This window comes from Streptomyces sp. NPDC102441, from assembly GCF_044765585.1.
Lineage (GTDB): Bacteria > Actinomycetota > Actinomycetes > Streptomycetales > Streptomycetaceae > Streptomyces.
On sequence record NZ_JBIWKH010000021.1, the window covers coordinates 1 to 114,789 of the forward strand.

Here is a 114,789-nt window from a genome sequence, read left to right on the forward strand (position 1 = left end):
AGGCCCGGCCCTTCAAGTGGACCAAGACCGCCGACCAGATCCTCGACCGGATCTGCCGCTACTGCTCACGCATCTCCGAACCAGGTCACTAGGCCCTGTCCGGCGGATCATGTAGGGGCGGGAGGTTGCGGATAGTAATCCCGCCCGCCCATCCGGGCACGTTGCTCAACTCGCCGGCGTGGCATCAAAGCGGATGCGCGCAGCCGACGTGACCGTGATGGAGCGTCCGGCGTACTGGATGGTTGAGAGGGTCGTGTTGTGGTGGGCGATAACCTGAGCGGCCGATGGCGCAGTGCCGGACGGGCGTGCCGGTGTGGTGTGTCCGTCGGAGACCAGCACGAGGTCGTAGCCACGCGAAAGCGCGCTGCGGCTGGTGGAGTCCACGCAGTACTCGGTGGCAAAGCCAGTGACGATCACACGGCGCACCGCTCGCTCGTTCAGCAGATCACCGAGCCCGGTGTCGAGGAACGAGTCCGCGCTGTCCTTGTCCAGCACGGTATCTCCCGGCCGGGGCGCTACCGCCGGATGGACGTCGCTCAAGCCGGCGGGCAGGTCATGGAGCCGTTGTCGCAGGTAGATGATCGGCACGCCGGCGGAGCGAGCCTGCGCGCTGAGGTGGGCGACCCTGCGCAGGCACGTCTCGATGTCATGGGCGTCGCTCAACAAGGCACTCTGCATGTCGATGATGAGCAGTGCGGTGTCCGGCATCCCGCGAGCCTATCCGGCCCGGTCCGCACATTGGATGGGCGAGTGCCGACCTACGACCAGCGAGCCCGACGAGATCAGTAAGCGAAATCGCCTCGGCCCTGTCCCCGCGTCATGCTCGGAGCCAGAGCCGGATTGCTGCGACGATGACGGTGCCGTGGAAGACATAGGCGCGCTTATCGAACCTGGTGCCCACGGCGCGGGAGTTCTTGAGCGCCAAGATGGTCCGTTCCACTTCGTTCCTGCGCTTGTAGATCGTCGTGTCGAAGCCGACGGGCCGGCCGCCCTTGTTGCCGCGGCGGTGGCGGTTGGCCCGCTGGTTCTTCGGCTCAGGGATGGTGTGCTTGATCTGCCGTCTGCGCAGGTAGCAGCGGTTGCGGCGGGAGGAGTACGCCTTGTCGCCGCCGAGTTGGTCCGGGCGGGTGCGGGGGCGTCCGCCGCCCAGGCGGCCAACGCGGATGCCTTCCGTGACGGGGATATCCGGCCCACCGGGCACAGCCCCCGCCGTGGACTGGTCACCGAGACATCCCGCGCCGGCAACCCCGACGCCGTGGCGGAGAAGCAGGACGGATGGGCCCCCGACTCCAAGGTCATGCGCCTACCGCGAAGCCGACGACGGGTTCAAGGAGAACGCCCTCCACGGCGTGCTGTAGCCCGCTCCCTTCGACTGACAGCGGACGAGGCGAGGTCCCGGGCAAAGAATTCCGCGACGCCGCCTCTTGCCCTCTTGCTGGATAGTCGGCCCTGCTACCGGCCCTTGCGAGGCCTGGGGACCTTCGGCAAGAGCTCCCACAAGGGCCGCCCGCCACCGGCCCAGGCCGCAAGGATCTGTCGGTCGGCGAGGTGCATGTTGAGCTGCGAGGCCAGCGGCGCGCAACGTGCGGAGAACCGGCCGTTGGTGACGACCAGGACCACGTCGGCACCGTGCAGTTGGCGGGCGGTGCCGTTGACCCGCTGGAGGTCCGGGGTGCCGACTGCCGAACCCCGGGCACCGGCCTTCCTGTGCTTGCACTGGATCACCCAGGTCCGGCCCATCGGATCGGTGGCCAGGACGTCGGCACCGTTGTCACCGGCTCCGCCTGTCTGCCGGGCGTCGGTACAACCGTCACGGCGCATCAGGTCGCGTACCGCGTATTCGAAATCTCGGTGGTGCAGGGCATCCAGCTGCGGGAGTGCATAACGCAGCGCTTGCTGCTGCACCCGTTGCCACGCCCGTTGCTGCTGGTGCCGGTGCCCCCACCAGGCACCACCCACCGCCGCAGCGGCTGCCAGCAGAACGAGCACCCACCAGTTCGCCGTGAGCCAGGAGACCACCGCCCACGCCACCGCGGCGGCCATGACCCCGACGCCCAGGAGCACCAGGAGGCCCTCCTCCTGCTTCCTTTTGCTCGGGCGCCGCTTACGAGACCGCCGCGCCGGCGGACGGCGCGCGGTCATCGCCCGGCCCCCGACGAGGGAAAGGCAATCGGGTAGGACACGGTCGGCTTCGGTAATGGCTCCGGGCTTTTCCAGGCGGGGAACTTGACCGGATACACACCCGGGGTCGGTCGCGGATATGGCTTTCCGTCAGCCCCGCCGGACGGCCCAGTGTTCCCTCCGCCAAGAACGATGATCCCGACCACGGCCACGATCGCCATTTCCTTGCGCGCACCGGCGGCCCACCGGGAGTGCCCTTTGACCTGCGTTCCGTCCGCCCGCTGATACGGCCTGATCCACGGCACCTGTCATCCCCCTCGAAGTGATCCACGGCGACCGCTCATCGTTTCACCGGGCTCCGACGCTGCATCGAGGAATCCAGACCGGAGGCCGGAAAGAAGCAGATGAATCAAGCCGCAATCGAACAACAACTCGACCTGCGAGAAGGGGAGTTGGGGCCTTCTGTCAGTGGTCCCACTTAGCGTGGACGGTTGCCGGGACCCGCCGGCCTCGCCCCTCTCACTCGAGGAACCCTCAGTCATGACTCGCGTCCGCGCACACCGCCGTGCAGATGGAACCTACGTCCGCGCACACACCCGCCGTACCCGCCCCCGAACCGGTACGGCGACCGCTGCCCCGCGCCGCACCGCCACCCGCCGGAGCACTGTTCGCAGCATCCCGACGGCCCCGGCCGGGCCGGCCGTCCGCGTACGGAGCTATCGGCGGGCGGACGGGACCTACGTCCGCAGTCACGGCCGAGTCCTACCCCAGGGCGTTGTGGTGGCCGCCGGCGCCGGGCTCGGCGGACTGCTGATCCTCTTACTCGTCCTCGCCGCGCTCTCATCCGGAGGAAGCCAGGCCACGCCTGGGGAGAGCTCAGCCCCGTCGGGCTCGATCGCCGTGTCCGCTGCCACCGGTTCCGCGACCGGCAGGTAATTCGAGACGAACAGAGAAGCGGGGGCCGGCCATCAGGCCGGGCCCCTTTTCTCTGCCTTCGGCCCGTGCGACGAGTCGCGGCGCCGGTGCGAGCCTGCCCTGCGGCGGAGGACCGCCCAGGGCCAAGTCTGCTGTCGGCTAGGACGGCGCCGTGCTGCACTCGCAGTCGACGAGCACCCGTGCCACCTCCTTCTCCAGCTCGACGATCCATCCGTCGTTGAGTGGAGCAGGGGCGAACCTTTCCGTCACGAAGTCAGCGGCGACCGGCTCGTGGGCGTTGACCGAGGTGACGAACTCTCCTGGTTCCTGCAGCGGCCAGTCCAGCCGCACCCGGGCGAAGCGTCCGTCCTGCAGGAGCAGAACGACCGTGCGCACCGGGCCGATGCCGTCGACCGTACGGTGCCTTACGTCCGTACGGTCATGCCCTGGTCGAGGGTGGCTCGCTCGGCGTCGTCCAGCTCGGCGGCGCGGAGGAAGCCGGCGACCTTGCCCGGCATGTCGAGAACGACCGGTGGTTCCGGAGCCAGGACGCCCGAGGCGGCGATGGTGTACTCGGGTAGTAGGTCTGCGACGGTGGTACGGATGGCGCGGTGATCCCGGGAGAGAGCCGCGATGGACCGGCCCTCCCAGTACGCGGCACGCACGTCGTCGGTCTTGCCTGCCGGAGCGGCCGGGCGCCGGCCGCCCTTGTTGCCCTTCGCCTCGGCGGCCCGCAGCCCGTCGTAGGTCAGCTCCCCCGTACCTCAACTACTCACACCCGGGTTACGAGCTCGTCGGGAAAGCCGAGGAGAGGGGATGAAGCCTTGCTGCGCGCCTGTGCCGCCCGACATCCGTGTGGCCCGGCACGGCCGGGGCACACGCGTCGCGGAGAGGAAGTCAGCGCTTGTAGGCGTCCTTCGCCTTCTTGTTGGCTCGGCGGGCCTCGCCCTTGGTCTGGCAGGCCCGGCCTTCGGCGGTGAGGTGTCCGTTCCCGACCGCCCGGTCGGCGGGCTCCTTGACCTTTCCCTGGCTGGTGAGCTCGGGAAACACCCTGCGGGCCGGAGTGGTCGGTAGCGGCCACGGCCACTGACCACTCCGGGGGCTCACTGGTGCAGATTGACCCTGCCCGAACCCGCGAGGGCCCGCAGGCCGGAGTCCGTGCACTGGGACATGCTGCTGGTGGGCGTGATGCTGCCGCTGACCTTGGCGCCCGACATCAGGCCGCGTGTGACCTGTCCGGCAAGAAGGCCGTCGCTGATGGAGGAGTTGACGTCGCGGCGCCTCGCCTGGACTGTGGAGGTTCCGACGCGGTGCCCGGACGCGTCCCGCCAGGTGATGGCGGCCTGTCCGTCGAGGGGCGTGACGCTGCTGCAGTTGGCGCGTACGTGGGCGTCGATGTGCACCGTTCCCGTGCGCATCAGCCGTCCGACGGAGGTGGACGACCGGCAGTCGGTGAGGTGCATGGTCGCACGGACGTGGATCTTCCGGGAGACCGTGGTAACAGCCGGGGTCATGACGACCGGATCGCCGGGTGCGGTGCGGATGGCGCAGTCGAGCAGGGCGGCGTCGACGGTCCTGCCCACCGGCACGGCGTCGACGGTCTGGTTCTGCGGCAGGGCGCCGACGGTCTGGTTCTGCGGAAGGGCGAGAGAGCTCAGCAGTAGGACGGCCACCGCGAAAACGCTGCGGGGTACCAGTCGGTTTGCGGTCGGGTGAAGCATGGGGAACTCCTTGGGGCCACGTCGGGTCGGAAGGGCAGGACGGTGGGACAGGCACTCGTCACACCGGTTGGCGGTTGGCTGTGGGGGCTGCGGCGTCGGCGTCGGCGACGCCGTGCTGTGCGGGCGCGTGCACGTCGCCGCCCTGGGGCGGCAGCAGGCTGCTGCACCAGGCGGGCAGCCACCAGTTGGCGCGACCCATGAGCCGCATCAGGGCCGGCGCCAGCACCATGCGGACGAGGGTGGCGTCCAGCGCGATGGCGGTCATCACCACGAAGCCGATCTGCCGCAGGTCCTGACGGTGGGTGGTGAGCAGGCCCGTGAGGGTCACGACCAGCACACCTGCGGCCAGGCTGATGGGAAGCGCCGTGTGCCGCAGGCCGTGCAGGACGGCTGCGGGGTTGTCGCCATGGGTGCGGTGGTGCTCTGCGATGCGGTGGACGAGAAAGATCTCGTAGTCCATCGACAGGCCGAACACGAGAGTGACAGCGATCAGCGGCAGCAGGGGGTTGATGGTGGGGTACCCGAGGCCGGGGGTGATCAGGGTGAGGATGCCGAAGGCGGCACCGACACAGAGCAGGTTCATCGCGATCGCCTTGAGCGGGACGAGAACCGAGCGGAAGACCAGGAAGGTGAGGACGAAGGTGCCGCAGCAGATCACCGCGAGGACCTGCCACATCCGGTCACGGATCTCGGTGGTCAGATCGTGGATGGCCGCGGACGGTCCGGCGATCCGCACGGGCTGCCCGGTGGGCAGCAGTCGGGGCGCGAGGTAGTTGCGCAGGTGGGTGTGGAGCGCGGCCGCGTCGGCGGTGTCCGGCGCCTGGCTCTCGCCGATCAGCAGCAGCGTCAGGTCACGGCCGTTGTCGAGCGCGGCGGCCACGGAGACCCGGGGGTCATCGGCCAGCGCGGTGGACAAGCGCTGAGTGTCGACGGGGCCGTCGTTCACCGGGTGGGGCAGGCCGACCAAGGTGATGCTCGCGATCCTGTCGTCTTCCATTCTGGCCAGTCCGCTACCGGTGGCGGTGCCGGCGAGTACGGACCGGTCCAAGTGCATCGCCGTGTGCAGGCCGAGTACTGGCGCCGTGGCGATGCAGAGAACGAGCGCTGCGGCCGTGGCGTAGCGCCCGGGGTGGCGCATCAGGTGCTGGGTCCACCGTTCCCAGGTGCTGGGGCCCGGCTTCGGGCGGCGCCGTCCCGGCCGCGCCCAGGGCATCGGGCACCAACTCAGGACCCTGTCGCAGGAGATGAGAAGGGCCGGCATCAGAGTGAGTGCGGCTACCGTCGCGGTCGATGCGGCCAGCACTGCGGCGAGCGCCAGGGTCCGCATGTAGGTGATGTCCGTCAGCAGCAGCCCGGACGCGGTGGCGACGACGGCGGTGCCCGCCAGGGCGACGGTGGCACCGGCGGTGGCGGTGGCGGTGGCCTGCTCGGCCGCCCGGCCGGGCGGGAGGCCGTCGGCCCGGCTTCGACGGTGGCGCAGCGTCAGCAGCAGCCCGTAGTCCAGGCCGATTCCGAGGCCGACGGTGGCGACCACGGTCACCGCGGTCGCGTCGACGCCGTGGGAGAACCCGGTCGCTGTCAGGATGCCGAGACTGAGGACGATCGCGGTGCCGGCGAGCAGCAGGACCAGGGCAGCGGCGCCCAGAGAGCCGAGGCCCGCCGCCAGCAGCAGGGTTGCCGCGGGCACCGCGAACATCTCGGCGGACTGCACGTCGCGTGTTGTGCTGCGTGCGAGTTGGGCCAGGACCGGGTCCAAGCCGACCAGGGCGACCGACACCGCGCCCTTCGAGTGGTCGCGGGCAGCCCCCTGTGCCTGTACGTCCAGACCAGGCAGCACGCGGCGGGCGGTGTGCGCGTCGCCGTGAATTCCCACCACCATGTAGGTGTGGTGAGCGTCCTGGAACTCGGTACGGGGAACCGGCAGGATAGCGCTGACCTGCGGATGTTTAGACATCACGGCGGCGACGTCCCGGGTGACGCGCTGGTACGCCGGGCTGTCGGCCGGCAGCCCGGGGGACGCGAACGCCAGCATGACCTGCTGCCCGCCGATGTCCGGGAATCGGTCGGCGACCAGGTCGGATGCGGCGGTCGAGGCCGAGCCGTCGACGGAGAGGTCCGGTGGCTGCAGGGCCCGGGGCAGGGCGGAGAGCGTGATGAGGCTCGCAGTGACCAGGACCAGCCACACGGTCATCACCGCGTACCGGTACCGCACCATGACCTTTCCGATCCGGTGCACCGACGCCTCCTGACGCGCAGCAGATGGGGCCCATTGGGTATCACAGGCGGACGGGAACGGAACGGACGCCACGACCGGCTCTGCCTGCTCGGACGACGTGATCGGCCGGACGGCGCAAGGCGCCCGGGTCCGCCCGGCCGTCCCGCGACGATGACTCGAACGAGTGATGCGCTTGTCGGGTGCTTTGACGTCGGAGGCCGTCGGGCGGTCGTCCGGCGAAGCGCACACGGCGGAGCGCCCTCGTCGCCGGCGGACCTCGTGGGCAGCCGACGTATGTCCTTTCGGCGTGCACCCCCCACAATCAACCGGGTTGGGGTGGGGCGGGGCACTCCCAAGGGTGAACGACACCAACATTGCTTACGGTTAGCACCGGGTCGGCTACTGTCCGACGCGTGATTCAAGTGATGCTCCCCGTTCCGCCCTTTCCGTCCCAGGCCCGGACGCCGTCGATCGCGCCCGGCCCCGGGCGGGCGGACGCCGACGCTGAGGGGCATATGTGCTGACTGCGGTCACCGGTGCCACCGGTTTCCTCGGCATGCACCTGGTGCGGGAGCTTCTGGCGCGACGTCACCGGTTGCTGTTGCTCGCCCGTCCGCATCCGCTGCCGGCGCGGGCGCGCGTCGAGCGGTTCCTGCGGGCGTCCGGCGCGGGCGAGGAGGAGCTTCGCGTGGCACGGACGTGCCTGGAGGCGGTGGAGATCGATCTCGAGGACGGATTTCTGGGCCTGGGGCGAGAGGATTTCCAGCGGCTGGCGGACCGCATCGACGTCCTGTGGCACTGCGCCGGCAACGTCTCCTTCACCGCGTCGCTGGAAGTCGCGCGGCGTACGAACGTCGGCGGCACCCGGCACGTGCTGCGGCTGCTCTCGGCCGGGGAGCGGGCGCCCCTGCTTCACCACATGAGTACGGTCGCCGTGGCCGGCGCCAGGGATGGCGGGGTCGTCGCGGAGGAGGTGCTGGACGCCTCCTCCGGGTTTCACACCCCTTACGAGCAGTCGAAGTTCGAGGCCGAGGCACTTGTCCACCGCTGGGTGTCCGAGGACGGGGGCCGGGCCGTGGTCTTCCGGCCCAGCGGCCTGGTCACCCGTCGTTCCGCGCACCCCGACTGCCCCCGTCACCCCCTTCAGGCGCTCGCCCAGCACGTCGGAGCCATGCTCCGCAGGCACCCCGAACTGGCCGCGGGCACCAAACCTGTGCCGCTGCCGTTGCGTGCGGGCGCCGACACGAACATCCTGCCGGTCGAGCATGCCGTGTACGCGATGGTGGAGGCCGGTGCGCGGCGCGCACCGGGCGGACCCCGCATCTACCACGTGGTCAACCACGCCAATGTGCCCATGACCGAGGTGATCGCGGCTGTCGGCGACCACTTCGCCGTCCGTGTGGACACGGCCTGGCGGCCCCCCACCGGGCAGTGGGACGTGCGGCAGGCGCTGCCGGCGTACGCCTGCTGGCTGACCTGCTCCAGGACGTACGAGGACGGCAACCTCGCGCGGCTCGGCCTCGCCTACCCGGGGCAGCCGGTCGTGGACCGGGACTACGTCGCGACAGCCCTGCGCTGACCGGTCCGCCCTGAGGCGGCCGCCTCCCTCCCTCTCCTCCTCCCTCACGACCTCAAGGAGCCAGCGTTGCCTATGCCGCCTGCACCCGGGCACGACATGCCCATCGCGCTCGTCGGAGTCGCCTGCCGCCTGCCCGGAGGCATCACCTCGCTGGACGAGTTGTGGGCGGCCCTGAACGAGAGCCGCGACCTGGTGACCGAAGTACCCCCGGACCGCTTCAACGCCTCCCGGTACCTCGACCAGGACCCCCGCCGGCCCGGCAAGACCTACACCACCGCCGGGGGGTTCCTGGAGGAATACGACCGGTTCGACGCCGACTACTTCGGCATCTCCCCGCGCGAGGTCGCCCATATGGACCCGCAGCAGCGGCTGCTGCTGGAGATGGCCGTCGAGGCTCTGGACGACGCCGGGATGGACGCCGACCGGATCGCCGGGTCGGACACCGCGGTCTTCGTCGGCAGCGCAGGCTCGGCCGCACTCGCGTTGATGGGCACCCTGCCGGACGAGACGGACGCCTACACGATGACCGGCGGGGCCAACTCCATCGTCTCCAACCGGCTTTCGCACGTCTTCGACTTGCGCGGCCCGAGCATGACCGTGGACACCGCCTGTTCGTCGGCCCTGACAGCGGTGCATCAGGCGTGCGAGGTACTGCGCAGTGGCCGCAGCCGCATGGCGTTCGCGGGAGGTATCGGCCTGCTGCTCGACCCGCACCCGTACGTCGGGTTCGCCAAGGCGTCGATGCTCTCTCCCACCGGCCGTTGCCGCGCCTTCTCGGCTGCTGCCGACGGCTTCGTACGGGCGGAGGGCGGTGGTCTGGTTCTCCTCAAGCCGCTCGCCGATGCCGTCGCCGACGGTGACCGGGTACACGCTGTGATCCGGGCCAGCGGCATCAACAGCGACGGGCGCACCCAGGGACTGGCCCTGCCCAGCAGCGAGGTCCAGGAGGAGTTGCTGCGTACGCTCTACCGGGACGCCGGAGTGTCGGCGGACGAACTGGTCTACTTCGAGGCGCACGGCACCGGCACCCAGGCGGGCGACCGCGCCGAATGCCAGGCCGTCGGCCGCGCACTGGCCACGGCGCGTACCCGGGGACCGTTGCCCATCGGGTCCGTCAAGAGCAATCTGGGGCATCTGGAGGCGGCATCGGCCGTGCCCAGCCTGCTGAAGGCGTGTCTGGTGCTGCGGTACGGGCAGATCCCCGCCACCCTGCACGCCGAGCCGCTCTCCACCGACATCGACTTCGGCGGCCTCGGGCTGGAACCGGTGATCAGCGCCCAACCGGTGCCGTCAGCCGAGGGGCGCGGCCTGGTGGGAGTCAACTCCGCCGGATTCGGCGGCGCCAACGCGCACGTCCTGCTCGGCGCGCCGCCCGTCACTGCCCCGCCGGACGGGACGGGCGGGCGACCGGAGGGCGGAGCACTGCCCGTGCTGGTCTCGGCCCGTTCCGAGAACGCCCTGGCGTCCGCCGTCCACCGGATGGCCGACCATCTGGAGGCCGTCGGACCGGACGGCTTCTATGACGCCGCCTACACCGCCTGCCGCCGCCGACGCGTCCACCCGCACCGCACCGTGGTGCTGGCCCGCACCCCGGAGCAGGCCGCTGACCGGCTGCGGCAGCGGGCGGCCTCCCTGACCGTGCCGCCCCCGCCCGTCGCCGACGGGGCCGGAAGCGGCCGGATCGTGTTCGCCTTCTCCGGAAACGGATCGCAGTGGCAGGGCATGGGGGCGGACCTGCTGGCGGCGGAGCCCGCGTTCCACGCCGCCGTCCAGGAGGCCGACGCAGCGCTGGTACCGTTCCTCGGCTGGTCGGTGGCACAGGAACTCGGTGCGCCGAAGGAGCGCTCCCGGATGGAGCGAACCGAGTTCGCGCAACCCGCCTTGTTCGCACTCCAGCTGGGACTGGTCGCGGTGCTGGCAGAACGGGGCGTACGTCCGGACGTGGTCTTGGGGCACAGCGTCGGGGAGATCGCCGCAGCGTGCGTCGCCGGGGCGCTGGACCTGCCCGCCGCGGCCCGTGTGGTGGCCGAGCGCAGTCGGCTGCAGGCTCCCACCGCCGGCACCGGCCGCATGGCGGCGCTCGGGCTGCCGGAGCGGGAGGCCCGCGCGCTGCTGCTGCCGTACGGCGGGCGACTGGAGATCGCCGCTGTCAACAGCGTGCGAGACGTCACCGTCAGCGGTGACACCACGGCGCTGAGGGACCTGGGCCACCAACTGGCCGACCAGGACGTCTTCTTCCGCCTGCTGGAACTCGACTACGCCTTCCACAGCCGGATGATGGACCCGCTCGCAGGGCCCATGAAGGCGGCGCTGGCCGGACTGCGCCCAGGCACGCTGAGCCTGCCGTTCGTCTCCACCGTCACCGGAGGCCTGTGGCAGGGCGAGGAGGGAGGCCGCCTGGACGCCGGATACTGGTGGCACAACCTGCGGCGCCCCGTTCTGTTCGCCGAGGCAGCCGCTGCCGCGCTGGGGGACGGATGTGGCGCCCTCGTCGAGGTCGGCCCGCATCCCGTGCTTGCGACGTATCTGCGCCGTGCCGCCGAGACAGCGCGGGTGCCGGCCGTGGTCCTGCCCACCCTGCAGCGTCACCGGGCGGGCACGGAAGCGCTGGACGAGACCATCGGTGGCGTTCTGGCCGCCGGGGCCGGGGACTGGGCGACGTTCTTCCCCTCGCCCGGGGAAGTCACCAGCCTGCCACCACAAGCCTGGCAGCGTGAGGCCTACCCGATGCCGCCGGCAGCGTCATGGAACCGTACCTGTGGAGACGGCACCATCGATCATCCGCTGCTCGGCGAACGGGCCGCCGCGCCGGAGCCGAGCTGGCACCAGCACCTCGACCCCGACCGGCTGGCGTGGCTGGCCGACCACAAGGTGGACGGCGCGGTGCTGATGCCGGCCGCCGGCTACATCGAGGCGGCGCTGGCAGCGGGGGACCGGGCGTTCGACGCTCCCGTGGAAATCACCGCGCTGACCTTCCAACCGCTCACCCTGCCGTGGGACGACGCGGACATGAATGTCTGGCTGCACACGTCGCTGTCCGACGAGGACGGGGTGGTGCGCGTGGCAAGCCGTACCGGAGGCCCCGGGCAGCCATGGCGGCCCCACGCCCGCGGCCGGGCGCGGAGCCTGCGCGGCCGGGCCCCCGACCGGATCGATATCGGTGCGCTCCGCCACAAACTGCCGCAACGCGCCGAGGCGGCGGAGGTGTACGACCGGGCCCGCCGCAGCGGCCTGGACTACGGTCGCTGCTTCCGTGTTCTCGAGTACGTCCACGCCGACGGTACCGAGGCGGTGGCCCGCTACCGTGCCGACCACCTGGAGACCGCGGGTTACCTGACGCATCCCGCGATCGTGGACGGCGCCCTGCAGGCAGGCGCCGTGCTGCTGGATGACGCGGAGGACGTGCGCTTCCTGCCCGCGGCCGTTGACACGGTCCGCGCGTGGCGGCCGGCGGCTCCCACCGGGTACGTACGGGCGTTCGCACGCTCCGCCACCGCTGCGGAAGTCGTCTGGGACGTCACCGTCCTCGACGACGACGGTGACGTCTGCCTGGAACTGCTCGGCTGTCGGCTGCGGCGCTTCGACACCGGAACCGGACCGCAGGTCGGTGAATACGTCACCGAACTGCACGCCGTCCCGCGCCCGCACCGCGGCGGGCCGGTGACCTTGCTGCCCCGCCCCCGATCCGACGACAGCGAGGTGTCGGCGGCGGCGCCGGAAGCGGTCCTGTCCGAGGCGGAGACGCACCGCGGCCTCGAACTCATCGACGGTCTGAAGCTGCTGACCGCGCACTTCGCCGTGCGCGCCGTCGAGGAGATCCTTCCCGGTGGTGCGTCGTTCACCTGGGCCGATCTGAGCGGTGCCGGTGTCCTGGCCGAGTACGAGCCGCTGCTCGGCGTCCTGCTTGAAGTGGCTGAGAAACACGGCCTGGTGGCCGGCACGGACGCCTATCGCTCCGGGGGCAAGTGTCGGCTCCTCTCTCCTGCCCGCCCCGTGCAGGTGGTGGGTTCATTGGCGGCCGGTGCCCTGCGGCGCGGGCCGGAGCTGGCTGCGTACGGGATGTGCGGCCAGCGGCTGCCGGAGATTCTGACAGGGCGGTGCGATCCGCTGGAGCTGCTGTTCTCCGAGTCCGGCCGGCATCTGACCGAGGAGCTGTACACCTCCTCGCTCCAGTCCGAGGTCGCCAACCGCGCCATCCGTTCATGTGTGCGCGCCTTGGTCGAAACCTGGCCCGCCGACCGCCCGTTGCGTGTCCTGGAGGTCGGCGCCGGGACCGGCGCAACGACCCGGGCGGTCCTGCCCCATCTGCCGCGTCAGCGCACCCAGTACGTGTTCACCGACGTGTCGGAGTCCTTCTTCCCCCGGGCCCGGGCCAAACTGGCGGCCTACGACTTCGTCGAGTACCGGGCGCTGGACCTCAACCACGACCCCCAGGAGCAGGGGTGTACGGAGGGATCCTTCGACCTCGTCCTCGCCTCCAACGTTCTGCACGCCACTGAGGACGTCCGCGCCTCGCTCCGCCGCCTGTCCCACCTCCTCGCGGACGGCGGCCACCTACTGGTCCAGGAAATGCACGACACCGCGACCTGCGCGCTGGTGTTCGGGCTTCTGAAGAGCTTCTGGAACCGCACGGATCTCGCGGAACGCCCCGACACCCCGCTGCTGGCGCTGCCGCGCTGGCGGGAGCTGCTGCGGGAGAGCGACTTCGGTGACATGATGCCGGCCCACATCGACGGTGACCTGGCCCAGGTGGCCTCGGCGTTCGTCGCACAGCGGGCATCCCGCGCCGGCACTGTCGCGGTGCCGCCGCTGCCGCAGGCGCCCTCGGGTTCCGCGTGGTTCGTTGCCGGGGAACCGGACTGTGAGCTGTCGGCCGGACTCGCCGCCACGCTGACCGCGGTCGGCGGTGCCGTGCACACCACCGGCCTGGACACCACCGCCGACATCTGGACCGGACTGCTACCGAGCGGCGACCCAGCCACCTCGTCGGTCACCGTGGTCCTGGTCATCGACACCGATCCCGGCGCATCGACACTGACCGCGCGGGAGGCCACCGCCCGCTCGGTGCGCTACGCGGCGGCCCTGCGGGCTGTGGCGACCGCGATGTCACGCATGCCCTCCGACATCCCCCGCGCCCTGTGGTTGGTGACGCCGACCGAAGGCGCCACCCCCGCGCCCGAGCCCGCGACCGTGCCCGCCGCCGCGGCCTGGGGGATGGCACGCTCTCTCGCCAACGAGCACGCCCGGACCGCAGTCCGGCGGCTTGCCGCCGACTACGGCGGCGGCGAGCCGGACGCCGTGCACCGGATCGCTGCGGAGTTGCTGGACCCGGACGACGAGGACGAAATCGTCACCACGCGTCACGGTCGGTACGTGCCTCGCGTCACGCGCCGTCCGGCCACACCCGGGGCGGTCACCTGGCAGAAGCCGGCCTTCTACTCCCTGCGGGTCCAGAGGCCGGGCCCCGCTTACGATCTGGTGTGGCGGCCCACGCCGCCGCCCGCGCCTCCCGGCCCCGGCGAGGTGACCATCGAAGTCCGTGCGGCCGGACTGAACTACCGGGACGTCCTGCAGGCCCAGGCCATTCTGGCACCGCAGCCCGGTACCGATGACAGCCGGGAGCACCCGGCGGGCTACGAGTGTGCCGGGGTCGTCACCGCTGTCGGAGAAGCGGTGTCCTCCCTTGTTCCCGGTGACCGGGTCTGCGCCCTCGGCCGTGGCTCGCTGAGTTCGCACCTGACCGTCGACGCGCAAGTGGTGAGTCCTCTCCCGGACGACCTGGATTTCGTCGCGGCGGCCACCATCCCGCTCGCCTCCCTCACTGCCCAGTACAGCCTCGGACACGTCGCCAGGCTGACCCGGGAACAAACCGTCCTCATCCACGCGGCCGCCGGCGGAGTCGGCCTCGCCGCCGTCCAGTACGCCCAACGGGTCGGGGCGCGTGTCATCGCCACCGCCGGCACTCCGCACAAGAGGAACCTGCTGCGTCTGCTCGGCGTCGAACACGTCGCCGATTCGCGCACCCTCGACTTCGCCGAGCAGGTCCTCGAGGACACCGACGGGCGCGGGGTCGATGTCGTCCTCAACTCGCTCAGCGGGGAGGCCGTCACCCGCAGCCTGGAACTGCTGAAGCCCGGTGGTCACTTCGTCGAGCTCGGCAAACGCGACTTCCATGCCAATGAACGCCTCCTGCTGGGACCGTTTCGGCGCGCCCTGACCTTCTCGGCCGTCGACCTCAACGAGATGGTCCTGAACAACCCGGAACAGGCCAAGCACCACTTGGACCGGCTCTCCGCGGGCATCGTCGACGGCGACTTCCGGCCGGTGCCGCACTGGGTACGGCCGGTGGCGGACGTCGCTGAGGCGTTTCGCCTGCTGCAGCACTCGCACCACGTCGGCAAGCTCGTCCTCACCTACGACCAGCCGCCGCCCCTCACCCCTCACCCCACGCAGGCGCCGCTCGACCCGGAGGGCACCTACCTGGTGACCGGCGGACTCACTGGTTTCGGGGCGGCCAGCGCGCATTGGCTCACCAAGCGCGGGGCCCGCCACCTCGCTCTGGTGGGACGCCGGGGCGCGCAGACCCCCGGTACGCCGCACATGCTGGACGAGCTGCGCGCGCAGGGCGTGCAGGCGACGGTGCACGCGGCCGATGCCGCCGACATGGACGCCATGCGCGCTGTCTTCCAGGACGCCGACGACCGCGGACACCCGGTGCGTGGTGTCGTGCACGCCGCCATGCATCTGGACGACGCCCCCCTCACCGACCTCGACGACGCGCGCGTCGCGGCGGTCCTCACACCGAAGATCGGTGGAGCGGTCGTCCTGGACGAACTGACCCGCGGCAGGCACATGGACCTCTTCGTTCTGTACTCCTCGGCCGCCGCGCTCATCGGCAACCCACACCAGGGCCCCTACGCCGGCGGCAACCTCGCCCTGGAGTGCCTGGCCCGTGCCCGCCGCAGGCGGGGGGAGACCGCTCTGACCGTGCAGTGGGGCGGTATCGACGAGGCCGGTTACGTCGCGCGGTTGCAGCTCGGCAGGATGCTGGAGAGCAAGGGCCTGGGCCTACTCACCCTTCGTGACGCGTTCACCCGTCTGGACAAGCTCCTTGCCGAGCGGACCGAGATCGTCACCGTCGCCAGGATGACCTGGGAGGCGCTGCGCTCGTTCTGTCCCGCGGCGGATGCCCCACGTCTGAAGCTGGTCCTCGCACCCGCGAAGGACGTGGCCGGGCACAGCACCGAAGACCTGCGCCACCAACTGGCCGTCCTGCCGGCCCCGGAGGCCCGTAGCCTAGCCCTGACGGCACTGGCCGAACTGGCCGCCACCGTGTTGCAGTCCTTGCCCGAACGGCTGCCGGTGGATCGGCCGCTGGGCGAACTGGGCATGGACTCATTGATGGCCGCCGAACTCGCGGTCCTCGTCCAACGGCACTTCGACCGCGAGATCTCCACCATCCAGGCGATCGCCAACCCCACGCTGACCGCACTGGCCGACCTCGTCCTCAAACAGGAGGTGCCTCGAAACGCCGGTGTGACGGTGCCCTCCCAGCAGACCGGCGCCCCGTGGACCGAGGCTCCGGCAGCACGGCCATGAGCACACGCCCGGTGTTCCCGTCCGTGGGTGGGTGGGCGAGGACACCGGGCGGTTATGGACAACGAGCCGTTGGCGGTGGTGAAGCCCCCGGCGCCCCCGCCGTGCCGACCCGGAAGGATTTCCCGAGGTGACCCTGCACGAAGGCACGGAAGCCGTTGTCACCCACTCCCGATGGCTCGCGGGTGCCGCGCGGCTTCCGCGCCACGCGGTGCGCCTGTACTGCCTGCCCTTCCTGGGCGGGCCCGCCGATTTCTTCCTGCCCCTCGTGCGTGAGCTCCCGAGCTGGGTGGAGCCATGCCCCGTCGAACTGCCCGGCTACGGGAAGCGTTTCCGGGAGCCCGCCGTACGCAATGTGCTGGAGCTGGCCCGGTTGCTCGCCGAAGTGATCGACCACGACCGAGCGGGACGTCCGTACGCCATCTTCGGCCACTGCGCCGGCGGCCTCCTCGCCTTCGAGGCGACGCGGCATCTCAGGCTTCGGGCGCGCCCGCAGCCGACACTGCTTGCTGTCTCCTCGACCCACCCGCCCCACCAGTGGCACCACATGACCGCCGCGCTGAAGACACGACCTTTGCAGCGCCTCAAGCCGCTCCTCCTGGAACTCGCCGCACAGCGTTCGCTGCATGTGGCCAGCGCCGAGGCAGTCACCAAGCGCGAGGTGACGGCCTACCTGCGGTACCGGCACGCGGAAGAAGCACCACTCGACTGCCCGATCAGCGTCTTCGGCGGACGGGAGGATTCACTCGTCGTACCGGAATGCCTCAGTGCCTGGGCCGACCTGAGCCACGGCCGCGTCCGCCACCGGATCTATCCGGGCCGGCACTTCTACGTCGACGGACATTGGCCCGACATCGCGCGCAGTCTCACGCGGGACCTGCAGGAGGCGCTCGGTCTGCCCCGCACGCCCTGAGGGCTGCCCTCGTGCTCCCCGGCGGATGCACGACGACAGCTGGCACCTCGCCGCGTGGTCGGAACGCCCGGACACACTCAATGAGCAGACATCCTCCCTCCGCCTTGCCATGCACCGCATCTGACGCCGCGCGATGATCCGCCAGGTCTACGAGTCAGCCTTGGAGATCGCGCGCGACAGGCCCGGTGAACCCGACCGCCTTACGGTGGGCAGTCACCAGGAGCCGGGGCGGTCCAAGCTCATCCTGTCGAAGACGGCGCGGAAGCGGGCAGCGTTTCGAGCGACCTGCTCCAAGTGGAGTCCGATGCGCTCCTGCGCGTGCTCGCCGACGGCTGTGAAGTCGGTGCGGGTCCACAGGTTCAGCGTGCGCAACAGCGGCAGCAATACGTGCTCGCGATGGATGTCGAGGTTATAGATGCCGGCCGCAGCGATCCGCAGGGACCGCTCCTGGAATCCGGGCAAGGTGGCTCCGGGCATTTCGAAGTCACAGACGACATCGGCCAGGGCTGTGACGGCGGCGTCCGGGGCGAGGTCGAGCGCCGCCCGGTACAGGTCGCGGTAGAAGAGCATGTGCAGGTTCTCGTCCGCGGCGATCCGGGCGGTCAACTGCTCGCCGAGAGGGTCCCCACACGCCTTGCCCGTGTTGCGGTGGGCCTCCCGGGTGGCCATCTCCTGCACGGTGACGTAGGCCAAGCCGTGCAGGACGCTGGGATGGCCGCTGTCGAAGCCGCGCGAGACGTGTTGCATGCGCTGCTCCTCCAGGAGGACCGGGTCGAGGACTCGGCGGGCGTGCAGGTAGCTGCGCAGCGCGTGGGCGTGCCGGTCCTCCTCCGCCGTCCACCGGTGGACCCAGGTGCCCCAGGCACCTTCCCTGCCGAAGAGGGTGGCGATCTCGAAGTGGTAGCTGGGAAGGTTGTCCTCCGTCAGCAGACTGACGGTGAAGGCATCCTGCACGGCCGGAGACATCACGGACTGACCGGGGCGCCAAGGCGCGCCGTCGAGCGGTCCGTCGTAGTCGGTGGCCTCGCTGTACGGGGTGTAAACGTGCGGGTACCAGGCCTTGGCAGCGGAGAGATGACGGTCGAGCAGTTGCGCCACGACCGGTTCCAGTGACGCCAGGATGCCAAACGAAGTGGGAGATGACTTATCAGACACGTGACCTCACAGAAGGTGATCCACTGGGCGCCGCAGCGTCGGCTGCTCACGCGAAGGCCGTTCACCGGCGAGGGTGACTTGGCGAGCGGGCAATCTGAGTACTTCTTGAGCGCTCCGACGGCCGCGGTGGCGAACTTGCTGCGTCCCAGGCCGTCAGTGTTCTGATCACGGGCGTCCGGATTCGCTGCCACAACCGCCCCGTTCGAAGGCCCACGTATTCCACGCCGCACACGCAGTTGTCGTGAACTGCTGCTGATCAGGCTCGTTCGAGCGGCCGGCTCGTCGAGAAGCGCACTCTGGACCTTGTCGGGGTCCGTGAAGTGCTGAACGGGGGACGGTCCTGCGCCTTGATGACAGCCGCCTGGCACGCCGGGGACACTTCTGCCGCCTGCGCAGGGGACGGCGCCGCCAGCAGGGACGCGGACATCAGCGCGGCAGCGACGGCAATACGCTGGGGGTAGGACGGACGGTCATCATGGGATGTGCTCCTCGGGGGATGCGGGGTCATGCGGGCAGGGCCGAGACAGCAGCCCCTCCCATGTAAACGGGCGGAGAACCCGCAAGGACACGGACGATGTCCGCGAGTGGCCCACCGAGGCGGTCGCCGTCCTGCCGGTTTCGGCCCCTGTTCCGGCCTTGGGACTGGTAGGCACGCATGTTGAGGTGTCGTGTATTCGCCAGCCGAGACGTGTTCATGGCCTGGTGGGGTGACGGACAGTGATGTCAGGGAGTATCGCTCTCTGCTCTTTGACCTCGTCTTGTGACTGCGAGCTTCCGCTTACTCCAGATAGAGAGCTGCCAAGCGGGGCAGTCGACGAGTCATTTCGTCATGGTCATCGAAATCGAAGTTCCAGGCGGGGTCCAGATCCCGGTAGCGGATGGTGGGTGGGCTCGCAGGAAGCTGATCACCGGTCGCCGAGATGTGTGCGTTCCAGGCGATGCCCAGCATGTCCTCACCCTCCAGGTCGACGCCGTCGGCTGCGGAGGCTTGAACGATGGGCAGTTCTGCCAGGGCATCGGGGTCAGCGGCTACGCGCTCGAAGACTTCACGGCCCTGAGTGATCAGCCAGCCGCGGAAGTAGTCGAAGCCGTCGTCAGAGCACCCGCCGTTGGCAATGTATGCAGCGGCCCATAGAGGATTGGTGTAGGAGTCAACCATCAGGTCCCACAGCACCTGCTCAGCTGCGACGATCTCCTCGACCGGCCGGGAGGCCAGCAGCGAGGTCGCCTCGCGAGCGACCGCTTCGCCGTCGTTCGGATTGGACGCCTGATTGCGGGCTGCCTCAATGAGCTGCCAGAACTGCTGCTTGTTCATGGAGGCAGAGCCTGCCACCAGGTACTGACATTGGGCCGGTCGCGGGAGCTTGGCCCATCAGAGCAGCCACGTCGCTCGTGTCAGCGTGTGTGGTCGCCGGGTGCATATCGGCTCCAGGTTCCTCCGGCTTCGGTAACCAGGCGGGTGGCGGTCTTGTCGTGGTAGCCGAGCGCCTTCGCGATGACGGGGGCTGGGGCTTGGAGGACGAGTTGGCGGATCGCGGAGGTCCTGCCACGCTGTGGCGGGACCCCGATCTTTCGCAGGTGGACTTGGAGACTGACCGGATTCATGGGTTGTCCGGGCTGGCGGCCGGGGAACAGCCACTGTGAGCTTTGAGCTGCCCTGGGTTTCGTAGCGGCCGGTTTCTGTGGTTTCAGGCGGTGTTACAAAGGCGACGTAGACCCAGCCGGACCAGGTGCGGATGTAGGTCAGGTCCGCGACCCATAGCTGATTCGGCCGGTGGGCGCGGAAGAGCCGGTTGACCAGGTCGGGTGGCCTTGGGGCGGCCGGACATGCTCCGGGTCGCGGGCTCGCTGGTCACCAACCAGGTCCGCGCCTACGACCTGCTGCGGATGTTCGGCCGCGAGGGCCACCCGACCCCGCTGGGGCAGGCGTTCGCCGAGTACGGGCGGATCGCCAAGACCGAGCACCTGCTGCGGATGGTCGACCCGGTGGACGACACCTACCGTCGGCAGATGAACCGCCAGCTCACAGTGCAGGAGTCGCGCCACAAGCTCGCCCGCGACGTCTGTCACGGCAAGCGCGGCACCATCCACCAGGCGTACCGCGACGGCATGGAGGACCAGCTCGGCGCGCTCGGCCTGGTCCTCAACGCCATCGTGCTCTGGACCACGCGCTACATCGACGCCGCCGTCGCCCAGCTCCGCGCCGAGGGCCACGAGCTGCGGGACGAGGACATCGCCCGTTTCGCCTGGCCTTCATCGTCATCGATCTCACGGACGCGTACTCGTTCAGCCACCCGCACAGCTTGACGGCCGCAACAGGAGCAGATACGCGAGGGATCTTGACAATTACTCGCGGGGGACGGCTGGTATCGGTAAACAGTTCTGTCATTGGCGGGGCAGAAGCAACGCGCCGGGCCGCAGGGGTGCGCCGAAGACCTGCAGGACGAGGTTGCGGTGGGCCGAGTGCAGGGTGCGTACGGCGGCCCGGGTCAGTCCGGGCTTGGGTGGTTCCTCGCCGCCGCGGGGCCGGCCGGGTTTTGTGGGGATCCAGAGGTAGCCGGGGTCGGTGCCTTCGAGCTGCCGGGTGATGCCTGCGCGGACCTTGAGCCAGCGGCGCAGGATGTCGGCGGTGTCCTTGTCGAGCGGGTGGGGTCCGGTGGTCAGGCTGATCTGGGGGAAGGGCCGGTGCTCCAGGTCGAGGTCGGCGACGTCCAGGCGGTGGAGGTCGGGGACGGAGCGGCCGGTGGCGGCGACGAGGGCGGCCACCGCGGCGGTGCGGATCGCGGTGGCCGCGTTGGAGCCGACGGGGCGTTTGACCGCGAGGGTGCGCAGCAGTTTGTGGGCCTCGTCGGGCTCCAGCCAGTCGCCGTGCGCGGCCGGGGGCATCTCCAGGCGCAGGGGCAGGCCGAGGTGTTCGGCGAAGGAGTTCCAGGTCTGGATGCGGGTGCGCTGGGTGTTACCGGCGGCGACGGTGTCCGGGCCGGTGAGGGTGTTGCGGCTGCGGGTCTTGCCGGCGGCCGCGGCCGCGAGCCAGGTGTCGGCGCGGGTGAGGTCCATCAGTTCGGCGACGGGGAGCGCGGTGGTCTGCTCCTCACCGAGCGCGTGCTCCAGGTACTCGGTGAGGAAGTGGGCGCGCAGCCGTCGTGTCTCGTACGCGTACCCGCGGGCTTCGAGCGCGTCGAGGAAGTGGCTGATCACGGTGGAGGCGTCGGCCGGGTGGGTGCGGGTGGGCGGCATGCGCCCCAGCGTACGGATCCTGGTCCCAGCATTCTGGATAACAGCAAGAAGCTGCAAAGAGGCCCCTTCCCGTTCCACTGCAGCTTTCGTGTCGGTCCGTGTCGAACCGAATCGCAACGTCCCGGTCCGGTACGGTCATCACGCCCCTCCGGCCTCCCGAAACAAGCGGACCGCTGGACTACTGGGGAAGCGTACGCTTCTTGCTGTTATCTCCTCTCTCCTAGCGGTCCTCGAACACGTCGGTGCGCGGGACACAAGGGGACACCTGATGAAGTACATCGCGATGATCTACGGCAACCAGGCAAAGTGGGAGTCCTTCCCGGCCGACGCCTGGCCCGAGGCGATCGCCAGGCAGGACGCGTTCAACAAGAAGTACCGCGACAGCGGTGAACTGCTCGGCGCCGACGAGCCGCGGCGCGTGGCCATGCGCCTGGTGGACGAGAGCGGCTTCGACCCCTTCGACACAGGCGAGCTGGCCGACTCCTGGCGCCAGCAGCCGGCAACCCCCGCCTACTGCACCGAGCTGAGCTTCGACGAGCTGGGGCCGGCCCCGCAGGCATCAGACCGGGAGAAGACCCCGGCCATCCGTGACCGCCAGCTGGAGCACATCGCCTCCCTCTCCGCCACGCCCGCGCTGGACGACATCGTGGAACACAGCCGCTCCTTCCACCGCTGAAGCGGCGTGCGGCACCAACACCACTGACAAACCCGGCCGCCTTGAGAAGGAGAGCTCTGTCCACCCCAGGGCTGCCTGACCTGATGGGGCGTAAGAAGGGGCCCGCTCAGCTGAAGTCGACACCTGTGCTTGCGCTGCTGCCGGGCCCGTCCACAGGGGCGTCCCCGGTACGTTCCGTCCGAACGGGCCCGCCGACTTCAGCGCATTGAGGACCGGCAGGCCCTCCGGGGTGGCGCCGAAGTCGACGACCTGGACGAGCGCCAGGAACGGCCGTACCGGACAGCGCCCGGTGGCACGGCGGACGACCGCACGGATGGGTCACCGCGTAGCTGAGCTCACGTTTCAGACGGCTCCGGCCGCTTTCAGCTGTAGAGCTGATTCGCGGAGTCGGTAGACGGGCCCTGATGGCCGGGGGTGGTGTAGGCGAAGTTCAGAACGGTGCGCCGTACACCGTCCTGGCTGAGGGGGGTGACGCGGTGGGCGGTGAGGTCGCTGCGCAGCAGGTAGGCGTCCCCGGTGCGGTGGTGGACCTGCCGGGTGCCGGGGGTGTCCAAGGCGCTCAGGTCCGCACTGCGGGGCCTGTATTCGAGCAGTCCACCGCTCTCCGGCTCCGGTGGGGCCTCGATGAAGACCACCAGAGCCAGAGGGTGGTCGTCGGTGTGGGCGCCGTGGGTGTCGCCGGGACGGTGCAGGATGTTCAGGACATGCCGTTCAACAGGGTCGTCCACAGGGATGACGTCACGACCGTGGAGAACGGTGAGCAGGCCCAGCAGCCCGGTGTCCCTGTAGAGGGCGCTGATCGTCTCAGACCCTTCGGCGATTTCTTGCCCCCCCAGGGTGGTCATGTGGCGGGGGCTGTCGGCCATGCAATTCATGCGGAAGTCCCGGCGGACCCCCGCCTCTTCGAGCCTGCCGGTCTCCTCCCGTAGGCTGCGCAGCCCCTCTGGGCTCAGCAGCCCGGACAGCGGCAGATAGCCTTCGGCGGCGAAACGTTCGCGAAGCGGCTCGGTCTTCGTGGGCAGTGTCAGCACATGCACAGACCTTCCACCACCAGGACCGGCCGGAAACCTGTCGGCCCGGCAGCCAAGGGCCAACGCTCGCCCTGCCCTCCTCCAGGCTGCCGCCCTGCTTCCTGAACGAGAGCGCGTGCCACCGATGGTGGGAGCGCCCGGGGGCGGACGGGGGTGATTCCGGTCTGTCGAGTACTACGGGCGGGGGGGCTCCTGCGCCGGTGAGACCGAGCTGTGCCAGGCCGCTTTCCCGGAGTGAACTCCACTGCAGCCGCAGGTCCTCGTCCTCGATGCTGTCCGGGCCGTGCGGACTGTGTCTGTGGAACAGCACGTGCGGGCTGCCGCGCCGTTCCGCAAGGACCCACAGTTCTCCGCCCGAGGTGCGTATGAGCAGACCGAGGTCGTCGTCGCAGGCGGTCTCGGCCGGTCCTGTGACTCCGAGCGCATCCAGCACGCGCCGGTCAGAGCGTGAAGAGGCCTGCACCTCGAGTCGGTCCATGTATGCGGCGCCGATGCGCTGCAGGATGGAAAACTTCGCGATCCGGCGGTAGCGCGGCACCTGGCAGTCGTCCAGGAAGCGCTCGAGGGGTTCGGTCTGCGGCCGTACGAACGGGGAGAGGCGGGCCACGTCCTCGTCGCGGACGTCGAAATCGTCCGCCCACGGCTGGTTCACGGCGGCGTCCATGTAGCGGGCGTTGAACAGCACAAGGGCGTTGAGGACCAGTCCGAGCGGGCCGATCTGGTCCTCCATGCCGTCCTGGTAGCGCTGGTAGAGCTGTCCGGCCCGTCCGTGGAAGATCTTCCGGGTGAGGGGCGGCGGCCCTCCTGGAGGTTGGCCTGCGTCTTGGAGCCGATACGCCGCCGGAGACCACTGGCGGTCACCATCCGGCTGGACCCCGCGGAGAACTTGCGACAGTTGAAAACGAGCCAACCACAATCAGACCCAAGTCAAGGCAGCCGTTGACCGGACGCACCCTGGGTTGCACAAAACCGCTCGCGGCTGGCAGCCACCTGCGCGATGCTGTCACGATGCCTGCAGAGACGGCTTACCACGACGAAGTCGGCGACTTAGCGGGCGTCAACGGCGAGGCCGCCGCACTGGCGATCTTCCTACGGCGCGTGAAGCACCAACAGCTCTTTTTCGCGAACCTGCAACGGCCCCGCAACGGCGGACCGCCCGTCGGAAAGCAGGGACGCCGCGTCCTTAAACGGGCATCAGGACCAGCCCCTGCGCTCGTGATGCGGGGCTGGATCCAGCCGCCTCTGTTCACCACCACTCGGGACTACCGCACCTTCGAACGTGAACGGCACGCCGACCTGGCCAACCCGTGGCTGATCCGGGCCCGGCGGGCAGCGCGCGCTCTGGGTGAGGCGCGCGGGTGGACCCGCTGGGTCGCCAGCGACGTCGACCGGGCCCTGGTCATCGTGCTGTCCGGCCATGCCGAGGGCGAGTCGATCCGCTACACCGAGATCTTCCCAGCCCTGCGTGGCCGGGGACTCCCGGTCGGTCGGACCGCCGAAGTTCTCGACCAACTGGGCCTGTTCACCGACGACCGCACGCCAGCGGTCGATCGGTGGTTGGACCGCAAGCTCGGCGCCGTTGCCCCGGGCATCCGCGGCGAGGTCGAATCCTGGGCCCGGACCCTACTCGACGGCGGCCCGCGGTCTGGGCCCCGCGCACGGCAGACCGCCTGGACCTACCTCAACGCGATCCAATCGGTTCTGCTGGAGTGGTCCAGCCTCTACGACCATCTGCGGGAGGTCACCCGGGAGGACATCATCGCCGCCCGGGATGCCGCCAGCGGCAAGCAGCGGGAAAGCCGGGTCGTCGCACTGCGGTCGTTGTTCCGTCACGCGAAGGGGAACGGACAGGTCTTCCGCAACCCCACCCAACGGATCCGTGTCCCCCGGCAGGCTGGCGGCGTCGCCCAGCCCCAGGGGCAAGCGGACATCGACCAGGCGGTCGCCAGCGCGACCACCCCGGACATCAAGCTGATCACTGCCCTCGCCGGCGTTCACGCAGCACGGCCGAAGATGATCCGAACGATGCAGTTGGACGACGTGGATCTCGGCAACGGGCGAATCACCGTCGCCGGTCACATCCGCCCGCTCGACGACCTAACCCGCCAGGCCGTCCTGCACTGGCTCGACCACCGCCGAACCCGCTGGTCGAACACCGCCAACCCACACCTGCTGATTACTCAGAAGACGGCCGTCGAACTCGGGCCGGCGGGCAAGCTCTGGACCACCCGGGCCACCCGCAACCTCACCGCGACCCTCGAACGGCTCCGCGTCGACCGTCAGCTCGAAGAGGCGCTCACCCACGGCGCCGACCCGCTCCACCTCGCCCTCGTTTTCGGCATCGACGAGAAGACCGCCATCCGCTACGCGGATTCAGCACGGGCGCTTCTGGGAGAGCCTGGCGAGCAGGCATCGCAGTGAAACCCACTCGACCTGCTCAACCCACTGACGAGATCATGGGAAGATGCCGTCGACCGAACCAGCAGCCCGCCAGCTTCAGGACCGTGCCGTTCTCTGGAGCATGGGCGAGATCCGCGCAACCGACGTCGTCACTGCTGCCTGTGATGCACTCGTTGCCGGTCTCGACAGTCCTGCCCTGCGAATCTTGGCTGCGTGCACACGCGCGGAGGCGGACTACGACGTCCCCGACCTCCTGCCCCCGGCACTCGACGAACTGGGCCTCACCTTCCATCCAGCGGGCAGCATTGCCGGACAGGAAGCCGCGGCCCGAGCACTTGCCGCCCGAATGCTGGCCGGCGAGCTGACACCACGCGAGCTGGCCTTGAGGATCCACCATCGTTTCGGGCACGAGCTACCTCTGGTCGAACGACTCGCCAACCTGGACGATGACTACGACGTCCTTGAATACGGCGACAGAACACAGGCGCAGGTCGACGCCGATGTCACGACCGAAGCTCTTCGGCTTGCACAGCATCCTCAAGTTCCAACCGAACCCACGGATGCACCGGCCTGAAGCAGACCGATGGGCCCGCGGGTTCGGGCTGGAGGACCTTCGGTTTCCTTGAACTCACGGTCCTCAAGGCCCTGTTCCCGTATAGCTACCGCCAGGTGGCGTGTAGCGCTGAGTGACTACTTGGGGCTGTGGTTGCGCTCGTCTGTGCGTCGCGTTTCCACCGGTGCGCGGGACGTCACCCGTGCGGGCCAGGTGGTCCAAGATCTGGCCGATCCGCCAGAGGTGGCTGCCAGCCCCCAGCTCACCGGCCCGCCATCGCTCCAGCAGACGGGCGTTCTCACCGATCCGCAGCCACGCAGCTCTGAACTGCTGCTGCGCTGTGCGGACCATCTGCTCCCGCTCCGCATCCCCGAAGGACTGCTTGCTGGGTTTGAGCCCGGGGACGCTGCGGGCGAGCTCCTCCGCCCCGGGGCCGGTGGCCAGTACACCCCAACGAGATAGACCTCTACGCCGGACAGCGCCTGCAGCCAGTCCTCCAGCAGATCGGGGGCCAGCAGCATCTCGTCGACCACGACGTTGCAGCCCTTGAGCGCCAGCTCGGCGACCGACGCACAGGCGGCGGCAAGCATCCGGCGGCCGACGTCGCCGTACCGGATGCTGATCAGCTGACGGCCGTCCTCATCATGCTCCGACCGGTCGTAGCGGAACCCTTCGAAGCTCAAGTGCCCGCCACGGGCGCTGGCCCATTTCTCAGGCACCATCGAGAACAGCGTATCGATGCCCCAGTACAGGTACGGCTCGTCGCCTTCTTCCTGGATCGCGCGGGCCAAGGTGGTCTTACCAGCACTTGATGTGCCGTTGAGGAAGATCACGTGACCAGGGCGGTCATACTGCACGGAGGCTCCCATCCAACCAACGTATCGAGCCCGATCAGCGACGGTGCGGCACGCCGGGCCGGTGACCGACTCAGGAACCCGGACGAGCCCGCCTCGGCGCCGCGGTCACCGCTGGAGTAAGCCCAGCGCTCCCCCGGGAGTTCCGCACACCAAGTGTCGGCGTACACCTGCACCTTCATCCGATCCGGCATGACCTGCACGTTTCCCCCAGAGCACCTCGTTGCTGGCGGGGCAAGGAAGTAGGTGCTGTCAAAACTCGACTCTCGTGAACGTAGCCACTGGTAGCGGCATCACGCGCGGCTCACCCCGCAAGTCCCGCGCGTGCCTTCTGCAGCTGCTCCACGCTGACCGTGCCGGTGTCCGGCAGCCCCGCGCTCTCCCAGGCACCCTGGGCGCGCGCCACGACTCCGGCGGCGTCGTCCAGGAGAACCTTCTTCGCCATGTTCACCGAGATCGCTCCGTCGCCCAGGTCGACGAGGTGGGCAAGCATGCGCACATTGTGCTGCCGGTTCCCGGTCTTCTCCTCGTTGTACCGGTAGACCAGCACCCAGCGGCCGACCAGGGAACGAGCCCGCTCGATCAGCTGACGGCCACGGTCGGTCTCCTCCTGCTCCGTGCGGATGTTCTCCGCGTCGCCCGACGGCGGTCGCAGGGTGAGCAGACCGCGGCGGCTGGTCTCCTCGATTTCCACCTTTTCCAGAAAGGCGACGAACGTCTTGGCGCTCTCCAGCCGGTCGACGTCCTGCGACGCCTGCTTGGCAATCATGTGCAGGTCGACCGTGAGGGTCTGCACGCGGCGGCCCCAGGAGGCTTCCTCACCGGGTGGGCAGGGGCCGGCGGCCTGGGCGGCGGCGATCACGAGGCTGTAGTCCACACACCCATCATCGCGCGTGGCAACGACAACGCCGTGGCACCAACTGCTGCTCACCTCCAACGGGCCTGACAACAGCCCGCTGGTCCAGGGACACAGCCCACTGCAAGGGATGGTGCTTGCAAGGCGTGCCGGGGGTCCTGGAGACGACCCCTTCAGTAGCCTTCGTAGCCTGCTTCGCGCAGGATTGTGGCGACTCTGCGGGAGACCGACGCTGCGCTGTTCCCGGCGGCGATCAGTTCGCTCATCGCCTTGATGAAAAGGTCGCTGTCCTGGCGATCCAGGGCACGTTCGCAGTTCAGGCTGCCTTGTTGGGCCAGGGTGCCTAGCGCCTGCCACGACAACTGCCCCGCAGGGTCAGGCACCCGGAAATAGGCTCCGTTCACCCAGCCGGCGATCCTGCCGAAGTCGGCGCAAGCCGGCCGGACCCGGGCCAGATAGGCCAGATTGGCGTTCTTGGACTCCGAGGCCGTCCGCAGCACCGCCTGGATGTTGTCGTAGTTGGCCTTGGCGTTCTCCAGCAGGAAGCGGCCGCCGAGCCGGTGCCAGGCATGCACCTGTCGTGCCCTGGTCTCGACGGACACCGGCAGAGGAGCGACCTGTGCTCCCTGCCGGATCACCGACTGCGTGAGGGCGGCACCGGGGACCATGGTGTGCAACCTGGCCAGCTTGACCGGCTCCAGCACGGCAATCCCCACCGCCCCCGCGACGCACACGCCCGCAACCAGACGCACACCGAAGCCTCGGGATCCGGTCGGCCGCGCGCCGAGCCGAGTCAGCTCCTCGCCCACCCCGCTCACCGGACGCATCCACCGGGCCCGTGCGCGCAGGTAGAGGGAGCAGACCGCAGCCACCAGGAGGGCAAGGACGGCGGCAAGAACAAGGATGCTGTTGACCAGTCGCGGCAGCGTCCCCTGCATCACCTGCCAGGCAGGGCGCCAGGAACAGCTGCTCTCCAGGGTGTTCAGCGGCCCGATGCAGCCGTCCGCCGAGACGAACAGGACCATCCCCGCGATCGCCAGCACGGTCGCCGATCCCGCCGCGATCAAGGCCCCCGCCAGTCGACGACCGCGGTCGGTGCGCATCGCTGCGACCAGGGCTGCCACCGTTGCGGGGACCATCATGGCCAGAAAGAGGAGGGCCAGATAGCGCACCTCGTACACGCCAGGGCGCTGTTGCGGGCCGGGACGTGACGCGTGCAGGTAGGTCTGCGCCCCCGCGAGGGCGAGCCAGCTCGCTGCCCCGCCCAGCAATCCCGGCGCCAGAACCTTGCGCAGCGGCGGCACCAGTTTCCCGGCCGGGGGCTCACCGGCGCTGCCATCGGACAGGGCGCCGGTCACCCAGCGCAGAACACCTGTGGGCCGGCTGGTCAGCCAGGCCGCCAGCGGCAGCAGCCACAGCACCACCGCCGCGGCCGGCATGAGGGGCGTGGCAATGAACCCGCTCAACGCGGGCCACACAGTAACGACGGCGGAGGCCAGGGCCGAGGAACTCGTGTCGATTCCTTCGGTGGTTCCGGCAACGCGCGCTCCGCCGGAGGATCCGGGGAAAAGGTACAGCAGGGTCTGGCGCACCCCGTTGCTGCTGTACGACGAACCGGCCGCCCATGACGCCCCGTCCATGACCCACCAGGCGAACCACGCGGACAGTACCAAGGCGGCTGACGCCAGGCCGATCAGCAGCGGTGGGCGGAGCGAACGTCCACGCCAGGTGCCGGCCCACAGATGGGCGCACTGGGTGACCCACCAGGCGAACGCGAGCCCGGCGGCCACAGCGAGAAGAAGCACGACGGGCCGCTGCGGAAGCCATTCGTCGTTGCCCATGCTCTGTCCGGTGAACAGCCCGCCGGTGCCCAGCCCGGCGCCAAGCCACAGTCCCGTCCGTACCCCCGACGGCACCGGGCGGCCCTTCAGGACCGCGTAGGCCACCGCTCGCCACAACGCGGTCCCGATCACCCCGGCGACCAGTGCGGCGGGGACCAGTGAGACCAGTTGAACGCGCCACAGCGTGTACATGTTGTACGTGGACAGGTAGGAAAGCAGGTGGACGTTGGCCATGGCCGCCGCGACTCCGGTCAGGAACATCGGCAGGGCTCGGGTGCCGAACAGCGGCGCCGGATCGGCCAGGGCGTCATGCCGCTCCTCCCAGCGGGGGTGCGTGTCCCAGTGTTTCCGGAGCGAAGCGAGCGCGCGTCGCAGCCCGCGCCCCGCAGGCGCCTGAGCAGGGACGTCCCATCCCCGTGGATGTGCGCCCCAGCGAACCGCCGTCAGGTCCGCGTACACCTCGCGGCTGCGCAGCACGTCCGTCCGGGCAAGGTAGACGAGCGCGACCATGACTGCGGGAAGCAGTAGCTGACGGACCAGCACCGGGGTGTCGGTGGACCACATCTCCCACTTGAGGAAGGCGTGGACCTGCGTGCTCTCCCAGACCAGGTAGGGCACGAGAACCAGGGCAAGGAACACGCGCCACAGCGCGACGGTGCCGTACGTGAGAGTGACGTCCCGGTTGGCGACGTGGGCGAACTCGTGCAGCACCACCGCCCGGAAGCGCTCCGGGGCGCTGCGCCGGGTGGCGAGGAGGCCGCCGTCCAGGCAGAGGACCGGGCGGCGACTGCGGCCGAAGACCACGGCACCGGTGGTGAGCGCGCGCCGGTCCACGACCACGCGCGGCAGACGGGGCAGCCCAGCGGTCGTTGCCAGCTCCGCAAGGCGGACGCGGTGTTCATCGTCCTCGTCAACCGCGTCCAGCGGAACGGCGCGGCTGCGCCGGACCTTCCAGGCCGGCAGCAGGAAGAACAGAACCACCGCGGCGGCGGCCAGCAGAACCGGCCAGCCCCACAGCTGCCACAGTGGAGGCGGTGGGGCGTACTTGGCCACACATGCCTCGAAAGGGACAGCCTGGGTAAGGGAGTTGACGGCTGAGGCCATGTCCGCCCGGTCCGGATCGAGCCCTGCCGCCAGCTTGCAGCCCAGCTGGTCCCCGCTGCTCAGCTTGTTGAGGGCGGGCAGCAGCATCGCTCCGCCGGCCGCCAGCAGCAGGAGCACCAGCAGCGCGAGACGCACGGTCGTACCGGCGCCCATCGCCCGTTCGTCGATCCGGGGACTTGCGGTAGGTATGCCCATGCGAGCTAGCCCTGCGGAGTGGTGTCCGGGGTTGCTTCGTCCGGGGCATCGGGTTCGGCCAGTACCAGCCGGGACACCACCGCATCCGCGATCTGCGTGGCGCGTTCAGCAGACAGGCCGCACTGATCGGCTGCCGCCATGACCGTGCGTCGGATCTCGGCAAGCTGGTCGCGGGTCAGTGGCGGGACCACTGCGGGTTCCTGGCTTCTCCTGAAGAGCCGGCGCAGCAGTGTGGTCGATCGCTGCGTGGTGCTGTCGACCAGGATGTCCGTGGCATGTCTGGCGGCTTGGTCCAGGGTCAGCCATACCACCGGTGTGATGAGCACCGCGATCTCGGTCATACCGAAGCCCAGGGGCTCCCGGCGCCGGCCCCAGCCGGCCAGCCGTCGGACGGCAGTGGCGTCATCCAGCTCGAAAAGGCCCTGCACCAGGAGCAGCTCCTCCGGCGCAAGGTCGGCGACCACCTCTCGGACCAGGTCGCGCACGCGGCGCCCATCGGACGAAAGCGATTCCGAGTTCATGCCAACCCCCCAAGCACTTGGCGCCTTCCGCATCCACCGGGTCACCTGACAACGACTATGGCACGGGGCCCGATCACTCGGCAGCCGGTTGCGAATACACCGTCCTGGAGGACTTGTCGACGGCGACGCGGCAGGTCACCACTCCGCGTCCGTTCGACGAGTTGCATGGGGCGGAGGCGCCGAGTCTGACTGCAGGGCGCTCGCGAAGGCGGGCTCAGTGTCTCGACCGGGAACGAGGCTGCACCTGAAGCCCCTTTAGGAGCATCCCCTGTCGAGAAGGATGAGATGAGCACCCAAGAGGCCGTTATATTACGGATTAATGGGGGTCAGTGCACCAGGAAGCGGTAGAGCCGGAGCCCGTTGGATATAGTGCGCACTGCCAGTGCACACATGACGGGAGTGGGTCACGCTCTCTAGTGTCTGGGGCGAAGGGCACGCCGAACGGCAGCCACGAGGGAGTTCAGACCATGTCCATCGCTGACCACCAGGATCAGCTCCACTCGCAAGCAGAGATCGCCTCCTTGGCAGGAGTCTCCCGAGCAACCGTCACTCTGTGGCGCCGCGCTCCCGGCTTTCCGTCGCCGGAGCGCGGCGGGGACTCGGAGCTGTTCCGCCGTGCCGACGTCCTCGCCTGGATGGACGAGCGGCTCGTTCCCCGACAACTGTTGCAAGGAGATCCGGACGGCACGACCTACGGAGTACGGGCACGCCGGTACCTTGCGGAGAGACTGCCCGCCGCCGCGGACGCGCCCCGGCCGGCCGTCCAGGACACGCGGTCCGATCCACGCGATGCGGACCACGTACGTGAGCTCATGGGGCAGCTGTGCGACCGGGTACGTGGGGCCGGCTCCAGGGTCGACTACGTGAACCTGCTCGCCTCGCTGCACTTCCTGCGGCGGTTCGAAGGCTCCCACTGGAGCGACGTCGTCAAGGTGTCCCGCACAGGCGAGGGTTCGGACGGCGCCGCTGCTCTCCTTCGGCACATTGCCGCGGCAGTGGACGAGCAGCTCAGACTGAACGGAATGCGCCCGGCGATGCGCCACGCCCTGGTCCGCCTCGAACCCCGTTCGTACGGAGATCTGCGCCAGGTGGTGCACCTGGTGGGAGAACTCGGGCCCAGGGCGTTCGACCTGATGCTCGACGAGTACGAGTTGCTGGCCGGGCTGGCCAGTGGCGAGTTCTTCACACCGCGCGGCGTGGCCGAGCTCATGGTCCGCATCGCCGAGGAGGACACGGCGGACGGGGTCCCGCTGAGTGTCTACGACCCGTACGCCAGGGGCGGAGAGCTCCTCGCCGCGGCGACCACCTGGTGTGCGGAGCAAGGCGTGGCTCCGCACAGGATGCGCGTCTGCGGAATCACTCACGGGCGGGACACCGCACCGCTGGCGACCATGAACCTGACCCTTCACGGTGCACGGCCCAGCGTGTTCGTCTCGTCCGGCAGGCCTTGGGCAGCGTCCGCGGCGTTCTCCGGGAAACAGTTCTCCCTTGTCCTGAGTAATCCCCCGTTCAACATGAGTGACTCCACCGGAGAACCGCGCGACGAGGGCAGCTGGCCGTACGGGCCCCCTCCCCTGGGCAACGACAACCTCGCCTATGTGCAGCACGTGCTGAGCGCACTGGCAGAGGGCGGCGTGGCTGCTGTGATCATGCCGAACAAGGCAGGCAACTCGGCGAACAAGCCGGAGAGGGGCATCCGCCGGGCCATGCTGGAGCGCGGCGTGGTCAAGGCTGTCGTTGCCCTGCCGGACCGCTTGTTCTCTCTTACGTCCGTGCCCGTCTCGGTGTGGTTCCTGGTCCATCCGTCCCAGGCCTGCGACGAGATCCTGTTCCTCGACGCACGGCAGGTGGGGACCCCGGTTCGGGGCAAGCGCGTCCTGGGCGGCGAAGACGTGCGAGCCGTTCTCGACGCCTACCGGGCTGCCGACACGCGCCGGGGTGACAGCGAGCAGAACCCGGCCGTGCCGACCGCGGTCGTGACGAGGGAGACCATCCAGGCGCGGGACTGGTCGCTCAGCCCCATGGACCACATCGACGCGCACCGACCCCGCCGGAACACCGTGGAGGCCGCCTACTCGGAGGCCCGGTTCGAACTGGAGCTCCGGAAGCGGGAGGTGCGGGAGGCGGACGCCGCCGCGGCCTCGGCTCTGGAGCGGCTCGAACATGAGGAGAGCCTGGGGGGAGCCGCCGGGTGGAAGACCGCCGTGGTGCTGTCCGACCTGTGCGAGATCCAGGCAGGGCCGTCGTACAGCCTGCTGAAAAAGCACATGACGAACAGGGGCGTGCCGCTCGTCTATCCCCAGAATCTGCGCGCGGGCCGTATCCAGGAACTGGCCGATGACCGGCACGTGGCGCACGAGGCCACTCGGGGCCTGGGCCGCTTCCTGCTGCGGCCCGGAGACATCGCCTGTGTCCGGACCGGGGCCATCGGTCCCCCGGCGCTGGTGCGGGACGTAGGGGTCGACTGGCTGATGAGCACCAATGTGATCCGGCTCAGGGTGGGCAGCGACGATCGGGCCCACGTGCATCCGGGCTATCTCGCGGCGTACTTGGGGCAGCCCGAGTCGGTCGCCTGGGTACGGGACCGGGCGACCGCGACGGGTGCCCCGTCGATCAGTGCGGCCGCACTGGGCAACCAGCCTGTGCTGCTTCCCCCTTACGCGGAACAGCAGCGGGTCGTCGAGGTCCTCGCCGCGCTCGACGCCCAGTCCACGGCCCACAGCCGCCTCGCCGCGGCGGTCACGGCCACGCACGCGGCCGTCGTGGGGCGCTTGATGGTCTCGGATCCGGGCGAGGTCCCACAGCCGGAACCCGGCAGGCGCTCATGACCCCCGACCACAGCCCCTTACCTCCACTGACCCCTGCTGACGAAGGAACCTCCGTGACCTCCCCGACCACGCCGTCTCCCGCACCGGCCTCGCCCTCCCACACCTGGGCGCTGTGGCTGCTGGTCATGGTGCTCTTCTCCGTCGTCGTCGCCCTCGTCGTGATCATGCTGAAGCAGCACAGCGGCTCGGGGTCGGCGGACGCAGTCCTGTCGGGCGGCGGTGCCTTCGGAACGACAATGATCATCTGCCTGGGCGCCGTCGCCTCGATCAGGGAGCTGCGTCGGTCACGGTGACTGGCCGCCACCCGCAAACGATGCCTCCGTGCCGACGTCCGCCGAACGGCGAGGAGACGGCACGGGGGCACGGCCCCCTCGCGGAGACAACGCGCCACTCCTGGGATGGTCAGCAGACGAGGTCGCTCCGGCCGACAGAAATCCGGACAAGGAGAGCCGCGCGTCAGAGCATCAGGGCGTCAGGGCATCAGGAGGGCACTATCTCGTTTCTGCGCTTCCCCTGCGAACGGGGAGTCTTCTCCCCCACCCGGCGCGGCTCGATCGTCCTCGGGTCGACCGCTTCGCCCGGCGCGCCCTCCTTGTAGAGGCCTTCAGGGTCGTTCGGCCTGTCGTGAGGCAGCAGGAAGAAAGTACGGCGCTGGTAGAGGCCGCTGTCGGGATTGGCCTCGGCGTCCCTGTCGAGCTCCGCGTAACCGACCATGCGTCCATCACGGGCGTAGCGGGGCTTCCCGCCGCGGCGGCCACTCTTGTCGAGCGCCTGTCGGACGTAGTCGAGCTCGTCGAGATTCTCCAGCCACACCACGTTCGCTTCGTGTGCGAGCTGGCTTTCATGCAGCAGCGAGCTCATGGACGCAGCTCCTTGTCGGTGATGTGGTGGCGCTTGTGGCTACTCGGTGCGGAACGGACGGTGCGGTGCTCTGGGACGCTCCCATGATATGCCGATGCCCGGGCCCTGGGCAGAAGGCCTTGGTGCCTCATGGGCGCTCACCTGTCTGCCCGTCAGGATGGGCGATGTCGTCCTTCAGCAATGCCAGGGCCGGGTAGTACTTCTTGCCGCTGGACTTCAGCATCTCGGCGGGGGACGCGAGTCCGATCTCCTGACGGATGCGGCCGGCGAAGGCCCGCGCGGTGTCGGCCCGGATGCCCTCCGAGCTGCACCAGCCGGTGTAGGTCGCGTAGAGGAGCCCCTGTTCGACTCGAAGGTCCCCGGTGTCCGGGCCCTGGCGCAGGCAGCACTCCCCCAGGAAACGCCCGATGTGGTCCTCGGTGGTCTCGTACGCGGCGGTGGCCAGACGTACAGAGGACGGACCGCTCAGCGGGTCGCGAGTGGTGAGATAGCGGATCGCGCCCTGGATCAGCCAGTGCAGGATGCCCGGGCCCTCTTCCTGGACGAGTTCGCCGGCCAGGTTGTCGATCTTCCGGTCAGCCGCGACGACGCGTTCGAAGGGGATGAGCCGGATCCGGCGCCAGAACGCGTGCCCGCCGGTCCCGACCTCGGGCTGGTGGTTGCCGAGCAACCAGAGCTTGTGGGTCGGGGTGAAGCTGAAGTAGTCCTGCCGCATGCGGCGGGCCTTGATCTTGTCTCCGCCGGTGAGGAGCTTGACGCGCGCCTCGTCGAACTTGTCGTTGGGCTTGAGCTCGCTGCAGACGAAGATGCGGCGGCCGTGCAGCTCCGTCAGTTCCGTGGAGTGCTCGGCGAAGTTGCCCTTGTCCATCAGGAAACCGGGCGGGGCCGCGTCGGCGTAGTCCCCCATGACCTGGATCATGACGTCCAGGAGGACCGACTTTCCGTTGGCGCCCTTGCCCCAGAGGAAAGGCAGCACCTGCGCGCCGACATCTCCGGTGATGGAGTACCCGAGCAGCAGGTGCAGGAAGTCGATCATCTCCTGGCCCGCGGCATCGGGGCCGAAGGTGTCGTCCAGGAAGGCGTGCCAGCGCGGGGTCGGCATCGCCTGGGGAGCTACCTGGGTGGCACGCGAGTGGAGGTCCCGCATCGGATCGGGCTTGTGCAGGCGGCCGTTACGCAGATCGACGACACCAGCGGGAGTGCACAGGGAGTAGGCGTCGCCGTCGAGGACGTCGGGGTCGAGGCTCAACGCGGGCGCGGCCTTCGCCTGGTGGAGCAGCGCCTTCATACCGCTCGTGGACATGGTGCGCCGACGGTGCTGAGCGATCTCACGGTCGCTGAAGGTCCCTCGGGGGTCCGTGGGGGACATCTGCTCGGCCATGTCGCCGGCAGCCCACAGAGCCGCCTTCTCGCCGCCCACGCGCTTCCACCGGAACTGGTCCCAGCAGTACCAGCCGAGGCCTTCCACGTGACGGAACTGATCGCTGTAGAGCTGGGCGAAGAGCTTCGCGTTGCCGCGGTCGGTGAGCATGGGCGGCAGCAGAGCCGGTGACTCGGCCGCAGCGGGCGCCTGTACCTGCTGGGGAGGAACCCATGCAGGGGCTGCGTCCTCGAGGTCGAGCATCTGCTGAGCGGCGGCGGCCGCATCGAAGCGGCTGCTCTCGGCGCTACTCATGCGAGTCCTTTGGGGTGGAACGGGCGGCTGGCGCCTGCGGAAAGGGCTGCGTCGATGATCGTCTCATTACGGCGGTTCTGGTGGGGACGAGCATAGTGAGCGGCTTCTGCCAGCTCTTGGCGGGCTTCGGCCTGATTCAGGTGCCCTGCTCCGGCAAGCCCTCCTGCCGTGAACGCGGCTCGGTTGAGTTTCTCCGTGAAGCCGGTGCCCTCCGCATGGACGGCACATTCACGAACGGTCTCGATGAGCGGATGCAAGAGCGCCTGAGCGGCGCCGGTCCGAGGGGGCCTGGCGGGGGCGTGCGGCCGCGGACCGGGAACTGGGGACGGTCGTACGACATGGCCCGTGCGCGTCAGTTCAGCGGCCAGCCAGGCGGGAAGGGGGGCCGGGTCCCGTACGGCTCCCAGAGGCGTGTAGACGCCCGCTGACGTACGGGTGGTGGGGGCCACGATGTAACCACCGTGAGCCCGTACGTCGACCTGCCACGCAAGCGCGGTCCTGGGGCTCGACCCGGTGGAGGAGCGATAGCGGACACCGGGTTCGGAATTGACGTACCAGATGTGCAGTCCGCCGGACGGGGTCCGGACCCGCAGGGTGTTCTCGTCCTCGGCGGGATTCGGCTCCTGACGATAGGCGGCAAGAAGGGCCAGAGTGTCGAAGCCTGAGGCGAGACCGGCGAGATCGACCTGTTCCGGGATCCGGATGCCCGGCAGGAGCCGGCTGCGGTCCGGGACCTGCGTGGCATGGGCGTCGACGTCCAGGACGACAAGATGCGCCGGCCCGCACGACACACCGACGCCTGCACGGGGCTCCCGGCTCCACCAGGCATCGATCAGGGCGGGGTCGGTGGTCGCACTGTGGAAGCCGTGACACCAACGGCCTTGTTCATGGCAGGGACAGCTCGAGGGCTCATGACTACGGACACGGCACTGCTCGCAGTTGGCGGCCGGGGTCTTACGTCCCGGGGCAAGCGGATGGACCGGCCACTGACGGCCTGCGAGCCACCGCGCCACGTCCACGGGTCCCGGCTGCTGCGCGACTCCGGACGAGGCCGTGTCGGCGGGGCGCTGCACTGTTCGTCGGTCCGTTCCTCTTGTATGGCCAGGGTTGGGTTCCTCAGCTGAGTCCCGAGCGTTTCCCCTGGTCAGGGAGATCACACGAGGGACTGAGGGACTGAAGGGACTGACTTTCCCTTATAGCGGCCAGAGCCTAGCGCACGTGCCCTCTCCCCTGTGGGAGGCATGAGCACTTATTGCAAAATCAGTCCCTTCGGTCCCTCAGGTCACACATCCCTGCGGGGGCAGTGCTGTCCTCCCCCTCGGGCGGACAGCCGAGGGACCGAAGGCCTGCCGGGGCGGAGGGACTCAACGGTCCCCTTTCAGTCCCGGTGGTGTTTCCGCAGGTCAGAGCACCTGCCCCTCGGAGGGGAGGGACTGAAGGGACTCATTTCTCTAGTTATCAGCGCACCAGAGATATGTAAGGGTCAGTCTTACGTACGCGCGTATACACGCGCCTGCACGCAGCTGGAACAGGGAGTTTCGGTCCCTTCGGTCCCTTCAGTCCCGAGCAGATCGCTCTGACCTGGACTTTTACAGAGGGACTGAACAGAGGAGGGACTGAAGGGAAGCCAGTCCCTTCCCGCGCTGGGAGCTCCGAGCCGTGGCAGCCCTGCCCATCAGGATTGCTTTTGGTTCAGGTTCCTCTGCCGGGACTGTGAAGGCTCGGCCAAGCAGCGCTCATGGCCTTGCCCCGGCCGCGTGCCGCGAGGAGGGCGACCGGGGCGCGGCCGGGGCCTGATGTGGGGGCTTGTGGCCGTAGACCGTCTTCTTCAGCTGGCGGTGCTCGCCAGCGGTCAGCGCCACCGTCACGGCAGCGCATATGGGCATCGTGAACCGACGGCTCTCGTTCGTATAGCTATTGGGCGCCGGGGACGGAGCCGAGAGAGGTAGGGCGGATGCACGCGGCGCCGGGGCGAACTCGTTCAGCTACCGGGCTGCGTGCGGCAGTTCACAGGGTGATGGCGATGGCGATGTTCGGCTTCTTGGGCAGGTGTAGAACCTTGACGAACCAGTTGCCGATCCGGGACGTGATGTACCGCTTGCCGAGCAGGTTCTGCGCGGCCATGGTGCCGTCCTGGTCGAGCAGTTGGGCGGCACCGGGAAGGGACGCAGCGTCAGTGGAGATCCGTCCCCGCAGATCGCAGGCGGTCACGGTCACGGCGCTGTTGTTGCGGATCCGCTTGACCTTCCAGGAGCCGGCGGGCGTCACGACGAGGAGCTCGCCGTGGGGACCTGTCACATGCCAGACGGGCGTCGGGACGGGTGATCCGTCCTTGCGGTAGGTGGTGAGGCTGATGTACTTGCTGCGTCGGATCTCGTCCATGGCGGGCACGCTTCGGAACCTCGATCTTTCGTGATGGTCCGACCCTTGGCCCCGCGGGCGCGTCGGACGAGTTCTGTCAATGTCGAGGGTGGCGGCGTGTTCTGAGGCGCCTCCCGTGGTGTGGACACTCCGACCAATGGATCTTGTAGATCCGAGGAAGGCGTCCTGGTGGGACGTAGGTTTCCGTATTCCGGTGGAGTTCAGCAATGGTGCCGTCGCGCTGTACCGCGCGTCGGGTGGGAAGCGCCCCTGTGCGGCGGTGGCGGCGGATGTCGGGGGGACTGGCGAGAAGCTGCGCAGTGGGGCGCGCCGGCCTGTCGTGTCGCCGTGAGTTCCGACGCCCCGCAGGTCGCAACGTCCTAGTCCGGGCGGCGGGCCAGAGACGCGAGGATGATCTCCTGCGCGGCGCGGACCGTGGCCGTGAAGGCGGCCGGGTCCCGGCCGATACGTTCGGCGCCGGCGCGTATGGCTCCGGACAGCAGCTCCACCGTGAGGTGCACGTCGCCGACGTTGCGGAACTCTCCGCGCGCTATGCCGTCCCGGACGACGTTCTCCACTTCGACCACGATCGCGTTGAACGGGTTGTCCGGCCCCTTCGGTACCTCGGCGACCAGTGGGCCGGAGCCCGGCCGGAACATCAGCTGCATGGCCTGGTCCGTGCACGCCTCCAGTACCGCCTCGATGATCGCCCGCATCCGCTCCGCGGCCGGGTCCGAGGACCGCGCGGCGATCGCGCCCACGTACCCCAGCATGGGCCGGCTCGCCCGCTGAGTCAGCGCCATGACCAGACCACTCTTGTCGCGGGCGTAGTTGTACAGGGTGTTGCGCGCGAGTCCGGCTCGAGCCGCGATGTGGCCCATGTTGATCGCGTCGTAGTCGCGTTCGAGCAGCAGCTGCCGCATCGCCTCGGCGAGGTCGGACCACACCATCTCGTGGTGCTCTTCTACGCTGGCTCCCCTGATCCGCGGCATCCGATCATCATCTCCTCGTCCCGGCTTCCCTCACGCCCTGGGTCTGCCTCCCGCCTGCCCGGCGGCCGTGCAGGGCAGGCGTCGTGCGCTGTTCCACAAGGAGCGCGCGGATCACTTCGGCCCTCGCCGCTAGCCGTCCTGCCCGGCCGCCAGGGCGGCACCGGCCAGATGCGGGTTCTCCTGGTGGCTCGCGGTGAGCCTTACGTGGCTGAGACGCCAGCCGTCCGCCGTGCGGACCGCCTCGTTGTCGTAGAAGCCGACCACCAGCCAGCGGTCGGGTCCACCGTCGGCCAGCTCGTCCGGGACCCAGTGTTCGGCGCGGACATGTGCGTGGATCGTCGCGCGGTCGCCGTCGATGTCGATCACGTGACCGGTGATGGTGTGGTGCGTTGCGCTGAAGGATGCAAAAGAGCCGCGGAGAGCCTCGACGTAGTCGCCGAGCGGCACGGTCATGGGCGGTATGTCGGCGACCGACTCGAAGTCGATCGTGACCGGGTCGGCCATGACGAGGCCGGGCAGCTCGGTGAACTCCTTCAGGTCTGCGATGTCGGCGTACCGGCCTGTCAGTTCGATGAGATCGGCGCGATCACTGAGCGCGTTCATGGGGGCCCTTCCCTGTTCGCTATGGCGATGCCTGTTCGCTGTGGCGACGCCTGAGCTGCGCATTTTTATGCGACTACCTGTCGTAAAGATTACGACAGGTAGTCGTGAAACCCAAACCGTGGCCATGCGCGCGGTGCCGTTCACGTTTCCCGCAGCAGCCCGACCAAGAACTCCTCGCCGCCGCGATGGCGACGACCCTCAGGCCTCCGACGGCATGCGGTACGTCGCCGACTGGCTGGCCGCCGCGTGGGGCTCGATGTGCGACCTTGTTTCGGTCGAAATGCTTCTTCTTACCCGAGCAGCACGGCTGGTCGGCAGCGATGCGGTCGATCGGCAGCACGGTGCCGTCGAGGATCACGTAAGCCTCGTTCCGCACGCTCCTTATGCCCAGTTCCAGCGTGGGCGCCCGAGCGGCCAGGAGGTTGAGGGCCTCGCGTATGTAGATGCGGGTTGGGGTCGATCTCTACGAGAAGTACGGTGACGACCTGACCGAGGAACAGCTCCGGCAAGGAATCAACGACGCGATGGAGCAAGCGCAGCGCAACGGCGAGGACTTCCCGCAGGTCAGGACCCGGAATTGACGCGCGGGCAGTGGGGCTGCGTGGCCGCCCCCGCAGGCGGCCTGGCCACGGGCGTGCTCGGGTCCGTACTTCTCGCGGCTGCCTGGCGGGCATGCGACGTCGGAGTGAATGGCGCGGCCAACGGCCTTGCGCTGATCTTCTACGGGGTTCTGCTCGCGATCATCTCGGCGGCGTGGTGGGGTGCGTTCATCGGCTACACAGGACGTTGGAACCTCACGGTTGCCCTCCTTGGTGGCACGGCCGGCGCCGCGGTCATGGTCTGGATCTTGGTGGCCCTTCTCCACGTCCCGAACGGCTACCGCTGCTGATGCGGTGCGAGCGCACCGCACGCCCGGGCCGGGGACGCAGCGGCCTGTTGCGTAATGGGGGCCATCCCCGCAGGCGCGGGGATGGCCCCGGCGTGTAGGCGGACACCCCGTGACGGTGACCGCTCGTCAGTCCTGCACCAAAAGTGATCCAGAACCACGATTCACCCGTCGCCGACAAATGCCCCACAGCGCTTCTGTGGGGCATGGCCTTCCCACGCTGGGGCGAGCAGGCTGTCAGGCGCCTTCCTCCACTAGGGCCTTGGCCCTAGTGGAGGTCTGCAGGGTCTGTGGCTGCGCAGATGCGCGTACGGCCTTTTCCGTGCTCGTAGCCGTCCTGCGTGGGCGCAGGAGGACGAAGGCGAGGACGGCGGCCAGGAAGGTCAAGCCGGCCGAGACGGTCAGGCACAGGCGCATGCCCTCGAGGAAGGCATCGCCAACGGCTTTTTGGATCTGGCCCGCCTGCGCGCCGAACGGTACCGAGCCGATCGCGCCGAGCCCTCCCTCGCGGGTTGCGTCCGCGAGCCGGTCGGCCAGTGGGCCGTCGACGCCTGCGTCGGCAAGGCGCCCCGGCAGGGAGGAGACGGCGCGGCTGGTGAGGAGAGCCCCGAGCACGGCGGGGCCGAGTGCGCCGCCGACTTGGCGGAATGCGTTGTTCCCTGCGGCAGCCATGCCCGCGAGCGGGTGCGGGACGGAGGCGACGGCGACGGCAGTCATCGGTGTCGTCACGAGCCCCATGCCGAGCCCCAGCAGGACCAGACGCCAGGAGAGCGAGGCGAAGGACGTGCCTGCGTCGGCGCCGAGCAGTGTGAGCAGCGCGGTGGTCACCATGAGGAGTCCTGTGGTGATCATGAGGCGCGGTGAGACCTTGTGCATGACGCGTCCGGCGACTCCGCTGACGAGCAGCGCGGCCCCGGTGATCAGGAGCATCCGCCAGGCGATACCGAGAGTGTCGAGATGCTGAACCATGCCGAAGTAGAGGCTCAGTACGAAGAAGAAGCCGATCATGCCGAGGAACATCACCATGGCCACGAGTGTGGTGGCGGTGAATCCGGGGCTGCGGAAGAGCGCGAGGTCGAGCATCGGATGCGAGGAGCGCCGCTCGGCGAGGACGAAGGCGATCCCGCTGATCACCGCGACCGCTAGCGCGACGACGACCTGTGCTTCGCTGAAGGAACCCGCCCCGCCCTGGATGATTCCGTAGACGAGTGCGGTGATGGCGAGCGCAGCCGTGATCTGTCCGGGCCAGTCCAGCCGTCCGGCTCGCGGTGCGCGGGATTCGGGCAGCAGCCGCAGGGAGAAGCCGAAGGCGACCAGGGCGACGGGTATCGGTACGAGGAAGATCCACCGCCAGCTCACGTGGCCGAGGATCGTTCCGGCGACCACACCGCCTATGGCGAGCGCCCCGAGCAGGCACATCGCCCAGAAGCCGATGAACTTTCCGCGCTCGCGGTGGTCGGGTACGGCGTGGCTGATGAGCGCGAGCGTGGTCGGCAGCAGCGCAGCCGCGCCGACCCCGGAAAGCGCCTGGCCGGCCCAGAGTTGGCCGATCGAGTGCGCAGTGAGCGAGGTCGCGGCGCCGGCAGCGGAGAGCAGCAGGCCGGTGAGGTAGACCTTCTTGCGGCCGTGCACGTCGCCGAAGACTCCGGCGGTGAGGATGAAGGCGGCCATCGGCAACACGAAGGCGTCCGAGACCCACGACAGTTGCAGGGTGCTCGTGGAGAGAGCCGACTGGATGGCGGTCAGGCTCACCGAGACGCTGGTCACCGGCAGGTAGGCGACGAAGACCCCGAGGCAGGCCATGAGGATAGTCATCCCGCGACGGGGCTCGGCAGCGGGTGGTGACTGGGACAAGAGGACTCCTTCGGAGCGTCGGGACGCCGACGCGACGGATGGGTGGCAATGCGTGAGCGGTACGGCAGGTGTGGCCGAACGGGGCCGCAGGGGGCGGCCGTGCTCACCGGCCGGGCAGCCACGGTGCGGCTCGGATTCGAGGGGGTTTCGAGGCCGTGCGTGCACGGAACCGCCGTACGGGCTTGGTACACCGCCCGCAGGCCTCGCAGTGGGGTCCACGGGCGCAGCGTGAGCTTGCCCGTACATCCTCCAGAAGTTTCCGCCATACCTGACGATTTCCCCAAGCTGCTGCCAATCACATGGAGAGAACCACTACTGTGCGGCTCTTCATGTGAAGATTCCTCCATGCTTAACGCCCTGGACAGTCTTATCCTCCATGCGCTGCACGTGGTGCCGCGTGCCCCGTTCCGTGTGATTGGTGAGGCGGTGGGGGTATCGGAACAGACCGTGGCGCGCCGATACCGGGCGATGCAGCGCTCAGGCACCATGAGGGTCGTGGGACTTGTCAACCCGGCGGTGAACGATCTCACGGCGAGCGTTGTGCGGATCACGCTGCGCCCGGACAGGATCGACGCGCTTGCCGAGGCCGTGACCCGGCTGCCTGAGGTCTCTTTCGCGAACATCTCCTTCGGCGGATCGGAGATCGTCTGTTCGCTGGAAGCGCCTCACGATGGCCGGGTGCCGGACGTGCTGCGTCAGCTTGCCCGCTATCCGGGAGTGACGGAGATCAACACCCGTATGGTGCTGCACGCTTACTCACCGCCCGGCGCCGACTGGGCGCGGCTTGGCCCTTCGCTCCCAAAGGAGGCAGTGGACCTGCTCCTCGAGAGCCATCCCCATCAGCGGCCGCAGGGCCCGATGGCCGAGTTGCGCGAGGACGACGGCCCGTTGCTGGCCATCCTTGCCGAGGACGGCCGGGCGAGCCAAGCCACGCTCGCCAAGGGCACCGGTTGGACCATCGGTCGGATCGCGCGGCGTATGGAGGCCCTGGAACGCTCGGGCACGCTCCTCTACGACGTGGACCTGGTTCCGGAGCAGCTGGGTTACCCATTCGGCGCGGCTCTGTGGCTGCAGACCTCCCCCGAGCGCCTGCACGAGACGGGCACGGCCGTCGCCGCGCTCCCCCGGGTCGTCTTCGCCGCGGCCACGACCGGCGATCAGAACCTCATGTCGATCGTGATGTGCAGAGATGTCGCCGACTTCTACGACTTCCTCAGCAGCGGCCTGGCCACGGTGCCTGGCATCACCGGCTACACGGTGAGCGTCCGCCTGCGTCCCCTCAAGCAGGCTGCATCGCTCGTCTACAGGGGACGGCTGATTCCCCCGCCTCCCCGCCGGTGAGGGCCGCCATCGGTGCCTTTTGGTGTCGCTGGGCCCTTTCTGCAGCCGGTAGGGCAGTACCTGGGACGTAGCCGGCCCGTTCGCCAGCGGCGGGCAGCGAACTGCGGCCCAGGCCATCCCCGCATGGGGCGGGGAGCACCGACAGCGTGCGGACGGCGGTGCTCACGGCGCAGGACCATCCCCGCAGGCGCGGGGAGCACACACGACGTGGGGGCAGCCTCGCCAGTAGCCCGGGACCATCCCCGCAGGCGCGGGGAGCACACCCTCGGGCAGAGCCTTGCGCGGATTGTAACGGGACCATCCCCGCAGGCGCGGGGAGCACCCCACCAGGTCATGGAAGGGCGTGCCCGACAGGGGACCATCCCCGCAGGCGCGGGGAGCACCCGGTGTTCCGCAGGCGGCGGTCCGCAGCCGTGGGACCATCCCCGCAGGCGCGGGGAGCACTCGGCGCCCTTCGGGCCGTGCACGGTCACCTCGGGACCATCCCCGCAGGCGCGGGGAGCACTACGACTGGTTCGGCACCACCGGCACCGGGCCGGGACCATCCCCGCAGGCGCGGGGAGCACCTAGGAGTTAACCCTTGCGACCGAACGTAGTGGGGACCATCCCCGCAGGCGCGGGGAGCACGCCTCGCAGTAGGCGTAGTGGACGCCCCTGTCGGGACCATCCCCGCAGGCGCGGGGAGCACTTCTCTCTCGTGGAACAAGGTGGATGGTGCCGGGGACCATCCCCGCAGGCGCGGGGAGCACTGATCGAGGATGGATCTCTGTGTGGACTCTGAGGGACCATCCCCGCAGGCGCGGGGAGCACCCGCACAGCACCATGTCCGGTCGCGCCGCGGGGGGACCATCCCCGCAGGCGCGGGGAGCACTCCCTGATCTCTTGCCACGCGGTTTCGACGGCGGGACCATCCCCGCAGGCGCGGGGAGCACGAAGTGCTTGAGGGCTTGGCGGGGGTTGCCGAGGGACCATCCCCGCAGGCGCGGGGAGCACTTCTTCGCCGCCGAGTACCGCATCCCCGCCGAGGGACCATCCCCGCAGGCGCGGGGAGCACCTACGAACACGACTGGCACGCTGACCCGAAGGGGGACCATCCCCGCAGGCGCGGGGAGCACCGTGCCAGGACTTCCCGCATGTGCCATGTCGCGGGACCATCCCCGCAGGCGCGGGGAGCACTCATACCCGCAAACGTATTGCATACGCCAGACGGGACCATCCCCGCAGGCGCGGGGAGCACTCTCAATTCGAATACAGAAACCCACGATTGTGGGGACCATCCCCGCAGGCGCGGGGAGCACGATCTCCTGGATGAGCGGAGCAGCGACGTCGGGGGACCATCCCCGCAGGCGCGGGGAGCACCCTTCGTGACCTGCAGCGTTGCTAGGCCCGGGTGCTGTTTTTGAGCAGTTTCGCTGAATCGGGCATAGTGCTCAATTTGCCGACCGGGTCGTCATCGGCCGAATCGACGACGCTTTGCCGCATTGCTCCAGCCCTTCTTCGGAGGTGGCGTGGTGGAAGGGCTACCAGGCTTGGGGCGTCTGATGAGGGTCAGTCCCTCATGGTCGACCGGGTGCCAGGCGTGGTCGTGCGTACGGAAGGTGAAGCCCTGCTCGTTGTTCGTGGTGTGGGCGAGCAATGCCCGCCCCTGGTCGGCGTACTGCTGGACCTCTGCCCACAGCAGGTCACGGATTCGTGCGGACGGGTTGCCGATGAACACGCCTGCGGAGATTTCGAGCAGCCAGCGCGTGAGGAAGCCGCGCAGACCGGCAGGACAGTTGGTGAGGACGATGACGGTCACCAGGTCGTCTCCACATCGTCGTAGCCGTCGCTACCGCCATAGTTGCGACCTGCGGCCACTGCCTGGCCGCCGTCGCTCTGCAGGGTGACGACATCGGGGGCGTCATTCGAGGCGGTTGTGGAGAGGGACCCTTCTGGCAGGAGGAGCCCCTTGATGTCGTTCACGCAGCGGTCCAGCAGAGATGTCTCGTTAATGCGGTCCCGGAGCGCACGGCGTGTCCGCGGGCCGACATCCTCCTCGTCCTCGGCGGCGACATCGAACGCGAGAGGGATGCCGATCTCGGTCTTGTACAGGTCAGCGATGTCGAGAACGAACGACAGCTCGTGGCCAGAGTGCACGAAGCCCAGAGCTGGACTGCATCCCAGAGAAGCCACGACCGCGTGGGCGATGCCGTACATGCACTGCGCTGCCGCGGTGACGGCCTGGTTGACCGCGTCGCCGCTGCTGAAGTCGCCGGGGGTGTACCGGCGGCCGCGCCAGGGCACACCGGTACGAGCGGACTGGGCGCGGTAGCAGTCCTTGACGCGGCGGCCTTCGTGGCCGAGTAGTTCGTGGCGGGTCAGGCCTGCGGGATCCTCGTCAGGGAAGCGAAGCAGGTACATCGCCCGTGCGACGCCGAGCCTGCTGCGGACGTTCGCCCATTGCACGGCCTGCGCCTCGGCAAGAGCGGACGAGCGGGTCAGCGCGCGGCCGCCGGCGTAGTAGCGCACGCCATGTTCGCCGACCCAGCAGACGGCGGCTCCCGTCTCCCCCAGGACGCTCATTGCCTGGTGTGTGATCCGGGTGCCTGGGCCGAGGAGCAGGGTGCCGATGGTTGCCGACGGGATGTGGGTGGTGCCTTCGGCGTCCTCGGCCGTGATGGCGTTGGCGTCGCGGTGCACGGTGCAACGCTCGAGGTAGATGAAGGACAAGCGTTCACCGGTGCGTGTGAGCTGGCGCGGGGTGAGAGCCGCGCGCCGGGAGACCGTTGTCATCAGCTCACTCCGCTGTCCCGAGAGGCGCCAGGGTGAGCAGGCCGCAGCCGTAAGCCTTCGCCTTGCCGAGCCCTTGCCGCAGCGTACGGCGGAGCAGTTCGGGGTCGGTGACCTCGAGCCGACCGTCGAAGGTGACGGTGACCAGGCTGACGGGTGCCTTGCGGGCCGCTGCCGTGCCCGGGGCACGGGACTTGTCGAAGGAGAGAGCACGTCTGTCGTGGACCGTGAGCTCGTAGCGGTCGCCGTGGTGGGGCTGACCTGTGAGGGTGGTGCCGCTGGGTAGGAGACGCCGGTCGTCGGGCTTCTCGAGGACACGGAACCCGCACTGCTCCTGCCGCTTCAGGAGCCACCCCATCTGGTGCACGGGCGTGATGTGGGCAGTGCGCTTGGTGGGCTCGTCTTCCTTGCGGCGGATGTGGTGGACGGGGTTGGCCGTCAGTCTGAAAGCCCAACGGTCCCCCGTGGTGAGCCGGTCCAGGAACGGGCCGTAGGGGCGGCTCTCCCAGCCCGGTGCGGAGCGGGAGGCGACTGCCGGCCAGCCGGCCTGCTCGACGAGGTGGGTCATGTCCGGCTCGTCGGGGCTGACCACGTAGAGCATGACCTCGGCGCGGGCGGTGTGGTCCAGGCGCCACAGGACGCGCGGTCCGTCCGGAGGAGGCGTATCGGTGGGCAGCAGCGCCGGGAAGGAGGACATGACGGCCGCGTGCATGACCTGCGGGGACGACAGCAGCCTGCGGGCGCCGGGGCGCGCGGTGTTCACGCGGAAGCGGGTGAGGAACATCAGGCGCTCTCTTCCTTGAGGGCGTCCAACGGCTCGTGCCGGGGCTGTCGCCGAGCAGACGGGACTGTGACGCGCACGCTGTCGCTGACGACGGTGCGCAGGGCATGCCGGCGGTGTTCGACGGCAAAGCTGACCGGCTGGTCGCGGAGGGTGTCCGCGAACTCCGCCTCGTTGTCGTAGGCCTCGCGGAGTACAGCCAGCTCGATCTCTGTCCGGTTCCGGTGCTGCCTTCGGTACCAGGCGGACGCCTGCCAGGGCACCTCGCTCAGTACCTCCATCAAAGAGGTGTCGTTGTGGAACCCGAGGTCGACAGGCTGGGCCGGCGGACAGGAACGTCGGCCGAGGAATGGTGCGTACACCGGGTTGCGCAGCGCGGCATGGAGATCACCTAGGAGGTCGGGGTTGCCTTCTACGGCGGCGACGAACACGGCGTCGGCCAGATAGAAGCGCTCGGAGAGGGGCATGGACTTGCCGCTGACGCCATGGTGAGCGGTCTGGAAGTCGCGTACACGGGTGCCGGGCTGATCGATCCGGACGGCGAACCGGAGGGCTGCCAGAGGCTCGAGTCTCGTGTCGTCGCCCCGCTCGACGCCCGCGGCGGCGGCGAGCATGCCGATGACCGCGCTCTTGGTGGGAGCGGATTCGGTGGTGCGCCGGGTGAAGCGTGCGGAGGCCCCCCACGCCTGCAGGGGGCCCGCGAGCCGCAGGCTGAGCACGCTCATGCGGGCTTCTCCAGGCGCTCGGCGACGGCCTTGCCGACTGCCGCGACGAGCTCGCCGATGTTCTGGGACTCGGTGCCGATCCCGGCGAGTTTCGCAGTGTTCGGGCCGACGCGCAGGACCCAGGTGAGGGTGGAGTTCTCGTCGCCGTACGCGCGCTCGATGTCGGGGATGAACTCGGCGAGGCGCTCGGACGCCTCACGGACGTAGCCTCCCTGGTCGCCGCGGACCGGCTCCTCGAAGGCGGCGACGAAGCTGACCGGACGGGTGGTGCGGAGCTTGACGACAACGGCGTCGGGCATCGTGTGGTGCCCGAACGTGTTGATCTTCCCGGTGGGCAGTGACGCGGTGAAGCCGTGTACGAACGCTTCCACCGCACGGCGCACCGGAGTGCTGAGAGGCTCGTCCTCGCGCAGCCCCTCGCCGAGGTTCGCGGCGAGCTGGTGTACGCCGAGGGCCGCGTAGCGGTACAGCGTCGACGAGTTGAAGTCGACTGTGCCGATCATGCCGGCGCCTGTCTCCTCGTCGGTGTTCTCGTCGTCGACAGCGGTGTAGTAGTCCGATTCGTTCTCGACGCGGTGGACGCTGATGGCGTGGGCGACCTGGACGGCGGCGTCGACGTTGAAGTCCGCGGCGTCGGCGACCATCCGCCCGAAGAGCGCGATGTCGACCGAGTGGTGAGTGTCCGCGATCTCCTTGGCCCGGTCCTTCGCCTTCTTGTCCTTCAGGTGGGCCGTGATGTCGGCGGCGCCGTCCACGGCCAGCCGGGCCAGGCCGTCCAACTGGCGAGTGCTGAGGAAGACGAGGTACTTGGCCTCCGGCGCGGGCTCCGGCTCGCCTTCCTTGGCCGCGGTCGCCTTGCGCTTGGGCACCTCTGTCTTCAGGCCGGTGGCCTTCACGGTCTCGTCGGCGATCAGCAGCGCGGCCTCATCCGCGATCGAGGGGTCGAGGGCTGTGATCCGTGCGGCCACCGCCTCCACGATCTTCTTCGTCCGCACTCCGAGTTCGCTCGCATCCAGCAGGTGTTCCTCGGAGAAGTAGGTGCGGGCTGCCCGCTTCCAAGCCTGGCTGGAGACCCGAGCACGCGGCACTCCCCCGTACACGGCGGTCTTCGGGGCACCGGTGTCGTCACGGTTGAGGTTGCTGGGCGGGACGGTCTGGAGGGCATGTACGTCGAGGAAGATGCGGTTCACGAGGCGTCCTTGTCGATGTCCGTGCTGCGGGTGGTCTCGTCGCCGGTGGAAGCTGGGGCATCGGGCGACTGCTCTGCGGTGGTCTTGTCGTGCCATGCGTGAAAGGAATTGCCCCACTCACGGCGCACGGTGTCAGCGCCTCCGGGGCGTTCCCAGGTATAGAGCTGTCCGGCCAGCAGGGCGTAGTCCAGGGGGATGCCGTCACGGCGCAGCAGGACGACGATGTCGCGCAGCCGCTGGGCGAGGGTAGCCAGGTCAGGGGCGGTGCCCGCACGAACCAGCCGCTTGTGCAACGAGTCGTTGATCTCGCCAGGCTTCATCATGCGACGCACGCCGGTTCCGAGCCCTTGTCGGCTGTTCTGGCGGTCGGGCTGATGCATGCCGGTCGGACGGGACTGCTGGTGCAGCGCCCACAGGGTGAGGGTTACGTGCAGGGCATCCTCGGCGCGTACGAGGTCGCTCTCGCTCAGGGGCCGAGCACCCTCCGGCGTCACGTGCAGGGGACCGATATCGATGAGGCTCCATAGGTCGGGGAGCTGGCCGGCCTTCCGTCCCGCGCCGCGGCGCAGCCTTGCCAGGGCCGCCACTTCTCGGGACTGGTCGGCGAGGTAGCCCCGTTGCAGGCCGGCCAGTTGCCGGGCGGCGAGCTCGACGACTCGCTTACGCGGCGTGAGAGGTTCGGGCGCGGTGTGGGTGGTCATGCCAGTGCCTTCACAGTGGTCTCGGAGGTCGGCTGCTCATCGGTGTCCGGGGGTGGGTTGGACGGGTCGGGGCGCCCCAGGTCCCTGCTCAGGGCAATGTGGAACCACTTGTCGGCCAATGCGGAGTTGAGCCACTCCGCGCCCTTCTTCGTGTCGACGATCCGTCCCTGCCACGCGCCCTCCCCCGCGGCGGCCATGAGCCGGTCGCCGAACCCGACGGCGAGCTCGTACACCTGCCGCTGCCATACCGTGCGCTGTTCGTACGGGTCGTCGGCCTTGGCCAGGTCCCGGAGCCAGGCACGGTAAGGGGCCTCGATGAGCCCGTAGGCGCGGTCCCGTGCGACGGCACGTGGCCCGTCCGTCTCGGTGCCGGCCGCACGGGCCAGGTTCGTGGCCAGGTCGCCGATGGCGTAGACGGCACGATCGGCGTCCTCCACGGCGGCGATGGCCTGCTCGGCGTAGCGGCGGTCCTGCTGGTGGAGGAGGACGACGGCCATGGAGACTGAGTCGTCGACGATCTCATCGATCACGGACTGCTGGGTGCCGTACTTCGGGCCGATGACGCGTGCACGCACGAGGAAGCCACGCTCGAGGTGGCGTTCCGATACGAGGCGGGCCACCCACTCCAGGACCTGCGGCCGGAGGTAGGCGGGGGCATCCGACCCCTGCCCGGAAACGGAGGCGTCGGCAATGAGCGAGGCGATCCCCCGCCATGCGGCCCGTTCGGGGTCGTGGTCGCGCGGAAGATAGACGAGGCCTTCCCGCAGCTTCTTCTCCTGAGCGGGGCTGCGCCTCCAGGCCGTCATCGGTTCGCGGTCATGCTTGTTACGCGGGCTGAGCGGGTCGCCGTAACCGAGGACGACGCCGTGCACACCCTGGTCGTCGAAATGCAGCCGCAGGCGCCGTGTCTGCCACGTGTACAGGTCGCGCACGCCGCTGGGTGCGCGCTCGGTTCCGCCCGGACCGGAGGGATCGCGTCGCCAGGCCGGGGCGTCCTGCTCATCGATCCTCACGCCCTCGGTGTCAGCGGCCACGAGATTCAGCAGCAGTGTCTCGCGCAGCGTGGGGCGTTCGACGAAGACCCCACCGAGGTTGCCGGCCCAGCCGACGCCGAGCGGGTAGACCTTCCCGCCCTTGGCACGCTTGTCGCCCTCGACGCCTGTCTTGATTCCGGAGGTGTCGTACGCGTGCGTATGAACGACCCAGCGGGCCGCTTCGGCGAAGGTGAGACGGTCGACGGTGGGCATTCTGGCGCTGAAGAAGGGTTCCCCGTTGGGGACATCCGCCACGATGCGGTTGAGGGAGAACACCTCGTCCTTCGCCGTTCGCAGGCCTGCGGTCTGGAAGAACGGCGCGGTGGTGTCCAGCAGGTCGAAGCGGTCGGCGTGCGCGTCGAGATAGGGGCCCACCGGCGTGAAGCACTGCTCGTCGTTCCACAGATCGAACCAGTCATCGATGTCCTCGGGTCCGCCGAGTGCGTCGTGGGCGACAGCGAGAAGCAGACGCACCAGGGCGAACTCCTGGGTGGGCAGGTCCCCGACGATCCGCCGTAACTCGGACGCCTGCTCGAAGACCTGGCGCAGGGAGAGTTCGTCCTGCTTGCCGTTGCTCCTGAGCACGGGGATCCAGGGCTGTGTGGTCAGGTCGAACGAGGGCGCGTCGTCGCGGTTGCTCTGGCTGCTTTCAGGCACGGGTCACCTCAAGGCCGTCGCTCTTGCTGTACCGGAGGGCGAAGCCTGCCAGGTGGGTCTGACAGTCCTCGTCGAGCGCGAGAATCAGCTGGCCGGCCAGCCAGTGACTGTCCTTCACCTGCCACGCGGGGACGTGCAGTTCTTCAAGTTCCGAGATCGCCCGGTCCATCGCATCGGCGTAACTGAACTGGATCGGCAGCCTCAATCCGCAGGATGCGGCGGTACGTGCGGCCAGGAGCGCAGGGACCTGGCCGGTGGGCAAGGCCAGCCCGGCCAGGGTGCGGCCTCGGCGGTCCGGGGCGAGCCACGGGACCGTCGTGAGGGTGCCATCGGATTTCTTCTGCACCACTACGACTTCCAGGCTTTCGCGGCTGTCGCGTACCTGTGCCTTGCCTCGGCTGGTGTCGTCCGCGTCGCCGACCCCCGCGGTGACCCAGCCGAACAATGGCCGGCCGGGGCGGGCCGCTGCACCCAGGCGGAACGTCGCCGCCCGCTCGGCCTGGTCAGCACGGTGCTCGTTGTACTTTGCGCGTGCTGCTTCCATGTCCTGCGCCCAGTTCGCGGGGGCAGAGACATCCTCGGCATAGGCGTGCTGCACCAGAGGGCTGATATCGGCCGGCAGCCGTACGGGATGCCGTGGTCCGCCGTCGAGATGCGGAAGCAGCGCGGCAGCGGACCGCAACAGGGCGTACGCCCCGTACACGGCGACCGAACCGCGTACCGGCTCGGGAACGCCGGTGGCCCAGTCGACGCCGCTGACCAGACAACGCGCCGTGCGGAGCCGTGCGGGACGCTCTGTCTGGTCCTCACCTCCACGCAGATGCCGGTGCAAGCGGCCCATGCGCTGGAGCAACAGGTCCGCCGGACACAGGTCCGTGACCAGCAGGTCGAAGTCGACATCGAGTGACTGCTCGGCGACCTGACTGGCGACCACGACGTGCATGGCCGGCCTGCCTTCTGCCTTGCCCGGGGGCCCGAACCGCGTGAGCAGCGAGGCATCCTTGGCCGCACGATCCACGTCGATGAAGGAGGAGTGCGCGACGGTCACGTTGGCGTCCCCGAACCGCTCCCGCAGCGTTTTTGCCGCGTCAAGCACACGACGCACGGTGTTGCGTACGACGAGGACGCAACCACCGCCTTCGAGCTCCTTCTCCAGCCGGTCGGCGAGAAGAGCCAAATCGTCATCGATGCGCTCCAGCTGGACGTCCACCCCGCGACCCGAGGCCGAGGGGCGTCGCAGGACCGGTGCTCCGCCCGGCGCAACAGCTGTCAGAAGGGGGTAGTCGTCCGCCTCGGCGACAGCGCTGAAGTCGCGGGCATCGCCCTTCTGCCTCCCCGCGTACGCCTCGACCAACTCGCGTCGCCGGGCTGCCGGGAGGGTCGCGGAGAGCACCACCACCGGAACGCGGTAGGCGCCCAGCCACGAGAGCACCCGGTCGAGATAGACGCTCATGTAGGTGTCGTAGGCGTGCGCTTCATCGATGACGATCACTTTGCCGGCGATGGCGAGATGACGGAGAGCGAGATGGCGGCTCTTGAGCCCGGCGAACAACAACTGGTCGATCGTTCCCGCGACGAACGACGAAAGCATGGCCTTCTTTCGGCCGCGCAGCCAGGTGTGGGCGACCAACTCGGCGGAAGCTGAGCGGGTACGGCGGCTGTAGGGCCGCAAGTCCTGCCGGTCGTCCGCTCCGTCGAGGTCGAGGGCCTTGACCTGGCCCCGTTCCATCAGGTCGGTGAAATCCTCGTTGAGCGCGGACTTGGAATGAGCCAACAGGACCGAATGACGCGTGTCCCCCGACGCGGGGAGCCGTTCGAGCCAGTCGAGAAGGCGGGGGAACATGGCGTTGCCCGTGGCCATCGTGGGCAGGGCGAAGAACACCCCGCCGGCACCGGATCGTGCGGCGAGGACTTCCGTGGCGGCGAGCGCGGCCTCGGTCTTCCCCTCCCCCATGGGCGCCTCGATCACCAGCAGCCCCGGTTCGTCCATCGTCCGGGCCAGCTCCACAGCCGCCTCCTGGACGGGGCGAACCTTCGCACCCGGAGGCAGTGCGAAGCGGGAGGCGAACAGCTCCTGCACATCGGCAGTCGGCTCCGCGGCCTGCCACGCTCCCGGCAGGTTCAGACCTCGCCATGCAGCCGTGATCCGCTCCTCGCTGCTACGGGAAGCGTCCTGAGGGAAGTGGGGGAAGAGGTCGGGATTGCTGGCGATCCAATCGGAGACGATGACCAGCGCCGTGAGGAGAACCTGCACCGGTTGCGGCAACTTCACCGATCGCCATGCACTGAGCCTTTCCTGCACACCGAATTCCGCCGCGCAGGCCTCCAACAGCTCCTGCTGCACGCGTTGCCACAGTTCCCCGCTCCGGCCCGGGGTGCGTAACAGCTGAGGGTGTCTGTCCAGAGCGGTGATCTGACCATGCTCGGGAGGGACTCCGTGGTGCCCGCCCACCGCCACGGTGAACTGGCCCGTCTGCGAGGCAGCCCAGCCGTGCTGGTCTTCCAACCACTCCCCCAGCAACACCTGCCCGGCCAGCCCGTGCGGAGCCAACTTCCGGTCCGCACCCATCGCCCGTTGGGAGCGCATCTCCAGCCCATCGGCTCGCATGACCTGCGCGAGCGGTTCGACCTGGCAGGCGAATGCTGGTGTGGCCTTGCCGATGTCGTGCACGCCGGCCAGCCACACAGCAAGACGACGTCCGTCGTCCACGCCATCCGGCAGGGCGCCGGTGATCAGCTTCCGGACGGACAGTGGCAACCATTCGTCCCACAACCGCCCTGCCACTGCAGCGCTGTCCTCCATGTGCCGCCACAGAGGTAGCCATGCGTCAGAGTCCCGGTCGTGCTTGGCCCACACCTTGAGCACGGGGCCGTGCAGTCTTGCCCGTAGGCCGGTGTGGAAGTTCCCCTCGGCTGTCATGCCAGATGAATATCTGGGAAGGACCAGATTCCGCAGGTGAATGAAGAAATAGCGGAGAATGTGGTCTCACTGTGGTTGTTACTACCTCAACTGTGGCTAGCCGTCAGTACAGTTGATCAGTTGGCTGTTTCGGACTTGCTGCCGAAGTGGGGTCGAAATGGGATTTATGTCGGTTTGCTTGAAAGTGCTCAAAAACGAGCCACCCCGGCGGTAAACCTGCAGGTCACGGAGTCTGCTCCCCGCGCCCGCGGGGATGGTCCCGAAAACATCATCATCAACGAAACCGGGACAAACTGCTCCCCGCGCCCGCGGGGATGGTCCCCACCAGGACGCGACCTACGGCGTTCACGGCAGCTGCTCCCCGCGCCCGCGGGGATGGTCCCTGCTCGGACGGAGGGCCAAGACGCTGGAACAGCTGCTCCCCGCGCCCGCGGGGATGGTCCCAACGCCCTGACCAACCTCACCAAGAACGGCAGCTGCTCCCCGCGCCCGCGGGGATGGTCCCCGTGGCCACCGCTCCCCAACGGGATCGGCGAGCTGCTCCCCGCGCCCGCGGGGATGGTCCCGAATGATCCAGCCGATGCCATCATGAGTTACGCTGCTCCCCGCGCCCGCGGGGATGGTCCCTCGTCGCCCACGCCCGCCGCGAGCTTCTTCTCCTGCTCCCCGCGCCCGCGGGGATGGTCCCCTGGCCGTGCCGGTCGTCGGCACCGACCTGGACTGCTCCCCGCGCCCGCGGGGATGGTCCCGAGACCAGCATCTGACCACTCCGGGGGGAGTCCTGCTCCCCGCGCCCGCGGGGATGGTCCCCGGCGGCACTGCGTGGCGCGTCTCCCGAATTCCTGCTCCCCGAGCCCGCGGGGATGGTCCCGGGCTCGTGCTCGCCGCCCGGGAGACGCAGGCCTGCTCCCCGCGCCCGCGGGGATGGTCCCGGGCGAAGGCCGAGCTGCCCGAGAAGTGGCAGCTGCTCCCCGCGCCCGCGGGGATGGTCCCGAGCGGAGGGTCGGGTGAGGGGCCCTGAAGCCCTGCTCCCCGCGCCCGCGGGGATGGTCCCCGTGCCTTCGCACCGGCAGCCGGGTCCGCTGACTGCTCCCCGCGCCCGCGGGGATGGTCCCATCCGGCACAACCGATGCAAGGATCAACACCACTGCTCCCCGCGCCCGCGGGGATGGTCCCGGGCAAGCCAGGATCGTTCAGGGTGGGCATGACTGCTCCCCGCGCCCGCGGGGATGGTCCCGTTCGAGAACGTCGCCAGCAGGCTGGGCCCTACTGCTCCCCGCGCCCGCGGGGATGGTCCCATCTGGCGGTTCTCGTACACCTGGGAGCTGGACTGCTCCCCGCGCCCGCGGGGATGGTCCCGCGCCGAGGCGGCAGGCAGCCGGACCCAGGAGCTGCTCCCCGCGCCCGCGGGGATGGTCCCGGGGGCGAGATGGGGCGGGTTACTGGGCGGCGCTGCTCCCCGCGCCCGCGGGGATGGTCCCCCGGCCCCGGAGATCCGCGAGATCCCCATCGACTGCTCCCCGCGCCCGCGGGGATGGTCCCCTCACCAACAAGGAGAACTGATGGCCCGCTACCTGCTCCCCGCGCCCGCGGGGATGGCCCCCTCTGCGACGGGCCGCTCAAAGGGCTCTTCGACTGCTCCCCGCGCCCGCGGGGATGGTCCCACCAAGGTCCACGCGCTGGGCGAGTCCATGACCTGCTCCCCGCGCCCGCGGGGATGGTCCCGGCGCGCACGGCGCATACGAGAGCGAGACGCGCTGCTCCCCGCGTCCGCGGGGATGGTCCCGACTGACAGGGGGCGCCGGTCACGCTACGAACATGTTCCCCGCGCCTGCGGGGATGGCCCCTGATTGATCCTGATTCCCCCGCCCTCTCCTCCCCCGACAGCCACAGGCACCCCCTGGGTTGACAGCCTCATCGGCACCCGACCCGCCGTTCAAGACTCCGGCGGAGGCGTCAGCCGGATACCAGCAGGCTCTTGCCGCGCACAGAGCTGCTTAGTCATCTCCGTCGGAGTCGCCAACCGGCCGTTAGCGCAGCCCCGTGATCAGGCCGCTCAGGGTTCGACGAGACCCTCGATGTTCAGTGAGACAGGACAGTGCGCGGGGGAGCCGGCGCCGGCAGGGGCGCGCTCGTCTTGGGCTGTGTTGTCCGCGGACAACACGGAGGTCCTGGGTGTCGGAGCGGCCCGTGGGCGGCTGGCGCTGTCGCTTAACCCCTGTATGAGGATCTGATGCGGCAGCTGAGAACCAGGTCGGCACCACGATTCTCGGTCGAGTCACCAAGCTCGTTTTGTTCGGTGTGTTCGCGGCCATCGAGAAGGTGGAGAACGTTTTGGAAGGGCTAGGCTGTTTCGTTTGGATCACAGTGGGGTCGAGTGATGACGGTGGGTCCTGGGTGGCACCCTGGACCGATGCGACCTGGTACCAACGTCACCGAGCACGGCCTGCGGCATCTGCTCAATGAGTGGGATCCGATCGGCGTCGCAGACGATGTGCAGGATGAGTACGACTGCATGCTCGCCCCGCTGCTCCAGCAGCTCCGGGATGGCGCCGACCAGCAGGAGATCGGCGATTACCTGCGGCACGAGCTGGAGGATCACTTCGGTCTCGATCCTCTGGGCCTGCGGCCGGAAGCGATGGCTTCCCGAGTGATCTCTTGGTGGACAGCTGCCGACCAGGCCGGTGGCTCCAGCGACGGGTAGCCGTTCACTCCAGTTCGCCTGGTCGCTTGTCCAGGCGTGCCATTGTCTGACGCGCAGTAGGCGTGGATTGGGCCGTTACCTCCGAACCGGACACCGAAGCGGGGTGGCCAGTGGCAGGACCACTTCCTTGGTCGAATCACATACTCAGCCGAAGGCCGCCCGCACGTACAGCAGTTACCACTCCGAGTGATCAAGTACGACGAACCGTTCGGATCTCTAGGTTAAAGATCAAGCTAAGTGCACAACTCCGAACTGACCGGCTGTCAGGCGGGGGAGCCCAGCTCGGTATCCAGGGTCGGACGTACTCTGCGAGTCAAGATTCTGGATGGTGACCCGGCCCACCGCCCGACGCTCTGGCCCAGCGGCAGGAAGACACAGAGGCCTATGGCCCGTCGGCCCGCGTTCTTCGATACGCGGTGGAGGCATCGCTTGTCCTCAGGCGGTCCGTAGCCTGGCTCGGATGCCCAGCAACCTCGTAGCCGCAGAAAAACAGGTGCGCCTGGGGTCGGACGACCCCAAGCGCACCAATGAGTGCGTTCACACGTACGCGTGGAGCTCCTCGATCAGCTGCGTCAGCTGCTCGGGGGGAAGCCCGGACGCGAGAGTGCGCGCCTGTTCCTCGACGGATGCGCCGAGCTGGCGCACCAGGAGCATGCTGCGCTCATTCGCCGGTTCGGCCGCCTCGTTCCCCCGGGGATTCGTCTCAGCCGGAGCCCCGGCCGTGCGGGTCGTGTTGTCCGTGGACAACACGGGAGCGGGGATGCGAACGACCGATGCCGACGAGTTCGGCTCGGCGACATCCGTGTTGTCCGCGGACAACACGTGCTCTTCGGCGGGAGCGGGATCCGCAGGAGACAGCGTCGGATCCGAAGCTGATTGATCGGCCTTGGCCTCCGTCTCGCGCGGTTTGTTGTCCGCGGACAACACGGAACCCGGGGCGGGGGAGTGGTCCACCGGTCCCGCGTTGCCGGCCGGGGCAGCAGGTGCAGCAGCGGTCTGCTTGGCTCGCTGCAGGAGAAGCTTCTCCTCCTCGCGCGCGCGGACCTCCTGCTCGCGGGTTTCCTTGAGATGGGCCAGCAACACGGCCCCGTCGAGTCCTGGCTCGTCCTTCAGCCGCCGCGCGAGCAGACGGCCGTCACGCTCGGGGAGAGAGCCTGAGCTGAGCATCGCCTGTAGCTCAGCGGGGAGTTCCAGGAGAGCGAGCTGGTTGGTGACCCAAGAACGGTCACGCCCGAGCCGCTTGGCGGCCCGGGTGCGGGCGCCCTTCTCCGACTCCTCGCTGCACACCCGCACGAGTTCGAGGACGCCGCGCGCACGTTCCACGACATCGAAGTCCTCCCGCTCAAGGTTCTCCTTGAGCAGGTGATCGACGAACTCCTCGCGGGAGGCCGCCAGATCGTCGCGTACGACGAAGTCCAAGGCCTCCAGAGCTACATGGACCGCGCTGCGGAATCGCCGCTCGCCATTCACCAGCACGTAGGCGGAGTCGCCGATCTGCGCCTCGTGCTCGGGCCACAGACTCAGGTACGCGGGACGGGATACGGCGACGCACGCTGCGAGCTGGGCAATGCGCAGCTCCTCACCGAAGCGGGTGAGGTCTTCCTCGGAACCGAAGTTGCGGCGGGGGTTGAGCGGCGTCGGGGCGACGTCCTCCAACGGTAGGCGCCGCAGCTCGTACGCGGGAACATCGCCCTGCACTATGGCCTTCGCCCGGCCACGGGCACTTCGGCCACGCGGTACGCCCCCGAAGGACGCGCCCGTGCCGAGTCGGTCGGCGACACTCATGACATGACCTTCCGAGCAACGGCCCGCATGATCTCGGACTGCTCGCATTCCGGGGCGTAGGACAGCAGGGGCTGCTTGAGGCGCACGGACTCGCGCTGCTCCTTGAGCTCAGGCATGACACCGACGACCGGCGGGTCGCCGATCTCCTTCCAGCTGTGGAGCGAGGATGTGGCGATGTAACCCTTGCGGCTGTCATACATGTTGACGATGAACCCGAGCATTGAGATCTCGACCTCCATGTCGGCACACAGGTCCTGGATCTGGTCGTAGAGCATGTCGTACGCGTCAGCGGACGAGTCCTCCGCGAGCACAGGGATGAAGATGCCGGACAGGCCCGGCGTCTCGTCTTCGCGTGTGCGGCAGTAGTACAGGGCCGTGTCCATCGTGTACCCGAGGCTGGGCGGGCAGTCGACCACGATGTAGTCGAACTCTCTCTCCAGTGGCTCCAGAGCCTTCTCGAGCGCAGTCTCCTTGATGCGTACGAACCGGCTGGTGGCGAGCTTGGCATCGAGCAGAAACGCGTCCTTGCAGGCCGGCAGCATGAACAGCCGCCCGCTGAAGGCACTGTCCTCTATCGGGACGAGCAGGTCGCGGAGGTCTCCCTTCGCCTCGCCGAGCATGTGCTTGGCCAGGCTGGGGGCTTCGATGTCGAACAGCTCGTACCCGAGCTGCTTGGTGAGGTGGCCCTGGGGGTCGAAGTCGATGAGCAGGACGCGGTTGCCTGCTTCGGCCAGCGCCTGCGCGACACCGGAGGACGTGGCGGTCTTGCCCACCCCGCCCTTCTGGTTGCCGAAGATGAGCCGGCGAGCCCAGCTGGGCCGCGTTGTGCCTCTGCGGGGGGAGGGGTGGGTGTCGAGCCACAGGCGGATTGCCTGGGCGATGCCCTGGTTGAAGGGGATGCCGCGCTGCTTGCAGTCGTCCTTGAACTCCCCGTACAGCCCGGTGGGGAGATAGGTGGAGAACGAGCTGCCCCCTGTGGTGTCCACGGGGGAGCGCTCGGCGTCATCTGCACGCCATGCCTGGACGCCTTCGGTCACGGCGTCCTTGATGTCGACGCCGAACTCGGCTGCTCTGACCTTGAGTTCTTGCCTCAAGGCCGCCGGCAGCTTGGCGACTACCTTTTCCCTGTCATCGGGGGAGTATGGGACGGTCATGTGGTTACCTTACTCACCTTGCTGGGAGTTGTGACGCAGGCGGGGTCGGGAATTTCCGGCGTGTCACACCGATGGGGGAGCGATGCTTGAGGCGGACCCATGAGCGAAGTCGGCGAATTTGGGGTGGAGAGGGAGTGAATGTCTGATTCGCTGAAAGTGCATCAAAACCGGGCTGGTCGTCGATGGAACACCAGGTCAGCGAGTCTGCTCCCCGCGCGTGCGGGGATGGCCCCTCCCCCGGATCCGGCCCGTCGACATCCGGCGCCTGCTCCCCGCGCGTGCGGGGATGGCCCCCCTGACCCGGCTGCGGCAGAGCGGTGAGCAGTCTGCTCCCCGCGCGTGCGGGGATGGCCCAGACCCGGACAAGCCGCCCATCCGACGAGAAGCCTGCTCCCCGCGCGTGCGGGGATGGCCCCCTCAAGGCGTGCCGGCCAGGCATCGCCTACCTCTGCTCCCCGCGCGTGCGGGGATGGCCCCCGGACCGCCAGCAGGCCCGCGAGACCCTGATCCTGCTCCCCGCGCGTGTGGGGATGGCCCCTGGCGGTCGGCGCGGGTGCGGCGAGTGAACGACTGCTCCCCGCGCGTGCGGGGATGGCCCCCCGCCACGGTGCGCACGGCCGCCGGCCGCACACTGCTCCCCGCGCGTGCGGGGATGGCCCCCTGGCCCAGCTCGTGCTGCGGTACGCGGCTTCCTGCTCCCCGCGCGTGCGGGGATGGCCCCCTTCAACAAATGGTGTGAACACGTAGTCACCACTGCTCCCCGCGCGTGCGGCCCCCCGGCCGTTCCCGGCGCCAACGGCCCCTGGCTCTGCTCCCCGCGCGCGCGGGGATGGCCCCTGTGACGATCCGGAACAGCGAGTACGCCGTGTCTGCTCCCCGCGCGTGCGGGGATGGTCCCAGGACGTCGTCCAGGTTGAAGCTGCCCTTGACCTGCTCCCCGCGCGTGCGGGGATGGTCCCGGGGCGGACATCTGCGGCACGATGAACACGCCCTGCTCCCCGCGCGGGGATGGCCCCATGCCGACGGTGTCGGAGTCCTGGATCAGGGCCTGCTCCCCGCGGGTCTCCGAGTTGGCGTCATCCGCCAGATGACGTGCTCAGTACGGGGTGGTGCTCAGGGGGCACGGAAGTCCTTCGTGTCCGGGTACTTCACGTGGGTGCAGCCGCGCCGCTCGGTGATGTCGTCGACGTACGCGTGGAACAGCGCCGACAGCGTCTCGGGGCCGAGCACGTTGTCATAGGTGTAGCTGGAGCTGAGGGTGTGCAGGGCAGGCTTGCCGTCGCAGATGGAGGAGGCCCACCACGCGCCGTTTGCGTGTCCGGCTGTTCCCGCCGTGATGACCTCGTCCTCGTCACCAAGGCCGTCGTATCCCACCGTGTGCGCCTCCGCGCCGAAGTAGGAGCTGGTGCGCAGCCACCATGGCGAGTGAGTGAGTGCACTGCGTGCGTAATCGCGGTCGTCGTCGTGCAAGCCGTCGGCAATACGGCTCACCTGGTCGGGGCTGACCGCCAGGAGGCAGCCTTCGACGGGGTATGAGTCCCGGGCCGGTGCCGCGAGGGCACGGTCGGGCAGTCGGCCTTGTTCTCGTTCCTTGACGTGCCGGGCAAACCAGAGGCATGAGCCGTCCGCCGACTGCGCGGGTCGGAGGGCAGACGGTACGGACGCCAACTGGCGGTCAGGCAGGGCGGGCAGCTGGGTCCGGCAGCCGATCCGGTCGGTGAGCTTCTCGGCGGCCGAGCGGGCGATGTGGGCGAGGCGTTCACGGTCCGCTGCGGAAACGTCCTCGTAGTCGGCGCGGGCCGTAACGTTCAGCAGCTTCGGAGCCGTCGCACGGCTGCCCGCGCCGCACTCGGCGCGGATGGTGGTGTACCCGTTTCCGTACCGGCCCAGTGCGCCATCGCCGATCGGTCGCGGTTCGGGGCGCCGGTCAGCGATCGCGGTGACATCGGATTTCTGACTTCCGCGACTGTCACGGAACGGCTCGAGATCACCGTCATCACCGATCCAGTACAACGGCGTGGAAGTGTCGCTGCCCCGCACAGTCAGCGTGAACAGTCCCGTGGTCTTGCCGGGACCAGGCACCTTGTAGACGGTGCAGGAACCGGGCAGCTCGTCCACATCGAGTCTGGACTCCTCGTAGTCGCTGCCCTTTGCCCGGATCATCCCGCCCTGTAGGTCCATCACCGCGGCCCCGGACACAAGCCGATCACACGCCGCGCTGATGTCGTCCTCGCTGGAGGCGTGGTCCCGGATGTCATCGACCGTCAACCAGCCCGCATACAGGCTCAGTCCGATCCCGCCATACGCCGTCCACTTCCACAGCCTTATCCACCCCGCGCGCATCGCTTACTCCCCCTCGGAACCCATCCGGCGCGATCATTACCGCCCGGGCATTGAGCGTAGATGCCCGGCGGCACCCATAACGCGGCCTCGGCGTCCAACGACGCCATGTCAGCTTGGGGCCACCCATCGGGCCTTGCGAGCCAACGCCATCTGGAACCACCGCGGCCTGGGCCGGCAGCGGGACAACTCCGAGCGACCTGGTGTGCGCCGCCCGAGTTCACGGCGAACGGGAAGCCATTGCCGCTGTGATCGGGTCTTCAGCCGGTGGTGGAGTTCGTGTTGTCCGCGGACAACACGAGCACCGGTCTCAGTCCCGCCAGGTCCGCAGGTGCACCGCGATGCGTGCGGCTGTGCATTTCGGGTCGTACAGCTCACGTGCCAGTGCTGACAGCTGCTCCCGTGTCGGTGCCACAGATACGCCGCTGGCCTCGAGGTACATCACGGCGACGGCGCAGGCCACGCTCAGGTTGGACTGCTCCAGCCAGCGCAGCCGCCCCAAGGTGTGCACCAGGGCCGCAGCTCTGGCGAAGGCGCCTTGGTAGACGGGGGTCTCCAGAAGGTGGGCGCGGTGACGAGCGACCGCGGCGAGGGGGACTCCCAGGTCTTCGGGGGCGGGATCCTGATGGCCGGCGCGTTCGGCTACTTCGAGGATCCAGGAGAGGTCTATATGCAGGGACATGCTCACGCAGCGGCACTCCGGCTGGGTGCGGGGGAGTGCTGGATGTCGAGGTCCTTCTCGAGGGCGTCGAGGAAGGAGCCGTGCTCGTCCAGGAGGCGCTGGGCGCTCGTCATCCCTGCGGCCCTGGCACCGGACGTGTCCTCGGCGATGAGCCGCTCGACGTACCGGTTGAAATCGAGGCCGCGAGCTGCTGCGGCGTCCTTACCTGCCGCGAGCACGCCGGGCTCGAGCCGGAGCTGAGTCTGCTTCTTCTGGGATGCCATACAGGAAAGGTAGCAGGGTGGTAGCAGTAAGGGAAGTGTTGGCTCGCGTCTGAGGGCTCTGTCTGTAATCACCCATGGGCCCGAGAGCGAACACCTGCTGCATCGTTCGGGCCAAGACGTGAAGCGAGGGAGGCGAGCGCTTGTGAGTCAGCGGAGGTCGAAGGTGAGGGGGGAAGCGATGCCGAGCGAGCGCTCGGAGGCGCCGACTCTGCCCACGCCTGTTATGGGCTTTCGGCCCGGCGACGCCACCTCACCGCGCACACGGTGGCTCGTCGGCGACTGCAGCAAGCCATCGTGTCCCCGTCGACCAGGCGGTGGCAGAGACGACCACAGGGATGCGGTGACGGTCCTTGGAGTCCCGGATCAGTACACCAGCGTGGTCCGGTCGCGCCTGGGCCTCTACGCAGGCGTCCTCGAAGTCGCCGCTGTAGGTGCTCTTGTGCCATCCGTTCACCGAAAGAGGCACGCAGATTCTCCGTGGCGGTAGAGCGATTCGAGCTGGGGTGGGTCTTCGTGGACCGACCCCAGCAGGGTAGGTGCTGGGGGCGTCCGAGCGTCCGTCGCCGCTGTCGGCACGGGCCCGGGCACGGGGCTGATACCCGAGGTTCTGCGACGAGCCTCCGCATTGCTCGCCGACAACCCGGGTTGTCGTAGCGCCGGCGTGGCGCGCTCCGGGGTGAAGCCCACGGCAAACCCCTCGGCGATGATCTGTATGGACCCGTCTCGCTACGGGTTTGCCAACCTCCCCGACGACGAGCACGTGAAGGCGTTCCGTGTCCTCACCTCCGTGTTCGCCGTCGCTGATCCCCGACGCAGAGAGATGGACTGCAAGGGCACTTGCGGACACGCATGGCACCACCTGCCGACGGCAGTCGAGGAGCCGTGGGGGCAGCGCTGATTCAGCAGCGGACTATTTCTCCGGCGGAAGGGTTCTGTCAGACGCTGCCGGAGTCACCGCTCTGTCGGTGGCCTTCGAGAGCATCCCGAATCGCGCCAGGTAGTGCCATACCTTCTTGACCGCTTGGGGGTCATGGAGGCCGTCACGTGCAGCAACTCCGATGATCCGAGGATCGAGCACGCCATCGGCCGCGATCTGAATGCCCAAGTCGACGTATTCCTGACCGCGGTAGCCGGGGTGACCGCGGAGTTCTTCAATCCCGAGTCGGAAGCCGGGGTGCCACTCGACGGGGCAGCCAAGACTCAGAGCCGCGGTCTCGACCTTCGTGCCCCGGTAACAGGGGTCCAGCACCAGCGCCTCCACATGGCAGTGCAACCGGACCGGCCCGTGCACCTGCGCCTCTATGTAGTCGTCAAGCTCGTCCTGACGATCGGCGAGGGCAAGATCGAGGAGCCCCATGCGGGCCGCGACACCGAAATCCGAAGGTTCAAGGAAGCTGTCCGGGTAGCAGAACGTGGTCCGCGTCAGCGTCTCGGCCGTCAGCCGGAAGTGAGCCGAGCCGAACCGCGGCGCTCCACCTACCGGCTTGCGACGGAAGTTCAACGCTCCGTAGACGGGCCGTTCGTGCGCAGTCGCTTCGTCGTACGCCCCGTCGAAGATCCGGCTCTCCCAGCGCCACCGGTCGCCACCTGGATGAGCGGTCAGTCCGCCGTTGCTGGTCCCCGTGACGAACTGCGATCGGTAGACGCCGTCCTCGGCCAAGGCATCCAGGATCGGCATGCCGTGCAGCAGACGGTCCGGGTGGAAGTTGAGGGTTACTCGCAGCGTCGAGTCGACCGGAGAGCCTGACGCCAGTTTCGTGACATGCCGAAGGGCACGTTCCTGCGATGCCTGGAGGGAGGCTGTGGAGCTCATCGGCCCAGTGTTCCCCAGCTTGATCAACCCGTGCACATGGGTTGTCTACCGACAGCCAGTTCCGGCTTCACGGGGTATTGATCGGCAACGACCGTGCTGTCCCTTCCCGTTCGTTGTTGCAACGGCGTACGACAGCTGCTGGGCGATGAAGGATTAGGGAGAGGCCGGTGACCCTGCGGTGCGTCATTTGATCTTGCATTTCCCGCCCTTTGGCGTGGCAGGCCAGGGTGGAGCATGACCCAGATACGCCACGACAGGGGGCCAGGTGCAGGGTTGACCCTTGCGGGCGGGGTCAGGCGTCGACGGGGTGCCAGACGGGCCCGTTGTCGTCCTGGCGGGCGTGGCCGAAGACCATGTCGGCGAAGTGGATACCGAAGCCGGTCGTGCCGGGTTCCTGGAGGCTCGCGACGAGTTGGCGGCGGTAGTGCGTGGACTGTGCGGTGTCGTGGTCGGGGGCGGCGGACCACTGGGGGTGGCTGATCTGGATCGGTGAGTGCATGGCGTCGCCGAAGGCGATGATCCGCTGCTCACCGGAGGTGATCTCGTAAGCCGTGTGGCCGGGAGTGTGGCCGGGCATGAGCCGGACCGTCACGCCGGGGAAGATCTCCTGTCCGTCCGTCACGGTGCGGACCCTGGGGGCCATCGCGTCGATCTGTGTCTTGCCCACGCCGTGCGCCGCCATGTGCTCGCGCGCGGCCCACTCGGGCTCGGTGAGCAGGTACTCGGCATGCGGGAAGGCGGACAGGTCGCTGCCGGGAAGCTGCGGGGAGAGCCAGCCGACGTGGTCGCCGTGCAGGTGGGTGATGGCCACCGCCTCGATCTCCTGGGGGCTTCGGCCGGCGCGGGCCAGGTTGTCCAGCAGTTCGCCGCCGTGGAGGGCACCGATGGGGCTGCCGGGTTCGGCCGGCATCGTCTGGGGTCCGAAGCCGGCGTCGATCAGCAGGGCGCGCTCGCCGTGTTCGACCAGCAGGGCGCCGATGGACCCGGTGAGCTGGCCGGTCTCGTCCAGATACTCGGGGTGGGCGGCCCATGCCTCGTCGGTGCTTTCCGGGAGCCAGCCGCGCGGTGAGAACTTCACCGCTCCGTCCGGTACGTAGGTCACCTTCGTGCCGCCGAGCGTCAGGGACCGCAGGCCCGAAGGCCGGCGCAGTCGCTCGCTCTGATTCGACGGTGTGCTGTTCATCGTGGGTGTTCCTTGTGGTCGGGGATTCGGCGCGGGCGGGAAGCCGCAGGTCGCGGGATCGGGAAGGGGAGCGGCGGCCGGGTTATGCCGGGAATGCCTCGGACGCCCGCTGGATCTTGTCGATCAGGCGGTGCTGGGTCACGGCGTCGGCGAAGGTGGTCGCCTCGGTGGTGCCGTCGGCCTTGTCGCGGGCGAACGCGGCGTACAGGTGAGCGAGGTCCTGGACGCTTTCGTCGAGCGAGGAGTCGGGCAGAGTCCGGTATTCCTCGGGCGCGGGGAGCACGGTGAGTGCCGCGTGGTCGCCGCTGTCGGTATTGACGCCGTGGAGGGTGTTGTCCTCGGTGTTCTCAAACGCGCGGTTGTTGGTGAGGCGCAGGACGCCTTCAGTGCCGGTGATGTCGATCTGCAGGCCGGTGGGAAACTTCTGGCCGCCCTCCAACTGGACGGAGAACAGGCCCCCGCCGGCCAGGGTGCCAATTGCCATGACCTGGTCGGGTTTGGCGGAAGCGATCGCCTTGCCGCTCTCTGCCAGGGTGATGGCGGGGAACTGGGTCGCGGTGAGGGCGGTGAGGTCCTTGGGCGGGCCGACGAGGCGGAACAGGACGTCGAGGAAGTGTCCACCGTAGACGGAGAGGACGTGGGTGAAGTTGCCGGCGTCGATGGTCCACTCGACCTTGTCCGGCATGACCGGGCCGAACGCGTCCACTCCGACCGAGATGCGGGCGGCCCGCAGGTCGCCGACGTATCCCTGCGTGATGAGGTCGCGGGCGTAGCGGTTGGCGGGGCCGAGGCGGCGCTGGAGGCCGACGATGTGCCGTACGCCCTTGGCCTCGGCCAGGGCGAGGAGTTCCTCGGAGTCGGTGGTGCGGGTGGTGAGCGGCCACTCGCTGTAGACGTCCTTGCCGGCCTCGATGGCGGCCCGCACGAGCGGTGCGTGGTCGGGGGAGGGGGTCACCACTGCTACCAGGTCGACGTCCGCGTCGTTGATCAGCTCGTGGGGGTCGTCGTAGGCGTGCGGGATGCCGAACTTGTCGGCTGCCTTCTGCGCTGATTCCTTGCGGCGTGCGGATACGGCGGTCACCTCGTACTCGGGCAGTGCCCGCAGCGCGGGGATGTGTCCGTAGGAAGCCCAGCCGCCTGCTCCGATGAGCCCGACCCGGATAGCCTGCGTGGTCATGTCCTGCTCCTTCACGTGTACGGGCTCGTCGTGGGGCCCAGTGTTGTGTGCGGGTCTGCGCGCGGCCGGGCGACCTCGCGTTGCCAGGTCACGGTTCACCCTGCCGCCGGGTCGCTCCGGCGGCGCCGGGCGGGGGCCGGGGAAGCCGTGGCGGCGTCCGCCGAGGTCGTGACGACCAGGGGCTGCCGACCGGCCCCGTCCCGGCTCTCACCCCGGTGGTACCGCGAAGCCGGTGATCGTACGTGCGTCATAGCCCTATCCTTGACCTTGACACTAATGTCAAGGTCAAGCCCGGAGGCCCCGGGCACTACATGAGGAGGGCCACATGCGTATCGGAGAGCTGGGGAAGCTCACGGACACACCGGCCCGATCGCTGCGGTACTACGAGACCCAGGGGCTGATCGAGCCACAAAGGCTGGCCAACGGGTACCGCGAGTACGACGACTACCTGGTCGACCGGGTAATCCAGATTCGCGGATTGATCGACAGCGGAATCCCCACCCGGATCATCAAGCAGATCCTGCCGTGCCTCGACAAGCCCCGCGAGATCGTGGTCGAGGACGCGGACCCGGAGCTGCTGGCGCTCCTCGCACGCGAGCGCGAGAGGATGACGGCCCGCATCGACTGCCTCACTCTCAACCGGGACGCCATCGACGGCTACATGGAGGCCGTCAGCCGCGCGAAGACCGAGCGGGCTTCCCTCGGCGTGGCGTAGGCACACTGCTGCCGCAGAGGCTGCCAGGCGCCCTCCGCGACCTCGGGCCCCGGGCCGGGCGGTGCGGCGTGCCCGCGGGCCGTACCCGTCGATCCGCGCCCGCGGGCATCAGCAGAGTCCCCGCGGCGTCCGGCGTGCATGGCGACGACCGCGCACCGCAGTGGCGAGAAGGTCTGACCTCGCAGTCCGCCCAGATCACTGTGGCCGGCAATCCGCTCGAATGGCGCCCCCATGACTTCAGAAGGATCTTCGTGACCGACGCCATCCGCTCTGGGCTGCCCCCGCATATCGCCGCGAAGATCTGCGGCCACGCCGCTCTGGACACGACCATGAGCTATGCCGCGATCTACTCGGAGGACGTGATCTCTCATCATCGGGCCTTCATCGCCCGCCGCAGAACCGAGCGGCCCAGCGAGGAGTACCGCGAGCTCACCGTCACCGAGTGGGACGAGTTCCTGGCCCACTTCGAGCTCCGCAAGGTCGCCCTGGGAACCTGTGGCCGCGACTACGCGCCCCCTTGCCAGGATGAAAACGCCTGTGTCAGATGTCCCCTACTTCTCGTTGACCCGGCCCAGATGCCTCGTCTGCAGGAGATCCACGCCAACCTCATCGACCGCCTCCAGGAGGCCAAGGACCAGGGCTGGCTCGGCGAGGTCGCCGCCATCGAGACCACCATGGCCGCCGCCGCGCAGAAGCTGGAGGAAATGCGCGTCCGTACGGCGCAGCCCTCCACCGTTCATCTCGGCATGCCCGACTTTCGCCGCGATGCCGGGCGAAGCAGCGCCGAGTTCATGGATTGATCTCCGACGGGTGTAGCTCCTTTCAAGGGGCAGACTGAGCTGGGCATTTGCCTTACTGGCCGGGCTGAGCGCCGCGTAGATCGATTCGAAATCCTCAGGTCACGCGCGGGCCGGACCAAGATCGACTGCCTGGAAGTCAAGGATCGCGGCGATGCCCTCCTGGGGACCCGGTTCGATCACCCGGTCACGCGCCGAGCCGTAGTTCATGCAGGTAGGGCCGCCCTTTGAAGGAGCTACGCCCATCAGGGTTCGCGGCGCGCGGGCTCAGCGGCACTTCCACCGTCCTTACGCCGTGTCCTTGAAGTAATGACCGTCCTCGATGTCCTCGATCAGCCCGGGGTGCACGGGAACCCAGCCGAAGCGCTCCCGGGTCAGCGCGCTGGACGTCGGGTTGTCGAGCGACACCAGTAGGGCGAGAAGGCCGAAGTGGCCGCTCGCCTCCTCGGCCGTCAGACCCACCGCCGGAAGCTTCAGCTGACGGCCGATGGCCTCGGCGATGTCCCGGAACCGCACACCCTCCTCCGCGACCGCGTGCACCGGAGTGCCGGGCGGGGCGGATTCCACGGCCAGCCGGAACAGGACCGCGGCATCACGCCGGTGCACCGACGACCAGCGGTTCGCCCCCTCGCCGACAAAGGCCGAGACACCCTTCGCACGAGCGATACCGATCAGCATCGAGACGAACCCGCGCGTGTCCCCCCGACCGTGCACGGTCGGCGCCAGCCGTACCGACGACGAGCGCACCCCGCGCCCGCCCAGGGCCAGAACGGATGTCTCAACCGGGAGCCGCAGGCCGGTGACGGCATTGGGAACAGCCGGGGTCTCCTCGGTCAGCACCTGTCCCGGCGTGCGGCCGATGACCCCCGAGGTGACCACGAAGGGCTTGCCGGTCTGCTCCAACTCCGAACCGATCGCCTCCACAGCCTTCAGCTCGACCCGTGCACGAGCGGCAGAGTCGGTGGTCTCGGAGATGTGCTGGTTTGCCGCGAAGACCACCCCGTCCGCCTTCGCCGCGCCGGAGCGCAAGCTGTCCAGGTCACCGAGGTCACCACGGTGCACCGCGATGCCTGCCCTGGCCAGAGTCGCGGCGGAGGCATCGGAACGGGCGAGACCCACGACCTCGTGGCCCGCTTGCAGCAACTCACTCACGATGGCAGATCCGACGTACCCGGTTGCCCCTGCGACGAAAATACGCACGATGAGAATCCCTCGATGATTTCAGGTTGGCCCGCCGCACGGCGCCGGGTTCGTACCGTGACGGTAGGAGCGACAGGAGCACGGCGTCCAAGACCTGTTCCGCACCACGCGATACGGATCAGGTATCACGAGTACGATGCAGGAGTGCCCAGCGCCCACGTACCCCCGGTCGACTTCGACCTTCGCCTAGTGAGGTACTTCACGGTCGTGGCCGAGCACGGCAACTTCCGCCGCGCAGCGGCCGAACTGCGGCTTGCGCAACCGTCGCTGAGCCGGCAGATCCAGAGCCTTGAGAAGCGGTTGGGCGTCCGCCTGCTCGACCGCACCACCAGGGGCTGCCGCCTCACCGCGGCCGGACAGGAGTTCCTGCCCCAGGCGGAAGCACTCCTGCGCTCCGCGGAACTGGCCGCGACGACGACCCGCGCCGCAGCTGCATCCGGCGCCGTCACCATCGGGTACGTGGGCGGACTCATCATCACCCCCGCGGTGCGCGAGCTGCGCAGCCGCCATCCCCAGGCCGAGGTCACCACGCTGCACCTGGACTGGAGCGATGTCCACATGGCCCTGCTCGACCACCGCGTGGACGCGGTCATCGCCCGAGAGCCGTTCCCGACCGACAGGCTGCGGGTGACGCCTCTGTACCAGGAGCCCCGGGTGCTCCTGGTACCGACGACGCACCGCCTCGCGGGCAGGGAGTCGGTCACCCTCGACGACTTCTCCGGCGAACCCCTCATCCGTTACCCGGACCCCGCCTACGACGCCTTCTGGCGCCTCGACCCCCGACCGGACGGACGCCCGGCACCCGACGGCCCGCTGGTCGAGGCGCACGCGGACAAACTCGAATCCATCGCCGGCGGACAGGCCATCGCGCTAGCACCGGCAGCCGACGGGAGCAGCACGCCCAGGCACGATCTGACGACCGTTCCCGTCCAAGGAATCGAACCGTGCGACGTGGTGATCGCCACCCGCACCCGCGAGCGCAACCGCCTGGTGTCGGCCTTTCTCGAAACAGCCCGATCGCATCTCACCGGTCGCGACACACTCCGAAGGGCGTAGCTCCTTCAAAGGGCGGCCCTATCTGCATGAACTACGGCTCGGCGCGTGACCGGGTGATCGAACCGGGTCCCCAGGAGGGCATCGCCGCGATCCTTGACTTCCAGGCAGTCGATCTTGGTCCGGCCCGAGCGTGACCTGAGGATTTCGAATCGATCTACGCGGCGCTCAGCCCGGCCAGTAACTGATCGTTTCAGAATGAGATCGGCGTGGCGACTGGTTCTGGCGATCTTGGCAGGCAGGGTCTGGCGGGTGTCTGCCGATCTTGTCCCGGATGAGCTCTGGGACCGCATAGCTCCGTTGCTGCCGCCGCGACAGGAACGTCGGCACCGGTACCCCGGCCGCCTTCCGGTGTCTGACCGGGTGGCGTTGGCAGGCATCATCTACGTGCTGCGCAGGGGTGTGGCCTGGCGTGACGTTCCAGTGCAGGTGGTGGGCTGTTCCGGCATCACCTGTTGGCGCCGACTGCGGGACTGGACCGAGGCCGGGGTCTGGCCGGCCCTGCACCAGGCCCTGCTGACTGAGCTGCGCGCTGCAGACGCGCTGAACATGGACGACTGCGCAGTCGACGGCTCCCACATCCGGGCTCTCAAAGGGGGAGATCACGTCGGGCCTTCACCGGTCGATCGTGGGCGGCCCGGATCCAAGCATCACGTGATCGTGGACCGCCAGGGGATACCGCTCGCGGTCTCGCTGACCGGCGGAAACCGTCACGACGTCACACAGTTGGTCCCCCTGCTCGACACGATCCCTCGCATAGGCGGACTGCGGGGCCGGCCGCCCGCGGAACCGGCCCAAGCGGATGTTCGCCGATCGCGGCTACGACTTCGACAAGTACCGCCGCCTGCTGTGGAAGCGCGGCATCAAGCCACTCATCGCCAGGCGGGGTGTCGCGCATGGTTCCGGCCTGGGGAAGACCCGGTGGGTTGTCGAGCGCACCTTCGCCTGGCTCCACCGGTTCAAACGCCTACGAATCCGCTACGAACGCCGTGCCGACCTCCACCACGGTCTCCTGCAACTGGCCTGCTGCATCATCTGTCTCCGCCGACTGCAGGCACCGTCCCAGAAGGATCAGTAGGGTCGTCGGTGTGCGCGATCTACGAGTGGTCCTGATCGGCGGGACATCGAACGTCGGGAAGTCGACCGTCGCCCAAGAGGTGGCGGCAAAAATCGGGTTCGAGTACCTGAGCACTGACGGGATGGCCCGGCACCCAGGTCGGCCCTGGAGAACCCCGGAGTGGGAGGTGCCGGCGCACGTCGCTGAGCACTACGGATCACTTACGGTGGACGAGCTGATCACGTCTGTGTTCGACCACTACGATCGGCTCTGGCCCCGCATCGAAGAGCTGATCACGGCCCGTGCGGCCAGCGACCGCGGCAGTCCGGGCCTGGTCCTGGAGGGGTCGGCACTCTGGCCCGTCCGCGTCGCCAGGCTACAGGTCCCGCACGCGGCAGCCGTATGGCTCACCACTGACGACTCCCTAGTACGCGCCCGCGTTCACGCTGCGGGCTCCTATGAAGCAGCCGCAGACGAGGAACGGGTCCTGATGGACAAGTTCCTGGCCCGCACGGAGTGCTACCAGGCACTGATGATCGAGGCCATCGACAGGCTGGGCCTGGCTCGCATCGACGCGGGTGGCGGACAGTCCGCCGAAGAACTGGCTGACACTGTGCTCGCGGCACTCGACGCGCAGACCGCGCTGGGACGGCCATCCACCGGCCGGTGACCATTCATGACTGCTCACCTACGGTGCATCCCGGCGCCAAGCGCCCCACCAGCTCATATTGAAACGATCAGTAAGGCAAATGCCCGGCTCAGTCTGTCCCTTGAAAGGATCTACACCCTGAGGATTTTATCGCTCCAAGACCTACCTTGCGGATTCGGTGGCTGTCATGTCGAGCGCGGAGCAGATGGCAGTAGAACCCGGAGGTGGGTCTGTGGCTGCTGTGGGGTTCCCCGGTTCACGGACACAGGACTGGAAACTCGGCCTCGACCCAAAGGGCACGGATAGCGGCGGACTGGCCGTCGGTAGGGACGTCGTCGGTGCTCCAGATTCTGGCCTGGGTGGTGGAGTTGTTGACGGGCGGCCAGCCCGGGTTTCCGGTGGCAGCGAAATCGGCCCACGCGCGCACCATGCGGCGTGCCAGCTCGTGGTCCGCGGGGGTGGGGGTGCCGCCGATGAGGACTGCCAGGCAGTCGGTGTCGAGGTTGCCGAAGGCGAAGGGGATGTCCGCACAGTGCCAGGCCCGCACTACCCCGTTTGGGCCAGTGCGCCGACGGTCGAAACGTGACAGGAACGCCCGGCCGCCGGCCTGGACGTGACGCTCGACGAGTCGATTGCTGTACTCGCCGAACAGCAGATCCCCGAAGACGGCGAGGTAGACATCGAGCACCGGGGCGTGGGGCATCGCAGCGCGATAGCCGGCGACCAGTCCGTCAGGGAGGTGGAAGTCTTCGGCGAAGAGAGCCAGTTGTTTCTCGGTGGTGATCTTCGCGCTGCTGCCGACGGCGTCGAGCAGCCAGTACTCCTCCGTGGTGTGGCAGACCAGCAGGTCCACTTCCCGGCTCGCACCGGCTGCCATCCCCGTGAGGGGGTCGGTGGGCAGGACGTCCCCGTCGAGGACGGGGGCGTAGAGCGAGGGGTCGTAGTGGCGGGACCCGGAGGCGGGGTCATGCCGGTAGTCGTTGACCACCCGGTCGGAGGCGACGACCAGGGCCTGTGGAGTCGCAGATGTCAGGCCCTCGGCTGTGGCAGGGCAGCCCGCTGCCGCAGCGATCTCGCGGGTGGTCGCCGCAGCTGTTTCAAGCGTGTAGCACGGGCTGGCGGCGCTGTGGACGATGGCACGGTGGAACAGGCCTCGGGCGCGAGCCATCACCATCAGGCAGGCAACCGAAGCTGCCCCGGAGGACTGGCCGGCAACCGTGACGTTGCCGGGATCGCCACCGAAGGCGGCGATGTTTTCACGAACCCAGCGCAGGGCAGCGACCTGGTCGAGCAGGCCGCGGTTGTCCGGGTAGGTGGTTGTTTCGGCGGCGGGGATGTGGCCGAAGCCTTCGAAGCCGAGCCGGTAGCTGAGGGTGACCACGACCAGGCCGGTGCGGGCCAGCGCGGTACCGTCGAAATCGGGTTGGGCTGAAGACCCGAAGGTGTAGGCACCGCCGTGGATCCAGACCAGGACGGGCAGGTGGCCGACCTCGGGGGTCGGGGTCCATACGTTGACGGTGAGGATCTCCTCGTCGGCGGGCGACCACACGGGTGCGCCGGGCAGCTCTGCCGACTGCGGGGAGACCGCTCCGAAGGCCGTGCAGTCCCGCACCCCGGTCCACGCCGGTGCCGGGAGAGGTGCCCGGAACCGGTTGGCGCCGAATGGCGGGGCGGCGTAGGGGATACCAAGGACGGCGACGACTTCGGTAGAGACCCGAAAGCCCTGGACCGAGCCGTTCTTCGTCTTGAAGGTACCCACGAGCGGACTGCCTCTCATCGCACGCCAGATCGCCGGAGAGGGCGAGGCTTCAGCTTTGCATCACGGGGCACCCCAGGACCAACACCAAGATCATGATGATTGACGCACCAGTGATGTCAATTCCCCGCCGCTACCAGTCCGCCGCGTCGCCAATCGATCGACGTCTGCCAAGGATGACGAAGGTTTGAGGCGCGGGGCGTCTGGGCGGCACGGGATTTTCGAGGTTGAGGATTCGATGCGCTGGTGTGGCAGGCGAGGGTCTGTTCCTTCGAGCGCGGCGCGCAATTTCGCGGCCGTTTACGTCGGCGTGAGTAGAGGGTGCGCGTGCTCGGCAACGGCACCAGCCCACTCACCGTGCGCGGCCTCCACCGATTTCGCTACGCGGCGGATCAGCCGGGACCGCTGCCCCCGGCGAGACCGGTGAACCGCTGTGCAGGGGTACCGACACGTCCACCGCCAGTCCGTGCGACCACAGGAGGTGGAACAGCACCGGCAGCACCGCCAGCGGCTCACCTGCCGCCGCGGCCCCGTCCATCAGCGGCAGCGGGCTCGGCGAACACCTCCCCAGCAGCGAGGCGGCCACCGAACCTCAGCAGGAACACCTGCGCAAAGGGTGACCTGCGGAGCCGGCCGGACGATGAACATCAAGCTGACGGTCGGCGCTACCGCTCTGCGGAGGATTCCCGGTGCCGGGTGGCATGCAGGCTGCCGAGCAGGGACAGTGCCTCGACACTGGGGCTTCCCGGGGCGGCGTGGTAGATCACCAGTTGCTGGCCGGGGGCGCCGCGGACGTCGAAGGTCTGGTAGGTGAGGTCGAGCGGTCCGACATCGGGGTGGACGACCTCTTTGCCGTCTCGGGTCTTGCCGTGCACGGTGTGCGAGGACCACAGGGCGGCGAACTCCTCGCTCTCCTCGGTCAGGGAATCGACGAGGTCGTGCAGGCGCCGGTAGTGCGGGTCCAGGCCTGTGGCGTGGCGCAGTCCGGCCACGACCGCCTCCGCCGCCCGCTTCCACTGGGTGAAGAATTCCCGGGCGGCCGGGTCGAGGAAGGTCATGCGGGCCATGTTGTCCCGCTTGCCGAACGTGGAGAACAAGGCGTCGGCCAGGGCATTGGACGCCAGGAAGTCGGTGGCCGGATTCAGCACGAACGCCGCGGCGTTCGGGTATCCGTCCAGGAGCTGACGCAGCGCAGTACTGACTGTCTCTCGCGGCTGCGGCCGCTCACCGTCCGGTGCGGTGCCGGCCAGCCGGTACAGGTGCTCGCGCGCTTCGTCGTCCATCCGCAGTGCGCTGCTGATCGCGTCGAGGATCTGCGGGGAGGGGCTGCGCTCGCGGCCCTGCTCGAGGCGGGCGTAGTAGTCGCTGTTCATTCCGGCCAGGACGGCGACCTCTTCCCGCCGCAGCCCCGCCACCCGCCGGGCGCCGTGGGAGGCGAGCCCGACATCGTCAGGTCGCAGGCGGGCACGGTGGGCGCGCAGGAAGTCTCCGAGATCGTTGCTGGTCACCCCTTCAGGCTAAAGCCGCCCCTGCCCGTGTGCCTGGGTGCGCCGTACCCAGGCACGACTCGTCCTGGCTCCTCTCTCTCAGGCCGCCCACGCTGGTGATCGGCACAGCGAAACGAGGAGGAGCACATGGTGAGTAACCAGTCGAGGCCGCGGCAGGAAGCCGCCGGGCGAAGGACCGGTGCCGTAGACGCGGTCGGGATGTGGGTGACCGCGGACGGGCATATCCGCCAGGAGCTGCTGCCCGACGGCCGCTACGACGAGGCCCGGGGCACCCGGTCCAGCGCTTACACCGGCCGCTACACAGTCACGGGCAGCCACCTCGATTACGTCGATGACAGCGGGTTCACCGCCACCGGCGACATACGTGACGGCGTGCTCTTCCACGAGCACCTTGTCCTGTACAAGGAGCAGCAGACATGACCCGACCGGCCAAGACCTTTCTGATCACCGGCGTCAGCAGCGGCCTGGGCCGCGCTTTCGCCACCGCAGCCCTGGGCGCCGGCCACACGGTCGTCGGCACCGTCCGTAAGGACGCCGACGCGGACGCCTTCACCGCCCTGCACCCCGAGGGCGCTCATGCCCGCCTCCTCGACGTCACCGACGACACCGCGGTCCGCACGGTGATCGGCGAGGTGGAACAGACCGTCGGGCCCGTAGACGTGCTGATCGCGAACGCCGGATACGGCCTGGAGGGCACCTTCGAGGAGACGCCCCTGGCCGACCTGCGCGCCCAGTTCGACGTCAACGTCTTCGGCGCGGTGGCCACCGTGCAGACGGTCCTGCCGTTCATGCGGAGACGGCGCCGCGGGCACATTGTGGCCGTCACCTCCATGGGAGGACTCGCGTCCTTCCCCGGCGTCTCCGCCTACTGCGGCAGCAAGTACGCCCTGGAAGGCATCCTCGAAGCCGTCGGCAAGGAAGTCTCCGGCTTCAACGTCCACGTCACCGCCGTCGAGCCGGGCTCCTTCCGCACCGACTGGGCGGGCCGCTCCATGGTCCGTACGCCACGGTCGATCCCCGACTACGACGAGTTGTTCGAGCCCATCCGCGCCGCCCGGCAGACAGCTAGCGGCCAGCAGCTCGGAAACCCCGCCAAAGCCGCCACAGCGCTCCTGCGCATCCTTGACGAACCGAATCCTCCCGCCCACCTCGTCCTCGGCTCCGACGCCCTGCGCCTGGTCCGTGCCGGACGCGAGGCGGTCGAGAGCGACCTCAACGCCTGGGAGGACCTCACCCTGTCCACCGACTACGCCCCCGCCGATGAGACGCCGTAGGTCGCCCGGGGGCCACCGACACTGGCGAAGGCGAGTTGGGCGGCGGGGTGCGGCGGGGTAGTGCTGCCGCCAGAGCCCGCCCTCGGCACCGGCGACACTGACCGTTCTTGGCATGATCAAAAATGGGGTAAGGACGAAGGGGGTTCCCCTGACGAGGAACCCCGGCACGCCGGAAAGGCACAAGCACACAAGCCCCGCTGACGGGGCAGCACGAGCGGGGGCGGTCAGTGGCCTGGCTGACGAAGATCACGGCAGACGAACAGGTCGACTACCGGCTGCGGGAGCAGGCCGGCTGTTCGGTGGTGGAGGCGTCAGCGGAGCTGGCCGTCGTGGCGGAAGGCGCCGTCGACGAGCGGGTCGACCACCGGCTGCAGGGTGCTGCTCTGGTGTGGATGGGCACCGGTCTGCATGCGGTCGGACTGGCCGACGGCCAGGTCCTCGATGAGGAGGGAAAGGACGCCGCCCGGCGTCTGATGATCGGGTGCCATCCAGAGACTGGCGCGCGGCTGATCCGTACGCAGACGTCGGTCCGCGCGCACGAGAGGGCGAAGCTGACCGCCACCCGGCTGCTTGAGGCCATCGAGTCGGCGGCCGCGGAACGGGGAGTCGAGCCCGCCGCTCTGCTGGAGGGCAAGCCGAAGCAGCAGAAGGTCCTGGCACAGCAGCAGCGGATGGTGCACCGGTTCGGTGAGATGCACCGGATGCAGGTGACCACCCTGCACAAGCTCGCCCGCGCTGCCGGCCTCTCCCTGGACGACGTCTACGGCGAGCGCGAGCTGGCCGAGGCGCGGGAACACAAGGACGTCCGGGTCGATGACCGGGTCCGCGGCTGGGACCTGGTCCTGGACCTCCCCAAGTCCGACAGTGTCCTGCAGGGGCTGATGGACGACTTGGACGAGCGGGAGCTGCGCGACCTTGTGCACCAGGCCAAGCGCGACACGTTCGCCCAGCTCGAACCCTGGGTCGGCTACGGCGTCGGCAGCGAGGACGGGCGCCCGGTCCGGATTGCGACCGGTGGGCTGATGGGCTGGTCCGTGGAGCACCAGGCGGCGCGGCCGATGGGCGACGGTCAGCCGGGCGACCCGCACCTGCACCTGCACGTCACGATCCCGAATCTGGCTCTGTGCGAGGACGGGCAGTGGCGTTCCATCGCGAACTCCGGGCAGGACCTGCACCGGCACGCGGCGGTCGCCGACGCACTTTTCAAGGCGCGGGTCCGGGCGCTCACGTATGCCCGGTTCGGAGTCCGGCGCGAGCAGCACGAGAAGACCGGCGCCCGGGAGATCGCGGGGATCCCGGAGCAGCTGCGGACGGCGTTCTCCCGCCGGGCCACGTTGGTCGACCAGACCGCCGGCGCCGACGCGAGCCGGGGGGAGAAGGCGAAGGTCTCCCTGCAGACCAAGCGGGCCAAGCATTCCGCCGGCACTGCGGGGATGCGGGAGAGCTGGCGTCAGCGGGCCGAGGACGCGGGTGTCGACGTCGACGCCATGGTCGCGGCCGCCGCGCCCGGACCGCCCGGTCCGGACGGGGGACTCGGCATTGACGGTCCCGGCGGCGGTCCGCATATTCCGCCGCCGGCCGACCTCGCCGCGATCGTGTTTGACTCCGAGACCGGCCTGACCCGCAGCGAGAAGACGTTCAGCCGCGCGCAGCTGCTCGCAGCGGTCGGCAACGCCCTGCAGGACGGGATCGACGGCGGGCCCGGGCGCCTGGACGAGATCGCCGACGACGTCCTGGACGTGGCCGGGTACGCGGTGCGCGTGCCGGACTACGGCTCCACCGTCATGACGTCGACGGTCCGGTACACGACGCAGGACATCCTGGATGCGGAGACGTACGTACGAGACCAGGCACTCGCCCGGCACGGCGAAGGCCGGGTCGCGCTGACCGTCGATCAGGCTGCTGCCGCCGTCGACGCCTTCCAAGTCGCGGTGGGCTTCGAGCTCTCCGGCGGGCAGAACGCGGCGGTGACCCGGCTGCTGACCGGCGGGTACGGCATCGACACCGTCGTCGGCGTCGCCGGAGCCGGCAAGAGCACGCTGATGGAGGCGTGCCGGATCGGGTGGGACGCCACCGGCGCCACCTATGCCGGAGCGTGCCTCAGTGCCGTCGCGGCCCAGAACCTCACCCAGGCATCCGGGATCCCCGCCCGTACGGTCGCGGCCTGGCTCCAGCAGATCAGCACCGGGAGCGGCCTCACCGGCATCGACCTCCTGGTCATCGACGAGGCCACGATGGTGGACGACCGATCCGCCCAGGTCCTCATGCGCGAGGCGGCCCGCGTCGGCACGAAGCTCATCGGCATCGGCGACCCTCTCCAGCTCCAGGCCATCGGGGCCACTGGATGGTTCCGCGATGTCCACCGGCTTGTCGGCGGGCTCACGCTCCACGAGAACCGCCGCCAGGAGGACGCTGCCGAACGCCACGCGTTGGAGGTCTGGCGCACCGGCGACCAAGACCAGGCGCTGCGCCTGCTCGCCGACCGGGGCTGCGTCCACCCCACCGAGAACGCCGACGAGGCGCGCTCACAGATCCTCACCGCGTGGGACGAGCTCCGGCGCGACCGTTGGCCCGGCACCAACGACCTCGTCGACGAGCTGGTGGTGCTCGCAGCCCGTAACACCGACGTCGACGCGCTCAACGCCGGGGCCCAGCAGATCCGCCGCGCCGCCGGCGAACTCGGCACCGAGCACACCTACGCCCTGCCCGGCGGCAACCGGCTCACCCTGGCCACCGGCGACGCCGTACGGGTGCGCGCCCGCGACTCCCGCAGCCGCCGAGGGGAGGGGCCGGACCTGCTGAACGGGTACCGGGCCGTCGTCAGCGAGATCGCCGAGGACGGGCGGATCGAGATCACGTGGCGCACCTGTACGCGCGGCGAGGACGCGGCGTTCGTGTCCGCGTGGCTGACGCCGGACCAAGTCGTCTCCGGCGCCCTGTCGCTGGGGTACGCCATGACGATCGCCGCCTCGCAGGGGATGACCTGCGACACGAGCCTGCTGTACGGGCACGGTGCCAACGCCTTCGCGACGTACCCGGGCGTGGCCCGGGGCAAGCAGGCCAACCACCTGTGGCTGCCGCTCGCGGTCATCGAGAGCGAGGACAGCCGGGCCCAGCTCGGTGACGCCCGCACGGAGAAGGAGCGCCTGGAGCGCGCCGTCGAGGCCTTCGCCCGGTATCTCGGGCAGTCGCGGCCGGAGGCGATGGCCTCCGACCTGCTCCACGAACCGCCGGCCCTGGCCCCGGTCGTCGTGCCGTCGCCGACTCGCGCCCGGTCGACCACCATCCACGACCAGCACCATCGCGAGGCCGAACCACAGCCCCGGGAGTACCGGCTGACGGATGAGCAGAAGCAGCGGCTGGCCGACATGCAGGAGGAGCGGGAGCTGGCCGGGGTCCGGGCCTGGAACCGCCGCCCGTACGACGACCGGACCGACCAGGAGCTCACTCGGCTCATCGCCACCGGCCCGGTCGACGCCCGGCGCGAGGACCTGGCGGCCGCCGAAGCCGAGAAGACCGAGCGCGCGCTGCTGGAGCAGATCGCAGCCGACAAGACCCGCGGGGAAACCCGGGGGCGGCGTGAGGCCGCGCCCATCTACCTCCTGCTGGACCGCGCCGACGAGCAGTTGGCCGTCGCCAGTGCCGAGCAGGCCCGCGAGACAGCCGCAGCGGAGGTGGCGGTCAAGGCTGACGAGCGCCTTCGCCTCCTGGCGACCGCCGACGACAAGGGCAGAATCGCACTGCGCCTGGCGGGCACGTCCCGCAAGGAACACCGGCAGCTCGCCCAGCAGGCCACCGAGGAACGCGCTACAGCATGGCGGGAAGCCGCCGACGCGGGGGCCGCGGCCTCCCGAGCAGCTGAGGCCGCGTGGGAGATCGTGCGCAGCAGCCCGTACGCCGCCGTGCTCGGTGCCACCGAGCAGGTGCCGGACGCCGACGCCCTCGCGGCCCGGCTCACCGAGATGCGCGAGACCCGGATCCCCGCCCGAGTCCAGCAAATCGACACCGGCGACGAGAAGAGCGTCTCCCGCGCCCACGGCCAGGCGACCCGAGCCCGGGAGAACGCGGCCATGTACCGGGCTGTCGCCACCGACGCACGGACCGAGAAGACGCTGAGGGCCCGGATCGCGGAGCAGCACCCCAGGCTCCATGAGTCCGAGGTGCAGGCCCGCGCCGATCCCCAGACGGTTCAGGAGACCCGTAGTGCCCGTGTCGCCGTACGGGACAGCCGCTCGTACCAGCCGTCGACTCGGACACGTACAGGTCCACGCCGAAGCCTCTGAGGGGTGGGCCACCCAGCGGCAGGCCGACAAGGAAGGGTCGTCCAGCACGAGGGCAGTCATTCGCCGCAGGCTGGATGAAGAAGGCTGCCGAGTCGCGGTCATGCCGCGAGTCGGAACGCCGGACACCTGGCCCGGATACGAGCGAGCCCTCCGGAGAAAGAGTTCCTTCGGAGGGCGCTGTCATCGAAGCTGTTGAAAGCTGTTGCTGCGAAGGGCGGCTTCGCCAGGCGCCGATACGCGCGAGGTCTCGAAGAGCGTTTTATCCCGTCCGGGGTGTTTGGTAAGGCGGCGGTCCAAGCGGATCGCGGTCCCTTTTGGGTACGGTCCGTGGGGTTCAATGCGGGTATGGGGAATGCTCTGTGGGACCGGCTATCGGTCGAGGTGCAGGCGGAGGTGGACGGCCTCGTCTCGGCCGGGCGGAACGTGCAGGCCATCGCTGTGATGCGTGAGCGTGTCGGTCTGCCGACGCCGCATCTGCATGAGTGCGTCGATGTGGTGGGCCAGCGATTCAGCGTATTACGGCACAGGTCAGCGAGTTCGTGACAATGCCTCGCGTGGTGGTTACGCGTCGCGCCAGTTCGGAGACGACTCACGTGTGAGCCTGCGGCTCATCAGGTCGATCATCGCGAGGCGGATCATTGCTTCGGAGCGGTGCGGGTGGGTTTCGTAGTCTCGGGCGAGGCGGCGGTACATGGACGCCGCCGTCACGCAGCTGCGCGAGGACGGGTTCGACGTCCGCGACGAGGACATGGCCCACCTCTGCCCGTTCGTCCGCCATCACATCAACATGCTCGGCCGGTACTCCTTCCAACTCCCCGAGCTGCCCGGGGCTCCGCGCCCGCTGCGTGATCCGGACGCCGCAGACGACGAGTAACGCTGGTCGGGCCGGTCAGCGGGCGAGACGCGGGTGTAGCGGGTGAGGCCGGCGGCCGAGGGGTGCCCGGAATGGACCAGGGCAGCACTCACGTGTGATCCGGCCGAGGAGGCGGCGCAGCCGCCTGCCGCCTACCGGGCTTTCGTAGAGGCGCGGATCTGGTCGGCCAGCCGCGCGAGTTCGGCCACCGTCGCGGGGGAGGCGTCGCTGAGTCCGCTGTGTACGGCCGTCGGGCTTCGCAGGAAGCGCCGCAGCGTGGCCACGAGCAGTCCTTCCGGCAGGGTCCGCAACGCGGCGAACCCGCGAGGGACCGGCGGCGTCGGCATGGCCGCCAGGTTCTGCCGCATGAGGCGGAGCATGCCGCGGACCGCGTCCGGATCGTCGGCCAGCGCTACCGGGCCGCCCGCCGCGTGCACCGCCTGTCCGAGCGGGACCTCGAACGCGGCATGCGTCTTGAGCCAGGCATCCATCTTCGGCTCGGCCTTGGCGTTGATCCCGGCGGTGCGGAACGCCCGCACGATCCGTTCCAGTCGCGCGGTGGTCCGGCCGTCAGGTTCGCCGATCGGCATCGCAACCCGGCGGGTCATGAAGTTGGGCGCGCGGTAGCGGACCACGTCGCCGTCCATCGTGCCGCCGGCCGTGCCGAACCCGAGCAGCACCCGCTCGGGGCCGATCACCGCGCCCAGCGGCTCCGCGCCGGCCGCCCAGTTGAGCAGGAACACCACGTCGCCTTCGAGACCAGCGAGTGACTCCAGCACCGCGTCCACCTGATGGGTGCGGACGAAGACCGCGATCAGGTCGTACCCGCCGGCCGGGTGCTCGACCACCGGCACCGGTACCCGCCTGACGGCCGGGCTGCCTGCCTCGGCGAGCTGCACTCCGTGCCGGCGCAGGGCGGCCAGGCGCTCGCCCCGGGCGAGGAGCGAGACGTCGTGCCCGGCCTCATACAGGCGGGCGGCGAACAGGCTGCCGAGAACCCCGGCGCCGTACACGAGCAGTTTCATGACAACCCTCTTCATACGTTCGTTTCAGTCATACGTTTCAGTCATACGTTCGTTTGAATCAAACGTCTGTAGTGTACGCAGGCATGGCGCCACCTGACACCCGCACCCAGATCCTCGACGCGGCCGAGCACCTCTTCGCCGAGCGCGGTTACCGCGGCAGCTCGGTCCGCGCGATCACCGACCTCGCCGGAGCGAACCTGGCCGCCGTCGGGTACCACTTCGGCTCGAAGGCGGAACTCCTGGCCGCGGTCGCCCGCCGCGTGATCGAGCCCATCAATGCCGCGCAGTGCGCCGGGCTCGACCGACTGCTCGACAGGACCCCGGACCCTGCGGTCACCGAACTGGTGGAGGCATTCGCGGGGCCGCTGTTCGACGAGATGCGGCCCGGTGACGAGGGCGGTGCCCGGACGTCCCGGTTGATCGTGACGATCCTCAGCGACCCGGCCGAGGAGGTGCGCAGCTGGACCGGTCCGGCCGAGGACACGGTCCGTGAGCGCTACCTGGCAGCCTTCGGGCGCGCACTGCCCGGCCTTTCCCCGGAGGAGCTGCGGTTCCGGATGCGGGGGATCCTCGCCGTGACGGCAGTGGACCGGGTCGAGGTCTACCAGCAGCGCTCCCCGGCCTGCCTGTCCCCAGTAGCGGGCGAGGCAGCCCGGCACTGGGCGATCACGTTCCTGACGGCAGCGATGAGCGCACCACCGACGGGAACCTGACAACTCGGGACCGGTCGAGGCTTGGCGACCCCGATGCCGTACGAGCGGAGGGTGTTCGCGTTGTCGAGCGAGCCGAGGAGAACGTCCGCCGCAGTGCGGACGGTCAACGCCTTTCCGACGGGCGGCCGTATGTGCACACCCGCAGGGGAGCTGCTCCTCGCACACCGCAAGCGATCCGGGCGCGGCGGCGGTGCTGGTGGGTCATCAGGCGACGGCCGGGCGCTGTGCGGCAAGGCGGGTGAGGTGGGCCTCGCGCAGTTCCTCCCACGGGGTGCACTGCTCGGGATCGGGCAGGCCGTTGGTGGCGATGTCCTCGAGGACGGCGGCGAACCGGTCGGCGTCGGCGCGGGTCTTGGCCGCGTACGCGCGCACCGCGTCGGCGGCCGCGGGCTCCAGCTGCCGGGCGGCGGTGTCGGCGGGGGCCGGATGTTCGCTCATCGATGGCTCCAGAGGGCAGAACTGGCGTGTCCCACCACGGTATCGCCGGGCAGGCGAGCCCGGGAGCACTCCGCAGGAACCCGGGCCGTAACCACGTGACCTGTGCCAGTGAACGTTGATCATTTGCCACTCAAAGATGATCAACGCTGGTTTGTGCCACCGAAGGTTGATCAGTTGGCGTGCGAGCAGGTGCGGGCGCCTCGCGAGGCGCCGGAGGGGCCCTGGTAGCGGCGCTACCTGGGGACGTGCCACACGCCACGCAGGGAGCCTTCACGGTTGACACTCCCAGAATGAGTGATTGAATACTCACATGAAGATGGAACGACGTCAGCTGTCCACAGCCGATGAGCGCCGGGAGACGGTGCTGCGCACCGCCATCGGGGCCTTCGCGGCCCGGGGGTATTTCGGCACCACGACCACCGAGGTAGCGAAGGCCGCCGGCATCTCCCAGGCCTACGTCTACCGCCTCTTCCCCAATAAGGAAGTCCTGTTCACCGCAGTCGTCGAGCACTGCTTCGTCCGGGTGCGCGCAGCCCTCGAAGCCGGTGCGGCGAAGGCCGAGAGCAGCGCCCCCGAAGCCGTGCTCACCTCGATGGGCGACGCCTACGCCCGCCTGATCAGTGACAACGACCTCATGCTGGTCCAGCTGCACGCCCAGGCAGCCGCGGTCTCCGAGCCCGCGGTCAGGGAGGCGGTGCGCTCGGGGTATGCCCGAACCGTCGAGTACGTCCGAAGCGCCTCGGGAGGCGGCGAGGAGCAGGTGCAGCAGTTCTTCGCCACCGGCATGCTCTGTCACCTGCTGGTCTCCATCGACGCCGAGGCCATTTCCGCACCCTGGACCCGCACCCTGACGGCCGGAATCATGCACTACTGACACCACGCACCGGCAGGCGGCCACGGACCCAGTGGCTCGCCTGTCTCGCCGGTCTCCGTAGTGAGTGTTTAACCACTCTCTTTTTCTTCACCTCGCATCCGTACTGAAGGAGAAACCCATGAAGAAGCTCACAGGCCGCCCAACCGACGAGGTCGACATCCGCTCAACCGTCTCCGGTCCGGCCGGGCCGACGGTCACGGAGGCCGTGCTCCCCGGCGCCGTGGAGCCCGAAGCCCCACCACTGCCAACGCCGATTCACAGCACACAGGAGGTTGTCATGAAGGTTGCAGACACCGCGCTCAACGGCCGTGGCCCCACGGTTCGGGCAGACAAGATCGGTCGGTGGCTGCTCGTCCTTGCGACGCTCTCGACCGTCGGCGCGTTCTTCCACGGCATCGCGCCCATGATGGACGCGCCCGATTCCCGGATATGGGTGGAGGGCTGGCGCACGTCCGCCTACCTGGTCTTCGCCGGACTATTCGCCATTCTCGCCGCAGCGCCGCGTGCCCACCGAGGGCTGTGGGAGCTGATCATCGGCCAGAAGACCGCGCTCGTTGTCATCGCTGCGGTGGTGGGCGATGTGAATGAGGCGCGCCAGTCCGGTCTGATCGATTTGGGTCTCGTGGTGGTCGTCGTGGCGGCCTACGTGTTGTGCCGTGGCTGGTACGGCTGGCGAACGAGCGCCGCAGAGCCGACCGGCGGTCAACCGTCCGCCGGTCCGGCTGCATGATCCGGTCTGCCCAGCCTGCGCCTGGCCTTGCACACACCACACAACCCCAACTCACACAGGGCTCCTGAGCGCGATCTTTAACCTCACTGGTCACTCGTCCTGCTGACCTGCGGTTCTTTCCGGGACAGAGGAGGCGGCCGTTCTCCACGCTTCGAGATGTCGAGTAACGAATCGTGAGAGAACGGCCGCTGCGTATGAGTCTTCCCGTCGAGGCGCCCGCAGGAGAGGCATTGGGGGGTGTTGTCCCGCTTTCGTGTCGAGTTCTACGACTGTCTGTATGCGCGCGCGGACGCGCTCTTCGAGCTGGCCGACTCGGTGTTGTGCGCGGACGGCCCGGTGACATCCCTGGTCGAGCTGACGCTGACTGCCGAGCATCGGCGCGGGCATGGCGCGATGTACGACGCGATCAATCACGGTTGGCTGGAGCCGCGCCGTCTACGGCGGCTGCTTGCCTCCACGCCGTTGCCGAGGGCAGCCGATGGGCGGATCGTCCTTGCGGTGGACGTGAGCAACTGGCTGCGACCCGATGCTCCAACCAGCCCTGACCTGCTGTTCTGTCATGTCTACGGGCGAGGACGCAGCGCGGACCAAATGATTCCTGGCTGGCCCTACTCCTGGCTCGCCCTGTCGGCGCGCCCCGACGCGTAAGCAGCTTTTGTCGTAATGTCCGGGGACTTGGTGCTCGAACGGCCGTCTCGATTGGGTGGTCGTCGGGTGGTCGTCGGGTGCTCGGCGCATGCGAGGAGGGTCTCTGAACGGGTCTGTGTTGTCCCGGGAGGTTGGTTACGCGGCTGGCGGGGGCGGGCGGCAGGAACAGGCAAGGCAGACAGTCCGATCAGCAGAAGTGGGTCACAACGCCATGGGGGCCCTGTTCATGCCGTCTCGTGGTGGACCGGGCCCAAGGCGGTGAGTTCCTCCACAGACAGGCGCAGGGAGCCGACGGCGACGTTCTGGGCGAGGTGGTCGAGGTCGCCGGTGCCGGGGATGGCCAGGACGTGGGGGGCCTGGTGGAGTGTCCACGCCAGCCGGATCTGGGCTGCGCTCACGCCGTGGGCGCGGGCGATGGCGTGCACCTCCGGGCTGTGGTCGGTGGTCGCGCCCCCGTCGCGTCCGGTGCCGGCGATCGAGTAGAACGGCACGAACGCGATGCGTTGTTCACCGCAGATGCCCATGAACTCCTTCTGCTCGGGCGATGCGCCGATGCCGTACATGTTCTGGACGCAGACCACCGGTGCGATGCTCTGAGCCTCGGCGAGGTGGTGGGGGCGGATGTTGGACAGGCCCAGGTGCCGGATGAGTCCGGCCTCGCGCAGTTCGGCAAGTGCGCCGAAGCGTTCGGCGATGGAGTCGGTGCCGACGATGCGCAGGTTCACCACGTCGAGGTGGTCGCGGCCGAGCTGGCGCAGGTTCTCCTCGACCTGGCCGCGCAGTTGCTCGGGGGTGGCGTGGGGCAGCCATTGGCCTGAGGGGTCGCGGCCCGGTCCGACCTTGGTGGTGATGACGAGGTCGTCCGGGTAGGGGGCCAGTGCCTGGTTGATCAGCTCGTTGGCACTGCGCAGTGACGAGAAGTAGAACGCGGCGGTGTCGATGTGGTTCACGCCGAGTTCGACCGCGCGGCGCAGCACACTGATCGCCTGGTCGCGGTCGCGTGGGACGGCGTCGGCCGCGAATGCCTTGCCGTGCTGCGTCAGGCGCATCGCGCCGAAACCGATCCGGTTGACTGTCAGGTCGCCGAGGTTCCAGGTGCCCGATGCCGCCGCGGTGATTGTTTGTGAGGTCATGGTGGGATGATCTCCGCTCGGTAGGCTGGTCCGCCATTGATTCATGCATGCCTGAATCCATTGAGGAGTGGTTGTCCTGGCAGAGCTGGCGTTCTCGACGAGCGATCTGGCGCAGGTGCGGTTCGCCGTCTCACCGATGTGGGAGGTCGCACCCAGCTTCCGACTGCTGACGTCCGCCGCCGCGCATCCGATCCACCGGCCCTGGGCCGACCAGGTACGCCCGCGTGTGGTGGCCGCCGGGCTGCACCGGGGCTGGCTCTGCGAGCTGGTCCCGCCCACCGGTGGCTACGTCCCCGACTTCCTCAACCCGGCCCCCGCCGGACCGGCCCCCACCCCGGCGGCAGAGCGGGACGCGATCCGGGCCTCGCCCGCCGACCGGGTGCGCCAGGACCTCGACCACCTCGCCCGCCACCAGGGGAGCCTCGGCCCCCGGCTGCGAGCCCTGCACAACGACCCACAGGGCCTCCTGGTCAAGGTCGCAGAGGAGCTCGAAACGTACTGGGAGCTGGTACTCGCCCCCTACTGGGCACGAATCCGGGCAGTTCTGGACGCAGACATCCTCTACCGGGCCCGCCTGGCCGCCGAGCACGGTGCCGGCCACCTCCTCAACGACCTGCATACGTCCGTGAGCTGGGGCGACAACGCGCTCCGGATGTCCCGCCGAAAGCAGCCGCTGACCCGCACGACGGCAGGTACGGGACTGCTGCTGATCCCCTCAGCCTTCACCGGACCAGGGCTGCGCACCCGAACGACGCCACCGGACCCGCCCCAGCTCGCCTATCCGGCGCGCGGTGTCGGCTCACTATGGACGAGGCGCCCCGTCGCACGGACCGACACCCTCTCCGCCGTACTCGGCCGCTCGCGGACCCTGCTGCTGACCGAGTTGGAGATCCCGGCCTCCACCACACAGCTGGCCCACCGCACCGGACTCTCTCCCGCAGGGGTATCCCAATACCTCACCGCGCTCCGCAGCGCGGGCCTGGTCAGCACCCACCGCGCGGGCCGCTCCGTTCTCTACGCCCGGACCGCCGCAGCCGAAGCCCTTCTCCAAGCCGCCTCCGCCTGACCTCACGTCAACCCCCGAAAAACTTCGAGAGCCGACCAATAAGGGAGCGTTTCTTCCGATGATCCAGCCCGTACGCCTTGACCGCAGTGGTCCCGATACCGCCTCGGTCATGGATGTCTCGCCGTTCAAGCCTGCTCTCGTCAAAGCGGTGTTCAGGGACGTGACCTCGATGCACGTCTCCCGGTCGGCCGCGTGGGCTGCCGCGTCGGTGACGCGGACCGTGCTGACGGAGATCATCGAAGGCGCGAGGCGAGCGGCGGCGGCGGAGGCCCGGAAGAAGCTGATTCCCGGGGACCTTGTCTCGGCGATCGACCGGAACGTCGAGCTCGAGGTGGGGTCCAAGTGGTACGACCACACCCCGACGTTTCGAGGCCTGACCGGTGTCCTGTACGACGCCGAGGGGGTCATCGTGCCCTCTCGTAAGCGCAGCAGGTCGCGCAAGCCGAGTGCTGTGGTCGGGGCCCACAGGTTCGAGGCCGGGGTCAAGAAGCTGCTGCGGAGCCAGGGGGCGAGGGCCGTACCGGCGATGGTCCGCGACCTGGACGGAATCGCGAGCGTGTTCCTGACGGACCTCGCCAGGGACGCGGCCATGGTCGTCCGCGAGGGCGGGGTCAAACGTTTCGGTACGGTCACCCTGGTGATGCCGGGCGAACCGGCCCCACCCCCGCTCCTCGAGGATCCCCTCCGGGCCCCGTCCGCCCGCAGGGGGGACAGGCGGACCATCGGCAGGGATGACATCCTGGCCGCCACCACGATTCAGTTGTTCGGCGGCAATCTCAGGCAGCAAGCCCTCACCGAAGCAAGCGAGGCGACACAGAACACTTCGGCCGGCTGAACGGGGCGACCAACATCGCCGCTTGCACTCCCATCTGCTAACGCAGACTCGCCAAGTGCGATGATTTCTCAGCCGATACGGATGAGCCGTCGCTTCGAGCGCTGGGAAACGCCGCCGACCGCACGGCGAAGACGGTCACCGGCTTTGTCGGTCAGGAGCGAGAGCGTTTGTCACCCAAGGGCAAGAACACCCCGTGGACAAGGCAGACGATGTAGCCGAGTTTCAGCATCGCCCGGTTGCTTGAATCGGCACTGATGTTGTGCGTTCCCCTGGCTGCGTGCCGCGGACAGTCATCGCATGCACGACGGGCAAGGCCCTTGCCCGCCTGGACCGAAGCCTTCGGATGGAGCTGCCAGCGAGCGGCGTGGTCGCCATGTGGCCCCGCCCGGGCGCGCGACGAGGTGGCAGGATGACGCGGTGTCCGACACTCTGCGTGAACTCTGGCTGCGCGGCGTCGCCTTCAATCCGGCGGCGCCCTCCGACGTACTGATACGCCTGATGGATCAAGCGTCCGGTGAGCTCGGCCAGCTGATGTGTAAGGACCGCGACCTGCCCGACGCCGTCATCGACGCAGCCCTGCGCCACCCGGAGTGGCGGATTCGCGGCGCGCTCGCCCGCAACCAGCACGTAGATCCTTCGCGACTCGCCCCCTTGGCAACGGACCCGTCGGGACTCGTCCGCGCGCGGCTCGCCAACCCCCACCCCCACCCCTGGCCCCGCTGGGTCCGACCGCTGCCGGACGACATCCTCGTCACCCTCCTGACTGCCCAGGAAGGGGGCGAGGACGGCAAGGTCACCGCGAACGAAATCATCTGGGAGCTCGACTCGTCCCGGCAGATCCCGCTGTCCTTCTTCCGCTCCATGGCCGGCCGCGAGGATCCCGCACTCCGGATACGGGCCACTTGGCGGTGGGATTCGCTCACCCCGGCGCAGCAGGCGGGGCTGCTCGACGATCCGGACCCCGCGGTCCGTGAAGCGGCGCAGGACAGGAACTGGGAGCTGGACCCGGAACGGGTGGAGGCCGAGCTGCCGTCCATCCGTCCGAGCAGCAGGCCGTTCGTGCTCGGCAGGTGCGCTCTGTCGCCCGCGCTCGTCGAGCAGTGCTTCGCGGACGACACGGTGCGCCCCCTGGCCCGGAACCCCCACACTCCGGCCGACGCCGTCGCCCGGCTCGCCCGGCATCCCGAGGCGAAGGTCCGCGAGGTGGTCGCCGCCCGGCCCGACCTGGGACCGGACCTGGTGGCGGAGCTGAGGGAGGACCCGGACGAGGACGTGCGGATGCGCGCACGCCTCCACCCCTTCCCCCGCACCTGGGTCGAGTACGACGTGATCGACCGGGTCATCGGGCACGGTCCTGAATGCATCTGCCCGATCACCGAGCCGGACCCCGACCCGGCCACCGTGCCGTCGCCCGACTGGTTCGCCGCCTGCGCGGTGTCCGGGGAACCGGTGCTCCGCCGGGTTGCGGCGAGCTGGTCCGGCCTGCCCGCAGAACTCGTCGGGACACTCGCGCAGGACGACGACGAGGAGGTCCGGATCCGGCTGGCCTGCAACCACCCATTGGCTCCGCCACGCCTCCTCCTGGACGTCTTCGTCACCCGCCCGGACCACCGTTCGGACCTGCTGACGCTGCCCGGCTTCCCGCGCACCGGCCGTACCCACCTCATCGGCCACCCGGATCCCGAGGTACGCGCCCTGGCCGCAGCCGATCCCACCCTGCCCGAACCCCCGGTGGACGATGCCGACGAGGCGGTGCGTCGGGCCGCCGCCGCCAACCCGAGCCTGACACCGGAAGCCCTGGAGACCCTCCTCGCCGACCCCCGCACCGCAGAAGGCGCCGCGGCCAACCCGTCCCTCCCCGTACCCCGTATGCACGCACTCCTCGACCGCTGCCTCAACGGAGCCGCCACCCCACCAACCGCAGCGGGACGCCGAGAGGCGGCGCCCGGGTAGCGATCACAGGCAGGGCAACCTCTGCCGTCACCCTCTACGAGACGGGTCGGCCCAGGCGCGTAAGCGTCAGCCGGCGTTACAAAGCCCTTCTCGGCACCCGCACCTGCGGCTGCGGCGCCCGGAGTCCGGGTTGATCCGGCCTGGCCGCTGTCCGGGACTGCCCCCACCCCTGGGCCGCCGCCAGGCCGCGGTGGGCTCCAGCATCCAGCAGGGCCCGGGGTACCGGGACGCCGGCATGCTGAGCCACGTCCAGAAGCGACGCGGCTGACGCCTGCTCAGCCGGCAGCACGGCCTTGTACGAGTGCGACAGCGCTTCCAGCTGGTGACGGCGAACCGGGCGGAAGCGGTGATCGTCCAGCCCGCGTGCCCGCTGCTCGAAGGCATCGGTGACAAGGCCGCCCCGTGCCATGCTCACCGCCTGCGGCGCGGCGAGAGCGAGCTGCCAGCCCGCGGCCGGCAGCCGGTACAGGGCGGAGGCCAGCGCTCCGGCGCCCTGTGCGTCGGTGAGGATCTCCGATCCTTCCCGCGGGGCGGGCCGGGTCGCGGCCTCCGGGCGCCACTCGGGTCCGTACAGCAGCTGTCCCACTCGGACCGCTGCCGTGTGGGCGATCACGGTGGAGGGATGGGGGACGACCTGCGGCAGGCGTACGACCTCTCCGCGGCGGACGATCTCATAGCTCGGGGCGGGCAGCTTCGGGTGGGACCGCGGGTCGGCGATGTCCACGATCCGGTGCCATGCCGTCGCGGACTTCTGCCAGGCCTGCGCGGACGCGCGCAGTGCTCCCGCGCTCTCCCGAAGGGCGGCGGCAGCTGCCTCGTCCGGCAGCTCTTCCGAGACCGTCAGCAGGACACGGCCGGCCAGCAGGCGCTGCATGGCTGTCCAGCGCGCCAGTTGCTGGAGGTCCGATCCGCTCATGCGGTGATCGGAGCGGTGGTGCAGCGTTTCGAAGGCCGCCCGGGACAGCCGGTCGCAGTCCTCGGCGAGGTTGGCCGGTACGTCCTCTGTCCGATCGGTGGGGTGGGCCTGGACAGGCTCGACGGGAAGCGTCAACGAGAGAGCGCCGATCGCGGCGTCCGCGTCGCGCGTCCCGTCCCGGCCGAAGACGGACGCCTCGGAGAGGAAGCGGCGGACGTCGCCGAACGCTGCTGCGACGGAGGGGTCCACAGAGTCCTGGGCGAGACCGGACGCCACCTGGGCCGCGCCCCAGGCGAGCTCGGAGCAGCGGCGGGTGAGGTAGTGATGGGCCGGGCCTGTGGTGAGCGCGTACGCGTACGCAGTCAGCGGCACGCGGTCCGGTCCGCGGTGGCTCTCGATGACGTCGCGCACCGCGTGGACCGCGGCCGAGGCGTCGGGCAGGTGGTTCTCCGCCGGACCGGCGCCGGGCGGGGGCAGCAGACGCTGCGCGGACTGTACGGCGTCACTGGCTCGACTCAGGTGATAGACGAGATCCTTCGTCACGGCTGACTGGGGTGCGTCCTCGTCGCCCAGGCCCAGGGGCTCGGCCAGCGCGGACAGGAACTGGTCGAGGTGATGGGCGGAGGCCGGCCGATCCGATGAGGGTGCTGCCGCTGCCGTCCGGAGCCGGTCCCCGGCTGTGTCGAAGAGTTCGTCCAGCGTCGCCATCACTGCTCCCGGACGGCGGCCAGCGAACGTGCGGCGGCAGCCGCGTGCTCGGCAGCCTCACCGAGCTGGACGTCCTGTTCAGCGAGGTCGGCGAGTGCCCGATGTGCCCTTTCCAGGAGGGCGACGTAGGGATCCAGGCCGCCGGGACCGGTCTGGATGTCGCTCGCCTCCAGGACGACCGGGCACCCGGATTCGGGCAGCGGCAGCAGAGAGCGGGCGGCCAGGCATTCCTGTGCCGCCATGAGTGCGAGGAAAGCGTCGCCGTCCTCCTCCCATGTGACGGCGTCGGCCACCTGCCCGCCGAGATCGAGTGCCTCCCAGGCGCCGGCCAGCACCGTGGTGGGGTCCGTCGACCCCAGAGCTGTGTCCAGAGCGTTCATCGCGGTGTTCATGAGGACCTCTTCTGCCTGTCGCGCGTTGTGGCTGATCGGATCGTGGCACCGGATCCGGCGAGGGCCCAACCCCCTGTGGATGACGAAGCCTTTGTGGACGAAGCGGGTGTGGGTAGGTCAGGTGATGCTTCTGGCCTCACGTGAATCGGCCAGGGCCTGAAGTCGCTGACGGGTCCGACGAGCCACTGCTGCCTCGGGCCCGTGGATGTCGGTGACCGCACCCAGAAGCTCGGTGCCGAGCGCGGGCGCGTCAGCGTCCGGGACGGTGCGCCAGAGGCTGTAGACCCGGCGGGTGGCCTCCTCGGTGTCGGGGTGGCCGGGCCCCTGGATCGTGGCCCGCAGCCGGGCGGTGTGCAGATACCACCCGAGGGAGGTCGCGTGATCACCCGCCAGGTAGGCGAGGTGCGCGCGGATCTCCCGGATATGAACTGTGTTGAGGTGCTCCGGTCCGTACTCGTCGGTGACCTCGGTGTCGAGCTGGCAGGCCATCCAAGCGGCGTCCGGGAGCAGCCCAGAGGCAGCCTTTGCGGCGATTTCCGTCAGCCGGCCGCGCAGGACCTGGGGGATGCGGGCCACGGACTGCTCCTGTGTGGCCTCGTGCTGGAGGCCCCAGAAGTCCGGCGTGACGGTGCCCCAGGGGTGGAACAGCTCTTCGTGCTCGATGTTCATCTGCTGTCCTTCGGTCTCGCGGGTCACCACCGCACCACCCGGCGGACCTCGGTGACCCGGGTGACGGCGCTGGTGGAGTTGCGCCAGCTGCTGTAGGAAACGACGCGGGTACGGACTCCGGTGCGGGGCGCCTCGATGACCATGTCGTCGCCGATGTACATGCCGACATGGCCGGGGCGGGCGTCGGAGCCGTCACTGCCGGGGTTGAAGACCAGATCTCCCGGCTTGGGGCTGTCGACGCTGACGTGGGTGCCGATGCCGACCTGGTCGTAGGTGACCCTCGGGATGCTGATGCCGGCCGCCCTGTACGCCTGCTGCATGAGGGAGGAGCAGTCGCACCAGCGGGCGGAATCGGTGCCGTGGGCATGGGTGCAGTCGCCGCCGAGCTGGTACCAGCCGCCCTTCTGCTTCAGGGCCCAGGCAACCGCGGTGCGTACCTCGCGGGGCGTACCGGCGGGCAGGGTGTATCCGGCGGGCAGCTGTACGTCGCTGCTCGACGCCGGGGCGGTGAACTGCTTCGCCAGCGCCATGATGATCTTGACGTAGTTGTAGGTCTGGCCCTTCGCGAAGTCCGCGGGGGGTACGCCGCGATACTGATCGACCCTGCCCCAGCCCGCGTTGTAGCCGGCGAGGGCGAGCTCCGTCGGTGACCCGTCGTACTGAGGATGCGCCCTGCCCTTCCGCATCAGGCTGCACATGAACTTCCCCTGACCGGCGATCGCGTCCGCGGGCTCCCACACGCTTTTGGTGCCGTTCCCGTTCCCGTCGGTCGCCCAGGCGGGTCAGGTGCCCGGCATGAACTGGGCGATGCCCTGGGCGCCGGCGACGGGGGATTGAGCCCGCGGATCGAAGTTCGATTCCTGCTTCAGCTGAGCCCCCAGCACGGCCGGCTGAAGGCCTGCGTCGCAGTCGCCGGCGGCCTCGAGAATCATCGGCGCGTACTCGGACGGCACGCCCCCTCGGCCGATGCGCAGACTGCCGGCGGTCGGACCGAGGCTTCCACCGGAGTCGCCGTCGTCATCGTCGAAGGCAGCGATGAGCAGTACGACCCCCACGCCCAGCGCGACGGGAGTCATCACGGCCCCGCCCACGGCGACCGCCAGCCAGCGTGTGACGCGCACAGTCCCCCCAGGCCTGCACCGAGTTTGCGGAAACGAACCCGCATGCCTGGTCGATTTCAAGGCGTCAAGCTGGACGCAGAAGGGTGATCGTATGTGACACTATGCCATCACTGCTTATCGGGGCCCATGTTGGCGACGTGGGTTAACCGTCCGGGTGACCGGATTCTGTCGCCCGGATCCGTTCCGGTATGACGAGATGACGGATCGCATTAGCGTATGCGAAGAGTCGGCGCGAGTATGGGGGTAAGCGTGGGCAAGAGAGAGCTACCTTCACTTGGGCTCTCTTCGGGGGTTCGTCTTGTGGTGCCGGTGATGGCCGCGACGGGCGGCAGCGGCCGGTCGACCGTCGCGGATTTGCTGGCAGCACACATGGCCGCGGCCGGAGCGTCAACAGTCGTCCTCGACACCGCTCCACGGCTCTCGTCCCCGTGGCCGTCGTGGACGGTCGGTCAGCAGGCCGGGGGCCTGGCCGCACTGCCGCCGGACAGGCCGCTCACCCGCTCCCAGGTACAGCACGCGGCCGCGCTACGACCGGATGCCGACCGGCCGGGCTGGCAGGTACTGACCGACGGCCGCGACTGGCACAGCCCGCCGCTCGCTCTGCCGCACGCCCCGGCCGCGTGGCTGCAGCTGGCGGCCATCGGCGGCTGGCAGTGCGTCATCGCCGACACCCCGCACCCGGTGGCGCACGACATCCTCGAGTCCCGGTGCGCCGGGCAGATCGGCCGGACCCGGTCCTGGTGCGAGCTGCCCTACGCGGTGCCCGTGCTGTGCGCCTCGGCCACCGCCAGCGGCATACAGGCCCTCCAGCAGGCCGTGATGGCCATGCATGCGGACGGGATGCCGCTCCAGCGAACCGTGGCGGTCCTCGTCGCCCAGGCGGACGGACGCCTCCCCGCTGTCGTGCGGGCGGGCGCCATGATGCTGTCCGCACGAACCGCCGCGGTCGTCCACTTCCCGCACGACCCGAACATCCGCGCCCACGGACTGCGCACGGTCTCCCGACTGCGCTCACGTACCCAGCAAGCTGCGGGTCTGCTCGGCCAGGAAGTCCTCGCAGCGGCCGGAGCCTCATGGGGCAGGCCGCTTCCAGACGCACCACGACCCGCGCCCCTGGCCGTGGTCTCCCATCCGTAGACGACCTTTGACGAGGTGTTCCCAATGACGCTCATGGACGCGGTCCGCACTCTTGCCACCGACCCGGGCCTGCAGGTGCTGGCGGCAGACCCGCCCCCGGTCGTGCCGAAGCCCGCGCCCGCCCTCCCCGCGGCGGTGAACACACAGGTGCAGACAGTCCTGAACTGGACCGCGGGATTCGGGCTCGCCGCCGCGGTGATCGGAGGCCTGACCGGCTGGCTGCTGGTCGCCGTCGGCCACAACACGGAGAGGGCCCAGCTGGCGGCCAGGGGCAAGCAGTCCGTGCTGTGGAGCCTGTGCGGTGCCGGAGGGATCGGCTTGACCAGCTCCATGGTGCTCGCGGTCTACAACATGTCGATCTGAGGCCGCGGTATGGATATCCACGAGCGCGGAGCCCGGCGAGCCAAGCTTCTGCTCGTGGGGCTCACCGTCCTTGTTGTCGGCGCCCTGACCGTCGGGGGGATCGCCGCGTATTCACTGATCGACGAAGACAGCTCGAGCAAGCCGGCGTCCGGGCCGACAGCCACGGGGGAGACGAAGCCGTCCGGCTCGGCCTCGGCCGGCAGCGGCGGGGAGATGACGCCGGAGCGAGCCAAGAAGGTCTCGCTGAACGCGCCGACGGGCCAGAAGGGCGGCGCCTCCATCGGTTTCCCCCACAGTGCGGGCGGCGCTGTTTCCGCAGTCGTCCACTTCTGGGAGGAGCACGCCTGGATGGACGACCAGAAGGCCCGCCAGCAGCTCGAAGTCGTGACGTCGCCGGACGCGGCCGGGTACATCGACAAGCAGATCTCCGAGGTCCGAAAGCTCCGGGAAGGCGCGGGGCTCCCCGCCTCCGGTGGCACGCCGGCGGGGATCACCTTCACCACCACGGTGGAGGCCGTCCGTATGCGGAGCCTCGTCGGCGACGGCCTGCCCCGCGGAGACGTCGTCCACATCTGGCTGAGCTTCGACCGGTACGCGACCACACCGGAGAAGGCGACGGACGACAACCCGGTCAAGGGCGACACCGTCGACTTCATCGTCAAGTGGCAGGACGGCGCCTGGAAGCTCACCGACGAGCCCGTCTACTTCAAGCAGCGGACCTTCCCCGTCGCGTACGACCCGGACTCGCCCTTCGCATGGCAGGACCAGTGGATCCAGGTCAGGCATGAGGACTGAGCGTCCCGGAGGAGCCAGGGCAAGGTGCCTCCTGCTCGCTCTGCTGTGCTGCGTGGCCGTAGGCGTGGCCGGCGCCCCCGCCGCGGTCGCCGACCACGGGGGAAAGCACGCCGACTACGGACCCCCCAAGCCGCCGCCGGCGGAATGGACCAAGGGCGGCGACGTCGCGGGCATCGACACCCAGGGCCACTGGTGCGTCATGGACTTCGGAGCGGCCGACGGGGACTGCAAGCCCGCCGAGTCCGGCGAGCTGCCCGGCACCATCGGCGAGTGCGAAGGGGCTGACGGCAACGCGGCCAGGAACTGCGGCGAAGCCGATCGCCAGCGGTTTGAGGAGCTCCGCCTCGACAAGTGGCGTAAGGCCTACGACCAGAAGCAGGGCAACTTCGGAGAGCTGAACAAGTACGTCACCGCCTGCGTCGAAAAGGGCGGCACCTTCGAGCAGTGCCTGCGGGACGGCCAGCACGAGTACCCCCCGGACGCGAAGAACCCGGTGACCTGGGCGGCGGGCAAGATCAGCGAGCTTGCCTCGGACGCCCTGCAGGAAGCCGCCCGCTACATCGGGAAAGCCGTGGTGTGGCTGCTGGAGGAGTTCGCGAAGATCTTCAACACGTCGTCCACCATCGACCTGTCCAAGGTCGGTATCGGCTCCGCCACCAGCATCATGACCTCCCTCTCCCTGGTGATCGCCACCTTCCTCCTGCTCCTGCAGTTCGGAAAGGTCGCCATCAGCCAGCGGGGCGAGCCGGCCGCCACCGCCATCACCGGCCTGGCGAAGTGGGGAGTCATCTCGTCCGTGTACGTGCTGGCCACCCAGACCGCCCTGTCGTGGTCGGACGCGGTGTCCACCTGGATCATCAACTACACCTTCGACGGCGGCGGATCGGGCGAGGCCGATGCGACCGAGGCGATGCAGCACCAGCTCGGCACCCTCTTCGGAGGGCTCATCACCGGAGGTGGAGGCGCCGCGACGGTCGGGACCGCACTCATCACGGGGGAGACGGTGGCCGCTGCGGCGGTCGGGGTCATCATCGTCGTCGGGATCATCTGCATCCTCGCGATCGCCGCGCTGTGGCTCGAAGTGCTGCTGCGCCAGGCCGGCATCATGATTCTCGTCGCGACCATGCCCGTGGTCCTGGCCGGCCAGCTCTCGGACTCCACCCAGGAATGGTGGCCGAAGGCACGGAACGCGCTGATCGCCCTGATCCTCATGAAGCCGATGATCGTGCTCTGCTTCGCCATCGGATTCGGCGCGATGGCCGAAGGCCAGGGCGTGCAGAACATGTTCGTCGGCCTGGTCATCTTCATCCTGGCCTGCTTCGCGTGGCCCGTACTGGCCAAGTTCATGACGTTCTCCACCGTCGGCGGGGGCAGCGCGATCGCCTCCGGCCTCATGAGCTCCGTCGGCTCGTCCGCCGCGTCGGCGAGCGGCGGCTACCGCCCCGAGATGGGCGGAGCCGGCGCGGTCGGCGGCGGCAGCGCCTACACACGGGCCCTGGAACAGGACACCGCCCAGACGTCGGCGAGCGGTTCCAACGCTTCCCCGGTATCCGGCGGTGGCGCGGGCGGAAGCGGTGCCGGACGGTCCTTCGGCTCGAAGGTCTTCGGAACGGTCGCTCTGCCCCTGCAGCTCCTGGCGGCAGGCAAGGACACCCTCGAGTCCGGCATGTCGAGCACCGCCGGCCACGCAGGACTCGATCACGGTGCCGCAGGAGGCCGCCACGTCGTCATCGCCCAGCGGCGCGCATCCGCCGACGCGGGGTACCCACCCGAAGCACGGCCCGAAGGAGCGGACGCTCCGCCGCCGGTGCAGCCTCCCAGCCCCCCTCCGACTCAGGAATAGCTCATGACACAACCCGTCACCTACAGCGGGTGGCAGTCGGAGAAGTCGGGCTTCATGGGGCGCCTCTCCGGCCCCGGATTCGCCCTGGTCGCCGTCGGCTGCACGCTCCTGCTCATCCCCGTCAACCTCGCGAGCTGGACCGCGGCCGGCGTGTGCGTGCCGGTGGCCGCGGTGCTCCTCGTACTCGCCTTCGGCCGTGTCAGCGGGCTGAGCGCCGATGAATGGATCCTGCTGGCAGTGAGGCACCAGATCGCCGTGGCACGGAATCAGAACGTCTTCGTCTCGGGGCCGTTCGCCCCTCGCTCGACCCGGACAGGCCGGCAGCCGATGGATCTGCCCGGCACCCTGGCCAGGCTCCGGATCCTGGAGGCCCCGGACGGGCTCGGCGGTCTGCTGGGAGTCGCGCACGACCCGGTCGCCGGGACGTACACCGCGGTGTCCCGGGTGTCCTTCCCAGGACTCGCCCTCGTGGACACCGACAAGCAGGCCGCCCGGGTCTCGTCGTGGGCGGCCCTCCTCCGTACCTTCTGCACCGAGGACTCCCCGATCGTGCGGCTGTCCGTGCACCAGCGCTGCCTGCCCGACGACGGGGCCGCCCTGCGGTCATGGACCGCTCACCACATCACCCCCGACGCACCCCCTGCCGCGGTGAGCGCCCTGTCGGACCTGATGGAGGGCGCCGGCCCCGCGGCCACCAACCGGGAGACCTACCTGTCCGTGACCCTGTCGGCCGGCCGCGCCCGGCTCGCGATCAAGGGCGCCGGTGGCGGCCAGGTCGGTGCGGCCGCCGTCCTGGTCAGGGAGATCCACGCCCTGGGCGGCGCGCTGAGCACGGCGAGCCTTCAGGTCATGGAATGGCTCTCCCCTCGCAAGGTCGCCCAGAGCATCCGCACGGCATACGACCCCGACGCCCAGGTCGCGATCGCCACGGCCAACGCGGCTGCCCGGACCCCCGGATGGGATGGCGTCGAAGAGGGCGTCGACCCCGCGCTGGCCGGACCGGCGGCTGCGGAGACCGAGTGGGGGACCTACCGGCACGACGGAGCATGGACCGTCACCTATCAGGTCCGCACCTGGCCGCAGGCCCAGGTCTACGCGACATTCCTCCAGCCGCTGCTACGGCCCCGGCGCAACGCACGGCGGTCCATGAGCCTCGTCTACGAGCCGCTCGGCCCCCGCCGTGCCCGCCAGGAACTTGCCCGCGAGAAGAGCAAGCGATCCTCCGCCCGCCATCTGCGCGCCAAGACCGGACGCGACGAGAGCGAGGACGAGCGCCGCGAGGTGAACCTCGCCCGTACCCAGGACGCCGCCCGTGCGGCCGGCCAAGGCGTGGTCCGTATGACCGCGGTGCTGTCGGTGACCGTGACCGACCTGGAGGAACTGGAGACGGCCTGCGCCGAGATGCAGGCCGACGCAGCCGCGTCCGGCCTGGAACTACGGCGCATGTGGGGCGCCCAGGACGTCGGATTCGCCGCCGGCGCCCTGCCTCTCGGCCAGGGCCTCCCGGACCGACGGGTGGGATTCTGATGGGCCTGCGGACACGACGTCGCGGCACGGACACCGAGCTGGACGCCTCGGGCCTCGGCGAGGCCACCGGCATCAACACCGCGTACGTCCCGGCGCCTGCGGGCCCGACTCCGGCCGAGCAGCGGCAGTCCCGTCGGCTCGAGGACGCCGAAACCGTCATGCGGGTCGCACCGCGCAAGGGCTGGCCGGGGCCCTTCGCCGGCCGCTCCGCGTCCCTGCCGCGCACCGAGGTCGTCCGGGCCGACACCGGCAACGCGGCCGGGGCGTACCCCTTCCTGCACGCGGGAACGCTGCCCCCGGTCGGCGCGTACATCGGGCACAACACGCTCACCACCCAGGCGTTCTCCGCGCACCCGGCGGTCTGGGTCCGCGAAGGCCTCTGTACCAACCCCAACGTGATGATCACTGGCATCCCCGGAAGCGGGAAGAGCGCCCACATCAAGGCCCTGTGCTTCCGGCTGATGGCCTTCGGGCACCGGACGCTGATCGCGGGCGACGTGAAGGGCGAGTACGCGGGGCTCTGCCGCCACCTGGGAGTCGAGCCGGTACGCCTCGGCCCCGGCCTCCCCGGCCGCCTCAACCCGCTGGATGCCGGGCCGCTCGGCACCGGCCTCGACCAGATCAAGGATCCGGCCGAACTCCGGGGCCGCCTCCAGGAGATCCACCGGCGCCGTCTGACCCTGCTCAAGGCTCTCCTCGAACTCCAGCTCCGTCGCACCCTCAAGTCCCGCGAGGAGGAGGCCCTGGACGTCGCGGTGCGCGAGGTCACCGGCGAGCTGTACGGGCAGACCAGGCTCGCCGTACCGACCCTGCCCCTCGTCTACGACAAGCTCCGCGACCCCACCGACGCGATGGCCAAGGAGCTCCGGGTCCGGGACGGCGAGGTCCAGCTGGCCCGCGAGCAGATGGTGTCGATCCGCTCGGCTCTCGGCACCATGGTCAACGGGCACCTGGGCGGTCTCTTCGACGAACAGACCTCGATCGGCCTGGACTGGGACGCACCGATCCAGTCCGTCGACATCAGCGCCCTGGAGCAGTACGGCGACGAGACGGTCGCCATGGTCCTGTCCTGCGTCTCCTCGTGGGCCCAGGCAGCCATCGACCGGCCCGGTCAGCGGCCCTGGATCGTCGTCCGGGACGAACTGTGGCGGCAGATGCGCTCCGGTGGCGCCGCGATGGTCCGCAAGATCGACGCCGACCTCAGGCTGTCCCGGGCGACCGGCACCATCCAGGTCCTGGCCACGCACCGGCTGTCCGACTTCGAGAGCGTCGGCTCGGCGAGCTCGGAGGCCGTCGCGATCGCCAAGGACCTGATCTCCTCCTGCGAGACGCGGATCCAGCTGGCCCAGGACACCCGCCCTCTGCAGATCACCCGCGAGGCCATCGGCCTCTCGGACGCCGAATGCGACCTGATCGGGTCGTGGGGCGCCGGCCAGCGCGGACGGGCCCTGTGGAAGGTGGGCCGCGGCGGCGGCCACGCCGTACAGCTCGTCCTCTCCCACATCGAGCAGAAACTCTTCGAGACCGATGAGCGGATGGCGGTGTGATGGCCGCGGAGAAGACCGGCTCGTCCCCCGCCGGCCTGGACGACAACACCCTGCTCGCCGCCTACGGGATCGGCGCGGCCGTCTCGATCGGCGGTGCGGTTCTGCTGGCAGCGCCGGCCGCCGCCCTGCTGTCCGGGCGCGGGTGGGCCACCCGCACCGACAGCATCCCCGCCACCGTCCTCAAGTCCCTGGCGCGGGGGCCCGATGCGGCGTACGACCCGGCCCCGCCCAGCTGGCTGTTCTACGCGCTGACCGTTGCACTCGTCCTGGTCGTCCTCGTCCTGTTCGTGAAGGCCGTCAGCCTCTTCGACCGCAGCGGCCGGACCGGCGGCGCCCAGTGGGGCGGGGCCAAGGTGGAGCGGAAGCTCCAGGCACCACAGGACCCGGTCAGACGTGCCAACCGGATCACAGCCGGGCGTGGGATGCGTACGAAGAAGATCGTGGCCGCGCAGCCCAACATCAGCGCCACGGTGTTCGGAGTGCCGGGGTCCTCGAAGACCACGGGCCTGGTGCTGCCGAACGCAGCCGAATGGCAGGGCCCCCTGGTGGTGACCACCACCAAGGCCGCCGACCTCGACATCATCTACGCGCGCCGTCGCTCCTTCGGACCGGTCTGGGTCATCGCTCCGGCCGGTATCCCCGGCAGGCCCACCCAGAGATGGTCGCCCGTCGACTACTGCACCGACGCGAAGGCCGCCGACCGGATGGCGTCGTGGATGGCTGAGGCTTCCTCCTCGGGTGACAGCAAGCGCGCCGCGCCGTGGGTCGACCAGGCCAAGAGCGTCCTCAAGGGCGTTCTGCTGGCTTCGAACCTGTCCGGCGGGGGAGTGACGGCGATGCGCCGGTGGCTCAGCCTGGGCAAGGACGCTGTCGACCACGTCCGGGCCGTCCTGCTGCAGCACGGCTACAACGAGGTCGCCGACGACTACGCCTCGCCCTGGCTACGGCTCCACGAGGACGGCATCGGCTCGATCCAGTTCAGCCTCAACGTGCTGGCGAGGGTCTACGCCGACGAGGAGGTCCGTGAGACGTGCGCCGGCACCGACTTCACCGTCGAGCAGCTTCTGGACCGGAACGGAACCGTCTGCCTGATCGCGTCCGAGGCCGACGCCGAGCGCTTCGCCCCGCTGCTGACGTCCATCATCGCCTCGATCATTCACGGCGCCGAGGTCCGCTACAACAGCACGGGCAAGCCCCTCGACCCGTCGCTGGGCGTGATGGTCGACGAGGCCGGCAACATGCTGCGCTACCCGAGACTGCCGAACATCCTCACGACCGGCCGCGGCATGGGGATCGACGTCCTGACGGTGTGGCACGACCTCTCTCAGCTCCGGGACCGGCTCGGTACCCAGAAGGCCAACACCGTGCTCTCCGCGAGCGGCTTGCGGATGCTGCTGCCCGGCTGCGGAGACCTGGAGACCCTTCGCTACTTCTCCGGCCTGTACGGACGCACCGAGGTGATGAGGACCTCCCACGGCCGCTCCCGGGGCGAGTACTCAACGAACACCTCAGCCACCGAGACGGACCTCGCCCCGGTGCACTCGCTGCAGCAGCTGCCGGACTTCACGGCGATCGCGCAGTACTCGAACCAGCCCCCGATCAAGGTCAGGATGCGGCTCACCTTCCGCGACAGGGACCTCAAGAAGCTGCTGGCCGCACCCGTCCCCGTTGCTCCGACGGGTCCGGTGAGCTTCACCGAGCCGGACGGCTCCGGGAAAGCGGGCGCCCATGCCTGATCCGGCGTACGACGGTCAGGCAGAGGCGACGGCACCGGACCAGTGCTGAACAGAAGGCAGGCATCACTCGTGTCAGATCTGGACAACCCGGCCTCGCTGTGGCCCACCATGCCCTCCGAGGCCCAGCTCGAGCCGCAGCGGTGGGTGTGGGCAGCCATGGACCCGCTTGACCGGCAGCAGCGTCTTCGTGAGCTTGCGACCTGGGTCGACTGGTTGCGTTCCACCTTCGAGCTGCACAACAGCATCCCCCCGTGCTGGTACCGCCATCCTCCGGTCGTGGAGCATCTGACAGCCCTGTACGCGGGGTGGATCCGTACGTACGCCGGTGAGCAGGCCCCGGGCCGGGAGCTCGCCGAGGCCGACTGGATCAACACCCTGCACGCCTTCACCCCACGCCTGCAGCTGGCCGCGTGCGCCACCGGCATGCACCAGCCCCCGCCCCCTGTCCCGCCGGGCATCCCGGGGACGGAGAACGACTTCGACTACTACCTGGCCTCCTCGGAGACCACGAACGCCCCCGCGGCCCATCCGGCCGCAGCCGAAATGCTGCGCCATGCCCATGACGCCGAGCTGCCGCTGTAACCCGGACCCGTGCTGGACAGTCCGATGACCACCCGCCTCGGGCGAACCGACCACTTACGGAGGCACCCCATGGCCACAAGTGCAGACACCGACTCGGAGCAGGCTGAACGTCCTGTCGCCCGGGTTCAGCTGCCCCACGAACCGTCACATGCCGTAGCAGCGACAGAACACCCTGATCTGCCTCTGTGGCCAGGCAACGATCTGCCCGGCGGCCGGTGGGAGCGTAAGGGCGACGTCCTCCACGATCCGTCGGACGGCAACGCCATCTGGCGCCTCAAGGGCAGCCCTGTCGAAGGCAGCGCCGCTCTGCCGCCCATCGACTGGGAGGAAGGCCTGGAGAAGGCGCGGCGGGCGTGGAAGGACCATGTGCCCGAAGCCCACGGCAGCGCCGATGACATGTGGGCCGTGGTCGTGGAGGACCTGGAGACGATCGACCAGGTGGCACCAGTTCACAACCCGTTGCCCAAGGGCGAGGCGCTCACGGATACCTCCTTCGCCGCAGCGTCGGATCTCGTGAACGGTGCCTTGCGCGACGCAGCTGCATCGGATCTCCAGAACTCGCCGGAGTGGCAGCGGATCCAGAGCATCCGAGGCGCCATGGGGCACCTGATGACCACGATCAGAGAGAAGTCCGGCGAGTACTGGAAGGAGCTGCGGACCGACGCCCGGTTCCAGGGATTCTGGAAGTCTGTCTCCATCCGAACGTGCGAGGCCATCGGCCGGCTGGCTACGGCGGGTGCGGACAGGATCCGTCGCACCACTGCTGGAGACCTTCCCAGCGCGGATGCCTTGCTCAAGTTGAGCGATTCGGCCCTCATCTACAGCACTGCCGCCGCGCGAACCCCAGTCCCGTACGGCTCCCGGGAGGAAGCGATCGCAGGCGCCCGATCGGTGGCCGAGTCCTTCCAGGCGTGGATCGCCGGCCCGATGGGGCGGGCGCTTGCCAAGTCCAGCCATCCGAGGATCGAGGCGTTTCGCGAGGCTTGGCGGCAACTGCCACCGTCCACACTCCCCGACGGGCCCGGCCTGTCAGCTTCCCCGTACGGCAGAGCTGCCGAAGCAGCTGACGCCCTGGTAGAGGCTGCTGCTGAGTCCACCCGTTTCAGCGGGGCCGACCTGACCGCTCTGCAGGAAGTAGCAAGGACGGCAGATGGTCATGCCGCCCGGCTCTCGGTCACCCTGCCGGGAACGAAGAGCCAGCCGACTACACGCTCCAAGCCCGCTCGCGCAGCGGCGGTTGCCCCACGGCCGCGAGTCGCTGCTCGGTCCCCGGCGACTGCACAACCCAGATCGCCGAGAGCCGCGGTGTGACTGGCCAGGCATGGTCAATGCTCAGCGGGGCACGGGAGGGGCGGTTTGGATTTGCATGACTGAAAGGTGTGTTTTGTCGGAGTCGGTGAAAGTAGTGCGGAATGGCTGTCGCGGATGACAAACTCGCAGTTCAGCAAGAGTGCTCCCCGCGCCTGCGGGGATGGTCCCATCCATGGATTCAAGATTTCTGGGATGTTGGCGTGCTCCCCGCGCCTGCGGGGATGGTCCCCGCGGCTTCCTGCTTCGCGACGAGGGCCCGGCGTGCTCCCCGCGCCTGCGGGGATGGTCCCTGTCGCGCTGGTCGCGGCCGAGGCAGGCAAACGTGCTCCCCGCGCCTGCGGGGATGGTCCCGAGGACCAGGGCGACGACGCCAGCAACGGCGAGTGCTCCCCGCGCCTGCGGGGATGGTCCCGACCGCGCGGCCACCACGCTGGAGCAGTGGCTGTGCTCCCCGCGCCTGCGGGGATGGTCCCGTGCCGATGCCCGGCTCCATGTACGCCAGCCCGTGCTCCCCGCGCCCGGAGGGAGCACACGACGCAGGGCCCGGTGTCCTGTCGCAGTGCAGCTGACAGATCATGGGCCGCTGACCTGCTGGGTTGCCATGTCGTTTGAGAACGCCGCGGGCTGGCGTTCTCAAACGACATGGCTTTCACGGAAGCGAGCTGGTGGTGGGCAAGGGCAGCTCAGCCGTCTCGCTCTTCGGCAAGGCTGCCCGTGGCCGTCCGGAGACGGTGCCGGGCCGCTTCCAGACGTTCGGCGTAGTCGGCGGCGAAGATTCCAGGGAGCGCTTTGTCCAGTGTTCCCGCGATCTTGTGGATCGGGGCCCAGGCGGCCGGATCGTCGACCAGGCGGCTGAGATCTGTCATCTGTACTCGCTCCAGCCAGTCCGAGAGGACCAGAGCCTCGTCGGGGGTGAGCTTGATCGTGATGTTGCTCTTCTCCATGACCGGAATCTGATTAGTCGTGCTTGGCCCTCATCGGGCCCTGGTCGGTCCAGATGACGCCCTTGTTGCGGCACAGGCAGAAGGGGTGGCCGATCGGGTCGGTGTAGACCTGCCAGCCGTAGCCGTTGGGGCCGATGAAGTCCTGCCTCAGCGTCGCGCCGAGGTCGAGGACGCGGCGCTGCTCGGGCTTGATCTCGTCCACTTCGAAGTCGAGGTGGAACTGCTTGGGGTGCTCGCTGTCGGGCCACTGCGGAGCGCGATAGTCGTCCACCCGGATGAATGCCAGCTCGATCTCGTCGAACTGGATGCCAGCCCAGTCCTCGGAGCTGCCTTCCTTGATCGGACGGCCCGTCACCTCGGAGTAGAAAGCCGCCAGCTTCATCGTGTCCGGGCAGTCGATAATGAAATCGGTGAGTCGCAGCATCCCGCGATCTTGTCACGAGCTCACACCCGACTTCGAGACAGGCCTGTCGCGATCTCGATAGAGGCAGAACCTCCGATAGAGGGGGTCCTGGGTTCCGAGGGTGGTGTAGATCCGCGCGAATCGTCGGCTCAGCAGGGCGGTAGCGGAACTGGGCGTCCCTGTCGGAGTGCTGGGCTTCGACGAACTCGCCTCCCGATACCGGGCCGGACTCCACCTTGCAGCGCTCCTGCTCTGGCTCCGCGAACCTGCCCGATGATCATTACCAGCGGACCGTACTCAGCCCGTTGCCGAGATCCGTCACCTCTGCTCCAGCAAGAACAGCAGGGACGGCGCTGAGCCGGTCCGTCCGGAACTGCACTTGGTCCGGGTGCGGGCCCTTCGGCAGCCGGCCATACAGGACCAGCGCGTCATCATCCGCGTCCGCTGTTTCGCCGCCCAAATCGACAAGCAGCGCGACCGTCCTGTCCAACTCTCGTCGGATCAGCCGCTGAACCGCATCGGTGGCCTGCTCACGCTCGCTCTCGGTCAACCCGCCGAGAACGAAGGTGAGGACCTGGGTGTCCGGCGCCACGTACCTGATCTCGCACACCACGTCCACGTCAGCCGACAGCCAGAACTGCATGCTGAGCGGACCGACCGACAGGCCGACAAGCTCCAGGATGCGCCCCACAGGCAGCCTCACCTGTTCCCCCGCGACGTCCAAAAGCATCCCGCAGCCCAGCTTCGGGTGCTCGACGGTCAGTCCGGACTGCGCCAAGTGGTTCGTGACCGAGCGGAACTCGGACTCGTCCATCCGGCATTCGCGGTACCAGGACAGGTAGGTCTCCAACACCGCTGACACTCCTCGTCGTCATGGCCTGCCACGGGGCCAGGAGCCTCAGGCGCCCTGAGGCTTCCTGCAGTGAGTCTCAGTAGGAGATCACCATGCGCGCGGACGGCTTCTCGATGACGTAGCCCTCGGTGAGTTCGTAGTCCGGGGTTCCTGCCGGGTACAGGCTGATCACGGGCTCCGCCGTCCGGGCATGACCCCACGCCGTGATCTGGGTGCACAGCCGCCCCGCGAGCGCGTGTCCGGCCGGGCCGTAGCCGGCCGCGCCGAGCCGGAAGCGGGGTTCGGCGCCTTCCTCGACCGGCAGGCGTTCCAGGGTGAGGTAGGCGATCGAGTCCCCGTCGACGAGAGCGGGGCTGAGCGCGGGCGCCGCGGGGCGTCGGAGCCCTGACCCGATGGCGGCGGGCTTCACCGTGATGCGGCAGGTGGTGGGCTCGGTGGCCGAGAGGCGAAGCCAGATTCCGTCGAACGACTCGACAGGCCCGACGCTCGCCTCGGTCCAGGCGACCGTTCCCGGCCGGGAGACGGCCGTCTTCAGCGCCGGCGGGTCGATTGCCTGGTCGTCGTCCCAGAACAGGTGGATCAGGTGCTCGTCATCGACGTAACCGGCGTGCTCGCCGTCCTGGCCGATCATGGGCAGGAAGCCGCACATCTTCACGGAGTCGGACAGGAGCCGTTCCGGCTGTCGCGCGAATGCGACGCTGCGGGTCAGTCCTCGCCACCGCAGAGGCAGGACGAGCCGGCCGCCGGGGGTGAGCTGGTTCTGCATGGCGGGGGAGGGGTCCCAGACTCCGACGGTTGCGATGATTCGGTCGAACGGGGCGAGTTCCTCCGCCCCCAGCGCCCCGTCCCGGGTGATGACCTCGACGTCGCGGAACCCGGTCGCGTCGAGCGTCTTGCGGGCGTACGCGGTGACGTCGCCGTCGATGTCCCCCGTGACGACGAGACCGGAGGAGCCGACCAGGCGCCGCATATAGGCGGCATTCACGCCCGTGCCCGCGCCGATCTCGAACACGCGGTGGCCGGCTTCGAGCTGGAGCTGGACGAGCATGAAGAACACCACGTCGGGCTTCGACGCGCAGCTGAACGGCAGCGCGTCCTCGGCGGGGTTGTCCTTGATGGACACGGACTGATTCGCGTACGCGGTCTCGACGCTCACGGCCGGGAGGAACTCGTGCCGTGGCACCGTCCGCATGGCCTCCTCGACCCGCGGGTCGTAGAGCCCGGCGACCCGTTCCTCCACGATCTCGTCGAGCAGCCGGTTACGCAGGACCTCGGTCGAGGAGTGGGCGGTGGTGTTCAAGGGCGTTCCTTCCACGACGTGCCCGGCGGTGACGAGGGGCACGAGCCTAATGGTGCGATGTTGGTGTGCTGGGGCGTGGGCGCGGGTCACCCGTCCAGGAGCAGACAGGTGTCCCAGCGAGGTATCGGTGCGGTGTTGACGTCCGCGTCCAGTTGCGTGAGATGGACGCCGTCGGCGCCTTCCATCAGGCCGGGAGGAGGCGGCCCCGACTGCTCGAGGTGGTCGCGCATCCGGGAGTGCAGCCTGGGCAGGGCTGCCCCCAGGCCGCTGTCCGGGCCCGCGTCCGCGGCTGCTCGCTGTACGGCGCGTACGAGGCCGGCCCAGCCGTGGCAGAGCGAGGCGTCGGTGAGTTGGGCGAGTTGCTGTTCATCGGTGACGCAGGCGGCGAGCGCCGTCTCGGCGTGGTGCTGAAGCCGGGCATCGCCGAGGGCAAGCGCGGCGAGCTGTTGGGCGCGGGCGATACCTGGAGTTCCGTAGCACCAGGAGGGGCGGCCGGGGCCATGCTGACGGGAGCTACGGGTCTTCCACTCGCTTCGTGAGAGCACCTCGGGCCACCAGGGGCGTTCGCCGGTGCCGAGGCACCACTGATCGAGCGTGGTGCAGATGGAGCGGATCGCTCCGGCTTGCCCGGGAACTGTGCGTCCCCGGCGCATGCAGATCGCCATGAAGGCGAGCGGACCGCAGATACCGTGCGCCATACCGAGGTTGCCGTGGCCGCCCGGCCACCGAAGGCTGGGCCGGAGTTCGGGACCGTCACCGGTCCACCAGCCCGGCAGGAGGTCATGACCGGCCCTGACCGGCTCCGTCAGTTTTACGAGGTAGCGGAGGACGTCGAGCAGCAGCGCGTCGTGGCCGCCGCGGGTGAGGAGGAGGACGCCGAGCCCGGTCAGGCCGCTGATGAGGTCGTATTCGCGGAGCCGCGGCAGCTCTCTCCGGTCGATTCGTCCGTGGGCAGCGCGCAGCCGGAGACGCGTCATGGTGGCGATGTGGTGGTCGAGCGTCAGGAGGGCGGACGCGTACGGCGGTCGGTCTGCGAGATGGAGGGCGTAGGCAATGGCGGGCGCTCCCTCGAAGAGGCCGCACGCTTCGGGGTCGGCGTTCACCGGATGCCGGACCATGGCGGTCACCCATGCGTGGACGGTCTCCCATTCCTCTCGGCCCGCCTGTGCGTCGGCGATGTGACGCAGGGCGATTCCGGGCGCGCCGGAGTAGAGGGACTGTTCCTGCTGCATCAACGGCGCGGAGTCGACAGCGGTTACGCCGCGCGTCATCGATGGGCCTGCCAAGCGCGGGCCGCCTGCCGTGCCACGCGGCGGCAGATCCTCTCTCCCGGCCGGTCGAGGCCGAGCATCCGGTTGTGGTGCATGTGGAACAGCGACTCCAGAATCGCGTCGAGGCTCGTGTCGTCGGGGCTCGTGTCGTCGGGGAGCTGACGGCGGTAGCGGGCCAGAGCCGTGGTTCTGTCCTGCCAGGCCTCGGTCACCTCGCCGTTCCAGCCGGGCAGGTCGAGAGGCGTCCGTAACCGGGCGAGGCGTACGGCCTGCTCGGAGACCGCGCGGTCTGCGGTCGCGGGGGCGGCGGACCGGTCGGCGAGCCACTCCATCCCTGCCTCATGACCGAGGAAGCCGCGCGCGATGTCCACCATGCCTACCGCTACGAGCGCCGTCGGGCGCAGGAGGGGGCCGTGGACGTGGCGCAGGGTGCCGGCGACGGCGCGGGAGTCGGCCGCGAACACGGCCTCCGCCGCTGCCAGCGTCTCGCCCTGCCCGTATCGGCCGATCTCGGGGCTGTACGTCTCCAGGACGAGCCGGCCCGCGAGGGATCCCTTGCGGAGCTGCGTGGCCCACTGCCCCACCGCTGCGGCGAATGTCGCGTACTGGCCGGCGCTCGGGACACGGAGACGCAGTCGCAGGTGAGGGGATTCGTGTGGGCTGCGGTAGCGCAGGAACCACCACTCGGTCTCGTCGGGCAGGGCAGCGAGAAGCTGGGGGAGATGCCCTGTGATGATCTCGTTCATCTGCTCGGGGTGGGTGTGGATCTTCGCGTGCAGCCACGAGGCATCCGGGGACCCGGGCATGTGGCCCAGCGAACTGTTGAGCAGCGTGGGCAGCCGGCCGGACAGGGGCGAAGGGGCTGGTGTGCCGGTAGCGACAAGGGGCACGGCGACCTCGTGGGCATGGTCGCCGATCCAGCCGAAGGCGCCGACTGGGGCGGCTTCGGTCAGGATCGCCTCGTCGTTACGGTCGAGATGGGCGCGCAGGATCGCCACGTGCAGAGGCTCGCTCAGGTCCAGGCGCAGCGTGCGGTCGTCGTCCCGCAGCTCCACTGCCTCAGGGCAGTGCCAGCGCAGCCGCCACCGGGCGAGGGCCTCCGTCTCGGTGGCAGGCAGATCGGCGCTCGTGAGGCGCCACCGGGCGGGGGACAGGACCGTACGTCGGTAGCGGACCCTCGGCAGGTAGGCGAGCCGGACGGCTTCGGGGCCCCAGTCGAACCCGGTCCATGAAGCTGTGAAGGCGCGGGGCAGGTGGGCGAGGAACCGGGCCAGGGGCGGCGGTTGCTTCTCGAGCGCCATGGCGTGAAAGACCTGGGGCTCGATGATGCGGCGGCGGGAGATGCTCACCAGGTGCAGACGGCTGTGCGTCGCGGTGAGGGCGAGATCGTCCAGAGGGATCGTGGTCACGTCCTCCTCCGGCCCGCGGTGCTCGCCCAGGGAGATGACGTGCGGCAGGTATGCGGGGATGCGGCAGACGTTCTCCGTGTGCGGGTACAGCGGCGGGAACGACAGTTGAGCCGGCAGAGCGCCGGCGACACCCGGGGGGATGGTCCGATAGACCTTCTCCAGACCGGACCCGCCGGCGGCCGGGGTGAAGCGGGACGTGAGCGTGCCCGCAGAGCGCGCGGGCGTGACAGTGAGGGTGAAGTCGCCCCGCTCCAGGGCCGCGACGTCCTCGGCGTGGATCCGGGCGCACATCTCGACGTGCGGAGGGCCGGCAGCGGGCCCGTCCCCGGCGATCGCGTCGATCACGTCGTCGGTGAGCACGATTTCGCGGCTGCCGTCGACCAAGGCCTGCCAGGCGAGCGCGAGCAGCCGTCGGTCTCGTTCGGAGGTCAGCTTCGCGGGGGCGGACATCACGCTGCCCGGGTATTCGGCAGGGAGACCGAGTCCGGCCGCCGGATCCAGGACCTCGCTCAGCGGGACGAGCGTGCCCACGCCGTACCGCTCCCAGAACGCGGTCTGGAAGTCGTGCCAGATCGCGTGACCGGTGGGGCGGCGGGTCAGGCGTAACAGAGCCCCGGCCGCGGCCTCCATTTCATGCACG

93 protein-coding genes, 6 pseudogenes and 4 CRISPR repeat arrays (1 of these 103 only partly in view) are annotated in these 114,789 nt (G+C 69.2%); of the genes and pseudogenes, 39 read left to right on the forward strand and 60 right to left on the reverse strand.

Annotation, left to right across the window (positions count from 1 at the left end; all coding sequences use genetic code 11):
- Window positions 1-165 precede the first annotated feature (165 nt).
- The 8 genes and pseudogenes from ACIREO_RS35060 to ACIREO_RS35095 all read right to left on the reverse strand — a co-directional run bounded on the left by ACIREO_RS35060 (window position 166) and on the right by ACIREO_RS35095 (window position 6,993).
- Complete coding sequence (locus ACIREO_RS35060; protein ID WP_404117854.1) at window positions 166-708, reverse strand: isochorismatase family protein; 543 nt, start codon at window positions 706-708, stop codon at window positions 166-168.
- Window positions 709-817: 109 nt separating this feature from the next.
- A pseudogene (locus ACIREO_RS35065) lies at window positions 818-1,171 on the reverse strand (IS5/IS1182 family transposase); the annotation flags it as partial.
- A 281-nt stretch (window positions 1,172-1,452) separates the two neighbouring features.
- Window positions 1,453-2,064, reverse strand: a complete 612-nt coding sequence (locus tag ACIREO_RS35070) for a restriction endonuclease (RefSeq protein WP_404117856.1) — start codon at window positions 2,062-2,064, stop codon at window positions 1,453-1,455.
- Window positions 2,065-3,195: 1,131 nt separating this feature from the next.
- Entirely contained in the window at window positions 3,196-3,432 is a 237-nt protein-coding gene (locus ACIREO_RS35075) for a hypothetical protein (RefSeq protein WP_404117858.1), read from the reverse strand.
- A 29-nt stretch (window positions 3,433-3,461) separates the two neighbouring features.
- The gene (locus ACIREO_RS35080) at window positions 3,462-3,701 is read right to left on the reverse strand and encodes a hypothetical protein (protein ID WP_404117860.1); all 240 of its coding nucleotides are present in this window, start codon (window positions 3,699-3,701) and stop codon (window positions 3,462-3,464) included.
- Between the two features lie 232 nt (window positions 3,702-3,933).
- Window positions 3,934-4,086: a CsbD family protein gene (locus ACIREO_RS35085; RefSeq protein WP_404117862.1), complete on the reverse strand. Its 153-nt coding sequence runs from the start codon at window positions 4,084-4,086 to the stop codon at window positions 3,934-3,936.
- Window positions 4,087-4,139: 53 nt separating this feature from the next.
- Window positions 4,140-4,709 carry a hypothetical protein gene (locus ACIREO_RS35090; RefSeq protein ID WP_404117865.1) on the reverse strand — a complete coding sequence of 190 codons (570 nt, stop codon included), beginning with the start codon at window positions 4,707-4,709 and terminating at the stop codon, window positions 4,140-4,142.
- A 106-nt stretch (window positions 4,710-4,815) separates the two neighbouring features.
- Window positions 4,816-6,993 (reverse strand): MMPL family transporter, encoded by a 2,178-nt coding sequence (locus tag ACIREO_RS35095; protein WP_404117868.1) that lies wholly within the window; start codon window positions 6,991-6,993, stop codon window positions 4,816-4,818.
- 496 nt (window positions 6,994-7,489) lie between these two features.
- Here ACIREO_RS35095 and ACIREO_RS35100 point away from each other — a divergent pair, with 496 nt between their 5' ends.
- From ACIREO_RS35100 to ACIREO_RS35110, 3 genes are all read left to right on the forward strand, one after another.
- The gene (locus ACIREO_RS35100) at window positions 7,490-8,551 is read left to right on the forward strand and encodes an SDR family oxidoreductase (RefSeq protein WP_404117871.1); all 1,062 of its coding nucleotides are present in this window, start codon (window positions 7,490-7,492) and stop codon (window positions 8,549-8,551) included.
- A 72-nt stretch (window positions 8,552-8,623) separates the two neighbouring features.
- Entirely contained in the window at window positions 8,624-16,150 is a 7,527-nt protein-coding gene (locus tag ACIREO_RS35105) for an SDR family NAD(P)-dependent oxidoreductase (RefSeq protein WP_404117873.1), read from the forward strand.
- 127 nt (window positions 16,151-16,277) lie between these two features.
- A complete protein-coding gene (locus ACIREO_RS35110) occupies window positions 16,278-17,060 on the forward strand; it encodes a thioesterase II family protein (RefSeq protein ID WP_404117876.1) in 783 nt (260 codons plus the stop codon).
- 213 nt (window positions 17,061-17,273) lie between these two features.
- Here ACIREO_RS35110 and ACIREO_RS35115 read toward each other — a convergent pair whose 3' ends face one another.
- Both ACIREO_RS35115 and ACIREO_RS35120 read right to left on the reverse strand, forming a co-directional pair.
- Complete coding sequence (locus ACIREO_RS35115; RefSeq protein WP_404118131.1) at window positions 17,274-18,182, reverse strand: acyl-ACP desaturase; 909 nt, start codon at window positions 18,180-18,182, stop codon at window positions 17,274-17,276.
- A gap of 811 nt (window positions 18,183-18,993) precedes the next feature.
- Window positions 18,994-19,530: a DUF4240 domain-containing protein gene (locus ACIREO_RS35120; protein ID WP_404117878.1), complete on the reverse strand. Its 537-nt coding sequence runs from the start codon at window positions 19,528-19,530 to the stop codon at window positions 18,994-18,996.
- 509 nt (window positions 19,531-20,039) lie between these two features.
- Between ACIREO_RS35120 and ACIREO_RS35125 the strand changes: the two are divergent.
- A pseudogene (locus ACIREO_RS35125) lies at window positions 20,040-20,456 on the forward strand (Tn3 family transposase); the annotation flags it as partial.
- A gap of 144 nt (window positions 20,457-20,600) precedes the next feature.
- Here the strand turns inward: ACIREO_RS35125 and ACIREO_RS35130 are convergent.
- Entirely contained in the window at window positions 20,601-21,452 is an 852-nt protein-coding gene (locus tag ACIREO_RS35130) for a hypothetical protein (protein ID WP_404117881.1), read from the reverse strand.
- 268 nt (window positions 21,453-21,720) lie between these two features.
- Here ACIREO_RS35130 and ACIREO_RS35135 point away from each other — a divergent pair, with 268 nt between their 5' ends.
- Window positions 21,721-22,128 carry a hypothetical protein gene (locus ACIREO_RS35135; protein WP_404117884.1) on the forward strand — a complete coding sequence of 136 codons (408 nt, stop codon included), beginning with the start codon at window positions 21,721-21,723 and terminating at the stop codon, window positions 22,126-22,128.
- A gap of 362 nt (window positions 22,129-22,490) precedes the next feature.
- Here ACIREO_RS35135 and ACIREO_RS35140 read toward each other — a convergent pair whose 3' ends face one another.
- Together ACIREO_RS35140 and ACIREO_RS35145 are read right to left on the reverse strand one after the other, a co-directional pair.
- Window positions 22,491-23,159: a hypothetical protein gene (locus tag ACIREO_RS35140; RefSeq protein WP_404117885.1), complete on the reverse strand. Its 669-nt coding sequence runs from the start codon at window positions 23,157-23,159 to the stop codon at window positions 22,491-22,493.
- A 553-nt stretch (window positions 23,160-23,712) separates the two neighbouring features.
- Window positions 23,713-24,008, reverse strand: a pseudogene (locus ACIREO_RS35145) (Tn3 family transposase); the annotation flags it as partial.
- Between the two features lie 90 nt (window positions 24,009-24,098).
- On the opposite strand from ACIREO_RS35145, the gene ACIREO_RS35150 reads away from it, so the two are divergent.
- Together ACIREO_RS35150 and ACIREO_RS35155 are read left to right on the forward strand one after the other, a co-directional pair.
- Entirely contained in the window at window positions 24,099-25,580 is a 1,482-nt protein-coding gene (locus ACIREO_RS35150; RefSeq protein WP_404117888.1) for a hypothetical protein, read from the forward strand.
- A gap of 43 nt (window positions 25,581-25,623) precedes the next feature.
- Window positions 25,624-26,133, forward strand: coding sequence for a hypothetical protein (locus tag ACIREO_RS35155; protein WP_404117890.1), 510 nt, complete (start codon window positions 25,624-25,626; stop codon window positions 26,131-26,133).
- A 116-nt stretch (window positions 26,134-26,249) separates the two neighbouring features.
- On the opposite strand, the gene ACIREO_RS35160 is transcribed toward ACIREO_RS35155, so the two are convergent.
- From ACIREO_RS35160 to ACIREO_RS35175, 4 genes are all read right to left on the reverse strand, one after another.
- Complete coding sequence (locus tag ACIREO_RS35160) at window positions 26,250-26,969, reverse strand: hypothetical protein (protein WP_404117892.1); 720 nt, start codon at window positions 26,967-26,969, stop codon at window positions 26,250-26,252.
- A gap of 301 nt (window positions 26,970-27,270) precedes the next feature.
- Window positions 27,271-27,843: a hypothetical protein gene (locus ACIREO_RS35165; RefSeq protein WP_404117895.1), complete on the reverse strand. Its 573-nt coding sequence runs from the start codon at window positions 27,841-27,843 to the stop codon at window positions 27,271-27,273.
- A gap of 152 nt (window positions 27,844-27,995) precedes the next feature.
- Window positions 27,996-30,962, reverse strand: a complete 2,967-nt coding sequence (locus ACIREO_RS35170) for a M48 family metalloprotease (RefSeq protein ID WP_404117897.1) — start codon at window positions 30,960-30,962, stop codon at window positions 27,996-27,998.
- Window positions 30,963-30,967: 5 nt separating this feature from the next.
- Window positions 30,968-31,483 carry a hypothetical protein gene (locus ACIREO_RS35175; protein WP_404117899.1) on the reverse strand — a complete coding sequence of 172 codons (516 nt, stop codon included), beginning with the start codon at window positions 31,481-31,483 and terminating at the stop codon, window positions 30,968-30,970.
- 467 nt (window positions 31,484-31,950) lie between these two features.
- Between ACIREO_RS35175 and ACIREO_RS35180 the strand changes: the two genes are divergently transcribed.
- Window positions 31,951-34,311 carry an N-6 DNA methylase gene (locus tag ACIREO_RS35180; protein WP_404117901.1) on the forward strand — a complete coding sequence of 787 codons (2,361 nt, stop codon included), beginning with the start codon at window positions 31,951-31,953 and terminating at the stop codon, window positions 34,309-34,311.
- Window positions 34,312-34,364: 53 nt separating this feature from the next.
- On the forward strand, window positions 34,365-34,604 hold the full coding sequence (locus tag ACIREO_RS35185) for a hypothetical protein (RefSeq protein WP_404117904.1): 240 nt from the start codon (window positions 34,365-34,367) through the stop codon (window positions 34,602-34,604).
- 187 nt (window positions 34,605-34,791) lie between these two features.
- Here ACIREO_RS35185 and ACIREO_RS35190 read toward each other — a convergent pair whose 3' ends face one another.
- The 6 genes from ACIREO_RS35190 to ACIREO_RS35215 form a co-directional block, all read right to left on the reverse strand.
- Window positions 34,792-35,172 (reverse strand): DUF6009 family protein, encoded by a 381-nt coding sequence (locus ACIREO_RS35190; protein WP_404117906.1) that lies wholly within the window; start codon window positions 35,170-35,172, stop codon window positions 34,792-34,794.
- 127 nt (window positions 35,173-35,299) lie between these two features.
- A complete protein-coding gene (locus tag ACIREO_RS35195) occupies window positions 35,300-36,847 on the reverse strand; it encodes a phage/plasmid primase, P4 family (protein WP_404117908.1) in 1,548 nt (515 codons plus the stop codon).
- Window positions 36,844-37,860, reverse strand: coding sequence for a bifunctional DNA primase/polymerase (locus ACIREO_RS35200; RefSeq protein ID WP_404118134.1), 1,017 nt, complete (start codon window positions 37,858-37,860; stop codon window positions 36,844-36,846). The genes ACIREO_RS35195 and ACIREO_RS35200 overlap by 4 nt, the downstream gene beginning before the upstream one ends.
- Before the next feature lie 994 nt (window positions 37,861-38,854).
- The gene (locus ACIREO_RS35205) at window positions 38,855-39,229 is read right to left on the reverse strand and encodes a PPOX class F420-dependent oxidoreductase (protein ID WP_404117910.1); all 375 of its coding nucleotides are present in this window, start codon (window positions 39,227-39,229) and stop codon (window positions 38,855-38,857) included.
- Window positions 39,230-39,588: 359 nt separating this feature from the next.
- Entirely contained in the window at window positions 39,589-40,200 is a 612-nt protein-coding gene (locus tag ACIREO_RS35210; protein WP_404117912.1) for a TetR/AcrR family transcriptional regulator, read from the reverse strand.
- A 129-nt stretch (window positions 40,201-40,329) separates the two neighbouring features.
- Entirely contained in the window at window positions 40,330-40,803 is a 474-nt protein-coding gene (locus ACIREO_RS35215; RefSeq protein ID WP_404117915.1) for a nuclear transport factor 2 family protein, read from the reverse strand.
- 443 nt (window positions 40,804-41,246) lie between these two features.
- Between ACIREO_RS35215 and ACIREO_RS35220 the strand changes: the two genes are divergently transcribed.
- A complete protein-coding gene (locus ACIREO_RS35220; RefSeq protein WP_404117917.1) occupies window positions 41,247-41,384 on the forward strand; it encodes a hypothetical protein in 138 nt (45 codons plus the stop codon).
- Window positions 41,381-41,692 carry a hypothetical protein gene (locus tag ACIREO_RS35225; RefSeq protein ID WP_404117920.1) on the forward strand — a complete coding sequence of 104 codons (312 nt, stop codon included), beginning with the start codon at window positions 41,381-41,383 and terminating at the stop codon, window positions 41,690-41,692. Before ACIREO_RS35220 ends, ACIREO_RS35225 begins: the two co-directional genes overlap by 4 nt.
- A 234-nt stretch (window positions 41,693-41,926) precedes the next feature.
- Here the strand turns inward: ACIREO_RS35225 and ACIREO_RS35230 are convergent, their stop codons facing one another.
- The gene (locus tag ACIREO_RS35230) at window positions 41,927-43,504 is read right to left on the reverse strand and encodes an MFS transporter (RefSeq protein WP_404117923.1); all 1,578 of its coding nucleotides are present in this window, start codon (window positions 43,502-43,504) and stop codon (window positions 41,927-41,929) included.
- A 384-nt stretch (window positions 43,505-43,888) separates the two neighbouring features.
- Between ACIREO_RS35230 and ACIREO_RS35235 the strand changes: the two genes are divergently transcribed.
- Complete coding sequence (locus ACIREO_RS35235) at window positions 43,889-44,884, forward strand: Lrp/AsnC family transcriptional regulator (RefSeq protein WP_404117926.1); 996 nt, start codon at window positions 43,889-43,891, stop codon at window positions 44,882-44,884.
- 109 nt (window positions 44,885-44,993) lie between these two features.
- Window positions 44,994-46,243: direct repeats of the CRISPR family, unit length 28 nt; unit sequence GGACCATCCCCGCAGGCGCGGGGAGCAC.
- 91 nt (window positions 46,244-46,334) lie between these two features.
- Here ACIREO_RS35235 and cas2e read toward each other — a convergent pair.
- From cas2e to cas3, 8 genes are read right to left on the reverse strand one after another with little or no spacing between them, the layout of a single operon-like run.
- A complete protein-coding gene (gene cas2e, locus ACIREO_RS35240) occupies window positions 46,335-46,682 on the reverse strand; it encodes a type I-E CRISPR-associated endoribonuclease Cas2e (RefSeq protein ID WP_404117929.1) in 348 nt (115 codons plus the stop codon).
- A complete protein-coding gene (cas1e, locus tag ACIREO_RS35245) occupies window positions 46,679-47,656 on the reverse strand; it encodes a type I-E CRISPR-associated endonuclease Cas1e (protein ID WP_404117931.1) in 978 nt (325 codons plus the stop codon). Before cas1e ends, cas2e begins: the two co-directional genes overlap by 4 nt.
- Window positions 47,657-47,660: 4 nt before the next feature.
- Window positions 47,661-48,437, reverse strand: coding sequence for a type I-E CRISPR-associated protein Cas6/Cse3/CasE (gene cas6e, locus ACIREO_RS35250; RefSeq protein ID WP_404117933.1), 777 nt, complete (start codon window positions 48,435-48,437; stop codon window positions 47,661-47,663).
- On the reverse strand, window positions 48,437-49,159 hold the full coding sequence (gene cas5e / locus ACIREO_RS35255) for a type I-E CRISPR-associated protein Cas5/CasD (protein WP_404117936.1): 723 nt from the start codon (window positions 49,157-49,159) through the stop codon (window positions 48,437-48,439). Before cas5e ends, cas6e begins: the two co-directional genes overlap by 1 nt.
- Window positions 49,156-50,349, reverse strand: coding sequence for a type I-E CRISPR-associated protein Cas7/Cse4/CasC (cas7e, locus tag ACIREO_RS35260; RefSeq protein ID WP_404117938.1), 1,194 nt, complete (start codon window positions 50,347-50,349; stop codon window positions 49,156-49,158). Before cas7e ends, cas5e begins: the two co-directional genes overlap by 4 nt.
- Window positions 50,346-51,050 (reverse strand): type I-E CRISPR-associated protein Cse2/CasB, encoded by a 705-nt coding sequence (gene casB / locus ACIREO_RS35265; RefSeq protein ID WP_404117940.1) that lies wholly within the window; start codon window positions 51,048-51,050, stop codon window positions 50,346-50,348. The genes cas7e and casB overlap by 4 nt, the downstream gene beginning before the upstream one ends.
- The gene (gene casA, locus ACIREO_RS35270) at window positions 51,047-52,741 is read right to left on the reverse strand and encodes a type I-E CRISPR-associated protein Cse1/CasA (RefSeq protein WP_404117943.1); all 1,695 of its coding nucleotides are present in this window, start codon (window positions 52,739-52,741) and stop codon (window positions 51,047-51,049) included. Before casA ends, casB begins: the two co-directional genes overlap by 4 nt.
- Complete coding sequence (gene cas3 / locus ACIREO_RS35275) at window positions 52,734-55,661, reverse strand: CRISPR-associated helicase Cas3' (RefSeq protein ID WP_404117946.1); 2,928 nt, start codon at window positions 55,659-55,661, stop codon at window positions 52,734-52,736. The genes casA and cas3 overlap by 8 nt, the downstream gene beginning before the upstream one ends.
- Window positions 55,662-55,893: 232 nt before the next feature.
- Window positions 55,894-57,508: direct repeats of the CRISPR family, unit length 29 nt; unit sequence CTGCTCCCCGCGCCCGCGGGGATGGTCCC.
- 566 nt (window positions 57,509-58,074) lie between these two features.
- Here cas3 and ACIREO_RS35280 point away from each other — a divergent pair.
- Window positions 58,075-58,365 carry a hypothetical protein gene (locus ACIREO_RS35280; protein WP_404117948.1) on the forward strand — a complete coding sequence of 97 codons (291 nt, stop codon included), beginning with the start codon at window positions 58,075-58,077 and terminating at the stop codon, window positions 58,363-58,365.
- Between the two features lie 537 nt (window positions 58,366-58,902).
- Here the strand turns inward: ACIREO_RS35280 and ACIREO_RS35285 are convergent.
- The 6 genes from ACIREO_RS35285 to ACIREO_RS35310 all read right to left on the reverse strand — a co-directional run bounded on the left by ACIREO_RS35285 (window position 58,903) and on the right by ACIREO_RS35310 (window position 65,349).
- Complete coding sequence (locus ACIREO_RS35285) at window positions 58,903-60,150, reverse strand: ParB/RepB/Spo0J family partition protein (RefSeq protein WP_404117951.1); 1,248 nt, start codon at window positions 60,148-60,150, stop codon at window positions 58,903-58,905.
- Window positions 60,147-61,304: a ParA family protein gene (locus tag ACIREO_RS35290; protein ID WP_404117954.1), complete on the reverse strand. Its 1,158-nt coding sequence runs from the start codon at window positions 61,302-61,304 to the stop codon at window positions 60,147-60,149. Before ACIREO_RS35290 ends, ACIREO_RS35285 begins: the two co-directional genes overlap by 4 nt.
- Before the next feature lie 204 nt (window positions 61,305-61,508).
- Window positions 61,509-62,377: direct repeats of the CRISPR family, unit length 25 nt; unit sequence CTGCTCCCCGCGCGTGCGGGGATGG.
- A gap of 40 nt (window positions 62,378-62,417) precedes the next feature.
- On the reverse strand, window positions 62,418-63,572 hold the full coding sequence (locus ACIREO_RS35295; RefSeq protein WP_404117957.1) for a hypothetical protein: 1,155 nt from the start codon (window positions 63,570-63,572) through the stop codon (window positions 62,418-62,420).
- A gap of 382 nt (window positions 63,573-63,954) precedes the next feature.
- Window positions 63,955-64,326 (reverse strand): fic family toxin-antitoxin system, toxin component, encoded by a 372-nt coding sequence (locus ACIREO_RS35300; RefSeq protein ID WP_404118136.1) that lies wholly within the window; start codon window positions 64,324-64,326, stop codon window positions 63,955-63,957.
- A gap of 2 nt (window positions 64,327-64,328) precedes the next feature.
- Window positions 64,329-64,589, reverse strand: a complete 261-nt coding sequence (locus ACIREO_RS35305) for a hypothetical protein (RefSeq protein WP_404117960.1) — start codon at window positions 64,587-64,589, stop codon at window positions 64,329-64,331.
- 250 nt (window positions 64,590-64,839) lie between these two features.
- The gene (locus ACIREO_RS35310; protein WP_404117963.1) at window positions 64,840-65,349 is read right to left on the reverse strand and encodes a DUF397 domain-containing protein; all 510 of its coding nucleotides are present in this window, start codon (window positions 65,347-65,349) and stop codon (window positions 64,840-64,842) included.
- Between ACIREO_RS35310 and ACIREO_RS35315 the strand changes: the two genes are divergently transcribed.
- Window positions 65,251-65,487 carry a DUF5958 family protein gene (locus tag ACIREO_RS35315; RefSeq protein ID WP_404117965.1) on the forward strand — a complete coding sequence of 79 codons (237 nt, stop codon included), beginning with the start codon at window positions 65,251-65,253 and terminating at the stop codon, window positions 65,485-65,487. The two genes, ACIREO_RS35310 and ACIREO_RS35315, sit on opposite strands and share 99 nt — an antisense overlap.
- Before the next feature lie 12 nt (window positions 65,488-65,499).
- Here ACIREO_RS35315 and ACIREO_RS35320 read toward each other — a convergent pair whose 3' ends face one another.
- From ACIREO_RS35320 to ACIREO_RS35335, 4 genes are all read right to left on the reverse strand, one after another.
- Complete coding sequence (locus ACIREO_RS35320) at window positions 65,500-66,402, reverse strand: DUF3626 domain-containing protein (protein WP_404117968.1); 903 nt, start codon at window positions 66,400-66,402, stop codon at window positions 65,500-65,502.
- Between the two features lie 292 nt (window positions 66,403-66,694).
- Window positions 66,695-67,585 (reverse strand): MBL fold metallo-hydrolase, encoded by an 891-nt coding sequence (locus ACIREO_RS35325; RefSeq protein ID WP_404117971.1) that lies wholly within the window; start codon window positions 67,583-67,585, stop codon window positions 66,695-66,697.
- Window positions 67,586-67,667: 82 nt separating this feature from the next.
- The gene (locus tag ACIREO_RS35330) at window positions 67,668-68,762 is read right to left on the reverse strand and encodes a Gfo/Idh/MocA family protein (RefSeq protein ID WP_404117973.1); all 1,095 of its coding nucleotides are present in this window, start codon (window positions 68,760-68,762) and stop codon (window positions 67,668-67,670) included.
- A 95-nt stretch (window positions 68,763-68,857) separates the two neighbouring features.
- Window positions 68,858-69,013, reverse strand: coding sequence for a hypothetical protein (locus ACIREO_RS35335; RefSeq protein ID WP_404117975.1), 156 nt, complete (start codon window positions 69,011-69,013; stop codon window positions 68,858-68,860).
- A gap of 74 nt (window positions 69,014-69,087) precedes the next feature.
- Between ACIREO_RS35335 and ACIREO_RS35340 the strand changes: the two genes are divergently transcribed.
- A complete protein-coding gene (locus ACIREO_RS35340; protein WP_404117978.1) occupies window positions 69,088-69,477 on the forward strand; it encodes a MerR family transcriptional regulator in 390 nt (129 codons plus the stop codon).
- A 251-nt stretch (window positions 69,478-69,728) separates the two neighbouring features.
- Window positions 69,729-70,277, forward strand: a complete 549-nt coding sequence (locus ACIREO_RS35345) for an integrase (RefSeq protein ID WP_404117981.1) — start codon at window positions 69,729-69,731, stop codon at window positions 70,275-70,277.
- A gap of 285 nt (window positions 70,278-70,562) precedes the next feature.
- Here ACIREO_RS35345 and ACIREO_RS35350 read toward each other — a convergent pair whose 3' ends face one another.
- Window positions 70,563-71,474: an SDR family oxidoreductase gene (locus tag ACIREO_RS35350; protein WP_404117984.1), complete on the reverse strand. Its 912-nt coding sequence runs from the start codon at window positions 71,472-71,474 to the stop codon at window positions 70,563-70,565.
- A gap of 144 nt (window positions 71,475-71,618) precedes the next feature.
- Between ACIREO_RS35350 and ACIREO_RS35355 the strand changes: the two genes are divergently transcribed.
- The 3 genes from ACIREO_RS35355 (at window position 71,619) to ACIREO_RS35365 (ending at window position 74,254) form a co-directional block, all read left to right on the forward strand.
- A complete protein-coding gene (locus tag ACIREO_RS35355) occupies window positions 71,619-72,530 on the forward strand; it encodes a LysR substrate-binding domain-containing protein (RefSeq protein ID WP_404117986.1) in 912 nt (303 codons plus the stop codon).
- A gap of 195 nt (window positions 72,531-72,725) precedes the next feature.
- Window positions 72,726-73,605, forward strand: a protein-coding gene (locus tag ACIREO_RS35360) for an IS5 family transposase (RefSeq protein WP_404117989.1) whose coding sequence is annotated in 2 segments (ribosomal slippage) — window positions 72,726-73,298 and window positions 73,300-73,605 — 879 coding nt in all. Because the reading frame shifts where the segments join, the coding sequence is not laid out codon by codon here.
- Between the two features lie 10 nt (window positions 73,606-73,615).
- Window positions 73,616-74,254, forward strand: a complete 639-nt coding sequence (locus tag ACIREO_RS35365; protein ID WP_404117990.1) for a hypothetical protein — start codon at window positions 73,616-73,618, stop codon at window positions 74,252-74,254.
- A 235-nt stretch (window positions 74,255-74,489) separates the two neighbouring features.
- On the opposite strand, the gene ACIREO_RS35370 is transcribed toward ACIREO_RS35365, so the two are convergent.
- Together ACIREO_RS35370 and ACIREO_RS35375 are read right to left on the reverse strand one after the other, a co-directional pair.
- On the reverse strand, window positions 74,490-75,992 hold the full coding sequence (locus ACIREO_RS35370; protein ID WP_404117992.1) for a carboxylesterase/lipase family protein: 1,503 nt from the start codon (window positions 75,990-75,992) through the stop codon (window positions 74,490-74,492).
- A gap of 662 nt (window positions 75,993-76,654) precedes the next feature.
- Window positions 76,655-77,497: a helix-turn-helix transcriptional regulator gene (locus tag ACIREO_RS35375; RefSeq protein ID WP_404117994.1), complete on the reverse strand. Its 843-nt coding sequence runs from the start codon at window positions 77,495-77,497 to the stop codon at window positions 76,655-76,657.
- Between the two features lie 126 nt (window positions 77,498-77,623).
- Between ACIREO_RS35375 and ACIREO_RS35380 the strand changes: the two genes are divergently transcribed.
- From ACIREO_RS35380 to mobF, 3 genes are all read left to right on the forward strand, one after another.
- A complete protein-coding gene (locus ACIREO_RS35380; RefSeq protein ID WP_404117996.1) occupies window positions 77,624-77,917 on the forward strand; it encodes an Atu4866 domain-containing protein in 294 nt (97 codons plus the stop codon).
- On the forward strand, window positions 77,914-78,771 hold the full coding sequence (locus ACIREO_RS35385) for an oxidoreductase (RefSeq protein WP_404117999.1): 858 nt from the start codon (window positions 77,914-77,916) through the stop codon (window positions 78,769-78,771). The genes ACIREO_RS35380 and ACIREO_RS35385 overlap by 4 nt, the downstream gene beginning before the upstream one ends.
- 227 nt (window positions 78,772-78,998) lie before the next feature.
- Window positions 78,999-83,054 (forward strand): MobF family relaxase, encoded by a 4,056-nt coding sequence (gene mobF / locus ACIREO_RS35390; protein WP_404118001.1) that lies wholly within the window; start codon window positions 78,999-79,001, stop codon window positions 83,052-83,054.
- Between the two features lie 561 nt (window positions 83,055-83,615).
- On the opposite strand, the pseudogene ACIREO_RS35395 reads toward mobF, so the two are convergent.
- A pseudogene (locus ACIREO_RS35395) lies at window positions 83,616-83,744 on the reverse strand (IS5/IS1182 family transposase); the annotation flags it as partial.
- Here ACIREO_RS35395 and ACIREO_RS35400 point away from each other — a divergent pair.
- Window positions 83,740-83,928: pseudogene (locus ACIREO_RS35400) on the forward strand (Tn3 family transposase); the annotation flags it as partial. The pseudogenes ACIREO_RS35395 and ACIREO_RS35400 sit on opposite strands and share 5 nt — an antisense overlap.
- A gap of 131 nt (window positions 83,929-84,059) precedes the next feature.
- Here ACIREO_RS35400 and ACIREO_RS35405 read toward each other — a convergent pair.
- Window positions 84,060-84,932, reverse strand: coding sequence for a ketopantoate reductase family protein (locus tag ACIREO_RS35405; RefSeq protein WP_404118004.1), 873 nt, complete (start codon window positions 84,930-84,932; stop codon window positions 84,060-84,062).
- Window positions 84,933-85,015: 83 nt separating this feature from the next.
- On the opposite strand from ACIREO_RS35405, the gene ACIREO_RS35410 reads away from it, so the two are divergent.
- Window positions 85,016-85,645, forward strand: a complete 630-nt coding sequence (locus ACIREO_RS35410) for a TetR/AcrR family transcriptional regulator (RefSeq protein WP_404118007.1) — start codon at window positions 85,016-85,018, stop codon at window positions 85,643-85,645.
- A 204-nt stretch (window positions 85,646-85,849) separates the two neighbouring features.
- Here the strand turns inward: ACIREO_RS35410 and ACIREO_RS35415 are convergent, their stop codons facing one another.
- Entirely contained in the window at window positions 85,850-86,083 is a 234-nt protein-coding gene (locus ACIREO_RS35415; RefSeq protein ID WP_404118010.1) for a hypothetical protein, read from the reverse strand.
- A gap of 310 nt (window positions 86,084-86,393) precedes the next feature.
- On the opposite strand from ACIREO_RS35415, the gene ACIREO_RS35420 reads away from it, so the two are divergent.
- From ACIREO_RS35420 to ACIREO_RS35430, 3 genes and pseudogenes are all read left to right on the forward strand, one after another.
- The gene (locus ACIREO_RS35420) at window positions 86,394-86,957 is read left to right on the forward strand and encodes a TetR/AcrR family transcriptional regulator (protein WP_404118012.1); all 564 of its coding nucleotides are present in this window, start codon (window positions 86,394-86,396) and stop codon (window positions 86,955-86,957) included.
- 118 nt (window positions 86,958-87,075) lie between these two features.
- Window positions 87,076-87,687 carry a hypothetical protein gene (locus ACIREO_RS35425; RefSeq protein ID WP_404118016.1) on the forward strand — a complete coding sequence of 204 codons (612 nt, stop codon included), beginning with the start codon at window positions 87,076-87,078 and terminating at the stop codon, window positions 87,685-87,687.
- 237 nt (window positions 87,688-87,924) lie between these two features.
- Window positions 87,925-88,311, forward strand: a pseudogene (locus ACIREO_RS35430) (transposase); the annotation flags it as partial.
- Between the two features lie 248 nt (window positions 88,312-88,559).
- Here the strand turns inward: ACIREO_RS35430 and ACIREO_RS35435 are convergent.
- On the reverse strand, window positions 88,560-89,468 hold the full coding sequence (locus ACIREO_RS35435; protein WP_404118019.1) for an aldo/keto reductase: 909 nt from the start codon (window positions 89,466-89,468) through the stop codon (window positions 88,560-88,562).
- A 67-nt stretch (window positions 89,469-89,535) separates the two neighbouring features.
- On the opposite strand from ACIREO_RS35435, the gene ACIREO_RS35440 reads away from it, so the two are divergent.
- The 3 genes from ACIREO_RS35440 (at window position 89,536) to ACIREO_RS35450 (ending at window position 93,322) form a co-directional block, all read left to right on the forward strand.
- Complete coding sequence (locus tag ACIREO_RS35440; protein ID WP_404118022.1) at window positions 89,536-90,534, forward strand: DUF5937 family protein; 999 nt, start codon at window positions 89,536-89,538, stop codon at window positions 90,532-90,534.
- 58 nt (window positions 90,535-90,592) lie between these two features.
- Window positions 90,593-91,369: a hypothetical protein gene (locus tag ACIREO_RS35445; RefSeq protein WP_404118025.1), complete on the forward strand. Its 777-nt coding sequence runs from the start codon at window positions 90,593-90,595 to the stop codon at window positions 91,367-91,369.
- A gap of 417 nt (window positions 91,370-91,786) precedes the next feature.
- A complete protein-coding gene (locus ACIREO_RS35450) occupies window positions 91,787-93,322 on the forward strand; it encodes a hypothetical protein (protein WP_404118028.1) in 1,536 nt (511 codons plus the stop codon).
- A 76-nt stretch (window positions 93,323-93,398) separates the two neighbouring features.
- Here ACIREO_RS35450 and ACIREO_RS35455 read toward each other — a convergent pair whose 3' ends face one another.
- The 5 genes from ACIREO_RS35455 to ACIREO_RS35475 form a co-directional block, all read right to left on the reverse strand.
- Window positions 93,399-94,946, reverse strand: coding sequence for a hypothetical protein (locus ACIREO_RS35455; RefSeq protein ID WP_404118031.1), 1,548 nt, complete (start codon window positions 94,944-94,946; stop codon window positions 93,399-93,401).
- A complete protein-coding gene (locus ACIREO_RS35460) occupies window positions 94,946-95,338 on the reverse strand; it encodes a hypothetical protein (protein WP_404118033.1) in 393 nt (130 codons plus the stop codon). Before ACIREO_RS35460 ends, ACIREO_RS35455 begins: the two co-directional genes overlap by 1 nt.
- A 117-nt stretch (window positions 95,339-95,455) precedes the next feature.
- The gene (locus ACIREO_RS35465; RefSeq protein ID WP_404118035.1) at window positions 95,456-96,007 is read right to left on the reverse strand and encodes a hypothetical protein; all 552 of its coding nucleotides are present in this window, start codon (window positions 96,005-96,007) and stop codon (window positions 95,456-95,458) included.
- Between the two features lie 23 nt (window positions 96,008-96,030).
- Window positions 96,031-96,747: an NlpC/P60 family protein gene (locus tag ACIREO_RS35470; RefSeq protein WP_404118038.1), complete on the reverse strand. Its 717-nt coding sequence runs from the start codon at window positions 96,745-96,747 to the stop codon at window positions 96,031-96,033.
- A gap of 42 nt (window positions 96,748-96,789) precedes the next feature.
- Window positions 96,790-97,128 carry a transglycosylase SLT domain-containing protein gene (locus tag ACIREO_RS35475; RefSeq protein ID WP_404118040.1) on the reverse strand — a complete coding sequence of 113 codons (339 nt, stop codon included), beginning with the start codon at window positions 97,126-97,128 and terminating at the stop codon, window positions 96,790-96,792.
- Between the two features lie 312 nt (window positions 97,129-97,440).
- Here ACIREO_RS35475 and ACIREO_RS35480 point away from each other — a divergent pair, with 312 nt between their 5' ends.
- The 9 genes from ACIREO_RS35480 to ACIREO_RS35520 all read left to right on the forward strand — a co-directional run bounded on the left by ACIREO_RS35480 (window position 97,441) and on the right by ACIREO_RS35520 (window position 107,969).
- Complete coding sequence (locus tag ACIREO_RS35480) at window positions 97,441-98,265, forward strand: hypothetical protein (RefSeq protein ID WP_404118043.1); 825 nt, start codon at window positions 97,441-97,443, stop codon at window positions 98,263-98,265.
- Between the two features lie 24 nt (window positions 98,266-98,289).
- Window positions 98,290-98,628, forward strand: a complete 339-nt coding sequence (locus ACIREO_RS35485; protein WP_404118046.1) for a hypothetical protein — start codon at window positions 98,290-98,292, stop codon at window positions 98,626-98,628.
- A 9-nt stretch (window positions 98,629-98,637) separates the two neighbouring features.
- A complete protein-coding gene (locus ACIREO_RS35490) occupies window positions 98,638-99,423 on the forward strand; it encodes a hypothetical protein (RefSeq protein ID WP_404118049.1) in 786 nt (261 codons plus the stop codon).
- Complete coding sequence (locus ACIREO_RS35495) at window positions 99,413-101,266, forward strand: hypothetical protein (protein ID WP_404118051.1); 1,854 nt, start codon at window positions 99,413-99,415, stop codon at window positions 101,264-101,266. The genes ACIREO_RS35490 and ACIREO_RS35495 overlap by 11 nt, the downstream gene beginning before the upstream one ends.
- 3 nt (window positions 101,267-101,269) lie before the next feature.
- Window positions 101,270-102,793: an SCO6880 family protein gene (locus ACIREO_RS35500; RefSeq protein ID WP_404118054.1), complete on the forward strand. Its 1,524-nt coding sequence runs from the start codon at window positions 101,270-101,272 to the stop codon at window positions 102,791-102,793.
- Window positions 102,793-104,340, forward strand: coding sequence for a type VI secretion protein (locus ACIREO_RS35505; protein ID WP_404118056.1), 1,548 nt, complete (start codon window positions 102,793-102,795; stop codon window positions 104,338-104,340). Before ACIREO_RS35500 ends, ACIREO_RS35505 begins: the two co-directional genes overlap by 1 nt.
- Window positions 104,340-106,076: a type IV secretory system conjugative DNA transfer family protein gene (locus ACIREO_RS35510; protein WP_404118059.1), complete on the forward strand. Its 1,737-nt coding sequence runs from the start codon at window positions 104,340-104,342 to the stop codon at window positions 106,074-106,076. Before ACIREO_RS35505 ends, ACIREO_RS35510 begins: the two co-directional genes overlap by 1 nt.
- 69 nt (window positions 106,077-106,145) lie before the next feature.
- On the forward strand, window positions 106,146-106,658 hold the full coding sequence (locus tag ACIREO_RS35515; RefSeq protein WP_404118061.1) for a hypothetical protein: 513 nt from the start codon (window positions 106,146-106,148) through the stop codon (window positions 106,656-106,658).
- Window positions 106,659-106,727: 69 nt separating this feature from the next.
- The gene (locus ACIREO_RS35520) at window positions 106,728-107,969 is read left to right on the forward strand and encodes a hypothetical protein (RefSeq protein WP_404118063.1); all 1,242 of its coding nucleotides are present in this window, start codon (window positions 106,728-106,730) and stop codon (window positions 107,967-107,969) included.
- Between the two features lie 139 nt (window positions 107,970-108,108).
- Window positions 108,109-108,503: a CRISPR direct-repeat array (repeat unit 29 nt; unit sequence GTGCTCCCCGCGCCTGCGGGGATGGTCCC).
- A gap of 149 nt (window positions 108,504-108,652) precedes the next feature.
- Here ACIREO_RS35520 and ACIREO_RS35525 read toward each other — a convergent pair.
- The 6 genes from ACIREO_RS35525 to ACIREO_RS35550 all read right to left on the reverse strand — a co-directional run.
- Window positions 108,653-108,913: a hypothetical protein gene (locus tag ACIREO_RS35525; protein WP_404118065.1), complete on the reverse strand. Its 261-nt coding sequence runs from the start codon at window positions 108,911-108,913 to the stop codon at window positions 108,653-108,655.
- 13 nt (window positions 108,914-108,926) lie between these two features.
- Window positions 108,927-109,337 carry a VOC family protein gene (locus ACIREO_RS35530; protein WP_404118067.1) on the reverse strand — a complete coding sequence of 137 codons (411 nt, stop codon included), beginning with the start codon at window positions 109,335-109,337 and terminating at the stop codon, window positions 108,927-108,929.
- Between the two features lie 259 nt (window positions 109,338-109,596).
- Entirely contained in the window at window positions 109,597-110,169 is a 573-nt protein-coding gene (locus tag ACIREO_RS35535; RefSeq protein ID WP_404118069.1) for a hypothetical protein, read from the reverse strand.
- A gap of 76 nt (window positions 110,170-110,245) precedes the next feature.
- Window positions 110,246-111,469 carry a methyltransferase, FxLD system gene (gene fxlM / locus ACIREO_RS35540; RefSeq protein ID WP_404118071.1) on the reverse strand — a complete coding sequence of 408 codons (1,224 nt, stop codon included), beginning with the start codon at window positions 111,467-111,469 and terminating at the stop codon, window positions 110,246-110,248.
- 86 nt (window positions 111,470-111,555) lie between these two features.
- Window positions 111,556-112,740 (reverse strand): lanthionine synthetase C family protein, encoded by a 1,185-nt coding sequence (locus tag ACIREO_RS35545; protein ID WP_404118073.1) that lies wholly within the window; start codon window positions 112,738-112,740, stop codon window positions 111,556-111,558.
- Window positions 112,737-114,789 carry the 3' portion of a lantibiotic dehydratase gene (locus ACIREO_RS35550; protein WP_404118076.1) on the reverse strand. 974 nt of this gene lie beyond the right edge of the window, so the window shows 2,053 of its 3,027 coding nt (coding positions 975-3,027); its start codon lies beyond the right edge, outside the window — the gene reads right to left on this strand; the stop codon is at window positions 112,737-112,739. Before ACIREO_RS35550 ends, ACIREO_RS35545 begins: the two co-directional genes overlap by 4 nt.

What these genes read in the sequence shown, in the direction of transcription:
- ACIREO_RS35060 (WP_404117854.1), bottom strand. Translation starts at nt 708, where the DNA reads ATGCCGGACACCGCACTGCTCATCATCGACATGCAGAGTGCCTTGTTG.
- ACIREO_RS35105 (WP_404117873.1), top strand. Translation starts at nt 8,624, where the DNA reads ATGCCGCCTGCACCCGGGCACGACATGCCCATCGCGCTCGTCGGAGTC.
- ACIREO_RS35120 (WP_404117878.1), bottom strand. Translation starts at nt 19,530, where the DNA reads ATGAACAAGCAGCAGTTCTGGCAGCTCATTGAGGCAGCCCGCAATCAG.
- ACIREO_RS35130 (WP_404117881.1), bottom strand. Translation starts at nt 21,452, where the DNA reads ATGCCGCCCACCCGCACCCACCCGGCCGACGCCTCCACCGTGATCAGC.
- ACIREO_RS35135 (WP_404117884.1), top strand. Translation starts at nt 21,721, where the DNA reads ATGAAGTACATCGCGATGATCTACGGCAACCAGGCAAAGTGGGAGTCC.
- ACIREO_RS35155 (WP_404117890.1), top strand. Translation starts at nt 25,624, where the DNA reads ATGCCGTCGACCGAACCAGCAGCCCGCCAGCTTCAGGACCGTGCCGTT.
- ACIREO_RS35170 (WP_404117897.1), bottom strand. Translation starts at nt 30,962, where the DNA reads ATGGGCATACCTACCGCAAGTCCCCGGATCGACGAACGGGCGATGGGC.
- ACIREO_RS35175 (WP_404117899.1), bottom strand. Translation starts at nt 31,483, where the DNA reads ATGAACTCGGAATCGCTTTCGTCCGATGGGCGCCGCGTGCGCGACCTG.
- ACIREO_RS35180 (WP_404117901.1), top strand. Translation starts at nt 31,951, where the DNA reads ATGTCCATCGCTGACCACCAGGATCAGCTCCACTCGCAAGCAGAGATC.
- ACIREO_RS35190 (WP_404117906.1), bottom strand. Translation starts at nt 35,172, where the DNA reads ATGAGCTCGCTGCTGCATGAAAGCCAGCTCGCACACGAAGCGAACGTG.
- ACIREO_RS35195 (WP_404117908.1), bottom strand. Translation starts at nt 36,847, where the DNA reads ATGAGTAGCGCCGAGAGCAGCCGCTTCGATGCGGCCGCCGCCGCTCAG.
- ACIREO_RS35205 (WP_404117910.1), bottom strand. Translation starts at nt 39,229, where the DNA reads ATGGACGAGATCCGACGCAGCAAGTACATCAGCCTCACCACCTACCGC.
- ACIREO_RS35210 (WP_404117912.1), bottom strand. Translation starts at nt 40,200, where the DNA reads ATGCCGCGGATCAGGGGAGCCAGCGTAGAAGAGCACCACGAGATGGTG.
- ACIREO_RS35215 (WP_404117915.1), bottom strand. Translation starts at nt 40,803, where the DNA reads ATGAACGCGCTCAGTGATCGCGCCGATCTCATCGAACTGACAGGCCGG.
- ACIREO_RS35220 (WP_404117917.1), top strand. Translation starts at nt 41,247, where the DNA reads ATGCGGGTTGGGGTCGATCTCTACGAGAAGTACGGTGACGACCTGACC.
- ACIREO_RS35230 (WP_404117923.1), bottom strand. Translation starts at nt 43,504, where the DNA reads ATGACTATCCTCATGGCCTGCCTCGGGGTCTTCGTCGCCTACCTGCCG.
- ACIREO_RS35235 (WP_404117926.1), top strand. Translation starts at nt 43,889, where the DNA reads ATGCTTAACGCCCTGGACAGTCTTATCCTCCATGCGCTGCACGTGGTG.
- cas1e (WP_404117931.1), bottom strand. Translation starts at nt 47,656, where the DNA reads ATGACAACGGTCTCCCGGCGCGCGGCTCTCACCCCGCGCCAGCTCACA.
- cas6e (WP_404117933.1), bottom strand. Translation starts at nt 48,437, where the DNA reads ATGTTCCTCACCCGCTTCCGCGTGAACACCGCGCGCCCCGGCGCCCGC.
- cas5e (WP_404117936.1), bottom strand. Translation starts at nt 49,159, where the DNA reads ATGAGCGTGCTCAGCCTGCGGCTCGCGGGCCCCCTGCAGGCGTGGGGG.
- casB (WP_404117940.1), bottom strand. Translation starts at nt 51,050, where the DNA reads ATGACCACCCACACCGCGCCCGAACCTCTCACGCCGCGTAAGCGAGTC.
- cas3 (WP_404117946.1), bottom strand. Translation starts at nt 55,661, where the DNA reads ATGACAGCCGAGGGGAACTTCCACACCGGCCTACGGGCAAGACTGCAC.
- ACIREO_RS35280 (WP_404117948.1), top strand. Translation starts at nt 58,075, where the DNA reads ATGCGACCTGGTACCAACGTCACCGAGCACGGCCTGCGGCATCTGCTC.
- ACIREO_RS35285 (WP_404117951.1), bottom strand. Translation starts at nt 60,150, where the DNA reads ATGAGTGTCGCCGACCGACTCGGCACGGGCGCGTCCTTCGGGGGCGTA.
- ACIREO_RS35290 (WP_404117954.1), bottom strand. Translation starts at nt 61,304, where the DNA reads ATGACCGTCCCATACTCCCCCGATGACAGGGAAAAGGTAGTCGCCAAG.
- ACIREO_RS35300 (WP_404118136.1), bottom strand. Translation starts at nt 64,326, where the DNA reads ATGTCCCTGCATATAGACCTCTCCTGGATCCTCGAAGTAGCCGAACGC.
- ACIREO_RS35305 (WP_404117960.1), bottom strand. Translation starts at nt 64,589, where the DNA reads ATGGCATCCCAGAAGAAGCAGACTCAGCTCCGGCTCGAGCCCGGCGTG.
- ACIREO_RS35320 (WP_404117968.1), bottom strand. Translation starts at nt 66,402, where the DNA reads ATGAGCTCCACAGCCTCCCTCCAGGCATCGCAGGAACGTGCCCTTCGG.
- ACIREO_RS35325 (WP_404117971.1), bottom strand. Translation starts at nt 67,585, where the DNA reads ATGAACAGCACACCGTCGAATCAGAGCGAGCGACTGCGCCGGCCTTCG.
- ACIREO_RS35330 (WP_404117973.1), bottom strand. Translation starts at nt 68,762, where the DNA reads ATGACCACGCAGGCTATCCGGGTCGGGCTCATCGGAGCAGGCGGCTGG.
- ACIREO_RS35335 (WP_404117975.1), bottom strand. Translation starts at nt 69,013, where the DNA reads ATGACGCACGTACGATCACCGGCTTCGCGGTACCACCGGGGTGAGAGC.
- ACIREO_RS35340 (WP_404117978.1), top strand. Translation starts at nt 69,088, where the DNA reads ATGCGTATCGGAGAGCTGGGGAAGCTCACGGACACACCGGCCCGATCG.
- ACIREO_RS35380 (WP_404117996.1), top strand. Translation starts at nt 77,624, where the DNA reads ATGGTGAGTAACCAGTCGAGGCCGCGGCAGGAAGCCGCCGGGCGAAGG.
- ACIREO_RS35385 (WP_404117999.1), top strand. Translation starts at nt 77,914, where the DNA reads ATGACCCGACCGGCCAAGACCTTTCTGATCACCGGCGTCAGCAGCGGC.
- ACIREO_RS35405 (WP_404118004.1), bottom strand. Translation starts at nt 84,932, where the DNA reads ATGAAACTGCTCGTGTACGGCGCCGGGGTTCTCGGCAGCCTGTTCGCC.
- ACIREO_RS35410 (WP_404118007.1), top strand. Translation starts at nt 85,016, where the DNA reads ATGGCGCCACCTGACACCCGCACCCAGATCCTCGACGCGGCCGAGCAC.
- ACIREO_RS35415 (WP_404118010.1), bottom strand. Translation starts at nt 86,083, where the DNA reads ATGAGCGAACATCCGGCCCCCGCCGACACCGCCGCCCGGCAGCTGGAG.
- ACIREO_RS35420 (WP_404118012.1), top strand. Translation starts at nt 86,394, where the DNA reads ATGAAGATGGAACGACGTCAGCTGTCCACAGCCGATGAGCGCCGGGAG.
- ACIREO_RS35425 (WP_404118016.1), top strand. Translation starts at nt 87,076, where the DNA reads ATGAAGAAGCTCACAGGCCGCCCAACCGACGAGGTCGACATCCGCTCA.
- ACIREO_RS35435 (WP_404118019.1), bottom strand. Translation starts at nt 89,468, where the DNA reads ATGACCTCACAAACAATCACCGCGGCGGCATCGGGCACCTGGAACCTC.
- ACIREO_RS35445 (WP_404118025.1), top strand. Translation starts at nt 90,593, where the DNA reads ATGATCCAGCCCGTACGCCTTGACCGCAGTGGTCCCGATACCGCCTCG.
- ACIREO_RS35455 (WP_404118031.1), bottom strand. Translation starts at nt 94,946, where the DNA reads ATGGCGACGCTGGACGAACTCTTCGACACAGCCGGGGACCGGCTCCGG.
- ACIREO_RS35460 (WP_404118033.1), bottom strand. Translation starts at nt 95,338, where the DNA reads ATGAACACCGCGATGAACGCTCTGGACACAGCTCTGGGGTCGACGGAC.
- ACIREO_RS35465 (WP_404118035.1), bottom strand. Translation starts at nt 96,007, where the DNA reads ATGAACATCGAGCACGAAGAGCTGTTCCACCCCTGGGGCACCGTCACG.
- ACIREO_RS35480 (WP_404118043.1), top strand. Translation starts at nt 97,441, where the DNA reads ATGGCCGCGACGGGCGGCAGCGGCCGGTCGACCGTCGCGGATTTGCTG.
- ACIREO_RS35485 (WP_404118046.1), top strand. Translation starts at nt 98,290, where the DNA reads ATGACGCTCATGGACGCGGTCCGCACTCTTGCCACCGACCCGGGCCTG.
- ACIREO_RS35490 (WP_404118049.1), top strand. Translation starts at nt 98,638, where the DNA reads ATGGATATCCACGAGCGCGGAGCCCGGCGAGCCAAGCTTCTGCTCGTG.
- ACIREO_RS35495 (WP_404118051.1), top strand. Translation starts at nt 99,413, where the DNA reads ATGAGGACTGAGCGTCCCGGAGGAGCCAGGGCAAGGTGCCTCCTGCTC.
- ACIREO_RS35500 (WP_404118054.1), top strand. Translation starts at nt 101,270, where the DNA reads ATGACACAACCCGTCACCTACAGCGGGTGGCAGTCGGAGAAGTCGGGC.
- ACIREO_RS35505 (WP_404118056.1), top strand. Translation starts at nt 102,793, where the DNA reads ATGGGCCTGCGGACACGACGTCGCGGCACGGACACCGAGCTGGACGCC.
- ACIREO_RS35510 (WP_404118059.1), top strand. Translation starts at nt 104,340, where the DNA reads ATGGCCGCGGAGAAGACCGGCTCGTCCCCCGCCGGCCTGGACGACAAC.
- ACIREO_RS35520 (WP_404118063.1), top strand. Translation starts at nt 106,728, where the DNA reads ATGGCCACAAGTGCAGACACCGACTCGGAGCAGGCTGAACGTCCTGTC.
- ACIREO_RS35525 (WP_404118065.1), bottom strand. Translation starts at nt 108,913, where the DNA reads ATGGAGAAGAGCAACATCACGATCAAGCTCACCCCCGACGAGGCTCTG.
- ACIREO_RS35530 (WP_404118067.1), bottom strand. Translation starts at nt 109,337, where the DNA reads ATGCTGCGACTCACCGATTTCATTATCGACTGCCCGGACACGATGAAG.
- ACIREO_RS35545 (WP_404118073.1), bottom strand. Translation starts at nt 112,740, where the DNA reads ATGACGCGCGGCGTAACCGCTGTCGACTCCGCGCCGTTGATGCAGCAG.